This window comes from Streptomyces sp. NPDC057617 (genome assembly GCF_042800555.1).
Lineage (GTDB): Bacteria > Actinomycetota > Actinomycetes > Streptomycetales > Streptomycetaceae > Streptomyces.
On record NZ_JBHVGV010000003.1, the window covers coordinates 1 to 115343 of the forward strand.

At 71.3% G+C, this 115343-nt stretch carries 86 protein-coding genes, 4 tRNA genes and 2 pseudogenes (1 of these 92 running past the window's edge); 41 read left to right on the forward strand and 51 right to left on the reverse strand.

Features of this window, described 5'->3' with window-relative positions:
- Window positions 1-247: 247 nt before the first annotated feature.
- Entirely contained in the window at window positions 248-1291 is a 1044-nt protein-coding gene (locus ACFU9P_RS08995; protein ID WP_384078387.1) for an ArsR/SmtB family transcription factor, read from the forward strand.
- Here the strand turns inward: ACFU9P_RS08995 and ACFU9P_RS09000 are convergent.
- Window positions 1261-2418, reverse strand: coding sequence for an alkaline phosphatase PhoX (locus ACFU9P_RS09000; RefSeq protein ID WP_384078388.1), 1158 nt, complete (start codon window positions 2416-2418; stop codon window positions 1261-1263). The genes ACFU9P_RS08995 and ACFU9P_RS09000 overlap by 31 nt on opposite strands.
- Window positions 2419-2814: 396 nt before the next feature.
- On the opposite strand from ACFU9P_RS09000, the gene ACFU9P_RS09005 reads away from it, so the two are divergent.
- Window positions 2815-4218 carry an endo-1,4-beta-xylanase gene (locus ACFU9P_RS09005; RefSeq protein ID WP_384078389.1) on the forward strand — a complete coding sequence of 468 codons (1404 nt, stop codon included), beginning with the start codon at window positions 2815-2817 and terminating at the stop codon, window positions 4216-4218.
- 88 nt (window positions 4219-4306) lie between these two features.
- Here ACFU9P_RS09005 and nirD read toward each other — a convergent pair.
- The 3 genes and pseudogenes from nirD to ACFU9P_RS09020 form a co-directional block, all read right to left on the reverse strand.
- Window positions 4307-4615, reverse strand: a pseudogene (nirD, locus tag ACFU9P_RS09010) (nitrite reductase small subunit NirD); the annotation flags it as partial.
- Window positions 4616-4767: 152 nt separating this feature from the next.
- The gene (nirB, locus tag ACFU9P_RS09015) at window positions 4768-7362 is read right to left on the reverse strand and encodes a nitrite reductase large subunit NirB (RefSeq protein ID WP_384078390.1); all 2595 of its coding nucleotides are present in this window, start codon (window positions 7360-7362) and stop codon (window positions 4768-4770) included.
- Between the two features lie 85 nt (window positions 7363-7447).
- Window positions 7448-8911, reverse strand: a complete 1464-nt coding sequence (locus ACFU9P_RS09020) for an NAD(P)/FAD-dependent oxidoreductase (RefSeq protein ID WP_384078391.1) — start codon at window positions 8909-8911, stop codon at window positions 7448-7450.
- Between the two features lie 330 nt (window positions 8912-9241).
- Between ACFU9P_RS09020 and ACFU9P_RS09025 the strand changes: the two genes are divergently transcribed.
- Entirely contained in the window at window positions 9242-10021 is a 780-nt protein-coding gene (locus ACFU9P_RS09025) for a sulfite exporter TauE/SafE family protein (RefSeq protein WP_384078392.1), read from the forward strand.
- 86 nt (window positions 10022-10107) lie between these two features.
- On the opposite strand, the gene ACFU9P_RS09030 is transcribed toward ACFU9P_RS09025, so the two are convergent.
- Both ACFU9P_RS09030 and ACFU9P_RS09035 read right to left on the reverse strand, forming a co-directional pair.
- Window positions 10108-10764, reverse strand: a complete 657-nt coding sequence (locus ACFU9P_RS09030) for a class F sortase (protein WP_384078857.1) — start codon at window positions 10762-10764, stop codon at window positions 10108-10110.
- 502 nt (window positions 10765-11266) lie between these two features.
- Window positions 11267-12139 carry an aminotransferase class IV gene (locus ACFU9P_RS09035; protein ID WP_384078393.1) on the reverse strand — a complete coding sequence of 291 codons (873 nt, stop codon included), beginning with the start codon at window positions 12137-12139 and terminating at the stop codon, window positions 11267-11269.
- Window positions 12140-12212: 73 nt separating this feature from the next.
- On the opposite strand from ACFU9P_RS09035, the gene ACFU9P_RS09040 reads away from it, so the two are divergent.
- The 3 genes from ACFU9P_RS09040 to ACFU9P_RS09050 all read left to right on the forward strand — a co-directional run bounded on the left by ACFU9P_RS09040 (window position 12213) and on the right by ACFU9P_RS09050 (window position 14220).
- Window positions 12213-12983, forward strand: a complete 771-nt coding sequence (locus tag ACFU9P_RS09040; protein ID WP_384078394.1) for an NADPH-dependent FMN reductase — start codon at window positions 12213-12215, stop codon at window positions 12981-12983.
- A gap of 269 nt (window positions 12984-13252) precedes the next feature.
- Window positions 13253-13582, forward strand: coding sequence for a divalent-cation tolerance protein CutA (cutA, locus tag ACFU9P_RS09045; RefSeq protein WP_376377134.1), 330 nt, complete (start codon window positions 13253-13255; stop codon window positions 13580-13582).
- Window positions 13583-13749: 167 nt separating this feature from the next.
- Window positions 13750-14220: a gamma-glutamylcyclotransferase family protein gene (locus tag ACFU9P_RS09050; protein ID WP_384078395.1), complete on the forward strand. Its 471-nt coding sequence runs from the start codon at window positions 13750-13752 to the stop codon at window positions 14218-14220.
- Here the strand turns inward: ACFU9P_RS09050 and ACFU9P_RS09055 are convergent.
- The 7 genes from ACFU9P_RS09055 to ACFU9P_RS09085 form a co-directional block, all read right to left on the reverse strand.
- Window positions 14138-16441: a molybdopterin oxidoreductase family protein gene (locus tag ACFU9P_RS09055; RefSeq protein ID WP_384078396.1), complete on the reverse strand. Its 2304-nt coding sequence runs from the start codon at window positions 16439-16441 to the stop codon at window positions 14138-14140. The two genes, ACFU9P_RS09050 and ACFU9P_RS09055, sit on opposite strands and share 83 nt — an antisense overlap.
- A 135-nt stretch (window positions 16442-16576) precedes the next feature.
- Window positions 16577-17296: a vancomycin high temperature exclusion protein gene (locus ACFU9P_RS09060; protein WP_376377365.1), complete on the reverse strand. Its 720-nt coding sequence runs from the start codon at window positions 17294-17296 to the stop codon at window positions 16577-16579.
- Window positions 17297-17442: 146 nt separating this feature from the next.
- On the reverse strand, window positions 17443-19251 hold the full coding sequence (locus ACFU9P_RS09065; protein ID WP_384078397.1) for a hypothetical protein: 1809 nt from the start codon (window positions 19249-19251) through the stop codon (window positions 17443-17445).
- The gene (locus ACFU9P_RS09070; protein WP_384078398.1) at window positions 19248-23009 is read right to left on the reverse strand and encodes a DUF5682 family protein; all 3762 of its coding nucleotides are present in this window, start codon (window positions 23007-23009) and stop codon (window positions 19248-19250) included. Before ACFU9P_RS09070 ends, ACFU9P_RS09065 begins: the two co-directional genes overlap by 4 nt.
- Window positions 22996-24168: an AAA family ATPase gene (locus ACFU9P_RS09075; RefSeq protein WP_384078861.1), complete on the reverse strand. Its 1173-nt coding sequence runs from the start codon at window positions 24166-24168 to the stop codon at window positions 22996-22998. The genes ACFU9P_RS09070 and ACFU9P_RS09075 overlap by 14 nt, the downstream gene beginning before the upstream one ends.
- Before the next feature lie 62 nt (window positions 24169-24230).
- The gene (locus tag ACFU9P_RS09080) at window positions 24231-29330 is read right to left on the reverse strand and encodes a hypothetical protein (protein ID WP_384078399.1); all 5100 of its coding nucleotides are present in this window, start codon (window positions 29328-29330) and stop codon (window positions 24231-24233) included.
- Complete coding sequence (locus ACFU9P_RS09085) at window positions 29327-30229, reverse strand: DUF4132 domain-containing protein (protein ID WP_376377144.1); 903 nt, start codon at window positions 30227-30229, stop codon at window positions 29327-29329. Before ACFU9P_RS09085 ends, ACFU9P_RS09080 begins: the two co-directional genes overlap by 4 nt.
- 150 nt (window positions 30230-30379) lie before the next feature.
- Between ACFU9P_RS09085 and ACFU9P_RS09090 the strand changes: the two genes are divergently transcribed.
- From ACFU9P_RS09090 to ACFU9P_RS09110, 5 genes are all read left to right on the forward strand, one after another.
- Complete coding sequence (locus tag ACFU9P_RS09090; RefSeq protein WP_384078400.1) at window positions 30380-31234, forward strand: sirohydrochlorin chelatase; 855 nt, start codon at window positions 30380-30382, stop codon at window positions 31232-31234.
- 159 nt (window positions 31235-31393) lie between these two features.
- The gene (locus ACFU9P_RS09095; protein ID WP_384078401.1) at window positions 31394-32689 is read left to right on the forward strand and encodes a deoxyguanosinetriphosphate triphosphohydrolase; all 1296 of its coding nucleotides are present in this window, start codon (window positions 31394-31396) and stop codon (window positions 32687-32689) included.
- Between the two features lie 222 nt (window positions 32690-32911).
- A complete protein-coding gene (locus tag ACFU9P_RS09100) occupies window positions 32912-34225 on the forward strand; it encodes an NAD(P)/FAD-dependent oxidoreductase (protein ID WP_384078402.1) in 1314 nt (437 codons plus the stop codon).
- A gap of 45 nt (window positions 34226-34270) precedes the next feature.
- Window positions 34271-36223: a DNA primase gene (gene dnaG / locus ACFU9P_RS09105; protein ID WP_384078403.1), complete on the forward strand. Its 1953-nt coding sequence runs from the start codon at window positions 34271-34273 to the stop codon at window positions 36221-36223.
- Between the two features lie 321 nt (window positions 36224-36544).
- The gene (locus ACFU9P_RS09110) at window positions 36545-37891 is read left to right on the forward strand and encodes an RNA polymerase sigma factor (RefSeq protein ID WP_384078864.1); all 1347 of its coding nucleotides are present in this window, start codon (window positions 36545-36547) and stop codon (window positions 37889-37891) included.
- Window positions 37892-38047: 156 nt separating this feature from the next.
- Here the strand turns inward: ACFU9P_RS09110 and ACFU9P_RS09115 are convergent, their stop codons facing one another.
- The 4 genes from ACFU9P_RS09115 to ACFU9P_RS09130 all read right to left on the reverse strand — a co-directional run bounded on the left by ACFU9P_RS09115 (window position 38048) and on the right by ACFU9P_RS09130 (window position 43947).
- The gene (locus ACFU9P_RS09115) at window positions 38048-39976 is read right to left on the reverse strand and encodes an ABC transporter ATP-binding protein (RefSeq protein WP_376377154.1); all 1929 of its coding nucleotides are present in this window, start codon (window positions 39974-39976) and stop codon (window positions 38048-38050) included.
- The gene (locus tag ACFU9P_RS09120; RefSeq protein WP_384078404.1) at window positions 39976-41709 is read right to left on the reverse strand and encodes an ABC transporter ATP-binding protein; all 1734 of its coding nucleotides are present in this window, start codon (window positions 41707-41709) and stop codon (window positions 39976-39978) included. Before ACFU9P_RS09120 ends, ACFU9P_RS09115 begins: the two co-directional genes overlap by 1 nt.
- 343 nt (window positions 41710-42052) lie before the next feature.
- Window positions 42053-43492 (reverse strand): FGGY family carbohydrate kinase, encoded by a 1440-nt coding sequence (locus tag ACFU9P_RS09125; protein WP_384078405.1) that lies wholly within the window; start codon window positions 43490-43492, stop codon window positions 42053-42055.
- 155 nt (window positions 43493-43647) lie between these two features.
- On the reverse strand, window positions 43648-43947 hold the full coding sequence (locus tag ACFU9P_RS09130) for a hypothetical protein (RefSeq protein WP_046505919.1): 300 nt from the start codon (window positions 43945-43947) through the stop codon (window positions 43648-43650).
- A gap of 186 nt (window positions 43948-44133) precedes the next feature.
- On the opposite strand from ACFU9P_RS09130, the gene ACFU9P_RS09135 reads away from it, so the two are divergent.
- The 9 genes and pseudogenes from ACFU9P_RS09135 (at window position 44134) to ACFU9P_RS09175 (ending at window position 51878) form a co-directional block, all read left to right on the forward strand.
- Window positions 44134-44206 (forward strand) — tRNA-Asn (locus tag ACFU9P_RS09135).
- A gap of 5 nt (window positions 44207-44211) precedes the next feature.
- Window positions 44212-44284: transfer RNA gene (locus tag ACFU9P_RS09140), tRNA-Asn, on the forward strand.
- A gap of 191 nt (window positions 44285-44475) precedes the next feature.
- Window positions 44476-44549, forward strand: a tRNA-Ile gene (locus tag ACFU9P_RS09145).
- A 381-nt stretch (window positions 44550-44930) separates the two neighbouring features.
- Window positions 44931-45290: pseudogene (locus tag ACFU9P_RS09150) on the forward strand (DUF6010 family protein); the annotation flags it as partial.
- 142 nt (window positions 45291-45432) lie between these two features.
- The gene (locus tag ACFU9P_RS09155; RefSeq protein ID WP_376377160.1) at window positions 45433-45663 is read left to right on the forward strand and encodes a hypothetical protein; all 231 of its coding nucleotides are present in this window, start codon (window positions 45433-45435) and stop codon (window positions 45661-45663) included.
- Window positions 45664-45854: 191 nt separating this feature from the next.
- Window positions 45855-48545: an NACHT domain-containing protein gene (locus ACFU9P_RS09160; RefSeq protein ID WP_384078406.1), complete on the forward strand. Its 2691-nt coding sequence runs from the start codon at window positions 45855-45857 to the stop codon at window positions 48543-48545.
- A 319-nt stretch (window positions 48546-48864) separates the two neighbouring features.
- Window positions 48865-49407, forward strand: coding sequence for a hypothetical protein (locus ACFU9P_RS09165; RefSeq protein ID WP_384078407.1), 543 nt, complete (start codon window positions 48865-48867; stop codon window positions 49405-49407).
- Window positions 49408-49577: 170 nt separating this feature from the next.
- Window positions 49578-51002, forward strand: a complete 1425-nt coding sequence (locus ACFU9P_RS09170; protein WP_384078408.1) for a tannase/feruloyl esterase family alpha/beta hydrolase — start codon at window positions 49578-49580, stop codon at window positions 51000-51002.
- A gap of 51 nt (window positions 51003-51053) precedes the next feature.
- Window positions 51054-51878 carry a hypothetical protein gene (locus ACFU9P_RS09175; protein ID WP_384078409.1) on the forward strand — a complete coding sequence of 275 codons (825 nt, stop codon included), beginning with the start codon at window positions 51054-51056 and terminating at the stop codon, window positions 51876-51878.
- A 91-nt stretch (window positions 51879-51969) separates the two neighbouring features.
- On the opposite strand, the gene ACFU9P_RS09180 is transcribed toward ACFU9P_RS09175, so the two are convergent.
- The 3 genes from ACFU9P_RS09180 to ACFU9P_RS09190 form a co-directional block, all read right to left on the reverse strand.
- The gene (locus ACFU9P_RS09180; RefSeq protein WP_384078410.1) at window positions 51970-53544 is read right to left on the reverse strand and encodes a GAF domain-containing protein; all 1575 of its coding nucleotides are present in this window, start codon (window positions 53542-53544) and stop codon (window positions 51970-51972) included.
- 718 nt (window positions 53545-54262) lie between these two features.
- Window positions 54263-55306 carry a rod shape-determining protein gene (locus ACFU9P_RS09185; RefSeq protein WP_376377173.1) on the reverse strand — a complete coding sequence of 348 codons (1044 nt, stop codon included), beginning with the start codon at window positions 55304-55306 and terminating at the stop codon, window positions 54263-54265.
- 173 nt (window positions 55307-55479) lie between these two features.
- The gene (locus ACFU9P_RS09190) at window positions 55480-56082 is read right to left on the reverse strand and encodes a hypothetical protein (protein ID WP_384078411.1); all 603 of its coding nucleotides are present in this window, start codon (window positions 56080-56082) and stop codon (window positions 55480-55482) included.
- Between the two features lie 477 nt (window positions 56083-56559).
- Here ACFU9P_RS09190 and ACFU9P_RS09195 point away from each other — a divergent pair, with 477 nt between their 5' ends.
- Window positions 56560-57423, forward strand: a complete 864-nt coding sequence (locus tag ACFU9P_RS09195; protein ID WP_384078412.1) for a hypothetical protein — start codon at window positions 56560-56562, stop codon at window positions 57421-57423.
- A gap of 37 nt (window positions 57424-57460) precedes the next feature.
- On the opposite strand, the gene ACFU9P_RS09200 is transcribed toward ACFU9P_RS09195, so the two are convergent.
- Window positions 57461-57898 carry a MarR family winged helix-turn-helix transcriptional regulator gene (locus tag ACFU9P_RS09200; protein WP_376377179.1) on the reverse strand — a complete coding sequence of 146 codons (438 nt, stop codon included), beginning with the start codon at window positions 57896-57898 and terminating at the stop codon, window positions 57461-57463.
- 176 nt (window positions 57899-58074) lie between these two features.
- Here ACFU9P_RS09200 and ACFU9P_RS09205 point away from each other — a divergent pair, with 176 nt between their 5' ends.
- Entirely contained in the window at window positions 58075-58503 is a 429-nt protein-coding gene (locus ACFU9P_RS09205) for an organic hydroperoxide resistance protein (RefSeq protein ID WP_217308767.1), read from the forward strand.
- A gap of 156 nt (window positions 58504-58659) precedes the next feature.
- Here ACFU9P_RS09205 and ACFU9P_RS09210 read toward each other — a convergent pair whose 3' ends face one another.
- Window positions 58660-61230 (reverse strand): M14 family zinc carboxypeptidase, encoded by a 2571-nt coding sequence (locus ACFU9P_RS09210; protein ID WP_384078413.1) that lies wholly within the window; start codon window positions 61228-61230, stop codon window positions 58660-58662.
- A 146-nt stretch (window positions 61231-61376) separates the two neighbouring features.
- On the opposite strand from ACFU9P_RS09210, the gene ACFU9P_RS09215 reads away from it, so the two are divergent.
- Complete coding sequence (locus ACFU9P_RS09215; protein ID WP_384078414.1) at window positions 61377-62198, forward strand: EI24 domain-containing protein; 822 nt, start codon at window positions 61377-61379, stop codon at window positions 62196-62198.
- Window positions 62199-62265: 67 nt separating this feature from the next.
- On the opposite strand, the gene ACFU9P_RS09220 is transcribed toward ACFU9P_RS09215, so the two are convergent.
- The 3 genes from ACFU9P_RS09220 to ACFU9P_RS09230 all read right to left on the reverse strand — a co-directional run bounded on the left by ACFU9P_RS09220 (window position 62266) and on the right by ACFU9P_RS09230 (window position 65814).
- On the reverse strand, window positions 62266-63573 hold the full coding sequence (locus ACFU9P_RS09220) for a pyroglutamyl peptidase (protein ID WP_384078415.1): 1308 nt from the start codon (window positions 63571-63573) through the stop codon (window positions 62266-62268).
- A 108-nt stretch (window positions 63574-63681) separates the two neighbouring features.
- Window positions 63682-64653: an aldose epimerase family protein gene (locus ACFU9P_RS09225; protein ID WP_376377371.1), complete on the reverse strand. Its 972-nt coding sequence runs from the start codon at window positions 64651-64653 to the stop codon at window positions 63682-63684.
- Between the two features lie 135 nt (window positions 64654-64788).
- Window positions 64789-65814: an SGNH/GDSL hydrolase family protein gene (locus tag ACFU9P_RS09230; RefSeq protein WP_384078416.1), complete on the reverse strand. Its 1026-nt coding sequence runs from the start codon at window positions 65812-65814 to the stop codon at window positions 64789-64791.
- 346 nt (window positions 65815-66160) lie between these two features.
- Here ACFU9P_RS09230 and ACFU9P_RS09235 point away from each other — a divergent pair, with 346 nt between their 5' ends.
- Together ACFU9P_RS09235 and ACFU9P_RS09240 are read left to right on the forward strand one after the other, a co-directional pair.
- The gene (locus tag ACFU9P_RS09235) at window positions 66161-66655 is read left to right on the forward strand and encodes a DUF3145 domain-containing protein (RefSeq protein WP_046502808.1); all 495 of its coding nucleotides are present in this window, start codon (window positions 66161-66163) and stop codon (window positions 66653-66655) included.
- 33 nt (window positions 66656-66688) lie between these two features.
- Window positions 66689-67564 (forward strand): NAD(P)-dependent oxidoreductase, encoded by an 876-nt coding sequence (locus ACFU9P_RS09240; protein ID WP_384078417.1) that lies wholly within the window; start codon window positions 66689-66691, stop codon window positions 67562-67564.
- A gap of 75 nt (window positions 67565-67639) precedes the next feature.
- Here the strand turns inward: ACFU9P_RS09240 and fabF are convergent, their stop codons facing one another.
- The 5 genes from fabF to ACFU9P_RS09265 all read right to left on the reverse strand — a co-directional run bounded on the left by fabF (window position 67640) and on the right by ACFU9P_RS09265 (window position 72552).
- The gene (fabF, locus tag ACFU9P_RS09245) at window positions 67640-68902 is read right to left on the reverse strand and encodes a beta-ketoacyl-ACP synthase II (RefSeq protein ID WP_376377194.1); all 1263 of its coding nucleotides are present in this window, start codon (window positions 68900-68902) and stop codon (window positions 67640-67642) included.
- An 87-nt stretch (window positions 68903-68989) separates the two neighbouring features.
- Entirely contained in the window at window positions 68990-69241 is a 252-nt protein-coding gene (locus ACFU9P_RS09250; RefSeq protein WP_046502803.1) for an acyl carrier protein, read from the reverse strand.
- A gap of 66 nt (window positions 69242-69307) precedes the next feature.
- On the reverse strand, window positions 69308-70309 hold the full coding sequence (locus ACFU9P_RS09255) for a ketoacyl-ACP synthase III (RefSeq protein WP_376377197.1): 1002 nt from the start codon (window positions 70307-70309) through the stop codon (window positions 69308-69310).
- Between the two features lie 12 nt (window positions 70310-70321).
- Window positions 70322-71263: an ACP S-malonyltransferase gene (locus ACFU9P_RS09260; RefSeq protein WP_384078418.1), complete on the reverse strand. Its 942-nt coding sequence runs from the start codon at window positions 71261-71263 to the stop codon at window positions 70322-70324.
- An 89-nt stretch (window positions 71264-71352) separates the two neighbouring features.
- Window positions 71353-72552, reverse strand: coding sequence for a CdaR family transcriptional regulator (locus tag ACFU9P_RS09265; protein WP_093592304.1), 1200 nt, complete (start codon window positions 72550-72552; stop codon window positions 71353-71355).
- A 42-nt stretch (window positions 72553-72594) separates the two neighbouring features.
- Here ACFU9P_RS09265 and ACFU9P_RS09270 point away from each other — a divergent pair, with 42 nt between their 5' ends.
- Window positions 72595-73266 (forward strand): pirin family protein, encoded by a 672-nt coding sequence (locus tag ACFU9P_RS09270; RefSeq protein ID WP_384078867.1) that lies wholly within the window; start codon window positions 72595-72597, stop codon window positions 73264-73266.
- 151 nt (window positions 73267-73417) lie between these two features.
- Here the strand turns inward: ACFU9P_RS09270 and ACFU9P_RS09275 are convergent, their stop codons facing one another.
- Both ACFU9P_RS09275 and ACFU9P_RS09280 read right to left on the reverse strand, forming a co-directional pair.
- A complete protein-coding gene (locus ACFU9P_RS09275) occupies window positions 73418-74242 on the reverse strand; it encodes a serine hydrolase domain-containing protein (protein WP_384078419.1) in 825 nt (274 codons plus the stop codon).
- A gap of 19 nt (window positions 74243-74261) precedes the next feature.
- On the reverse strand, window positions 74262-74732 hold the full coding sequence (locus ACFU9P_RS09280; protein ID WP_384078420.1) for a GNAT family N-acetyltransferase: 471 nt from the start codon (window positions 74730-74732) through the stop codon (window positions 74262-74264).
- Window positions 74733-74818: 86 nt separating this feature from the next.
- On the opposite strand from ACFU9P_RS09280, the gene ACFU9P_RS09285 reads away from it, so the two are divergent.
- Window positions 74819-75283, forward strand: a complete 465-nt coding sequence (locus tag ACFU9P_RS09285; RefSeq protein WP_376377206.1) for a MerR family transcriptional regulator — start codon at window positions 74819-74821, stop codon at window positions 75281-75283.
- A gap of 6 nt (window positions 75284-75289) precedes the next feature.
- On the forward strand, window positions 75290-76309 hold the full coding sequence (locus ACFU9P_RS09290; protein WP_384078421.1) for an aldo/keto reductase: 1020 nt from the start codon (window positions 75290-75292) through the stop codon (window positions 76307-76309).
- A gap of 166 nt (window positions 76310-76475) precedes the next feature.
- Here the strand turns inward: ACFU9P_RS09290 and ACFU9P_RS09295 are convergent, their stop codons facing one another.
- From ACFU9P_RS09295 to ACFU9P_RS09325, 7 genes are all read right to left on the reverse strand, one after another.
- On the reverse strand, window positions 76476-77702 hold the full coding sequence (locus tag ACFU9P_RS09295; RefSeq protein WP_384078422.1) for an acyltransferase: 1227 nt from the start codon (window positions 77700-77702) through the stop codon (window positions 76476-76478).
- Complete coding sequence (locus tag ACFU9P_RS09300) at window positions 77699-78922, reverse strand: alpha/beta hydrolase (protein WP_384078423.1); 1224 nt, start codon at window positions 78920-78922, stop codon at window positions 77699-77701. The genes ACFU9P_RS09295 and ACFU9P_RS09300 overlap by 4 nt, the downstream gene beginning before the upstream one ends.
- A 250-nt stretch (window positions 78923-79172) precedes the next feature.
- Entirely contained in the window at window positions 79173-79856 is a 684-nt protein-coding gene (locus ACFU9P_RS09305; RefSeq protein WP_384078424.1) for a response regulator, read from the reverse strand.
- The gene (locus ACFU9P_RS09310) at window positions 79853-81268 is read right to left on the reverse strand and encodes a sensor histidine kinase (protein WP_384078425.1); all 1416 of its coding nucleotides are present in this window, start codon (window positions 81266-81268) and stop codon (window positions 79853-79855) included. Before ACFU9P_RS09310 ends, ACFU9P_RS09305 begins: the two co-directional genes overlap by 4 nt.
- 242 nt (window positions 81269-81510) lie before the next feature.
- A complete protein-coding gene (locus tag ACFU9P_RS09315; protein WP_384078426.1) occupies window positions 81511-82449 on the reverse strand; it encodes a DUF4429 domain-containing protein in 939 nt (312 codons plus the stop codon).
- 156 nt (window positions 82450-82605) lie between these two features.
- Entirely contained in the window at window positions 82606-83832 is a 1227-nt protein-coding gene (locus ACFU9P_RS09320; protein WP_384078427.1) for an alpha/beta hydrolase, read from the reverse strand.
- Between the two features lie 351 nt (window positions 83833-84183).
- On the reverse strand, window positions 84184-84873 hold the full coding sequence (locus ACFU9P_RS09325; RefSeq protein ID WP_384078428.1) for a TetR/AcrR family transcriptional regulator: 690 nt from the start codon (window positions 84871-84873) through the stop codon (window positions 84184-84186).
- Between the two features lie 167 nt (window positions 84874-85040).
- Here ACFU9P_RS09325 and ACFU9P_RS09330 point away from each other — a divergent pair, with 167 nt between their 5' ends.
- Window positions 85041-86645 (forward strand): MFS transporter, encoded by a 1605-nt coding sequence (locus ACFU9P_RS09330; protein WP_376377225.1) that lies wholly within the window; start codon window positions 85041-85043, stop codon window positions 86643-86645.
- Window positions 86646-86829: 184 nt separating this feature from the next.
- A complete protein-coding gene (locus ACFU9P_RS09335; protein ID WP_384078429.1) occupies window positions 86830-87207 on the forward strand; it encodes a peptidase inhibitor family I36 protein in 378 nt (125 codons plus the stop codon).
- A 95-nt stretch (window positions 87208-87302) separates the two neighbouring features.
- On the opposite strand, the gene aceE is transcribed toward ACFU9P_RS09335, so the two are convergent.
- Window positions 87303-90047 carry a pyruvate dehydrogenase (acetyl-transferring), homodimeric type gene (aceE, locus tag ACFU9P_RS09340; RefSeq protein ID WP_384078430.1) on the reverse strand — a complete coding sequence of 915 codons (2745 nt, stop codon included), beginning with the start codon at window positions 90045-90047 and terminating at the stop codon, window positions 87303-87305.
- 541 nt (window positions 90048-90588) lie between these two features.
- Between aceE and ACFU9P_RS09345 the strand changes: the two genes are divergently transcribed.
- From ACFU9P_RS09345 to ACFU9P_RS09370, 6 genes are all read left to right on the forward strand, one after another.
- Entirely contained in the window at window positions 90589-91026 is a 438-nt protein-coding gene (locus tag ACFU9P_RS09345) for a DUF3052 domain-containing protein (protein ID WP_066944466.1), read from the forward strand.
- 178 nt (window positions 91027-91204) lie between these two features.
- On the forward strand, window positions 91205-91717 hold the full coding sequence (locus ACFU9P_RS09350; protein ID WP_384078431.1) for a peroxiredoxin: 513 nt from the start codon (window positions 91205-91207) through the stop codon (window positions 91715-91717).
- 152 nt (window positions 91718-91869) lie between these two features.
- Window positions 91870-92445: a TerD family protein gene (locus tag ACFU9P_RS09355; RefSeq protein ID WP_046502761.1), complete on the forward strand. Its 576-nt coding sequence runs from the start codon at window positions 91870-91872 to the stop codon at window positions 92443-92445.
- A gap of 218 nt (window positions 92446-92663) precedes the next feature.
- Window positions 92664-93239, forward strand: a complete 576-nt coding sequence (locus ACFU9P_RS09360) for a TerD family protein (protein ID WP_046502757.1) — start codon at window positions 92664-92666, stop codon at window positions 93237-93239.
- Between the two features lie 51 nt (window positions 93240-93290).
- Window positions 93291-94430, forward strand: coding sequence for a DUF475 domain-containing protein (locus ACFU9P_RS09365; protein WP_376377235.1), 1140 nt, complete (start codon window positions 93291-93293; stop codon window positions 94428-94430).
- A gap of 211 nt (window positions 94431-94641) precedes the next feature.
- Window positions 94642-95379 (forward strand): Tellurium resistance, encoded by a 738-nt coding sequence (locus tag ACFU9P_RS09370; protein ID WP_376377237.1) that lies wholly within the window; start codon window positions 94642-94644, stop codon window positions 95377-95379.
- 97 nt (window positions 95380-95476) lie between these two features.
- Here the strand turns inward: ACFU9P_RS09370 and ACFU9P_RS09375 are convergent, their stop codons facing one another.
- A complete protein-coding gene (locus ACFU9P_RS09375; RefSeq protein ID WP_384078432.1) occupies window positions 95477-96355 on the reverse strand; it encodes a TerD family protein in 879 nt (292 codons plus the stop codon).
- Window positions 96356-96573: 218 nt separating this feature from the next.
- Here ACFU9P_RS09375 and ACFU9P_RS09380 point away from each other — a divergent pair, with 218 nt between their 5' ends.
- From ACFU9P_RS09380 to ACFU9P_RS09390, 3 genes are all read left to right on the forward strand, one after another.
- A complete protein-coding gene (locus tag ACFU9P_RS09380) occupies window positions 96574-97737 on the forward strand; it encodes an HpcH/HpaI aldolase/citrate lyase family protein (RefSeq protein ID WP_376377241.1) in 1164 nt (387 codons plus the stop codon).
- Between the two features lie 32 nt (window positions 97738-97769).
- Window positions 97770-100496, forward strand: coding sequence for a phosphoribosyltransferase (locus ACFU9P_RS09385; RefSeq protein ID WP_384078433.1), 2727 nt, complete (start codon window positions 97770-97772; stop codon window positions 100494-100496).
- 116 nt (window positions 100497-100612) lie between these two features.
- Window positions 100613-101362, forward strand: a complete 750-nt coding sequence (locus ACFU9P_RS09390) for an HAD family hydrolase (RefSeq protein ID WP_384078870.1) — start codon at window positions 100613-100615, stop codon at window positions 101360-101362.
- Window positions 101363-101413: 51 nt separating this feature from the next.
- Here ACFU9P_RS09390 and ACFU9P_RS09395 read toward each other — a convergent pair whose 3' ends face one another.
- From ACFU9P_RS09395 to ACFU9P_RS09410, 4 genes are all read right to left on the reverse strand, one after another.
- On the reverse strand, window positions 101414-101638 hold the full coding sequence (locus tag ACFU9P_RS09395) for a zinc ribbon domain-containing protein (RefSeq protein WP_376377245.1): 225 nt from the start codon (window positions 101636-101638) through the stop codon (window positions 101414-101416).
- 33 nt (window positions 101639-101671) lie between these two features.
- Window positions 101672-102343 carry a DUF4383 domain-containing protein gene (locus tag ACFU9P_RS09400; RefSeq protein ID WP_384078434.1) on the reverse strand — a complete coding sequence of 224 codons (672 nt, stop codon included), beginning with the start codon at window positions 102341-102343 and terminating at the stop codon, window positions 101672-101674.
- A 157-nt stretch (window positions 102344-102500) separates the two neighbouring features.
- Window positions 102501-103898, reverse strand: coding sequence for a hypothetical protein (locus tag ACFU9P_RS09405; RefSeq protein WP_384078435.1), 1398 nt, complete (start codon window positions 103896-103898; stop codon window positions 102501-102503).
- Between the two features lie 118 nt (window positions 103899-104016).
- Window positions 104017-104793: a DUF4097 family beta strand repeat-containing protein gene (locus ACFU9P_RS09410; protein ID WP_384078873.1), complete on the reverse strand. Its 777-nt coding sequence runs from the start codon at window positions 104791-104793 to the stop codon at window positions 104017-104019.
- A 216-nt stretch (window positions 104794-105009) separates the two neighbouring features.
- On the opposite strand from ACFU9P_RS09410, the gene ACFU9P_RS09415 reads away from it, so the two are divergent.
- Window positions 105010-105081, forward strand: a tRNA-Val gene (locus ACFU9P_RS09415).
- Here the strand turns inward: ACFU9P_RS09415 and ACFU9P_RS09420 are convergent.
- Window positions 105041-106171, reverse strand: a complete 1131-nt coding sequence (locus tag ACFU9P_RS09420) for a winged helix DNA-binding domain-containing protein (protein ID WP_384078876.1) — start codon at window positions 106169-106171, stop codon at window positions 105041-105043. The two genes, ACFU9P_RS09415 and ACFU9P_RS09420, sit on opposite strands and share 41 nt — an antisense overlap.
- Window positions 106172-106212: 41 nt before the next feature.
- The gene (locus ACFU9P_RS09425) at window positions 106213-106647 is read right to left on the reverse strand and encodes a VOC family protein (RefSeq protein WP_376377251.1); all 435 of its coding nucleotides are present in this window, start codon (window positions 106645-106647) and stop codon (window positions 106213-106215) included.
- A 124-nt stretch (window positions 106648-106771) separates the two neighbouring features.
- Between ACFU9P_RS09425 and ACFU9P_RS09430 the strand changes: the two genes are divergently transcribed.
- Entirely contained in the window at window positions 106772-107794 is a 1023-nt protein-coding gene (locus ACFU9P_RS09430) for a helix-turn-helix transcriptional regulator (protein ID WP_384078436.1), read from the forward strand.
- Window positions 107795-108139: 345 nt separating this feature from the next.
- Here the strand turns inward: ACFU9P_RS09430 and ACFU9P_RS09435 are convergent, their stop codons facing one another.
- The 4 genes from ACFU9P_RS09435 to ACFU9P_RS09450 form a co-directional block, all read right to left on the reverse strand.
- Window positions 108140-110758, reverse strand: a complete 2619-nt coding sequence (locus ACFU9P_RS09435; RefSeq protein WP_384078437.1) for a SpoIIE family protein phosphatase — start codon at window positions 110756-110758, stop codon at window positions 108140-108142.
- A 618-nt stretch (window positions 110759-111376) separates the two neighbouring features.
- Complete coding sequence (locus ACFU9P_RS09440) at window positions 111377-113755, reverse strand: beta-glucosidase (RefSeq protein ID WP_384078879.1); 2379 nt, start codon at window positions 113753-113755, stop codon at window positions 111377-111379.
- Between the two features lie 74 nt (window positions 113756-113829).
- On the reverse strand, window positions 113830-114699 hold the full coding sequence (locus ACFU9P_RS09445; RefSeq protein ID WP_384078438.1) for a carbohydrate ABC transporter permease: 870 nt from the start codon (window positions 114697-114699) through the stop codon (window positions 113830-113832).
- Window positions 114696-115343 carry the 3' portion of a carbohydrate ABC transporter permease gene (locus tag ACFU9P_RS09450; protein WP_376377258.1) on the reverse strand. The gene runs 309 nt beyond the window's last position, so 648 of the gene's 957 nt are visible here — the last part of the coding sequence; the start codon falls outside the window, past its right edge; it ends in the stop codon at window positions 114696-114698. The genes ACFU9P_RS09445 and ACFU9P_RS09450 overlap by 4 nt, the downstream gene beginning before the upstream one ends.

Consider the following 115343-nt stretch of genomic DNA (forward strand, 5'->3'; position numbering starts at 1 on the left):
CCCTTTCCACGAGTCGGACACGGAGCCGCTGCCCCGGCCGGCCGCCGCCGAGCGCGCAAAGCCCCCCACGGCCTTCGCGGCGCCTATTCGGCCGCCCGGGATTCCTGCCCGACGCGGTACAGCCTTTCGGCTCGGACCCGGTGGCCGCGATGCGTTTCAACTGTGGCTGAAACACCGTGGTAACGGCCTGTGATGGCATGCATACTCGGTGCGGGGGAAACGCTGGACGCAACAGGTGGGGGTGTCGATGCTGCGTATTCATTTTACCGGGAAGGACCTCGGCGGGGTCCGGATGGCCGCCGGTCCCGATCCGCTCTGGGAAACGATTCTCAGCTTTCATCGAATAAGGGATCGGCGGGGCCCACTTGTCTTCGGGGAATGGCGCGAGGAAACCCGCGCCCGGCTGAAAGGCGGGAAAGGCGAAACCGCTCTGCTCTCCGCGCTCGTTCCGCCGCGCGGCTATTTTCCGGATTTCCTGACACCGATGGAGGGGCGGCCCGGCATGGACACGGGCCTCGAAGCGGTACGCGCCACCCCGCCCGAGCGGGTCCGCGCCGAACTGGCGCTGTTGGCCGTCGAGCGGGCCCGGCCGTTACGAGGACAGCCGGCGGGCAAGCGGTCCATGGAGCCGCCGGCCGCGTGGGCGGACGGCGCGCCGCCGCTCCCCGCGCTCGTCGAGGCCCTCCGTACGTACCACCGCGCCGCGATCGAACCGTACTGGCCGCACATCCGGGCCAGGACCGAGGCGGACCGGGCGCTGCGCGGCCGGGCGCTGCTCGACGGCGGCGCCGACGAACTGCTGTCCACCCTGCCGCCGATGCTGCGCTGGCGCTCCCCGGTGCTGGAGGCCGACTATCCGGTCGACCGCGAACTGCGCCTGGACGGACGGGGACTGCTCCTCCAGCCGTCGTTCTTCTGCCGCGGCACCCCGGTCGTCCACCGGGACCCGACGCTGCCGCCGGTCCTGGTCTACCCGGTCACCCACGCCGACGCGCCCGCCGTCACGGACCGCTCGGGGCCCTCGCTGGGACGGCTCGTCGGGCACACCCGGTCCGCGGTCCTGCGGGCCATCGAACACGGCTCGACCACCAGTGAACTGGCCCGCAGGACAGGGGTGTCGCTCGCCTCGGCCAGTCAGCACGCCTGTGTGCTGCGCGAGGCGGGTCTCGTCGTGACGCTGCGCCACGGCAACGCCGTGCTGCACACGCTCACCCCGCTGGGCGCCGCCCTGCTGAGGGGCGGCGCCACTATGGACGGGTTCTACGCGCGGAACGGCCCGGTGACCTCGTAGGTGATGCCGCCCGACGAACTGCCGCTGGTGCCCCGCTGGCTGGAGAAGTAGAGGCGCTTGCCGTCGGGGGAGAAGGCCGGTCCGGTGATCTCGGAGCCGGACTGGCCACCGATCCGCAGGAACGGCGCCACCACGTCGTCCGGGGTGATGACACAGATCTCCATGTTCCCGCCGTCCTCGGCGACGAAGAGATCGCCGGACGAGGAACCGGTGACATTGTCGACCCCGGTCAGCGGCGCGGAACCGGACACCAGCGAGTCGTCGTAGGCCAGCTCGATGGTCCCCGCGGCGACGTTGTACTGCCAGACCCGGTTGTCGCCCTTGGTCGTGAACCAGCAGGTGTTGTCCGCGTAGTAGCAGCCCTCGCCGCCGTTGAAGCGCTTCGCGCCGGACACCTGGTTGCGGGTGGCCGTGGAGGCGCCGCTCGGGTCCGGGACCGTCGCCCAGCTCACCGGGCCGCTGGTGGCCGAACCGGCGACCAGCACCTCCAGCCTGCCTGCCGACAGATCGCCCCAGGTGGTGGGCGTGAAGCGGTAGAAGCAGCCGTCGGTGGTGTCCTCGGTGAGGTAGATGGTCCTGCGGACCGGGTCGGCCGCCGCCGCCTCGTGCTTGAAGCGGCCGAGGGCCTCCCGCCGTACCGCCGCCTTCGCGCCCCACGGGTCGGTCTCGTACACGTACCCGCGGTCCACCTCCTCGCAGGAGAGCCAGGTGTTCCAGGGCGTCTTGCCGCCCGCGCAGTTCTGGCGGGTGCCGGAGAGGATGCGGTACGCGGCGGTGATCGCGCCGGTCGAGGAGAAGCGGACCGCGCTCGCGCCGCCCGAGGGGTCGATCTCCGAGTTGGAGACATAGATCCAGCCGGTGCCGTCGGCGTAACAGGCGCCGCCGTCCGGGGCGCTGTGCCAGGTGTACGAGGTGCCGGGCACCTGCTGTCCGGACCGGGCGATGACCCGGCTGGTGAATCCGGCGGGCAGGCGGATGTTGTTGGCGTCCGCCGTGCCGAGTGCTCCATAGGGGCCCGCTCCCGGCTGGGCCGGGGCGGCGAAGGCCGCGCCGCGCCACAAGGTGCCGCCGAGGGCGGCGGCCGAGGTGCCGATGACCGCTCCGCGCAGGAAACTGCGACGTTCCACTGGTCGCTCCATGGGGGTGTGGGGACCGCCCCGCGGCGCCGGCCGACGGCGCGGGGTCGCACGGCGTAGCAGCCTAGGGGCCCTGCGTGGCCGGTGGTTGAACGCGTGGTGAGACGGAGCCGTCCGCCCCGCCCCCTGCCGCCCGCCGCCGTTTGTTTCCGCCCGTGTTTCCGCCCGGTGTCGCTTCCGTTGACGAACACCCGTGCCGCCTCTACCTTCCGAACAGCGCTCTCGAAAGTTTCTGTGAACTTTCCGAAATCACGTGAGAGAGGGACGATCGTGAGGAAACGTAGCATCTTATCAAGAGCAGTATCCCGGGCCGGATCCGGAGCGACGGGATCCGGAGCGGGCGGATCCGCAGCAGCGGGATCCGGAGCGGCCGCATCCGGAAGGGCGGTGTCCCGGGCCGCGTCGGTGATCTCCGTACTGGCCGCGACCGCCGTCGCCCTGGTCGGACTCGCCGCCCCCGCGCAGGCCGCGGAACCGGTTCTGCGCGACCTCGCCTCGGCGAAGGGCATCTACTACGGGACCGCCGTCACCGGTTCCAAGCTGAGCGGTACGTACGGATCCGTCACCGGCGCCCAGTTCGACTCGATCACCCCCGCCAACGAGATGAAGTGGGGCTCCGTCGAACCGACGCGGGGCACCTTCAACTGGGCGGGCGCCGACCGGGTGGTGGACTTCGCCGAGGCCAACGGCCAGCAGGTGCGCGGCCACACCCTGGTCTGGCACAGCCAGATGCCCAACTGGCTGGCCAACGGCAACTTCAGCAACACCGAACTGCGTACGATCATGACCGACCACGTCACCACCGAGGTCACCCGCTACCGGGGCCGAATCCACCACTGGGACGTCGTCAACGAGCCGCTCAACGAAGACGGCACCATGCGGACCAGCAAGTTCTACAACCAGCTCGGCGAGTCCTACATCGCCGACGCCTTCCGGGCCGCCCGCGCCGCCGACCCCGCCGCCAAGCTCTACATCAACGACTACAACACCGACGGCACGGGCCCCAAGAGCAACGGCATGTACTCCCTGGTCCAGCGGCTCAAGGCGCAGGGCGTGCCGATCGACGGCGTCGGCTTCCAGGGCCATCTCATCCTCGGCCAGGTGCCGTCCACCCTCCAGGCCAATCTCCAGCGCTTCGCCGACCTCGGGGTGGAGGTGGCGATCACCGAGCTGGACATCCGGATCGCGCTGCCCGCCTCCGACGCCGAACTCGCCCAGCAGAAGGCCGAGTACAAGGCCGTCACCAACGCCTGCCTGGCCGTGGCGCGCTGCGAGGGCGTGACCGTGTGGGGCTTCACCGACTCGGACTCCTGGATCCCGGACGTCTTCCCCGGCGAGGGCGCGGCCACTCCGTACGACGAGTCCTTCAGGCCCAAGCCGGCGTACTACGGGATCGCGGAGGCGCTCGGCTGGACCGATGACGGCGGCGGCCCCGGTGACCCGGGCGATCCGGGCGATCCCGGGCCCACCACCGGGTGTGCGGTGAGCTATGCCGTCCAGAGCCAGTGGAACACCGGCTTCACCGCCAATGTGACGGTCAGGAACACCGGCTCCACCGCGCTCAACGGCTGGACGCTGCGCTGGACCTGGCCCTCCGGCCAGAGCGTGACCCAGGCCTGGAACGCGACCGTCACCCAGTCCGGCGCGCAGGCCACCGCCGTGAACGCCGCCCACAACGCGGCGATCCCGGCCGGCGGTTCCGCGAGCTTCGGGTTCAACGGCGCCTGGAGCGGCGGCAATACCGCGCCGGGCGCCTTCACCCTGAACGGGGCGGCCTGCGCTACGTCGTAGCCGCGTGCGCTACGTCGTAGCCCGAGCCCGCCCGTGGCGCGGCGGGGACCGGCCCTTGCCCGGGTGCTGTTGCCCGCCGCGCCCGCACGCGTACCTCATAGGTCTGGACGGCGGCCTCGTCGTCGTCCAGACAGCGGCCCGTCAGCAGGTCGAAACGCTGTTTGAGCAGCGGGGACGCGACAAAGGTCCGGCCCTCGTGGGTGCCGATCAGACCCCGGGACAGGACATGCGCGCCCGAGAACGGATCGCGGTTGCCGATCGCGTACGGGCGTCCCGACCGGTCCAGGAACACCGCGGCCTGGCGCCCGTCGGGCAGCAGTGCGGCGACTCCGCGGCCGGGGGTGAGGGCCGACAGCGCGCAGACGGTGAACCACTGGTCGTCGAGCCGGAGTTCCAGGGCGGCGCAGGTGTCGGTGGCGGAGGTGGCGGTGCTGGTGCTGGTGCTGGTGCTGGTGGTACCGGTGCCGGTGGCGGTGCTGGTGTCCGTCTCCGTGTTCGGCAGATCGGTGGTCGTGTACGGCAGGCTCGCGGGCCCGCTCGCGGTCCGGCTCATCGCGCGCTCACCGGTTCCAGAGTGAGGACCGTCAGATCCGGCTTGACCTGCTCGCGCTCCGGTACGAACTTCACGGACGGGTCCGGCACATCCGGCGCGTTGACGAAGGAGACGAACCGCCGCAGCCGGTCCGGGTCGTTGACGGTCTCCGCCCACTCGTCGCGGTACCCCGCCACATGCGCGTCCATCAGCCGCTCCAGCTCCGCGCACAGCCCCAGCGAGTCATGGACCACCACGTCCCGCACATGGTCCAGGCCCCCCGCGATCCGCTCCAGCCAGGCCGAAGTCCGCTCCAGCCGGTCCGCCGTACGGATGTAGAACATCAGGAACCGGTCGATCAGCCGCACCAGACCGTCGTCCGTCAGATCCTGCGCGAGCAGGTCCGCGTGGCGCGGATCGGTGCCGCCGTTGCCGCCGACGTACAGGTTCCAGCCGTTCGCCGTGGCGATCACCCCGAAGTCCTTGCCGCGCGCCTCCGCGCACTCCCGCGCGCACCCCGACACCGCCGACTTGAGCTTGTGCGGTGAGCGCAGGCCCCGATAGCGCAGCTCCAGGGCGATGGCCATCCGTACCGAGTCCTGGACGCCGTACCGGCACCAGGTCTGCCCCACACAGGACTTGACCGTCCGCAGCGACTTCCCGTACGCGTGCCCCGACTCGAATCCGGCGTCGACCAGCCGTGCCCAGATGCCCGGGAGCTGGTCCACGCGGGCGCCGAACAGATCGATCCGCTGACCGCCGGTGATCTTGGTGTAGAGGCCGAAGTCCCTGGCCACCTCGCCGATCACAATCAGTTTCTCCGGGGTGATCTCCCCGCCGGGGATCCGGGGCACGACCGAGTACGACCCATTGCGCTGGATGTTTGCCAGGAAATGATCGTTGGTGTCCTGAAGCGCGGCCTGTTCGCCGTCCAGCACATAGCCGCTCACCCCCAGCTCGGGCGCGAGCGAGGCAAGGACCGAGGCGACGGTCGGCTTGCAGATCTCACAGCCGTCCCCGCCGCGCGCCCCTTCCGCGCCGTGCGAGTCGAGCAGCTCGGCGTACGAGGTGACGCGCAGGGTGCGGACGATTTCGTACAACTCGCTGCGGGTGTACGGGAAGCAGCCGCACAGCCCCTTGGCGCCCGGGGCCGAGGGGAGGAGCCGGCCGATGACCTTGACGCAACTGCCGCAGCCCGTCCCGGCCTTGGTGCACCGTTTGACCTCCGCGAGATTCGAACAGGCGCTGATCGCGCCCTTGGTGACGTTGTGGCAGCTGCAGATCACCGCGCTGTCCGGCAGCGCCTCCGGGCCGAGCGCCGCCGGTGCCCCGGCGCCCGCGGGCAGCACCAGCCGCTCGGGAGGCACAGGCGGCACGGAGCCAGTGAGCGGACGGAGTGTGCCGTACGCGTCGGCGTCGCCGACCAGGATCCCGCCGAGCAGGGTGCCGTCCGGGTCCATCACCAGCCGCTTGTACACCCCGGAGCGGGAATCCGCGTATACGACATCCAGCGAACCGGCCGCCGCGCCCCGCGCATCGCCGAACGATGCCACATCCACCCCGAGCAGCTTCAGCCTGGCCGACTGATCGGCACCGGTGAAGGCGGGCCCGGACTCCCCGGTCTCTCCCGTCTCGCCGGCCAGCACCCGGGCCACCGTCGAGGCCATCTCGTACCCGGGCGCCACCAGCCCGTACACCCGCCCGTCCGCCGCCAGCGCGCACTCGCCGATCGCGAAGACCGCCGGATCGGAGGTACGGCACTGCTCGTCGACCGCGATGCCGCCGCGCTCGCCGGTCCGCAGACCGGCCTCGCGGGCGAGCTGGTCCCTGGGCCGTACGCCCGCCGAGAAGACCACCAGATCGGTGGCGACGACCGAACCGTCCGACAGCGCCATCCCGCTGACCGCGCCGTTCGCGTCCGTCAGTACTTCCTGGGTGCCCACGCCCGTGTGGACGGCCAGCCCCATGGACTCGATGGTGCGCAGCAGGGCCGCGCCACCGCCGTCGTCGAGCTGGACGGGCATCAGCCGCGGCGCGAACTCCACGATGTGCGTGTCGAGCCCGAGCCCCTGGAGCGCGCCCGCCGCCTCAAGCCCGAGCAGCCCGCCGCCGACGACCGCGCCGGTGCGGGCGCCCCGCGCGTACTCCTCGATGGCGAGCAGGTCCTCGATGGTGCGGTAGACGAAACAGCCGGTGGCGTCCTTGCCGGGCACGGGCGGTACGAAGGGGTACGAGCCGGTGGCGAGGACGAGGGTGTCGTATGCGAGGGTGCGCCCGGACCGCGAGGTGACCGTGCGTGCGGCGCGGTCGATGGCCACGGCCGGGTCGTCGAGCAGCAGCTCGATACCGTGGCGCGCCATGAAGTCCGGCTCCACGAGGCTCAGTTCGTCGGGGGTACGACCGGAGAAGTACGAGGTCAGCCGGACCCGGTCGTAGGCGGGCCGGGGCTCCTCGCAGAGGACCACCACCCGGGCCGTGTCGGTCACGCCCCGCTCGGCGAGGGCTTCCAGGAAGCGCTGGGCGACCATGCCGTGGCCGACGACCACGATGGTGGGGGTGGAGGGGGGTGTGAGGGCGGCCGGGGGTGCGGGGGCCGCGTTTGGCATGGGCATGGGTGCAGGGGTGGGGGTGGAGGTGGGCGTCGGTGTGGGGCTGTGCGCGGGTACGGGCGCGGGGCGGGGCGCGGGCGCGGCCATCTCAGGAGCCTCCATCGGGGGTGAGCAGGTGGAGCGGCGCGGTGGCGGACGGCAGGGCCTCATCGGTCTCCCAGGCGCGGGCGAGGGCCCCGACGGCGCCGAGATCGCCGAGCAGTACCCCGCCGACGAGACGGTCGCCGCGTACGACGACTTTGCGGTGGGCGCGCCGGGTGGTGTCGGTGAGCTGGACGACATCGTCGCCGGGGCGGGGGGTGGTCTCACCGAAGACGGCGAGATCGAGGGCGGTGCTTGCACCGGGGGAGGGGGCTGTACCGAGGGGGGTGGCTGTGCCGCAGGCGGTGGCTGTGCCCGGGGCGGTGGCAGTGCCCGGGGTGTTGGCTGTTACGGAAGGTGTTCGCGCCGGGGTCAGGGTGAGGCGGGTAAGGGAGCGGGTGCCGGTGTAGTGGGCTCCGGCCGATGCTGATGCCGACGGCGCTGACGGTGACGCTGAGGCCGAGGCCAGTGACCGGGCCAGGGCGTCGGCCTGTTCGAGGGCCGGTCCCGCGAGGGCGTACACCCGGCCCGCGTGCTCCGCGCAGTCCCCGATGGCACGGATCCACGGATCGGAGGTCCGCAGCTCGTCATCGACGACGATGCCGTCGCGGATCAGCAGCCCGGCGCTCCGGGCCAGCCCGACGCGGGGCCGTACGCCACAGGCCAGGACGGTCAGATCGACATCGAGGGTCTGTCCGCCGGCCGGCCCGGAGGCCGATTCGTGGTCCGATTCGGGGGAAAATCCGGCCTCAGTTTCAGGGGCCGTTCCGGGGTCTGCTTCTGCGGCCAGGTGCAACGTCGTACGGCTGAAGGCGGGGGCCCCAGGTGGCGGTACGCGGACTCCTCGTACCCGGTACCCGGTCCGTACCTCCACACCCTGTTCCGTGAGGTGCGCCCGTACCAACGCACTCGCGGAGACGTCGAGCTGGCGCTCCATGAGCCGCTTGCCCCGGTGGAGGAGCACCACCTCCGCGCCCCGCCCGGCCAGCGCCGAGGCCACCGACACACCGAGCAGCCCGCCGCCGATCACGGCCGCGCGGGCCCCTGGACGTACGGCCGCAGCGATCGCCAGGCAGTCGTCCATCGTACGGAACGGGCGTACGGCGTCGGGCAGTCGGCCCGGATCCCGGCCCTCCGGCAGTCCGGGCAGCGGCGGGAGCACCGGGCGTGAGCCGGTCGCCAGGACCAGCGTGCCGTACCGGGTGATCTGTCCGTCGGCGCAGTGGACCGTCCGCGCGGCCCGGTCGATACGGACCACTCGCGCCCCGCGCCGTACCGGCGTGTGCGGCAGGGCGATCACCTCGGGTCCGTACCGTCCGGCGAGGACTTCGGCGAGCAGCACCCGGTTGTACGGGGCATGCTGCTCCTCGCCGAGCACGGTCACGTCCGCGCCGAGCTGCCGGGCGCGGGCCGCGAGGCGAGTGCCCGCGAGTCCGGCGCCGATCACCACGATGTCCGGGGTCGGGGTCATGGCAGGAAGCCTGCGCGGAGGCTGTTACCCGTTCGCATCCCCGCCGTTTCCCGCACGGAACGCTGACCTCAGCGCGGCGCTCGCGGGGCTGTGAGGGTCCCGGAGCTGTGGGCTTCCTGGGCCTGTGAGCTTCTTGAGCCGGGGGCCGAGCCCGCGAGGGGGCGCGAGTGATGGCGGCGGGGGCGGGCGGAGGTGGCGGAGGTGGGCGATGGGTGCGGGCGATGGCGGAGGCGGCGGGCGATGGGTGCGGGCGGTGGCGGAGGCGGCGGGCGATGGGTGCGGGCGGTGGCGGAGGCGGCGCGGATTCCGGCGGTCTATAGGGTCGCGATCATGCCTGACATATCGCTGACCACGCTCGTTCTGCTCTGTCTCGCCGCCGGCGCGGCCGGCTGGATCGACGCTGTTGTGGGCGGGGGCGGGCTGCTGCTCCTGCCGGCCTTGCTGCTCGGCCTCCCGCACCTCCCCGCCGCGCAGATCCTCGGCACCAACAAGGCGGTCGCGATCGTCGGCACCTCGGGCGCGGCAGTGACGTATCTGCGGAAGGCTCCGGTCGACGCGAGGACGGCGGTACGGATCGGGCTCGCGGCCCTCGCCGGCTCGATGACCGGAGCCTTCTTCGCGGCCGGGATCAGCAGTGAGGTGCTGCGGCCGGTGATCATGGTGGTGCTGCTGGGGGTGGCGGCCTTCGTGCTGCTGCGGCCGTCCTTCGGCCGGGTACGGCCCGGCGGCCCGGTCACCCGGGCGCGTACCGTCCTGGCGATCGTGCTGGTCGGGGGCGGGATCGGTTTCTACGACGGGCTGTTCGGACCCGGCACCGGAACGTTTCTGGTGCTGGCCCTCACCGCCGTACTCCACCTCGATCTGGTCACCGCCTCCGCCACGGCGAAGATCGTGAACGTCTGCACCAACGGCGGGGCGCTGGCGATGTTCGCCTACCAGGGCACGGTGATGTGGAAGTTCGCCGCGCTGCTGGCGGTGTTCAATCTGGCGGGCGGGATGGCCGGGGCGCGGATGGCACTGAAGAGGGGGAGCGAGTTTGTGCGGGGGGTGCTGCTGGTGGTGGTGTTCTCACTGGTCGCAAAGCTGGCATTCGACCAGTGGAGCGGGTGAGGGGGCGGGGTGTTGGGGCGGAGCTGCTGGGAGTGCGGGGCTTGTGGGGGGCCGGGCCGCGGGGGCGAAGCGGTGGGGCAGGTCGGCTATTTCACGCCGGTGAGGTGCGCGGATGCCACGGTGTTGCTCTTGTAACCGGTCGTCTTCGAGGAGCCGCCCCCGCAGGTGATCACCCGTAGCTCCGGGCGGCCGGCGGATTCGTACACCTTGCGCTTGGGGAAGTCGGCGTTCTCGTACACCTCCAGGCCGTCGACCGAGAAGACGGCGGTACGTCCGTCCGCGCGCGTCACTTCTATTCGGTGGCCCTTCCGGAGGGCGCCCAGCTTGTGGAAGACGGCGGGGCCGCGCGCGCTGTCGGCATGGCCGGCGATGACCGCGGTGCCCTTGGCGCCGGGGGAGGGGCCGTCCTTGTACCAGCCCGCGACATTGCGGATGCCGGGCGGCGGTACGTCCATGCTGCCGTCACGTCCCAGACCCACCCCGAGGAGCGGGGCGTCGACCTCGATCTCGGGTATCCGGAGCGCGACGGGGGCGGCGGACGAGAGCGGGGCGGTGGCGGGTGTGACGAGGCGAGCGGCGTCGGAGTCGCGGTGGCCGGGGCTGGAGCCGGGGCCGGGATCCGTTCCACGGTTGCTTGAGCGGGTGTCGGTGTCGCCGTGGCTGGAGCCGGTGTTGCCGAAGGCCTTCGAGGAGGACGGCACGGGCGGGGTGACCGGCTTGACCGGCTTGGAGCCGTTTCCCATCAGCCAGACGCCGATACAGAGGGCCACGGCTATGGTCCAGCCCGAGCTGCCCCGGTGCCTGCTGCAGTAATAGCCGTAACCCTGCTGGTGGTTGTAGCCGTATTTGCTGTCGTAGTCGTAGTCGCAGGTGTTGTTGCAGCGACGGCGGCCGCTGCCGTAGAAGCTCATGAATCCAATCCTCCGGACAAGGGGCCCCGAGGGATGAGGAAGATCTCGGGGGAGCGCGGTTCATCGTCCTCTCAGAGATAAAGGGCCCCACGGTGCGTACGCCTGCTGATGGGCGATCAGAAGCACCGGTCCGGCTCGGCGCATCGCGCGGGCGGGTTGGCGTTGTCGCAGGTCACGGCTACTGACAACGGGTTACCGGGGCCGGTTGGGCACTGCGTGCCGAACGGGTGACGGGCGGGTGCGGGTGTGTGGGCGAGCGCGGGGTGGCTTCAGGCGGATGAGTCCTGCGGGGGTACGTGGGGACTCGGCGGCGGTCGGATGCGGTCAGATGTGGTCAGATACGGTCCCACTTCACGCCCTCGTACACCTCCGTCACCGTCTTCAGCAGCTCCGCGTCCCCCGGGAAGACCGTTTCGTCGATCCTGCCGACCGGGGCGATCCCCCGCGAGTTGGTGACAAAGGCCGTCCGGAACAGCGGGAGGTCCGCCAGGGTGACCGCGCGCCGGACCGAGGGAATCCCGGCGGCCGGAAGGCGCGGTTCCAGCAGGGCCATGGTGGTGCCGGTCAGGGCGGGCGCATCCGGCCAAACCAGCGAAGTGCCGTCCCAGAAAGCGACATTCGCGATCGCGCCCTCCGACACCACCCCGCCGGGACCCGTGAGCAGCGCGTCGGTGAAACCGGCGCGCCGGGCGACCCGGCCGTAGTGGGTCTGGGCGAAGCCGCCGAGATGTTTGATGTGCGGGACCGGGCGCTGGTACGGAACGGACATCATGCTCCGCGGCCGGCGGTCCAGCACTGCCGGCGGCCGTACCGTCACCATCAGGCTCGTGCCACCCGTACCGGTCGGCCCGCCCGGCCCGGGCACGCCGTTCGTCTCGTCCCGCCAGTGGACATAGACGCGGGCCGAGGCGTCCCGTACCCCGTCGAGCGCGTGCCGGAGCGCCGCCCGTACCCGCTCGCCGTCCAGACCGGTGCCGAACAGTTCGCGGGTCGCGGCGTCGAGCCGGGCGAGATGGAGGTCCATGCCACGCGTCCGGCCGTCCCTGATCTGGAGGGCGGTGAAGTGCCCGTAGGTGTCCAGCGCGCGAAGGCGCAGGCCGGCCTCGGTGGCGGGGCGGCCGTCGACCTCGATCAGCAGGTCGGGGGTGGTGCTCGGCGTGGTGCCGGGTGCGGGGTCGGGCGTGGGGGCCGATGCGGTCGTCGTCATGCTCATCACCGTACGACGCCCTGCCGCTCGGCCGACTTGACCTCAACTTTGGTTGATGTTCGACCCTCTCCATATGGACACCACGGACACCACCACGGACACCACCACGGACACCGCGACGGACACCACCACCGACGTCACCACAGAGGTCACGACAGACGTCACGGTCACGACAGACGTCACGACACCGGAATCAACGACTTCACCGCGCTCCGAGACTTCACCGGATCCTGGGACTTCGCCGTACCTCGGGACTTCGCCGAGCCGCGAACCTCTGAGGCTGGCCGTCATTCTGGGCAGCAATCGCCAGGGCCGCTTCGGACCTGTTGTCTCCCGCTGGTTCGTCGGCCGGGCCGCCGAACGCACCGACTTCACCACCGAACTGGTCGATCTGGCCGATACGGATCTGCCGACCGCCCTCTCCTCCCGCCCCGGCCCCGCCGTCAGGGCCGAACTCGCCAAGGTCACCGAGCGACTGGCCGCCGCCGACGCCTTTGTGGTGGTCACCCCCGAGTACAACCACTCCTTTCCCGCCTCCCTCAAAGCGCTGATCGACTGGCACTACGGCGAATGGCAGGCCAAGCCCGTCGGCTTCGTCTCGTACGGCGGGATCTCGGGCGGGCTGCGAGCGGTCGAGCAGTTGCGCCAGGTCTTCGCCGAACTGCACGCCGTCACGGTCCGGGACACCGTCTCCTTCCATATGGCGGGCGCGCACTTCGACGACCAGGGGCGGCACAAGGACCCTGCCCAGGCCGACGCGGCGGCCAAGGCGATGCTCGACCAGCTCGGCTGGTGGGGGCTGGCGCTGCGGGACGCCAAGTCGGTCCGGCCGTACGGCGCTTGAGTAGGCCGCCGGGACCGCAGGACGGAGCGGGGGCCGGGCCGGGCTCGAAGGGCTGGTACGGCAGCGCACGGCTGGTGGCGGGCGCGCGGCTCGTGGCGGCCGGGCGGCGGTGCGGCCGGGGTGCGTACGGTGCTGTACTACCGCGCGGCGGGGACATGCGGCCGGGACATGTGGCGGGGACATGCGGTGGGGACACCACGACCCGCCGCGCGTCCCGCCCGTACCGTCGTACCGCCACCGCCCGCCAAGCGCCTCGAAGGAGCCCGCCCGTGACCCCTGCCGAGTATCTGACCGTGCTGACCACGATCGACAGCGCCACCAAGGCCCAGGAGATCGCCCGGGGAGTGATCGGGGCCCGCCTCGCCGCGTGCGCGCAGATCTCCGGGCCGGTCATCTCCGTGTACCGGTGGGAGGGCGTGGTCGAGACCGCCGAGGAGTGGCAGATCCTCTTCAAGACCACCGGCTCCCGCTACGAGGCCCTGGAGGCGCATCTCAAGGTCGTCCACGATTACGACACACCGGAGATCATCGCCACGCCGGTGGTGCGCGGCAGCGCGGACTATCTGACCTGGGTCACCGAGGAGACCGTCGCACGATGAGAGCGGGCAGCGAGAGCCCGAGGCCGGGAAGCGAGAGCGAGGAGCCGGGGTGCGAGAGCGAGGAGCCGGGGCCGGGGTCAGGGCCGGGTCAGGGATCGAGGGCGGAGCCTGGGCCTGGGGCGGGGGCGGGGGCGGAGTCAGCGGGGGAGGGTGAGCTGCCCTTCTTCGTGTACGGCACGCTCCGGCCGGGCGAGCCCAACCACGACCTGTGTCTGTGCGGCCGCACCTCCCGCGAGGTACCGGCCCGCCTGGAGGGAGCCGTGCTGTACGACGGCCCCGGCTACCCGTACGCGGTCGAGGCCCCGGGCGCGGTCCTGGGCGACCTGATCACCGCCGGGCCCGGCGCGTACGCCGAACTCCTCGCCGTACTCGACGAGCTGGAGGAGTGCGTCGCCCCCGGCCACCCGCGCAATCTGTACGAACGCGTGGCCCGGGAGGTCCGGCCGGCCGACGGCACCCCGGTCCGGGCCTGGGTGTACTTCGCGGCGGCCCGGGTCGCCCGCGAACTACGGGCGCGGGGGCGGCTGATCGGGAGCGGCGACTGGCTCGCCCATGTCACCCCGTACGCCCCCACTCACCGGGACCGCCGGGGTCGGCCGTCCGGTCCGCCCGCTCCACCCGGACCGCGCACACCTTGAACTCCGGCATGCGCGAGGCCGGGTCGAGCGCCGGGTTGGTGAGCGTGTTCGCCCGTCCCTCGCCCGGCCAGTGGAACGGCATGAACACCGTGTCCGGCCTGATCCCCTCCGTGATCCGCGCGGGCGCCACCGCCCGGCCGCGCCGTGAGGTCACCGCGAGCAGGTCGCCCTCCTCCGCCCCCAGCCGCGCCGCGAGCCGGGGATGCAGCTCCACGAACGGCCCGGGCGCGGCGGCGTTCAGCTCGTCCACCCGTCGGGTCTGCGCCCCGGACTGATACTGCGCCACCACACGTCCGGTCGTCAGCACCACCGGATACGCCTCGTCGGTCTCCTCCGCCGGCGGCCGGTGCATCACGGGTACGAACCGTGCCCGCCCGTCCTCGGTGGCGAACCGTTCGAGAAAGAGCCGGGGCGTACCGGGGTGCGGACCGGTGTCGGCACCCGCACCGGTACCGGTACCGGTGCCTGCGCCTTCGCCCGGATCCGCTCCGGCGGCCGGACCCGCCCCCGCCCCCGGGCCCGGGATCTCCGGCGACGGGCACGGCCAGAACACCCCGTCCTCCTCCGCTATCCGCCGGTAGGTGATGCCCGAGTAGTCGGCAGGACCGCCCGCCGACGCGTGGCGCAGCTCCTGGAACACCTCCTCCGGGTCCGCCGGGAACCCCTTCTCATGGCCCAGCAGACCTGCCAGCCCCCGCAGCACCTCCAGATCGCTCCGTACCCCCGCCGGTGGCGCCACCGCCCGGCGCCGCAGCAGCACCCTGCCCTCCAGGCTGGTCGTCGTGCCCGTCTCCTCCGCCCACTGGGCCACCGGCAGCACAACATCCGCGAGCGCCGCCGTCTCCGAGAGCACCACATCCGCCACGGCCAGGAAGTCCAGCGAGCGCAGCCGCCCCTCGATGTGGGCCGCGCGGGGCGCGGAGACCACCGGGTTCGACCCCATCAGCAGCAGCGACCTCACCTCCGTACCGAGCGCGTCGAGCAGTTCGTACGCGCTGCGCCCCGGGCCCGGGAGTGTCTCGGGAGCCACGCCCCACACCCGCGCCACATGCGCCCGCGCCACCGGATCGTCCAGCTTCCGGTAGCCGGGCAACTGGTCGGCCTTCTGGCCGTGTTCGCGTCCGCCCTGTCCATTGCCCTGGCCGGTGAGCGAGCCGAAACCGGACAGCGGCCGGCCCGCCCGCCCCGTCGCGAGACAGAGATTGATCCACGCGCCCACCGTGTCCGTGCCCTTGGCCTGCTGCTCGGGCCCGCGCGCGGTGAGGACCATCCCCGACGGCGCGTCGCAGAACAGCGCCACGGCGTCCCGCAGTTCGGGCACCCCGACGCCGGTGATCCGCTCCACCAGCTCCGGCCAGTGCGCCATCGCCCCGGCCCGCGCCTCCTCCCAGCCGGTCGTACGCTCCCGGATGAACTCCTCGTCCGTACGCCCCTGCGCCACCACCAGATGCAGCAGCCCCAGCGCGAGCGCCAGATCCGTGCCGGGCCGGGGCGCGAGATGGAGATCCGCCTGCTCGGCAGTCTTCGTACGGCGCGGATCCACCACGATCAGCCTGCCCCCGCGCTCCCGCAGCTCCGTCAGATACCGCAGCGCGGGCGGCATGGTCTCCGCGAGATTCGAACCGACGAGGATCACGCACCCCGTGCGCGGAATGTCCGCCAGCGGAAACGGCAGCCCACGGTCGAGACCGAACGCCCGCTGATGCGCGGCGGCGGCCGACGACATACAGAACCGCCCGTTGTAGTCGATCTGCGACGTTCCGAGCACGACCCGCGCGAACTTCCCGAGCGCGTACGCCTTCTCATTGGTGAGCCCGCCGCCCCCGAACACCCCGACCGAGTCCGCCCCATGGGCCGCTCTCGTACGGTCCAGCCCGTCCGCGACGGCCCGCAGCGCCTCGTCCCAGCCGGCCGGTTCGAGCCTGCCGGTGGCAGGACGCCTGATCAGCGGCTCGGTCAGCCGTACCCGGGAGGAGAGCACCGCGGTCGCCGTACGGCCCTTTCCGCAGAGCGCTCCCCGGTTCACGGGAAAGTCCGGGCGCTCCACCACCTCCAGTCCGCCGTTCATCACCTCCGCTCCATCCGGGCCCGCCACTTCGGTGGGCCGCAGATTCATCCCGCACTGGAGCGCGCAGTACGGGCAGTGGGTCGGGACGGTCGCAGGCACGGGAGACGGCAGGGAAACCGGCACGGGACCTGGGACGGCGCTGGCGTCGGGCATGGGCCCAGCGTGCGGCGGCGGTGTTACGTGAATGCCCGCACCCGGTTACACGGCCGGTACGCCCACCTCAGCCCCGCCCCGTCGCCGCCGTGAGGCCGCCCCTCGCCCCGGGCTCCCCGTGACCCGGCGGGGCGGTCAGCGGGCGTCGACCGTGGTGAGTGCCTCCGTCACTCCCGTCTCGACCGGCCCGAGGAAAGTGGGATCAGGCCGCAGCACCGCCTCGGCCGCCGCCTTGCCCGCCGCGAACACCTCCCGTATCCCGCCGTAGTACCAGGTCACGTCCCGCCGTTCGCTGACCCCGACCCCGTACGACTCGACCCCCGCCGACCGGCAGAGCGCCACCGCCCGCCGGACATGGAAGCCCTGTGTCACCAGCACCGCGCGCTCGACCCCGAATATCTTCCTGGCCCGTACGCACGAGTCCCAGGTGTCAAAGCCGGCGTAATCGCTGACTATTCGGTCGTCCGGCACGCCCTGACCGACGAGATAGGTCCGCATCGCGTCCGGCTCGTCGTACTCCTTGCGGCTGTTGTCCCCGGTGACCAGTACGACCTTCACCTTGCCCGTGCGGTACAGCTCCGCCGCCGCGTCGAGGCGGTGCGCGAGATACGGCGTCGGCCGGCCGGACCGCAGCCCGGCGCCGAAGACCACGGCGACATCCCCGGCCGGGACATCGGCGACCGTACGCACCCGGCTGTCCGCGACCGCGTGCATCCAGGTCACCGGCATCAGCCCCAGCACACATCCGAGCATCACCGCCTGCACGGCGCGCCGCCGCCCGCGCCGGCTACTCGGCAGTCTCGGCCACCATGGCCCGGCCGGCAGCTCCGTCAACCGCAGCAGCCGCGCCGACATGCGCAGCCTCAGCACGCGCAGGCGAGGCGCACGCGGCCCCGGCACCTGCGGGCGTGGCAGCTTCGGCAGTGGCATGGTCGGTCCCCCTGATCGGATCGTGCTCTTTCTTTTCTCTCCCCTCTTGCCGTAACGATCGGCGACGCCGATCAGTTCGCGGAAATGTCCGGTGTCCAGGCAGCCAGCAGCAGTGACTCGGCCGCCGCCGACGCGTACACCGCCGCCGCCAGCCAGGCCAGGGCGAACTTCTCAGGATCGGCGGGCAGCAGCCGCCCCAGGACATCGTGGCGCCGGTCCGCCGCCGCCTCCGCCAGGGCCCGTACCCGCTCCGCGCCGGTAGTGAGGCCCACCGCCCGCAGCCTGCGCGGCAGTTCCCCGTCCGCCGAGACGGCGGTCACCGCCCGGCCTCCCGCCACCGCGCGGTCCACCGTTCCGCGCAACAGCTCCAGTTCGATCGGAAGCGCGGGCGGCGCGGCGGCCATCGGCAGGGTTGGGGGCGTGGCGGGCTCCTGTGCCGGGGCCGGTACGGCGGGGAAGTGCGACCGGTTGAGCCGCCGCAGCCCCAGATCCGCCCGGACCGGCTCCCCGTCGTGGCCCGTCCAGGACGCCGCCAGCACCTGCACCCGGTCGGGCCGGTCCGGCACGAGCCGGGCGATCAGCCGCAGCGCCTGCCCGGGCCGTCCCGCGAACAGCCGGAGGTTCTCGGCGTACGGGAGTTCAGGCCGCTCGTCCGGCGCCGACAGCCGCAGTATCGGGCCGCCCGACACGACAAAGCCGGCGCCGGTGCACACCCCGTCCAGGAACAGCAGATCGCCGCCCGCCGCCCGGGCATCGGCGGGCTCGGCGAACCAGCGCAGCGCCGCCGCCAGTTGCCCGGCGGGCGCCCGCTCCCAGAGCGCGGCGAGCGGTGCCTCGTACCACCCCGCCCCCGTGGCCCGTACGGAACGGACCTGCGCGCCGCCACCGATCCGGCCGTCCGGTGAGACCGTCGGCGCCGTCAGGATCACCCCGCCGCCGTCCCCCAACTCCCGCAACGGAAGCGCGCACCCGCCCGGCACCGGCGTACCCGACGCCTGAAGCGCCCGCTCCGGTCCGCCGGGCGCGACATCCGAGACCGTACGGAGCGTGCCGTCCGGCACGACGGCGTACACCGTCGCCCCCGCGTACCCGGACGTGGTCACCACCGGCTCGGTGAACAGCCCGTACAACCGGAGCGGCCCCTCCGGCCGGTAACTCCTGCGCGCCGGGGAGAGAGCCTCGGCCGGCCGGCGCACCAGATCCAGCAGCTCCGCCAGCTCCGCGGAGAGCGCCGGCAGCCGGAACGCCGGGTCGTCCGAGCGCGCCTCGGCCAACTGCCCCGCGATCCGGACCGCGGTCGCGGCGGGACGGTACAGCCCGGCCAGCCGCGCCGAGTGCGCGGCATGCAGCAGCTCCGCGCGATGCACGGCACCGGAACCGGCGACACCCGCGACAAGAACGGCCGTCACGGCAGCCCGCAGAGCGTCGAGCGCGGTGGACTGGACGGGCGTGAGGACGGGCTCGCCGGGAGCCTCGGGCGCGACCGTCCCAAGAGCCGTGGCCTGGGGAGCGGCGGCCCGGTCCTTCGGCACGTCCTCGTCAGCCGCTTCTTCCGCCTCTGCCTTACCCGCTGAGACTTCTTCCACCGCGAGGGGAGCGCTGGAGAGAACGGCCGCGCGGTGCAGACAGGCCGGAGCCAGCAGACAACTGCACACCGCGTCGTCCGCGCCGGCCACAATCCCGGCCGTGACCTTGAGCGTCACCGCTGTGTCGTCCGCGACCCGTACCAGCACACCGTCCGGATGCGCCTCCACCGGCCAGTCGGCGGCCTTGGCCACCGCTCCGTCCACTCGCTTGCGCAGCCGCGCGGGCAGCAGATCGAGCGCGGCGGCGGCCACCTCGGCGGTCACCGGCGGCAGTACCGCCGTGGCATCGGTCATCGGTGCGCACCTCCCACGCGTTCGCCGACCCAGCGGGCCAGCTCCAAGGGGCTCAGCGCCGCGACCGGCATCCCCGCCCCCACCAACTGGCCCGCCACACCGGCCGAATAGCGCGGCCGTCCCTCGTCGTCCAACGAGGCGCAGCCCAGCACATGACACCCGGCGTCGACCAGCGCCCGTACCTCCGAGAGCAGCGGGGAGACCGGACCGCCCTCCTCGAAGTCGCTGATCAGCACCACCAGCGTGCGGGACGGTACGGTCACCAGGCCCCGGGCGTGGCGCAGCCCGCGCGCGATGTTCGTACCGCCGCCGACCCGGACCTCAAGCAGCAGGCCCAGCGGATCGTCCACCTGGTCCGTGAGGTCGAGCACCTCGGTCGAGAACGCCACGAAGTGCGTACTCACCGCGGGCACTCCGGCCAGTACGGAGGCGGTGAGCGCGGCCCAGATCGTCGAGGCCTCCATCGACCCCGACACATCGACGACCAGGACCAGCCGCCAGTCGGCCGCCTTGCGGGCGCGCGTACGGAACACGGGCCGCTCGGGCAGAACCGTCACCGAGCCGGTGTCCGGGTCGCGGCGGGCGGTCGCCAGATTCGCGCGCAGCGTACGGGCGAGATCCAGCGGGCCGCCGGGGCGGCGGGTGGGGCGCGGATGGGAGAGCCCGGTGAGCGCGGGGCGCATCCGGTTGGCCAGCGCCTCGGTCAGCTCGGCCACCAGCCGGGCCACCAGGGGCCGCAGTCGGGCGAGCTGATGCTCGGGGAGCCCGCCGGCGTACGAGAGGACCGTACGCAGCAGCTCCACGGACGGCCGCGCCGAGGCCGGGTCCAGCTCCAGGGCGGCGTCGATCCGGCCCGCGTCGGCGGCAGCGGCGAGCACCTCCTCGCGCACGCCGGGCCCGAACAGCGCGGTCAGCTCCTCGGACCAGGCCCGGACATCGGGATACGACGGCCCGTCCCCGCCCCTGGACCCGCCGGTGTCCCGCTCCTCGCCCCGCGATCCCTCGCCGTGTCCGTATCCGTACAGTTCGTCCAGCGCCCCGGCCAGCCGGGCCGCCCGGCCGCCCAGCCCCCGCCCTCGCCCGAGCAGCAGCCGCCACCGCTCGCCGGGGGCGAGACCCTCGGGTATGGCACGGTCCTTGGTAACGGGTACGGCCGCCTGTCCGGCCCCGGTTTGCACGCCTCCGGGCGAGGCGATGGCCGCGACCGGCCTTACGGCCTTGTCATGAGCGCTGTTCGCGGCCCCGGCGGGTGGCGTGTGCGAGGTGTCGGGCGGCTGCGCCAAGCCCCGTACCGCCAGGGCCTCCCGGCCCGCCAGATCCGCCGAGGCGAGCAGGGCCAGGGCCGCCGGGTCGGCCAGGGAGGCGGGGAGCGCGCCGGCGGCGAGGCCGGTGCGGTCCTCGACCATGGTGAGCAGACGGGACCGGGCGGCGGGGGAGAGGGTGTCGAAACCCGCGCGCAGAGCGGGCAGCCGGTCCAGGAACGGCCGGTCAGGAAGGGCCTCGATCCGCTCCAGCAGCGGGTCCAGCGCGGGGCCCGTCTCCAGCAGCGGGCCCGCCGCCAGCAGGGCACCGCTCAGGAAACCGGCCAGGTCGGCGCGGACCTCGGGCGTCGTCGCGCCGTCCACACGGGACGCCAGCCGGGTGCCGAACTCCCCAGCGTGCCGGTGCCCCAGCAACACCCGCGCCGCTCCGGCCGCGCCTCGGATCAGGGCGGTTCCCTCCGCGTCGAGCCGGGCCAGCGCGTCAGCCAGCCGCAGGCCCCCGCCGAGCGCCGAGGAGGCCCTGTCCGCCAGCGAGACCAGCGCCCGCGCGTCCGCGGGGTCCGTGGAACCGGCCAGCCCGTCCAGCGCGCGGACCCCGGCCGCGGCCAGCTCCTCGTACGCCGCGTCGAGCGTGGCCCGCTCCCACTCCGGGGGCAGCCCCGGCAGATGTCCTGAGCCGATCCGGTCCAACAGGGCCAGGCCCGCGAGCAGTTCGGGCAGGGTGCCGGTGGCGGGCAGCAGACCGGCGGCCTCGGCGAGCCGTTCGGCGGCGAGCGCGGGCAGTCCGCAGCGCGCCGCCTCCTCCAGTCCCGTGAGCACCTCGGCTGCCGTGGGTCCGCCGGCCCGGCGCTCCGTCGCCCACCGCCGACGGAGCACCCCGGCCGCCGCCTGATCGAGCGTCACCCCGTGGACGCCCGCCACATCGAGCATCGCCGCCGTCGACGGAGACCAGGCCACGGCCCACCGCGTGGACAGCGCAGCGGCGTCGCCCACGCCCGCCACATCGGTCTCCTCGCCGTACGGCACACGGCAGACCGCCAGCCTGCGCAGACACAGCTCCCGCCGCCGGTCCAGATCGCCGCGGTGCGCGTCGAGGCGCAGCTCCCGCCGCTCAGGAGCGGCGGGTGTGGGCAGCGACAGCGCGCCGAGCAGGGCCTCGACGGCCGGTCCGAGCCCCGAGCGGGGCGTGCCGGGCGCGAGCCGGCCCTGCCGCGTTCCGACCAGGACCTTCTCCATCGCGGCGGCCACGACCCGGCCCCGCCCGAACAGCTGCCCCTGGGTGAGCACGGTCTGCGCCGCCTCCGTCAGCTCCCCGCGCCCTGCCGCGGGCAGCCCGCGCAGCGCCGCCAGATCCCTGGCGACCCGTACGACCTCCCGGGCATCGGCCGGGCCGCTCGGATGCCCCTCGTCCCGTACCGCCGCGCAGATCCGTACCGCGGTCGCGGTCAGCAGCTCGTCCAGCAGCACCGGATCGCCCGCGGCGCGATAGACCCCCCGCTGCCACTCGGGGTCCTTGATCCCGGCCGGATACCCCGACCGCTCGTCCAGCAGCGCGTACGAATACGGCACCAGCGAGGTGACCACCTCCTCACCGGCCGTATCCGACTTGGACCTGCGGCCGTTCCGGCTCACCACGTGCGGTTCGGCCGCGGCCGGGCTGTCCGCGGCTTCGTCAGAAGCCGCCTCCGGCAGCAGCGCGGGCGCGTGGAACGCGCCGATCAGCGCCGCCGCGCGCCGGCCCCTGTGCGTGGCCAGCGCGCGACGCATGTTCGCCTCGCGGCGCAGGTCGTACGGGTCGACCGCGCCCGCGTCGGTCCGCAGCGCCCAGCCGACCAGCAGCGCGGCACGGCGCAGGGCCTCCGGGCCCGAGCCGGGTGCGGCCGACTCGACCAGGCGGTCCCACAGATCGTCCCCGGGCCGTCCGCCGGCCCGGGCCCGCAGCGCGGCGGCGAGCGTCCCGCCCGTCGAGCCCTCCCGTTCCCGCGCTTCCGGCCCCGGCGGCGCGGACGCCTCCTCCCGGGCCGCCAGCGGCAGATCGAACGGTACGACCTCCACCCCGGCGTCCCGCGCCCAGCGGATCGCCGCCAGCTCCGGCGAGAACTCCGCGAACGGCAGGAACACCAGCCCGCCCGACGCGTCCCCCGGGCTGCCCGCCAGAGCGACCGGCGGCACCGTCTCCGGGGCGGCGAGATGCGGCAGCCAGGGCGCGAACTCCTCCGGCAGCTCGATGAACAGCACCTCCGGCGCCGCCTCCGCCAGCATCGCCGGTACGGCCGCGGCCAGCGCCGGGGAGTGATGCCGTACCCCGATCAGATACGGCTCCCGGCACCCCGCGAGCCCGGCCAGCGCCCCCTCGACCGCCCCCTCGCCCGGCGTTCCCGCGAGGCCTCCGGCGTCCGGGGCGACTATCGCGTCCGGCGTATCCGGGGCATCCGGCGCGGCGACAGCACCCGCCGCGTCGGGGGCCGCCACGGCCACCCGCTCATCCCAGCTCATGGCGCAGCTCCCACAGTGTCCGCCAGAGCGGAGCGCCCGCCTCCGCCCGGCGGCGCACCGGACCGTCCCAGTAGCCCAACAGCCGCGCGTGGTCTGCCGGATCGTCCTTGCGCACCGTGCCGAGCAGATGGCCGGGCAGCGTACGGACGACATCCCGCCCGTCGCTGAGATATGCCGCGCCCAGCGCCATCGAGGTGGCCACATGGACCGCCTCCGCCGTCGACATCACCGTCGAGGGGCGCTCGATCTCCCAGCCCTCCGCGCTCCGGCCCGTCCGCAGATCCCGGAACGCGGTGACCAACGCCTGGAGCACCGTGTCGTCGACCGAGAACACGGCCCCGCCGCGTGCCAGCGCCGCCGTCGCCTGGCCGCGCACCAGCGCGGTCTCCGCGTCGATGTCGTCGATCGGCCCGACCGTCTCGAAGTTGAACCGCCGCTTCAGGGCGGCGGACATCTCGGAGACACCCTTGTCCCTGAGGTTGGCGGTCGCGATCAGGGTGAAGCCGGGCACGGCGTGCATCGTGCCGTCACCGCCCTCCGGGCCCTCGACTCCCGCCAGTTCGGGTACGGACATCCGGCGCTCGGAGAGGAGCGAGACGAGCGAGTCCTGCACCTCGGGCAGACAGCGGGTGATCTCCTCGATCCGCGCGACCGCCCCGCGGGTCATGGCCGTGAGCACCGGGGAGGGCACCAGGGCCTCCCGGCTGGGCCCCTTGGCGAGGAGCATCGCGTAGTTCCAGCCGTACCGGAGCTGGTCCTCCGTGGTGCCCGCGGTGCCCTGCACGGTGAGCGTGCTCGTACCGCACACCGCCGCCGACAGCAGCTCCGAGAGCATCGACTTTGCGGTGCCCGGCTCACCGACGAGCAGCAGCCCGCGCTCGCCCGCCAGCGTCACCACACACCGCTCCACCAGGGCGCGGTCCCCCACGAACTTACGCGATATCACCAGCTCCTCACCGCCCGGCGCCCGCAGCGGCCCGCCGTCGGTGCCACAGACGAAGAGCACCACCGCGCGCGGTGTGAGCCGCCAGCTCGGCGGGCGGGGGCCACGGTCGTACGACTCCAGGAACGCAAGCTCTGCCGCGTACCGGTCCTCCGGCAGCTCAAGCTGCCGCCCGGGCCGCGCCGCCGCCCCCGCCCCGGCTTCCGTCACATCCATCGCATCCGTCGACGAATCCTGATCCGCTGCCATATCCGCTGTCCCCGTTCCTGTCTTCGTCGTCATCGCCTGCTCCCTCGGCCGCCGCGGCCCTGGAACTCCTCGAACCCCGGCGCATCGCCCTCCACGATTCGCTGCCACGCGGCCTCGTACAGCCCGGGCACCGGCCGGTCCGGCACCACGAAGCCCGGCCGGTCCCAGGGCACCAGCTCCGTCTTCCAGTTCTCCGACGGCAGCCGCGGTGTCCGCTGCTCCAGCCAGCCGCCGGGCAGGAAGAGCGTCCGCCCGGCCCGTGCCCGCTTGGCCTCCACCACCAGGTTGGTGGCGGCCAGTTCGGCCCGGGCCTTCTTCAGCCGGGCCGGCTTCCACCCCGTCCACGCGGCCTGGTGACGGTCGGTCGGGTCGGGCAGCGCGAGCAGCATCAGATAGAGCGCCGCCGCGTCCTCCGACAACTCGAACCGCTTCGCCGCCTCAACCACCAGTTCCGGAACGCTGAGGTTGGGGTTCTGCGGCGCTCCCGGCGGGCCGTCCGCCGACACCAGCTTCATGAACTCCTCGCTCAGCAGCGCCCGCAGCGCCTCCAGCGCCGGAGCCGGGCCCGCGGTCGCCACCAGCAGCTTCAGATCCGGATGGTCCGGACCCCACTCGCCGGCCTCGTTCGCGCCGGCCGCCGGCAGCAGGGCCGAGGGCCGTACCCAGACTGAGTCCCAGTCCCGCCCGTACCGCGTCGGTGTCAGCACCAGCACCGACGACAGCTCGACGATCTCCTTCTCGTCGCCACCGCGTTTCGGCGCCAGTCCGTACGCCTCGCGCAGCCGCGGTGACACGGCTTCGTACGCGGAGTCCCGGTCGACCCGCAGGTCGAGCAGCAGACCGGGATCGGCCAGCCGCTCCCGCAGCATCCGCACCGTCAACGGCAGGACCGCGCGCAGCGGGTCGCCGTACGGCAGCCGGTACGCGAGCCAGCGCAGCGAGCCGACCATCGAGTCGAGCAAGGACCCGGTCAGCGCCAGGCGCGGATCCGCCGTCTCCAGCGAGCCGTCGACCATGCGCTGTTCGGTACGGCCCGTGAGCTGTGGCTGCCACTCGGGGTTGAGCGTGTCGTTCACGGTGGTGCCGGCGCCCTGCTCGGTCACCATCTGCCGGACCAGCCAGGGCGGGGTGGGCCGACGCTTGCCCCGCGCCGCCGTCCAGGCGCCCACCAGCGGCTCCATCGCGAAGCCCGTGGTCCACAGATCCGCCACCCCATCCGGCTCGGCGGGCAGCAGCAGGGCGGTGAACGCCCGCCGCTCCTCGACACTCAGCGAGCTCAGCGTGCCGGCCGCCACCTGCGCCTCCGCGCTCTTCGCGCCCAGCGGCTCCAGATACTCCGCGGGCAGCACATCCCGGTCCGGGGAGTAGTCCAGACCGGGGGAGCCGAGGTGGAACAGGGCTCCGGCTGCCGGGGTGATCCCGACCCGCTCCGCGAAGTCCACCGCCCGCTCCGGCCGGTACGGCAGCGGCCCGCGCTCCCGTACCAGCTCCACCAGCCGCCGTACCGCCGGTGCCCGCACCGGGTCGTCCGCCGCGCCCAGCACCTCGGACTCGGTGATCAGGGTCCCGTCCCAGCCGCCGAACACCCCGGCCGGGTCGTACTCGACGCACTGCCAGTCCGCGTCATCGTCCTCCACCGCCAGTTGGCCGAGGATCAGCAGCCGCCGGGCCCCCGCGTGCCGCACCTCGCCAATGAATGTGGCCTCGGCGGAGCCGGGAATCCGCAGCTCCAGCAGGCGCAGCCGCCCACGCGGGTCGATCAGGAGCGCCCCACCGTCGCTGTCACTCTTACCGTCGGGCGTCCGCACCGCCAGCGCCGAGTCCAGGAACTCCAGGAGCGCGGCCCGGTGCTGATCGGAGGTGACGGGGGAGGCGGCGCGCAGCGCGAGCGCCGCCATGCCAGGCCCGCACACGCTTATCCAGGTCCCGCTCGCGTCCCGGAGAGCGAGGGGCCCCGGAACCGCGTCCGCCGCCAGCATGCGCGGCAGGACCCGGATCTGTTCGAGGACCATCGCGCTCTGCTTCGACGGCTGGTGGTAGTAGTAATACCGATGCCTCGGAAGGGTGAAGCCATGGAACGCCTTGCCCAGAACGCCGTCGAAGGCGTGCCGGACCTTCGCTTCCGCTGACGGGTCCGAGCCCTGCCGGGCCTCCGCGGCCCGTTCGGCGAGGGTGCCGATCCGCCGGGCGTGCCGGGCCGCCTCGGCCAGCACTCCGGCGACACCCGCCACCAGACGCGTGTGAGTGATCTCCGGCAGCAGCTCGCGCACGGCCGCCTCCGCGGTCTTCCCCGCGGCGACAGCGGCCAGCAGCTTCCGGGCGTCCTCCTCGGTCACCGCGCGCAGCGCGGCCGAACCCCGCTCGTCGCGCGGCCGCAGCGCGTGCCAGTAGGCCAGCGGCGCCACCAGGGGAGTGCCCTCCGCGTACACGCCACCGTGGCTGCCTTCCTCCACCTGCGCCAGGTGGAGGCCCTCCGCGTCGTGCAGGGCGACCGAGGCCGTGAATCCGCGCGTCTCGCGCGGGTGCAGCGCGGCCCCGCCGGGCAGCCGCAGCGGCGGTACGGGAAGACCGGAGCTGAAGTGCTCCATCCGCGCCCCCGGCGGCACCGGCACGGCCGGGCTGCGGCTGCCGTCCACCGAACAGGCCGTGAGTGTCCGCTCCTTGGGGTCGTACGTCACCCACCAGCCGAGCAGCCCGTCCTTGGTGCCGAACGGCGAGCCTTCCAGGCCCGGTTGTACGGGAAGGAGCCGGCAGGCCCGCTCCAGCAGCCGTACTCCGCTGCCGGCCGGAACCGAATCCAGGGCCGAGTCGAAGAAGGCGGGCACCGAGATCCGGCCCCTGCGGGCCGACTCCGGGTCGTACTCCCACCACTGGTTCTCGTGCAGCACCCAGAGGGAGATGCCGTCGGAGGCGACCTGGCGGCGCTCCCCGGCGAACGACGTGTCCCCCGCGTACACCGGCCGGCCGCCGTAGCACCGGCCACCGTCCGGCAGTTCGAGCGACGGTGTCTGGGCGTCGGTCCAGTGGTCGTGCAGCTCGCCCGCGGGCTTGAACACCTCGCCGGGACGGCCCGACCACAGGGCACGCCGCTCGTCGCCCTGGCCGTTGGCGATCAGCCACTGGCCGCCCGCGTACCGGACCGTCGTCGTGTCCCAGGTCTGGGTCGGTTTCACCGGCAGGGGCAGGGTCCGCTGGTCGGTCACGGCGGTGGGCCCGACCGCCGCGACCTGGGTGTCGACCCGGACGAGCAGGGACGGCCAGGCGTCCCGCACCCGGTACCACTTCTCGTTGCGGTTGTAACGCTGCCCCGACGCTGCCCGGTTGACCTTCCCGAGCCCCGGCAGCGCCTCTTCCAGCGCGGGCCAGCCCAGCTCGTCGAGCAGGCCCGCCCGCAGCGTCCTCGCCAGGGCGGGAGCGGGCGAGACCGCCGTGATCCTGGCCACCGCCTCGGGCGCTGTGGCCAGCACGGACGGTGCGGAGAACCGGGCCAGCCGCTCCAGCAGCCTGTCCATCCCGGGCAGTCCGAGGGGCCTCGACAGATCGTCGGCCCGCTCCTCCAGCCAGCCCGCGAGCGCGCCGCGCAGAGCGGGGTGTTCGAGGACCTGGCCGAGCTGTTCGGCGGCGTCGCCGCCGTCGGCGAGCCTCTCCACGCCCATACGGACCAGCCGGGTGAACCGGGGGTCGGCGGTCAGCGCGGCCAGATCCCTGCGCCCCTCCTGCTCGTCGCCGAGCCAGTCGTCCAGCTCCAGGCCCCGGCTCGCCTCGGGCGGATCGGCGACCGGCACTCCCCAGGCCAGACAGGCGTCGAGCAGATCCAGATCGGCCGTGACGCGCCAGCCGTAGCCGCCGAGCAGCCGTACGGATGTGCCGTCGGCCACCAGCCGGACCACCAGCCGCTCCACCAGGGCCAGTTCGGCGGCGAGCCGCTTGGAGGAACCCCAGCCGCGCTGCCGGTGCCTGGCCCACGACGACAGCCACTCGGCCGCCGGAACCGTCCCGTCCACCAGCAGCTCGACCGCCCCGCACCGGTCCAGCAGGGCCAGCCAGGAGGCGTCGAACTGCTCCGGATGGTCTCCGCCCGCGGCCGGAAACAGCGCGAGCAGCCGCTCCCGCACCGCCCGGTCGTCCGCCGCGATGGCGCTCAGGGCGGGCAGCGCCGACTTCCAGAAGCTCGCCGCCGCGCGGTTCATCGGCCCGGTGTGGATGATCTCCGCGAGCAGCGCCTGCTCCTCGGCCGCCGCGTCCAAGCCCGCGCTCTTCGCGAGGCGCCGCAGATCCTCCAGCATGCCCGCGTACGGGGCGAGCCCGGCCGCGCACCGTTCCAGCGAGACGGCCTTGAACTGTCCGTACGCCTCCTCGGCCGACAGCCGTTCCGTCAGTCCCTTGGCGTGTTCGCGCAGGGACTTGCCGGTCAGCGCGCCGGCCCCGGCGAACTCCAGGAAGACCTCCCGCAGCCGGTCCTCATCCACCGCGAGCGCGTGCCGCTGCTCGGCCGCCCGCGCCTTGCCGAAGAACACGGACGCCTGTTGACGGGACTCGACCGCCAGGAAGAGCCGCGCCACCTGTTCGTAGTAGGTGGGCAGAAAATGCGGTACGGAACGGTCGAGGCGTTCGCCGATCTCGTCGAACCCCTCTTTCGCCAGGCCCGGTTTGGTGGTGACGAGCCGGGCGAGCCGCTCCATCTCCTTGACCACGGCGAGCGCGTGATGTCCGTTCTCCGGGTCGTGCACCAGCGCCCAGGCGGGGAAGCCCAGCGACTGCCGCTTGACCCGGCCGACCTCGACCGCCTCCGCCGCGCCGAACCCCAGATACTCCAGGGCGAGGTCCTCGGCCGCCCCGATCGCCCCGGGCACCAGCCGGACCACCGTCCGCTCGTCCAGGGCGGGATGGGCGTACGCGCGTGCCGTCAGCACATCGCCCTCGCCACCCCCGGACCCCGCGGTGCCCCCGGAACCTCCAGCACTCCCGCGACCCGCAGCGCCGCCGGCAGTCGTGGTGCTCCCAGCGCCACCGAGCGGCAGCACCGCGCCGGTCTCCAGCAGAGCCCTCTCCCGGGCCTTTACCGCCCGGGTCTCCCCGTCCCGTACTTCTGTGTCCGGCAGAGTGCCGTCCACCAGTCGACCGTTCACCGCGCCCCCTCCTCGTCGTTCTCGACCACACGGCCCGCGTACACCAGCGCGGCCATCCGCTCGCCCTCCGACCAGGCGACCGGCCCCACTTCGGCGAGCGGCAGCCGCCGCCCCGCCCCGTCACGCCACTCCAGCGAACCGGTCAGCGTCTCCCCGTCCGGATAGTCGTCCCCCACCCAGTACGCCGCCTCGACCTGCCGGCCCTCCTCCACCAGCGGGCAGACCGCATAACCGCCGCGCACCCGGTAACCGAGCGAGACCGCCCTGGTCGTGGCATGCCGGAGCTGCGCGAACTTTCCATCGGCGTACGCACGCCAGTCCTGCGCCGCCGCGCTCCCGGGCGCGTCCTCGGCCGGTGCCGGCCGCCGCCACACCTCGCGGAACAACTGCTCGGCGCCCTGCTCCACACCCAGCTCGGCCGCGAACTCCCGCAGCTCCCCCAGGTCTTCGAGCAGCACCGGATGAGGTATCAGCACCGTCTCCACCCCGGCCGGATCCAGCCGCACCGAGTCCCCGTCCAGATCGACGATCCCCAGCCCGCGCACCGGATCCGCATCCCGCAGAAAACCCGCCCGCGCCGAGTCCGCCGAGCCGTCCCCGGCCACCGGCGCCACCACCAGATCCCGCAGCGCCGACTGCCATGCGGAGTCCGGCCACACCCGCGCCAGCAGCGCCACCGGCACCGGCAGCGAACGCACCAGCCAGGTGTCGACCTGCTCCCGGCACTCCCGCTCATGCCGCTCCAGCCACTCGGCCAACTGCCGCAGCCGTACAACCTCGGTGTCGTCCTTGAGCTTCGACGGCACCTGTTTCAATATGCGGCCCGCGGCATTGCGACACAGCACCCGCGTGCCGTCCAGTGCGACGGCATACCCGCCCGACGTCTCGATCCAGCCCATGGCAGGACCCCTCCCCGACCTTCCGGTTCCGAACGGTCATCACAGTAGGTGACGGGTCTGACAACGCTCATCCGAAGCCTGTGAGGCTGTGGAAAACCTCCGTCACGGCTGCGCAACGGCCCGGCAACCGGGGCCCGGCAGGATCGCCCCATGACCACCCAGGACCGGCCCGCGAACGACATCGACGACCATGGATCCGCAGGTCCCAGCCTTGTCGTCGTCGCTCACGGCAGCCGCGATCCGCGCACCCCGGCGACCGTCACCACGCTCCTCGACCGGGTCCGCGAACTGCGCCCCGGTGTGGACGTACGCCTCGGCCATCTCGGCATCGACGAGCCCCTGCTCTCCGACGCCCTCGCCGGCTTGGGCACCGGCCGGGCCGTCCTCGTACCGCTGCTGCTGAGCCGTGGCACCCACATCAAGCGCGACCTGCCGGCCGCCGCAGCGTCCGCGCCCCGGCTCCGCACCCGGATCGCCGCGCCGCTCGGCCCGCATCCCCTGTTGGTAGAGGTGCTCTACGCGCGGTTGGCCGAAGCGGGCTGGCGAATGGACGCCACAAGTGAAAGCCGTGGTTCCGCCGGCGCTCCGGGTGCCGGTACCGGTAGGGGTTCTGGTGCCCGTACGAGACGAGGCGGCGCCGCGGTCGTCCTCGCCGCCGCCGGATCCCTCGACCCGGAATCCGCCGCGGACACCCGGCGTACGGCCGCGCTGCTCAGCGAGCGGCTCGGCGGTGTGCCGGTCGTTCCGGCGTACGCGTCCGCCGCCTCGCCGACCGTCCCCGAAGCCGTCCGCGCGCTCGCCGCCAGGGGCTACCACCGGACCGCGGTCGCCTCGTACTTCACTGCCCCCGGTCACTTCGCGACCCGCAGTGCCGCCGCCGCGCCCTGGATTGCTGCCGCCCCGCTGGGCGCGCATCCGGCGATGGCCCGGCTGCTGCTCCACCGTTACGACCAGGCGCGCGACGCCCCGTACGACACGCCCCACCGCCACCTGGCCTCCGCCTGAGCCCAGCCTTCGAAGGTCTCGAAGCTGGCTCGTCGGCCGCCTCAAACCCCGCACACCCGCCAATCCGCCACCTTCCACCACCTTCCTCACCAGTCCCGGGTAACCGCCCCGCCGCCCCTCGGACCCCCGTACGCCACCCGCTCCGGTTACCTTCGGTGCATGGCAGGCAGAGCGGGCACATCGGGCACCTATGACGGGGCGGCCACCGAACGCTGGGCACCCGAGCCCGACAAGCGTCCGGGCCGTACCGCCTTCCAGCGCGACCGCGCGCGCGTGCTGCACTCCGCCGCGCTGCGCCGGCTCGCGGGCAAGACTCAGGTGGTCACCCCCGGATCGCGCAGCCAGGAGTGGGACGCCAGCCCCCGGACCCGGCTGACCCACTCCCTGGAGTGCGCGCAGGTCGGCCGTGAGCTGGGCGCCGCTCTCGGCTGCGACCCGGATCTCGTCGAAGCGGCCTGTCTCGCTCATGACATGGGCCATCCGCCCTTCGGTCACAACGGTGAACAGGCCCTCAACGACTTCGCCGCGGACTGCGGCGGCTTCGAGGGCAACGCGCAGTCGCTGCGCCTGCTCACCCGGATCGAGCCCAAGCGGTTCGTCCGCTTCAAGGAGACGGGCGACCTGGTCAGCGTCGGCCTCAATCTCACCCGCGCCACCCTGGACGCCGCCACCAAGTACCCCTGGCCGCGCGGCGCCCACCCCACCCAGCCCGGCTCGCTGAAGTTCGGGGTGTACGAGGACGACCTGCCCGTCTTCGGCTGGGCCCGCAAGGACGCCCCGGCGGACCGTATCTGCTTCGAGGCGCAGGTCATGGACTGGTCCGACGATGTCGCGTACTCGGTCCACGACTTCGAGGACGGGCTGCACGCCGGCCATGTCGACCCCGCCGCGCTCTCCTCCGAGACGGAGCGGCACGGGATCTGGACGGTGGCGATCGGCCGGTATGTGGCACGGGACACCGATCCGGCGGAGCTGTCCGCCGCGCTCGACCGCCTTATGGACCAGGAGTGGTGGCCGCGCGGCTATGACGGCTCCGCCGTCGCGCAGTCCCGCCTCAAGGACGCTACCAGCCAGCTCATCGGCCGGTTCTGTCTGGCCGCCGAGGCCGCCACGCGCGAGGCGTACGGTACGGGGCCGCTCACCCGGTACGGCGCCGAGCTGGTCGTCCCGCGCGGGGCGCGCCTGGAGTGCGCGGTCCTCAAGGCCGTCGCCGACCGCTATGTCATGCAGCGCGCCGAGCAGGAGGCGCTCCGCGCCGACCAGCGGATCGTTCTGGCGGAGCTGGCCGAGGCGCTCACGGCCCGCGCTCCGGAGGGACTCGATCCGCAGTTCCGGGCACTGTTTGAATCGGCCGAGGGCGACCGGGCGCGCAAGCGGGTCATCGTCGACCAGATCGCGTCCCTCACGGACGCGTCGGCCCGCTCCCTGCACGCGGGACTCACCGGCCGCGCCTGACGGAACCGGCCCGCGCGCATCCCACGCGGCTCCCGCGCATCATGGACGGGTGACGCTCGTGGTCGGGCGACATGCGCCCCTCATGCCTCACCGCTCCAGGTCCGCGCCTGTACGAAGGTAGCCGGATCAAGCAGTGATATACGCCCGTGGAGCTCCCTCTTTCGCCATCACGCTCCGTGCGGGACGCTCGCAGATGGCGGCAGCGCGAAGAGGAGGCATCAAGTGGTCGACGCACATCAGACTTTTGTCATCGTCGGCGGTGGGCTGGCCGGGGCGAAAGCCGCGGAAACCCTTCGTTCGGAGGGTTTCACCGGCCGGGTGATCCTCATCGGCGACGAGCGCGACCACCCGTATGAACGTCCGCCGCTCTCCAAGGGGTATCTCACCGGCAAGGAGGGCAGGGACAGTGTCTTCGTGCACGAGCGCGCCTGGTACGCGCAGGCCGAGATCGAACTGCACCTCGGCCAGACCGTCACCTCCATCGACCGCGATCTGCGGTGCGCGCATCTCGGCGACGGCACCTCCGTGCGCTACGACAAACTGCTCCTGACCACCGGCGCCGAACCGCGCCGCCTCGACATCCCGGGCACCGATCTCGCCGGGGTCCACCATCTGCGCCGGCTCGCCCACGCGGACCGGCTGCGCCAGACACTGACCGCCCTCGGCCGGGACAACGGCCATCTCGTGATCGCCGGCGCGGGCTGGATCGGTCTGGAGGTCGCGGCCGCGGCGCGCGGTTACGGCGCCGAGGTCACCGTCGTCGAGACCGCGCCGACCCCGCTCCACCATGTCATCGGCCCCGAGCTGGGGCAGCTCTTCACCGAACTGCACCAGGAGCACGGCGTACGGTTCCACTTCGGCGTCCGGCTCACCGAGATCACCGGCCAGGACGGCATGGTCCTGTCCGCCCGTACCGACGACGGCGAGGAACACCCCGCCCACGATGTGCTCGCAGCCATCGGCGCCGCCCCGCGCACCGCGCTCGCCGAGGCCGCCGGACTCGAACTCGCCGACCGCGCCCTGGGCGGCGGTATCGCCGTGGACACCGCCCTGCGCACCTCCGACCCGGACATCTACGCGGCCGGTGATGTGGCCGCCTTCCCGGTCACCGGCTGGGGCGGCACGCTGTCCGTACCGCGCGTACGGGTCGAGCACTGGGCAAACGCCCTCAACGGCGGCCCCGCCGCCGCCCGTGCCATGCTCGGCCAGGACGTCAGCTACGACCGCGTCCCCTACTTCTTCTCCGACCAGTACGACCTCGGCCTGGAGTACTCGGGTTGGGCGCCGCCCGGCTCGTACGACCAGGTGGTGGTGCGCGGCGATGCCGGAAAGCGCGAGTTCATCGCCTTCTGGCTGAAGGACCGCAAGGTGCTCGCCGGGATGAACGTCAATGTCTGGGACGTCACCGAGGACATCCAGCGGCTGGTCCGCTCCGACGAGCCGCAGGACCCGGACGCCCTCGCCGACCCGGCCGTCCCGCTCGGATCTCTCGGTTCGCCCGGAGCCGGCACAGAGGGCCGCACCCGCCACGGCTGACCGGCGTCGGCCGCTCAGGTCCGCGCGCCCCCGTAGTATTCACGCGTGGCAGGCAGGATCAACGATGACGACGTAAAGGCGGTGCGGGACGCCGTCCCGATCGACGCCGTCGTGTCCGACTACCTCCAGCTACGCAGCGCGGGCGGCGGCAATCTCAAGGGGCTCTGCCCCTTCCACGACGAGAAGTCCCCCTCCTTCCAGGTCAGTCCGGGCAAGGGTCTCTTCCACTGCTTCGGCTGCCAGGAGGGCGGGGACACCATCGCCTTCGTCATGAAGATCGACCATCTCTCCTTCTCCGAGACGGTCGAGCGGCTCGCCGCGCGCGCGGGCATCACCCTCCGGTACGAGGAGGGCGGCTACAACCCGGCGAGCCAGCGCGGCGAGCGCACCCGGCTGGTCGAGGCGCACAAGATCGCCGCCCAGTTCTACGCGGAGCAGCTCGGCGGCCCGGAGGCCGAGATCGGCCGTACGTTCCTGGCGGAGCGCGGCTTCGACCAGGCGGCGGCCGAGCACTTCGGCGTCGGCTACAGCCCGGCCGGCTGGGACCATCTCACCCGCTATCTGCGCGGCCGGGGATTCACCGACAAGGAACTGCTGCTCTCGGGGCTCTCCCAGGACGGCCGCCGCGGCCCGATCGACCGCTTCCGCGGCCGGCTGATGTGGCCCATCCGCGATATCTCGGGCGAGGTGGTCGGCTTCGGCGCGCGCAAGCTCCGCGAGGACGACAACGGGCCGAAGTATCTGAACACCCCCGAGACCGCGATCTACAAGAAGTCCCAGGTGCTGTACGGCGTCGACCTGGCCAAGAAGGACATCGCCAAGTCCAGCCGGGCCGTGGTCGTCGAGGGCTACACCGATGTGATGGCCTGTCATCTCGCCGGTGTCACCACCGCCATCGCGACGTGCGGCACTGCCTTCGGCGGCGACCACATCAAGATCCTCCGGCGGCTGCTGATGGACAACGGCAGCGCCCGGGTGATCTTCACCTTCGACGGGGACGCGGCCGGCCAGAAGGCCGCGCTGCGCGCCTTCGAGGACGACCAGAAGTTCGCCGCCGAGACCTATATCGCCATCGCCCCGGACAATATGGACCCGTGCGAGCTGCGGCTCGCCAAGGGCGACGAAGCCGTACAGGACCTGGTCGAACCGCGCACGCCGCTCTTCGAGTTCGCGATCCGCCAGATCGTCTCGCGGTACGACCTGGAGACCCCGGCGGGGCGCGCGGCGGCACTCGACGAGGCCGCGCCGATCGTCGCGCGGATCAAGAACGGCGCCTCGCAGCACGAGGTCGCGGTCCAGCTCGCGGGCATCCTCGGCATCCTGGACACCCAGTTCGTGGTCACGCGCGTGGCCCGGGTCGCACGCTGGGCGCGCGACCGCGGGGGCAGGGGGCCGGCGCAGGGGCCCGGCGCGCGCTCCGGAGCGCAGCCGCCCGAGAACCGGCCGCAGCAGGGCGCGGCAGGAGCCGGCGCGTACGGGCCGGGGCCCGCAGGACCGGCCGTGTCCGGGCCAGCGCTCAATCTGCGCAGCCCCGCCCACCGCACCGAGCGCGAGCTGCTGAAGCTCGCGCTCCAGCGTCCCGAACTGGTCTCCCCGGCCTTCGACGCGTACGGGGAGGACGAGTTCACCGCCCCGCCGTACGCCGCCGTACGCCGTGCCATAGCGGAGGCCGGCGGCGCCGAGCAGGGGCTGGCGTCCGCGCCGGAGTATCTGGCCCGGGTCCGTGAGGCCGCGCCGAACGACTCGGTGCGCGCCATGGTCACCGAGCTGGCGGTCGAGGTGTTCCACGGCAAGACGATCGACGAGATCTACGCGGGGGACCAGCTCGTGCAGGTACGGCTGCGCGCCGTCGACCGGCGCGTCCGCGAGGTGACCGGCACGCTGACCCGGCTCGGCACGCATGCGGCGCCGGACCACCTCGCCGCCGTACAGAACGAACTGTGGGTGCTCCAGCAGTACGGCCAGTCGCTCCGCGCCCAGGGCGCCGCCGCACTCTAGTGCCCTCCCGGCGACGTTTGCCCGGCCGCTCGCCCCGTATCCCCGTACCGCCTCGTGATCCCCGTACCGCCGCGCGTCGGCCTTCCGGGCGCCTCACCGCCGACGTACCCATGCACTGACGCACCCCCGGCGCACCCCCCTCGTACACCCTTCGCCCCCCTTGCGCGCCCCCCTCGGTAACGGCACGGTTACGCCTGGGACGCAGAAAGTCACCGCACGCCCCTCGTGACAGCCATGTGTCGTACCCCACACTGGGGTGCGGTGCCTGAGTTCTTCCGGAGCGCGGCCGGCCTGCCGACGGTGGGCGCCTCACCCCCGCGGATCCGCTCATTGTGTACGGGACGGAGCAGGGCCCGGCCGCCTCCGTCCCGCTGCCGTACGCCCCCGAACCGGCAGCGATCACCTTGGAGGTCGCCCCCCGTGCAGACCCAGACCCCGACTCCCACCCTGACCGTGCCACCGGACCTGCCCATGAAGTCGCCGCAGAACGCGGCCCCGGACCTGGCTCCGGCCGAGTTCGCGGTGGGCGTTCCGCCCCAGAGCCGCGCGGCGCACCACCCGGAGACGGCCGAGGCAGCCGCCCCGGATCCGCTCAGCGAGGGTGAAGGCCCCCTCCACGAACGCGAAGAACGCGAAAGCTCCCTGAGAGACGACTCGTTCCGCGAGCGTGAACACCCTCTCCGCGAAGACCTCGTGGAACTGCCCGAGGAGAGCCCCCCGCCTCCGCCGCGTGGCAGCGCACGCGCCGACACCGGCGGTCCCTCCTCCGACCTCTTCCGCCAGTATCTGCGCGAGATCGGCCGCGTACCGCTGCTCACCGCCGTCGAGGAGGTGAACCTCGCCCGGCGCGTCGAGGCTGGTCTCTTCGCCGAGGAGAAGCTGAGCGGCGCCGCCGATCTGGACTCCCGGCTCGCCGTCGACCTCGACCGGCTCGTCGTCCTCGGCAGAATGGCCAAGCGCCGGCTGATCGAGGCGAATCTCCGGCTCGTCGTCTCCGTGGCCAAGCGCTATGTCGGCCGCGGCCTGACCATGCTCGATCTCGTCCAGGAGGGAAACCTGGGCCTGATCAGGGCGGTCGAGAAGTTCGACTACGCCCGCGGCTACAAGTTCTCGACGTACGCGACCTGGTGGATCCGGCAGGCCATGTCCCGGGCGCTGGCCGACCAGGCCCGTACGATCCGCGTCCCGGTCCATGTCGTCGAGCTGATCAACCGCGTGGTGCGGGTCCAGCGCAGAATGCTCCAGGAGCGCGGCTACGAACCGACCCCCGAAGAGGTCGCCGCCCAGCTCGACCTCACCCCCGAGCGGGTCAGCGAGGTGCTGCGGCTCGCCCAGGAGCCCGTATCCCTGCACGCCCCGGTGGGCGAGGAGGACGATGTCGCGCTCGGCGATCTGATCGAGGACGGCGATGCCGCGTCCCCGGTCGAGTCCGCGGCCTTCCTGCTGCTGCGCGAGCACCTTGAGGCGGTGCTCTCCACCCTCGGCGAACGCGAACGCAAGGTGGTCCAGTTGCGGTACGGACTCGCCGACGGGCGGCCCCGCACCCTGGAGGAGATCGGCAGGATCTTCGGCGTGACGCGCGAGCGGATACGGCAGATAGAGTCCAAGACCCTCAGCCGACTCCGCGACCACGCCTTCGCCGACCAGCTCCGCGGCTACCTGGACTGAACAGCCGAAAGACCCGGAACCCGAACCCGGAACCCGAAAGACCCGAAAGACCCGGAACCCGAAGCCTCGAAGGCCCAAAAGCCGGGCGCCGCGCCCGTACCCCCGTCAAAGGGCGGTACGGACGCGGCGTCCCGGATCCCGTGGCCGTGCCGCGCCTCAGTCGACCTCCGCCACCGCCTGCGCGAACTGCGCCGCGTACAGCCGCGCGTACGCCCCCTCCGCCGCCAGCAGCTCGTCATGCGTGCCCTGTTCGACGATCGAGCCGTTCTCCATCACCAGAATCACATCCGCGTCCCGGATCGTGGACAGCCGGTGCGCGATCACAAAGCTGGTCCTGCCGTGCGCCAGCCGCGCCATCGCCTTCTGGATCAGCACTTCGGTACGGGTGTCCACCGAGCTGGTCGCCTCGTCGAGCACCAGGATCACCGGGTCGGACAGGAACGCCCGTGCGATGGTGATCAGTTGCTTCTCGCCGGCGCTGACCCCCGAGCCCTCGTCGTCGATGACGGTGTCGTACCCCTCGGGGAGCGTACGGACGAACCGGTCGGCGTGGGCCGCCCGCGCCGCCTCCTCGATCTCCTCGCGGGTGACCTCGCGCGACGCGCCGTACGCGATGTTCTCCGCGATCGTGCCGCCGAAGAGCCAGGTGTCCTGGAGCACCATGCCTATCCCGGACCGCAGTTCGGCGCGCGACATCCTGGATATGTCCAGGCCGTCCAGGGTGATCCGGCCGCCGGTCACCTCGTAGAACCGCATCAGCAGATTCACCAGCGTGGTCTTGCCCGCACCGGTCGGGCCGACGATCGCGACCGTCTGGCCCGGCTCCACCGACAGCGACAGATCGTCGATCAGCGGCTTTTCCGGCTCGTACCGGAACGACAGGTGCTCGATCTCCACCCGTCCCCGCTGCTTGCGCAGCCGCTCGACGGACGGCGCGTCGGGCTCCTGCTCCACCGCGTCCAGCAGCTCGAAGATCCGCTCGGCGGAAGCGACCCCTGACTGCACCAGGTTGGCCATCGAGGCGACCTGGGTCAGCGGCATCGAGAACTGCCGCGAGTACTGGATGAACGCCTGCACATCACCGATCGACAGCGTGCCCGAGGCGACCCGCAGCCCGCCCACGACCGCGATCAGCACATAGTTGATGTTGGAGATGAAGAGCATCAGCGGCTGCATGATCCCGCTGTTGAACTGCGCCTTGAAGCCGGCTTCGTAGAGCTGGTCGTTCTGCTCGCGGAACAGCTCGGCCGACTCGTCCTGCCGCCCGAAGACCTTCACCAGCGCATGCCCGGTGTACATCTCCTCGATATGGGCGTTGAGCGTGCCGGTGACCTTCCACTGCTGCACGAACTGCGGCTGCGACCGCTTGCCGACCTTCGCCGCGACGAACACCGACAGCGGTACGGTCACCAGCGCGACCAGCGCCAGCAGCGGCGAGATCCAGAACATCATCACCAGCACACCGACGATCGTCAGCAGCGAGTTGATGAGCTGGCCCATGGTCTGCTGCATGGTCTGCGAGATGTTGTCGACATCGTTGGTGACGCGGCTGAGCACCTCGCCGCGCGGCTGCTGGTCGAAGTACGAGAGCGGCAGCCGCGACAGCTTCGCCTGGACGTCCTCGCGCATCCGGTACACGGTGTTGTTGATGATCCGGATGGAGAGCCGCGTCGACACCAGCATCAGCAGCCCGGCCGCCACATAGATCACCAGGACCACCAACAGCACCTCGCCCACGGCGCCGAAGTCGATGCCGTGGCCGGGGGTGAAGTCGACCCCCGAAAGCAGATCGGCCAGGCCGTCGTCGCCCTTCGCCCGCAGCCCGTCGATGGTCTGCGCCTTGGAGACGCCCTCCGGGGTCTGCCGGCCGATCACGCCCGCGAAGATCAGGTCGGTCGCCCGGCCGAGGATCTTCGGGCCTATCACCGACAGCGCCACGCTCAGCACGATCGTGCCGAACATCCACCAGAGGGTGACCCGCTCCCGGGTGAGCTGCCGCAGCAGCCGTTTTCCGGACTCCTTGAAGTCCATGGACCGCTGGGTCGGACCCGCGGCCATCATCATGCGTCCGCCAGGACCGCTCATCAGGCAGCCTCCGCCTCGGTCAACTGGGAGAGCACGATCTCCCGGTATGTCATGTTCTCCGCCATCAGTTCGTGATGGCGGCCCGACCCGACGACCCGGCCCTCGTCCAGGACCACGATCCGGTCGGCGTCACGGATCGTGGAGACCCGCTGGGCGACGATCAGTACGGTCGCCTCCGCGGTCTCCCGCGCCAGCGCCGCGCGCAGCGCCGCGTCCGTCGCGTAGTCCAGCGCCGAGAACGAGTCGTCGAAGAGATAGATCTCCGGCCGCTGCACCAGCGTCCGCGCGATCGCGAGGCGCTGCCGCTGGCCGCCGGAGACATTCGTACCGCCCTGCGCGATGGGGGCGTTCAGCCCGCCCTCCAGACCGGTGACAAACTCCCGCGCCTGCGCCACCTCCAGCGCGTGCCACAGCTCCTCGTCGGTCGCGTCGGGATGGCCGTACCGCAGATTCGTCGCGACCGTCCCGGAGAAGAGATACGGCTTCTGCGGCACCAGGCTCACGGTCTTCGCCAGCAGCACCGGATCGAGTTCCCGTACGTCCTGCCCGTCGACCAGCACCTGCCCGCCGGTCGCGTCGAACAGCCTTGGGATGAGTCCGAGGAGTGTCGACTTGCCGCTGCCCGTCGAGCCGATGACGGCGGTCGTCTCGCCGGGCCTGGCGATCAGGGACACGTCCCGCAGAACGGGCTCCTCGGCGCCGGGGAAGCGGAACTCCGCGTTCCGCACCTCCAGATGACCGTGCCGGCGCAGCTCCCGTACCGGGTTCTCCGGCGGTACGACGCTCGACCTGGTGTCCAGCACCTCCTCGATGCGCTCGGCGCACACCTCGGCGCGCGGCACCATCATGAACATGAAGGTGGCCATCATCACGGCCATCACGATCTGCATCAGATACGCGAGGAACGCGGTCAGCGCGCCGATCTCCATCCCGCCGCTGTCGATGCGGTGCGCGCCGAACCAGACGACGGCGATCGACGACAGGTTCACCACCGTCATCACGGTCGGGAACATCAGCGCCATCAGCCGGCCGGTGGCCAGGGCGACATCGGTCAGCCCGGTGTTGGCCTCGCGGAAACGATCCTGTTCGTACTCGTCGCGTACGAAGGCCCGGATCACGCGGTTGCCGGTGATCTGCTCGCGCAGCACCCGGTTCACGGTGTCGAGCCGGGTCTGCATCGTACGGAACAGCGGCCGCATCCTCTTGACGATGAGGCCGACGGAGACACCGAGCAGCGGGACCACGGCGAGCAGCACCACGGAGAGCGGCACGTCCTGGCCGAGCGCCATGATGATGCCGCCGACACACATGATGGGCGCGGACACCATCAGCGTGAACGACATCAGGACCAGCATCTGCACCTGCTGGACGTCGTTGGTGGTACGGGTGATCAGCGAGGGGGCACCGAAGTGACCCACCTCACGCGCGGAGAAGCTCTGTACGCGCCCGAAGATGGCGGCCCGTACGTCACGGCCGAGGGCGGCGGCGGTCCGCGCGCCGTAGTAGACGGCGCCGATGTTGCAGATCACCTGGACCACACTGACGGCGATCATGATGCCGCCGAACTTCAGGATGTATCCGGAGTCACCCTTCACCACACCGCTGTCGATGATGTCGGCGTTGAGGGTGGGCAGATAGAGGGTGGCGCAGGTCTGCAGCAGCTGGAGCGCCACCAGCAGGGCTATGGGTCTCTTGTACGGGGCGAGATGGGCTCGAAGAAGTCGTAGCAGCACGCGCAGTCTCTCGGGGTCGGCGGCGGGACGGGGGCCGCGAGATCGGGGGGCAGAGGTCAGCCCCCATCTTGCGGCACGTCCGCCACGGAGCCCCAAGGATTTATGTCCAAGGACGGGTCAAGACACAGAACGGCCTGCCGGGCGCACAAAACCCTTCGGCCTCGCGCACCCCCGCGCCCCGCCGGCTTTCCCCCGCCCCGCCCCCGCGACCCGCTGACTTTCCCCCCGCCCCCGCCCCCGCCCGCGCGAGTGCGGCCCACGCCGCGCGGGTCCGGCCCGCGCCTGTGCGACCCGCAGGGCTCCCGCCACCAGCGCCCGCGCGCCCCGTGGGCCCGGCCCGGGCTCAGGCGCCGAAGGCCGCCGGGTGGATCTGTTCGCGGGTGGCCACGTACTGCTGGCGTACCGCCGTACCGACCGCCGCGTCCTCGCCCGGCTCGAAGACCTGGGCCGCCGCGCCCTGCCAGAGCGGCGGGGTGTGCGGGGCGAGTGTGCCGTGCGCCACACCGAGCGCCCACGCCGCCTGCCGGGCCGCGCCGATCGCCGCGTAGTCGGCGGGCTGCGGTACGACGACCTGCGCCCCGAAGACCGCCGGGGCCAGCGCCTGTACGGCGGGAAGCTCGGCGGCGGCCCCCAGCAGGAACACCCGCCGCACCTCCACCCCGCGCCCGCGCAGTACGTCCATCGCGTCGGCGAGCGAGCACAGCATCCCCTCGAACGCCGCCCGCGCGAGATGCTCCGGCTTCATCGACTCGCGCCGCAGCCCGGTCAGCGTGCCCGCCGTGTGCGGGAGCTGCGGGGTCCGCTCGCCCTCCAGATACGGCAGGAACACCAGCCCCGACGAGCCCGGCGTCGACTTCAGCGCCAGCTCGGACAGTTCGGCGAGATCCTCGGTGCCCAGCAGCTCCGCCGTACCCCGCAGCGCCCTGACGGCGTTCAGCGTGTGCACGACCGGCAGATGCATCCCGGTCGCGTCCGCGAAGGACGTGATCAGCCCGGCCGGATCCGCGAGCGCCTCGTGGTGCACGGCCATCACCGAACCCGACGCCCCCAGCGACACCACCGCGTCCCCGACCGCCACACCCAGACCGAAGGCGGCGGCCATGGTCTCGCCGGTCCCGGCGGAGATCAGCAGCCCCTCGGGCGTGGTCCCCGCCGCGTCCGCCGGTCCGAGCACCTCGGGCAGCGCGGCCTGGTGCCCGAGCGCCAGCTCCACGAGATCCGTCCGGTACGAGCCCGTACGCGCCGACCAGTAGCCGGTCCCCGACGCCTCGCCCCGGTCCGTCGTCCGGCGCGCCGGGCGTCCGAGGAGCTGCCAGACCAGCCAGTCATGCGGCTGGAGCACCAGCGCGGTGCGCCGCGCCGCCTCCGGCTCGGTCCGCGCCATCCACCGCAGCTTGGCGACCACCTGCCCCGACTGCGGTACGGAACCGACCGCCTCGGCCCAGGCCTGCCGCCCGCCCAGCGCCTCGGCCAGATCCGCCGCGGCGACCTGCGCGCGCTTGTCGTTGCCGAGCAGCGCCGGCCGTACGAGATTGCCCTGCTGGTCCAGCGCCACCATGCCGTGCTGCTGCGCCGAGACGCCGATGGCCTGCACCCCTTCGAGCAGCCCGCCGGACGCGGCCTCGCCGAGGGAGAGCAGCCAGGCCTGCGGGTCGATCTCGGTGGCCTTCGGGTCGACCGGATGCTGCGCGTAACCCTGCCGCAGCACGGCACCCGTGTCCGCGTCGCAGACCACGACGCGTGTGAACCCGGACGAACTGTCCAACCCGGCGACTATTCCCATGAACCCGATTCTGCCGCACGCGCCACGCGTCGGACGCTGCCGGGACGGCGCGGGGTGTACGGCGCGGGGTGTACGAGGCGGGCGTACGGGGGCGGGGCCCGGCGGGCGAGCCGCCGGGCCCCGGTGGGACCGTCACGTGTTGGCGCGGGGGACGGTCAGGTGTTGCTCGTACCCCAGTCGTCCTGCCCGTTCTGGCTGCGCTGCCGCAGGGAGCGCACCCGCTGCGCGACGGAGTCCGGCACCCGGTCTCCCATGACGCCGCTCATCGAGTGGTACGCCTTGCCCGCGACCTCGCGTCCGGTCTGCGCGGCGGTTTCGGCGGCGTTGCGCACGGCCGGGTTCTGGGACACCTCGCGTACCGACTTCTTGAGCTGCTCGTAGCGCTCGCGCCCGGCGCGTGTGCCGAGCACATAACCGCAAGCCAGTCCCGCGATGAATGCGAGGCGGTACCGCATGGCTCCACCCTTCCTAGTGTCCGTCTGTGCCTTCCGCCTACCCCGTCGGGGCCCGGGATCACCCGAGCTGACCCGGGTCGATAGCGATTGGCGGAACACCCCCCTGCTTGCGCTAATGTATGTGTCGCAGCGGACGCGCGCCGCCCGGGGGGACCCCGGTAGGTACGTTCGGTGCACACGCAGCAATCCCCTGTAGCTCAATTGGCAGAGCAGCCGGCTGTTAACCGGCAGGTTACTGGTTCGAGTCCAGTCGGGGGAGCGCGATCCCCTGTAGCTCAATTGGCAGAGCATTCGGCTGTTAACCGGAGGGTTGCTGGTTCGAGTCCAGCCGGGGGAGCAGGAGAGCGGGAAGGGCCCTTCGGGGTCCTTTTTCGTCTGTTCTATAACTGTTCTACGACGTTCCCGGAACCGGGTGGGCCGCGCCGAAGTCCTCAAGGTCAGAGCGATGCCGACCATCCGAGGCAGGAGATCGTATGAGCGGCTATGCTGCGGCAGACGGCGCGCACAAATGTGCGCGACGCGCCGTTAGGGGCGGTAGCTCAGCCGGTTAGAGCAGCGGACTCATAATCCGTCGGCCGTGGGTTCGAGTCCCACCCGCCCCACCGGCACGCGTCGTCGGAAAAACGATCTGACCTGCGTGAACGTAACCATGGGGGCCGCCGGGTAAACCGTGGCCGCTCTCATTTCACCCTAAGACCAAGATCAAGTGGGCCAGCGGTGCCCCGCGTGTCGTGGCGGGGGTGAGGGGACCGCGAGGACCGCGCGCCCCCCGATTGGCGGCTTCCGGTCCTCGGTCTGTTCTTGTACGGGGATCTTGTACGCGGGGATCTTGTGCGTGGGATGCCGGACAGCCCGTCGGCGGCGGGAACCCGTTGGAACCTGGCGGTCATGGCTCTGGGGGGCCGGCGGACCCCGGCCTAGCGTGAGTGGCGCCGCGCCGTGCGGACGCGGTGTCCCATCACGCCCCAGGAAAGAGCCCACGCATGCAGTACCTCATGCCCATCGGCATCGGCGTCCTCTATGTGCTGCTGATGTCCCTCATCCGCGAACCGCACCGGCGGCGGTTCAACGCCGTCATGGTCGCCGGGGCCGGGGCCGCGTATCTGAGCGGTGGCGGTCTGGGCGGCTGGGAGTTCGCGTTCACCGCGCTCATGACATACGTCGCCTACCGCGGTCTGGACTCGTGGACCTTCATCGGCATCGGCTGGCTGCTGCACACCGCCTGGGACGTCGTCCACCACCTCAAGGGCAGCCCCTTGATTCCCTTCGCCCACGACTCGTCGCTGGGCTGTGCGATCTGCGACCCGGTCATCGCGCTGTGGTGTCTGCGAGGGGGCCCCGCGGCGGGTGCCGACATTAAGGGCTTCGGGAAGGCCTCGCGCGAGATGTTCGGCCGATTGGGTGGGAAACGGGGCGAATCGGTGGGTATGGGAGATCGGCGGGGCACGCATGGGGTGTTCGCATCACCTGACGTAGGAGTTTCATATGCGTATCCGTACAGCGCTCGCCGCCACCGCCCTCGCCGCCACCGCTCTGCTGGGTGGCGCCGGTTCGGCGCTGGCTTGCGAAGGTCATGACGCGACCGTCGCGGCGGGCGGCTTCCACAAGGAAGGCCACCGGGGTTTCTACGAGAATCTGGGCGGGCCCGCGGGCATCACCCATGCCGGCTCCGCGTCGCACAAGGGCGGCGGCTGGTTCGGCTTCCTGGACGCCTGATCTCCGTACCGCCGCTGATGCACCGCCCCCTGCGCCCCGGCGCAGGGGGCGGTGGCATGTCCGGGGGCCTCACGGCTCAACTCCGGTGAGAAATCACGGCATCGAGTGAATCCTGTGATCGGGTGCCCCATCCCTGTCCTACGCTGACGCGAACGCGGCCGAGCGTGCCGTACGGACATCCCGGGGAGCAGATGGAACCCGCCGTCATCGGGGCGCGTCTCGCGTCGAGTGTGGTGAGCCCGCTGATCAGGAAGCTGTTCCTGACCGACGGCCCCGGTGCCGGGCTGGTCGACAAGCCGATCCGGGTCTCCGGATTCGTATCGTTCCGGGGCGAGAAGCGGACGCTGTCGGACAAGGACCTGCACAAGATCTCGGAAGAACTGGTCAGGCGGGCCGCGCAGTCGACCGGTGTGGAAGAACTGCTGCCCAATTTCGAGAAGCGGGCCGTCGCCAATGCGGTGGCCGATTCCTTACGGGTCATGGGAACGCTCGACATGGATGACGTACAGGCCGTGAAACTCGGCCACCTCGGCCTTTCCCGCCATCTCAGATCCCAGAGCAATACGGCCACACTCGGACTGTCGAGCGACGCGGTCACCCTGCACGCGAGCGTGATGAACACCGCTTGTCTGCACATTCTGAATTTCTTCACCCAGCGGTCGACCTTTGTGCCCCGCACTCTGCTGGAGCAGAGCCGCAGTATCGAAGAACTGACCCTGAAGATCGATTCCTTGATCGCCCGCGCGCCGTCCCCCGCTGACGGGCCTTTCGAGGACCGGTACGCGCGCTATATCGCCGCCAAGCACGGCAAGCTCAGCATTTTCGGCCTCGATCTGTCCGGGTCGCCGGAGACCTGGCGGCTCGACACCGCGTATCTCAGTCTGGACGCGGCGGGCGACGCCACGAACGCCGTTCCCACGCTGCTCTCGGCCGACCATGTGCTGGCCGGCCGCAACCGCGTACTGCTGCGCGGGGTCGCCGGTTCGGGCAAGACCACTCTCGTCCAGTGGCTGGCCGTCTCCACGGCACAGAAGTCGCTCGACGAACACCTGCTGTATCTCTACGGACTTGTACCGTTCGTGCTTCCGCTGCGTACGCTGACCAGGGGCGGCGCGACGCTGCCCGCGCCCGACGAGTTCCTGTCCGCGGTCGACTGTCCGATCGCCGGTCTCCAGCCTCCGGGCTGGTTCGACCGGGTGCTGCGCTCGGGCCGCGGGCTCATCCTGATCGACGGGATCGACGAGATCCCGGAGGACGACCGCAGCGACGCCCGCCGCTGGCTCCAGGAACTCATCGGCACCTATCCCGGCAACCGCTGGCTCGTCACGTCCCGGCCTTCGGCGGTACGGGAACACTGGCTGGTCAGTGACGACTTCGCCGAGCTGGATCTCGCGCCCATGAGCCGGGACAATGTCGCCGAGTTCATCAAGAGATGGCACAAGGCGGCCGGAATCAGTGACCAGTACGCCAATGAACTCCTGCGTGCAGTCCGCGCCAAACAGGATCTGGGCAGGCTCGCCACCAATCCGCTGATGTGCGGACTGATCTGCGCGCTCCATCAGGACCGCCGCGGCTATCTCCCCGAAGGCCGCAAGGAGATCTACGACGCGGCGCTCTCCATGCTGCTGTTCCGGCGCGACCGCGAACGCGGGGTCTACAAGTCCGGCTCCATCCACATCAGCGAGGCGCACCATATCCAGCTGATCCAGAAACTCGCCTACTGGATGATCCGTAACGGCCGTTCGGAGATGGACCGTACGGACGCGGTCGAACTCCTGAGGCAGGCTCTGCCGACCATGCCGAAAGTCGCCGAACAGGGGACTGCCGAGGAAATCTACCGGCATCTGCTCATCCGCAGCGGGCTGTTGCGTGAACCGAGCGCGGATTCCATGGACTTCATCCACCGGACCTTTCAGGACTATCTCGGGGCCAAAGCGGCGGTGGAGGGGCTCGACTTCGACTTTCTGATCGCGAACGCCCATCTCGATCAGTGGGAGGACGTCATCAGGATGGCCGTGGCCCACGCCCGGCCGACCGAGCGGACCCGGCTGCTCACCGGACTGATCCGGCGTGACGACGCCTCGCCCCATGGGATGAACCGGCTCCATCTGCTGGCCGCCGCCTGTCTGGAACACGCCACGGAACTGGATCCGGCGGTACGGGCGGAAGTGCAGCAGCGGGCCGCGGCGCTGATCCCGCCGCGCTCGGCCGACCAGGCGCGTGCGCTGACCGAGGTGGGTCCCGTCGTACTGGATCTGCTGCCGGGGCCGCGCGAGCCGGCGCCCGACGAAGTGCCGCCGCTGAGCGAACAGTCCAGGGCCGAGCGGCAGTCGCTGGTCCACGAGGCGTACTTCACCGTGCTGGCCGCCACGCGTATCGCGACCGACGCCGCGATCACCGTGCTCGCGCAGTACCGCGGCCACCCGGATCTGCGGGTACGGAACGAACTGGTGCGGGCCTGGAGCCGGTTCGACACCGACACGTACGGGCAGGAGGTCGTCGCCCATCTCGCGGAGGAGCAGCTCTACTTCCCGGTGTCCAATATGCGGGAGCTGCGGGCGCTGTACAGCTTCGGCGGGCGGTCCCGTATCAAGATCTCCGGCGAGTTCACGACCGCCGGCTTCGTCAACGCGTGCCGGACGGACCGGCTCACCCATCTGTGGGTGGAGGCGGACATGGGGCGCACCTGGTGGTGGCTGCACAGTTTCCCCAACCTGCGCTCGCTGACCATCGAGACCCTGCATCCCCGTATCGATGTCGGCACGCTGGCGCAGGTGGTCTCGCTGCGGACGGTCCGGCTGCCGGAGGGGACCCTCACGACCGGTGCCGATCTGCTGCCTCCGTCCATGAAGATCGTGCATGAGCGGCTGAGCGCCATCTGACGGCCGTTCGACGGCAGTTCCGCCACCACCGGCAGTTCCGCCGCCACCGGCAGTTCCGCCGCCACCGGCAGTTCCGCCGCCACCGGCGGTTTCACCGCCACCGCACCGGGGGCCGACTCCGGCTGTCTGGCGGAAACCATTCCGTGGGTTCGCCGCGTCCCTGTCTTCGCCCGCACCGGAGAGGCTTTCAGGAGCCTCACCATGCCGCTTCACCACGCTGCCCAAGGGGACTGATCCGATGACGCGCACCCGCACCCGTACCCGTACCCGCTCCGGTAGACGCACCGGTAGACGCACCCGCCCGCTGCAGGCGGTGGCCATGGCGCCTCTGGCCCTGGTCGCGGTCCTCGCGCTCCAGGGGTGCCAGGCACTTGACGACCAGCCCGACCCGGCTCCGACGGCGAGCGATTCCCCGAGCAGCCCGACGGTGCCGGTGGAGCAGCCTCCGGAGGAGCCCGCAGCGAGCCCGGCCGAGAGCCCTTCGCCGACCGCGGTGGACACCGACGATCCCTGCGCGATCGTCACGCAGGCGGAGGCCGAGAAGCTGGCCGACTCGAAGCTCAACCCCGCCAAGCCCCTTGACGAGACGTGCACGTACACCGGTCTGGCCTCCGGCCCCTCGGCCCAGGTCGAGGTCTATGTCTCGGACACCGCGCGGAGCTACCTCGACGCCGAACGCGGTATCGGCCACGACCTGAGCCCGCTCTCCGGCATCGGCGAGGAGGCGTATCTGGAGGACGGCTCGGTCTTCTTCCGCACGTCCGAGCAGTGGTTCTCCATACGGCTCGTACGTTCGGTTCCCCCGGAGGAGACCCGCAAGCCCCTGGAAGACCTGGCCCGTACGGTCGCCGCCCGCCTCTGACGATCCGGCCGCCCCCACCCCTGGACTGTCAGGCCCGGGGGTGGGGGGCGACGCCATGTTCTGGGGCTTGGAACTATGGGCCGTCCACATGGTTTGACCCTTACGGGGCGCTGACGATGTGCGCCATGGCAGTGATGGAGCGCACGGGTCGAGTCAGTCGGAGGGGATTCATGAGGGTGAGAACAGGGGGCACCGTGGTGGCCGCCATGGTGTTGGCGGTGGTCACGGCGACCGGGGCGGGAGCCGCGCCACCGGTGTCCGCGTCTGGGTCTGGGGCCGCGTCTGCGGCATCGGAGAAGGCCGCGTCCTCGGAGAAGACAGGGGCGCGGTGCGGTGGGCGGCAGCGGGTGGTGGTGCCCGGGGCGGAGTTCCAGAGCACGGCCTGTCTGCCGGATCTGACCAGCACGGCCCTCGCCGGCACGCCGTACACCGACTCCACCGACTGGTCACCGCTCTTCGCGCAGGGCACCAAGAACCCGACCGGTGTACCCGGTGTCCAGATCGACGGCTACTTCCCCGACTCCTCGCGGCTCAACGCCACCCATGGCTGGAAGCACGACGCGCAGTTCGTGATCCGGCTGCCCGACCGCTGGAACGGCGGGCTCGTGGTGACCGGCGCGCCCGGCACCCGTAAGCAGTACTCGCTCGACCCGCTGATCTCCGACTGGGTGCTGGCCCAGGGGTACGCCTTCGCCTCCACCGACAAGGGCAACAGCGGCCCCGACTTCTACACGGACGGCACCCGGCCCGGCGACGCGGTCGTCGAATGGAACCGCCGCACCACCGAGCTGACGCGCGCCGCCCGCAAGGCCGTTCAGCGCGCGTACGGGCACGCCCCGCGCCGTACGTATATGACCGGCACCTCCAACGGCGGCTATCTGACGCGCTGGCAGCTCGAAAACCACCCCGAGCTGTACGACGGCGGAGTGGACTGGGAGGGCGTCCTCTGGACCGGGGGCGGCCCCAATCTCCTCACCTACCTGCCGACCACGGTCGCGTACCAGGCGGGGCAGGCGGGGGCCGACGAGATGTACGAGGCCGGGTTCGCGCGCGGCAGCGAGTTCCTCTGGCCGTACCACCAGACCGCCTACTGGGGGCTGACGCAGAAGGTCTACCGGGCCGAGTTCGACCCCACGTACGATCCGAACTGTCCCGGCGCCTCGGCCGGTTCGACGACCGCGGAGATCCTCACGCCCTGCGCCTCGGACGCCTCGTACGACTACGCCTCCCGGCCGCGCTCCGTGCACCGGGCCGTGGAACGCGTGGCGCTGACCGGCAGGATCGGCAAGCCGATGATCACGCTCCAGGGCTCGCTCGACACACTGCTGCCGATCGCCACCGACTCGGACGTCTACACGCGCATGATCAAGGACCGGCACCGGGCCGGGCTGCACCGCTACTACACGATCGAGGGCGGGACGCATGTGGACGGGCTGTACGACAGCTATCCGGACCGGTTGCGTCCGATTCTGCCGTGCTACCGGAGCGCGTTCACGGCGCTGACCCAGTGGGTCGAGCGCGGGGCGGCGCCGCCGGCGAGCCGTACCGTACCCAGGCCCGCCTCCGGGGACGTGGTCAACTCCTGCGTACTGTGAGCCGGGTCCGTCACCGGAGGTGACGTCCCTCCGATCCTTGTCAGGAGCATTGTGTCCGCGCTGCCGCACCGGCTTCTCTATGTCACCGATCTCGGCTACGAGGCCAAGGGGCGCAGGTACTGCGACGAGGACATCCGGCTCTCCGCCCGGCTGCGCCGCGACTTCGCCGTCGCGCTCTGCCATCCGCTCGACGCGGCGCGGCTGATGGGGTCCTTCGACGCGGTCGTGGTGCGCAACAGCGGACCGGTGCTGCACTACCAGGAGGCGTACGACGCGTTCCGCGCGCAGGCGCGCGCGGCCGGGACCCGGGTGTACAACCCGCTCACCGGGCGGGCCGATATGACGGGCAAGCGGTATCTGGCGGAGCTGAGCGCCGCCGGATACCCGGTCATACCGACTGTCGAGCGTGCCGAGGACCTCGGGCTGCTGCCGGAGGCGGAGATGTACGTCGTGAAGCCGCGGGCGGGCGCGGACTCGATCGGGATGGCGTTCGTGCCGGGGGAGCGGCTGGCGGACGTCGTCCTCGGCGAGGTGCTGGTGCAGCCTCGGATACCGTTCCGGTACGAGGTCTCGTTCTACTTCGTCGACCGGGATTTCCAGTACGCCCTGTACGCGCCGGACCCCGGGCGGCGGTGGGAGCTGGAACGGTACGAGCCCGGGGCCGCGGATCTGGAGTTCGCGCGCCGGTTCATCGACTGGAACACGCTGGGGCACGGCATACAGCGCGTGGACGCCTGCCGCGCGCCGGACGGGGAACTGCTGCTCGTGGAGCTGGAGGACCTCAATCCGTATCTGTCGCTGGACCTGGTGGACGAGGGGACGCGGGAGGCGTTCGCGGTACGGATGGCGGCGTCGCTGCGGGATGTGCTGGGGTGAGGGGGTGACGGGCCCGCGTGCGGCGGTTGCGCCCGCGCGGCGCTCGGCGTGTGAGTGGCGCTCGGCGTGTGAGCGTTGAGCGCCAGGGTCTTCAGCGGGGGGACTCCCAGGTCAGGGTGGTGTCCCGGGTGCCGTCCTCGCGCAGGCCGTCGTCCGTGACGGTCAGCCGTACGCCCGGCTGTCCGTCCGGCAGCTCCGCCGTCGCGTCGACCTGCACCTCGATCGCCGTCACGCCCTCCCGGCGGTGGGCGGCGGCGAGGGCGCCGCGCAACTGGGCCAGGAGCTGGCGGCCGACCGGTTCGCCGACGAGCGTGTCCACCGGTCCGGTGAAGTGGACGGACGGCCTGAAGCCGAGCAGGGCCGCCGCACCGTCCGTCTCGCGCAGCACCTTGCCCCGTACGCTCGTCGGCGCGTCGGCGGGGGGCTGCTGGAGCGCGAAGATGGTGGTCCGTACCTCCTGGATGGTGGAGTCCAGCTCGTCGACGGCGCGGCCCAGGAGTTCGTCCAGTTCGGTCGTGGCCGCGCGTCGTCTGGTCGATTCCAGCATCATTTCGGTCGCGAAGAGGCGCTGGACGACCAGATCGTGCAGGTCGCGGGCGATCCGGTCGCGGTCCTCGTACACCGCGAGGCGCTCGCGGTTGTGCTGGTGGTCCGCCAGTACCAGCGCGAGCGCGGCCTGCGAGGCGAACTGGGTGGCCAGCAGCCGGTCCACCGCGCTGTACGGGCGGCCGCCGCGCCGGCGCGGCAGGGCGAGCGTGCCGATCAGCCTGCCGCCGCTCTGGAGGGGCAGCATCATGCTCGGCCCGAAGCGGGACCGTACATGGGTGGTCATCCGGGGGTCGGTCGACGAGTCCTCGATGAAGACGGGCTCGCCGCCGAGGAGTTGGACGAGCACGGGGGAGCCGGGCTCGATGACCGTACCGACGATGCCGGCCGGGTCGCCGACCGTGGACGCGGCGACGATCTCCATGCCGCCCTCGTCGGTGGGCTGGAGCACAACACCGGCGTAGGCGTCGGCGAGGAGGCGAGCCGACTCGGCGACGGTCATGAGCGCGTCGGCCGCGTTCTCGCCGCGCAGCAGGGCCGTGGTGACGGCGGCGGCGCCCTTGATCCAGCGCTCGCGGCGGCGGGTCGACCCGTACAGACGGGCGTTGCCGATGGCGATACCGGCCTGGGAGGCGAGGACGCCGAGCAGTTCCTGGTCCTGCTCGGTGAAGGGGCCGCTCCGCTTCTCGGCGAGGTAGAGGCTGCCCAGGACGACGGTGTCGACCTGGACGGGGACGCCGAGGAAGGAGCGCATCCGGGGGTGGCCGGGGAGCCTGCCGGAGAACCGGGGGTCGGCGGTCAGATCGTCCAGCCTGAGCGGCTGGGCGTCCTTGATGAGCGCGCCGAGGAGGCCGCCGCGGCCCTCCGGGAGCCGCCCGATGCGTTGGCGGTCGTTGTCGCTGAGCCCCGCGGTGAACAGTTCGGTGAGCCGTCCGCGCTCGGGGTCGACGACACCGAGGGCGCCGTAGCGGGCGCCGATGAGTTCGGTGGCGGTGTCGACGATGTGCTGCAGGGCGGGCCGCAGCTCAAGCTCGGTCCCGATCCCGAGGACGGCCTCCAGCAGAGCGGGCAGCAGGGGTTCGGCGGCGATGTCGTCGGTGGGGGTGCCGTCGCCGGACACGGGCCTGGCCTGCCCGTTTCGGGGAGCGGGGGCCGGGCCGCCGGGGCTCTGGGCGAGCGTTTCGGCCGGGTCGGTGCCGGCGGGGTTCTCGGCGAGCGGTTCGGCCGGGTCCGTGCCGGTGGAGTTCTCGGCCGGACCCTTCGCGCTTCCGGGGCCCGCGTCGCCGGCTCCCGGGCCTTGGCCTTCGGCTCCCGGGCTTGCGGCTTGGGTTGGCGATCTTGCGTCGTCGGTACGTTCGGCCGGGCCTGCCCCGGCCTCCGGGCCTTGGCCTCCGCCCCCCGGGCTTGCGGCTTGAGTCGCCGAGCTTATGTCGTCGGGCCCTGGGGTGTTGTCCCCGGCCTCGGGGCCCGTGTGCCCGGCGGCCTTGGCCGCGCCCTTCGCGGGCCCTCCGGCCACCGGTCTCCGGCCGTCGGCCGCTCGGCTCGCGGCCTCGGCCCCGGGCCTCGGATCGCCCCCGGCCGCCCGGCTCTCGGCCTCAGCTGCCGGATCGCCCGCCACCGGCCTCGTGGCTTCGACCCCCGGGCCCGTGGCGCCCGCCCCCCGGTCCGTACCCGTACCCCTGGCCCCACCCCTGGCCACCCGGCCCGCGTTCCCGGCCGCCGGGCCCGTCCGCCCAGACCCCCGGGCCTCTCCCCTGGCCCCTCCGCGGCTCTCTTTCGTCATCGCAGTGCCTCGCCTGCCCGTACGCCGTCGGCCGTGGGCCCGCGGGCGTGGTCGGTCAGCGGATCACCGGGAGCGGGTTCAGGACCATTGGCTGGATCTTTCCCTCCAGCATCGCACCGAGGCCGAGTACCGCGCAGATGTCGGGGCGTTCCGCGATCGCCACCGGCATGCCCGTCGCGTTGCGGAGCATCTCGTCGAGGCCGGGCATCAGCGCGCTGCCGCCGACCATGGTGATTCCGCCGTCCGCGAGGTCGGCCACCAGATCGGGCGGGCAGTCCCTGAGCACCTTGCCGATGCCGTCGAGCACGGCCGTCAGCGGGGAGTAGATCGCGTCCCGTACGGCGGCCGTGTCCACCAGCACCGAGCGGGCGACGCCGGTCGCGACATCACGGCCATGGATCTCGGTGGTGCTGGGGCCGTGCGGGGTGAGGCCGTTGTCGCTGAGCGCCACTTGCAGCGGGCGTACGGACTGGCTGGGCAGCAGCAGCTCGTGCTGGTGCCGCAGATGCTGGATCACCGCGTGGTCGATCGCGTTGCCGCCGACCGGGATCCGCTGCGCGGTGACGATCGACCCCAGCGAGAGCACCGCGACCTGCGTGGTCGCCGCGCCGCACACCATGATCATGGTGGCGGTGGGCTGCTCCACCGGCAGTCCGCAGCCGACAGCCGCGGCGATCAGCGTGTCGACCAGTTCGACCCGGCGCGCGCCCAGACCGACGAGCGTCTCCACCGCGGCGCGCTGGGCGAGCGGATCGCTGTCGTGCGGGGTGGACGCGGCGGCCCGCAGCCGCGGCTTGCGGCGCAACTGACGGCGGAGCTTGTCGCCGAGGAGATGACGGAGCATCCGCTGCGCCATCTCGATATCGACGACCGTCCCGCCCGAGACCGGCCGGACGACCCTGATGTAGTCCGGGGTACGGCCTGTCATCTGCTCGGCGAGCGCGCCGACCGCGATGAGCGCTCCCGTACGGGTGTTCATGGCGGCGACGCTCGGTTCGTCGACCACGAGCCCCGCCCCTTTGACAAAGACCCGGGTCCTGGCGGCCCCCAGGTCGACGGCGATATGGCAACGTCGCAACTGCTCAAGACTGACGGTCACGGCAGGGTCTCCCGAGAGCGCTGATGGGGTCACCGGCGGCCGCCGGCCCTGTTCGCATCGTGCGGCGGCGGCCCCCGCCGCGCGCGCTGGGCTGCGCCGCATGGGCGTACGTAGTTGACGCCGTGCCGGGGCGCCTCAGCGGTGCGCCGGGCCCCTCCGCCGTCGGCCGGTCCTCAGGCGCCGTACCGGTCGTTCGGCTGCGCGGACCAGTGCTGCAACAGCCCCCAGGTGAAATCCGCCACGCCGGGACCGCCACCCGGGAGAGTGAACGCCAGCCGCATCCTGGTCGGGGCGCTGCCCTGCATCGGCCGGGCCGGCGGGAACGCCCGCGCGACCTCGTCGACCGTGCAGGACCACGGCCGCAGATCCTCGCCCGTGCGCAGTTCGGGGCCGGCCTCGCCAGGCGCCCGTACCAGCCACTCGTTCCAGACCGCCCCGCCCGGCGCCACCATCACCTCGAACCGCAGACCGGGCCAGAGCGGTACGGGCCAGAGCAGGGCGTCGCACTCCAGATCGCCGACGGCCCGACGGAAGGTCAGTTCCGGTTCGCCGAGGACGGACCGGTAGCGGGACAGCGCTCCCCGGGCGCGGGGAGCGCGCACCATCGCCTGCCAGCGGCGGTTCGCCTCGCGCATCCCGGCCAGGGAGACGCCCAGTTCCTTGCGGGCGTCGTCGACGAGTTCCGGCTGATGGTCGGCCATGCGGCGCAGCAGGACGAGCTGGAATTCGAGCGGGCCGAACGGGGCGCCGGAGGTGCTGGAGGCGTTGGACGTCATACGGGCCATCCTGCCGGGTGCGCGCGTGCGCGCGTGCTTGTGCGTGGACGGCCGGGAACGGCGCCGTCCGGACCGGACCGGGCCGAGGCGGAGCGCCCGGATCAGGCCCGAGGCGAACCGTTCGGATCGGGCCCGAGGCGGACCGCCGGATCGGGCCCGAGGCGGACCGCCGGATCGGGCCCGAGGCGGACCGCCGGACCGGGCCCGAAGCGGGCCGCCGGACCGGGCCCGAAGCGGGCCGCCGGAGCGAGCCCGAGGCGGACCGCCGGGCCGGGCCCGAAGCGGGCCGCCCGGCCCACGCCGAGCCCGGCCGCCCGGATCGGCGTGAGGCGGGCCGAGCGGACACAGTCCGACATGGGTCGGCATGGACCGGCATAGGCGGACCCGGGTGCCGGTCCGAGCGAGGTCCCGAGACGGATTCCGGACAGGACACGCCCGGGAAAGGGCAGTTCACACAAGACCCTCACAGGCTCGTCTATGCGCGTCGCCCCTGCCCCGCATAATCTGCGGGGCGCCATGGACTACTGCGACCAGTGCCGACGGCACCTCAACGGAGCACTGGCGTGCGCCGGATGCGGAACCCCCGCCGAGGTGCTGGGGCACCAAGCACCCCCACCCCCCGGGCCGCACCACAGCCGCCGCCCGGGACAGGGCGCCGGGGGCGAAGAAGATCACGGAGAGTACGGGGACGCGCCGGACGGTGAGCTTGTCCTGACCGGCCACCACCCCGAGCCGCCCGAACCGGTGCGGCGGCGCAAGCCCTCGCGCCGCCGCAAGGCCGCGCCCCGTTCCCGTACCAAACCGCGCCGCGCGCGCAGCAAACGCGGCCGCAGGGTGCTGATAGCCACCTTGGGCGTGGTGCTCGCGCTCGCCACGCTGAGCCTGGCCGAGCTGGCCATGGAGTCGTCGGACCCGGACCGCGCCACCACCGTGAAGGAGGAGACGACGGTCGACTTCGACGGCGGCCCCGACGACACGGAACGGCCCGTCGCCCCCTCCGATCCCGGACCCGCGCCGTCCGAGGAGTCCGGCACGGGCGGTACGGGCGGTACGGACGGTTCCGCGAGCCCGGGTGCCAGCGGTGCCGCGGGTACGGGGACGTCCGGCGAGGCGTCGGCGTCGTCCTCGGCGTCGCCGGGCGAGCCGGGGGAGAGCGGCCCGGGTCCCTCCGCGTCGGGCTCACCCGGTCCCAGTGATTCCGCGCCCGGGTCGCCCGGTCCTTCCGGGACCACCGGGAGCCCCACGCCCGGCGGCCCGACGACGACGGCCCCGGCCCCGCCGCCACCGCCCCAGCCGGACCCGGAGCCCACCGACAGTTGCTGGCTCTTCATCTGCTTCTGACCCCATACCCGAGGCGCACCCGCGAGGGGTACGCCCGCTACACCACATCCTCGCCCAGCATCCGCCGCAGCAGATCCCGCAGCACCCGCCGCTCCTCCTCCGACAGCCCGGCGAGCGGCTCCCGCGCGAAGACCCCCAGTGAGTCCCGCAGCAGCGCACCGGTCGCCCGCCCCCGCTCGGTGACCGCCGCGAGCTTGACGCGGCGGTCGGCCGGGTCCGGCCGGCGCTCCACCAACTCCCGCGCTTCGAGCCGGTCCACGATCCCGGTGACATTGGACGGCTCGCACTTCAGCTTCTGTGCGATCCGGCGCATGGGCATCGGTTCCAGGGAAAGAAGCGCCAGTACGCGCGCCTGCGCGCCGGTGAGGGAGTGTTTGGCGGCGGCCCGGTCGTACTCCTCGTAGTAGCGGGCCACGACCGCACCGATCAGCTCGATGACGTCGAGGGTCAGTGGGTCCGCGCGTGTAGTGGCCATGGTCACGAGCATAGCCATTTGCTTGACAGCATGAAATATTCAGCGGCATCGTTGTTTCAGTTACTGAAGTATTTTGGAACCGGAAAAGTGATCGTTACTCTGAGCGGATAGGCTCGTCCCAGGCCGTCGTGGTCCGTGGGCGCGAGCCGCGGCGTACAACAGGAGGAACGCACCGCATGAGCATCCAAGAGATCGATGTCCTCTACACCGCCGTCGCCACCGCGGAGAACGGCCGTGACGGCCGCGTCTCCAGCGATGACGGCAAGCTCGACGTCGTCGTCAACCCGCCCAAGGAGCTGGGTGGCAGCGGCGCCGGGACCAACCCCGAGCAGCTCTTCGCGGCCGGCTACAGCGCCTGCTTCCAGGGCGCGCTCGGTGTGGTCGCGCGCAAGGCGAAGGCCGACATCTCCGGCTCGACGGTGACGGCCAAGGTCAGCTTCGGCAAGACCGAGGCCGGCGGCTTCGGCCTCGCGGTCGAGCTGACGGCGTCCATCCCGAATGTGGACGAGGCCACCGCCAAGGACCTGCTGGAGCAGGCGCACCAGGTGTGCCCGTACTCCAACGCGACCCGCGGCAACATCAAGGTCGAGCTGTCGGTCGCCTGACCCGCGTCCGCGCGGCGGCACCCTGACAACAGTGCGTACCGCACCAGCTGAACGATCCAGCACCTGAACACGATCCAGCACCTGAACGACCGAGGGCCGGACCCCATTTGGGGCCCGGCCCTCGGGCCGTATCTCCGACCGGTGCGCTGTTCCGTACTACTTCGCGGATGCCAGCAGCGCCCGGCCCACCTGCGCGAACACGCCCTTCGGGTGGTCACGGAAGAGCGGCTCGGTGCCGAACAGCACAACCGGCGCCCCCTGCGCGGACGTTCCGCTCACGATCGAGGCCTTGCCCGCCGCGTCCGTGGGCCCGCCCGTACCGCTGCCGTTCGCACGCCAGTGGCCCGAGACCACCGGGTTGCCCGTGCCGTACGACTGGTCGGCCCGCACCCCCGGCCCGAGGTCGGTGAACCAGCGCGGCGAGTAGACGAAGGTGTGCGGCAGGGCGCCACCGGTGACCGGGCCGCCCGCGTTGGCCACCCGTACCACTCCGTTGGCATCGCCGTTGCCGGCCACCGCCTTGGCCGCGAGCAGGCCCGCCGCCGTATTGAAGGTGGCGCCCGCCGAGCCGAGGCCGACGACCCCGCCGCCCCCGGTGAGGAATCCGTTCAGCGCCTCGCGCGCCGCCGGGTTGAGCCCGCTGTACTGAAGGCCGGAGGAGACATACAGCACATCGGCCGCCGACCAGTCGAAGCCCGCGTTCAGCACCGCGGTCGACACGGGCACCACCTCGAAGCCCATCTCGCCCAGACCGGCCAGCTCCCCGGGCGTCACCGCCGCGGCGACCCGCGTACGGTGCAGCGCGCCCGTCCCCTTCTCCTTCGTCGCCGCGAAGACGACGCCGTACCGGTCGGCCAGCGTGACGGCCTGGCGGCGCGCCGACGAGGGCACGATCGCGGAACCGTCGGCGGCCCGCCGTACGTTCACTCCCTGCGCCAGCAGGGAGTTGAGGGCGGCCAGTTCCTTCGGGTCGTCCAGGCGCAGCCGCAGATCACCGCGGCCCGAGCTGCCGCCCGCGACCGACCCGGTGGGCGCCGCGGAGTTGACCGTACGGCTGGGCAGGTGCAGCCCGCCGTCGGCCTCCGCCACCTTGTCGACGCTCGCGCCCCACAGCAGCCCGAGGCTCCACCCCGAGATGTCGTACATGGTGGAGACGTCCGCGCTGATGTCACGGCCCTCGGACAGGATCACATTGGCGATCCCGCGCTTGGACTGGTGCATGTCGACGACATACGAACCCGCCGGGTACGAACGTCCCGCCAGCCGGAAGCCGGCGACCGCCCGCTCCACCCGTACGTCATTGGCGATCAGATGGTCCACCAGCCGGGCCGCCGCCGTCGCGGAGCGCTGGCCCTCGCCCGCCGGGATCACATACGCCCGCGGGAAGGTCGTCGTATACACGTCCTCCGGACCGATGCCCGGCACCCCCGGCACGGTCTCCTCGGAAATCGGCCGCTGGGCCTCGCCCGCCGCGCCCCGCCGGAAGGTCTCGATCTGGTCGGCGATCAGCGACGTGCGGTGCTCATAGGTGTAGGTGAGGGTCGCGCGCATCGCCGCGCCCGCGACATCGGTGTTGATCGCGGACCGGCGGCGCAGCTCCTCGACCGGGAGGGTGTCGTACGACGCGTTGTTGACGCGCATCGGGATCTCGACGGTGTGCGAGGCCACCGCGCCCTGGAACGCCATGTACTGCGGAGTGAAGATCGGCGGCCAGTCGTCCCAGCCCTCCTGCTGGTCGCGGAAGGGGATGACGGGCGGCTCGACACCGTCCTTCTCGGGCGTGTAACCGAGGTCGTTCACCGCCTTCTCCATGCCGAGGGCGTTGGCGTAGGTGTTCTTCAGGAACAGGTCGTACTCATAGTTCTCGCCGTGCGGCGGAGTCGTCGGCTCGATCAGCGTGCCGTTGACATAGCCGTGCAGATCGAGCATCACGGCCGGCTGCTTGTCGATGGCGATCTGCCGCATGGCGCGCGTCTCGGGCTGCGAGCCGGTGATGAAGTCCCGGTTCAGATCGAAGCTGTTGCCGTTGGCACGGGTACCGGCGATCCGGCCGTCCGGGTTGGCGGTCACATTGAGATAGATCCGGTTCTTCGCGAGCAGATCGCCGGTCCTGGCGTCCTTCGCCTTCGCCAGCTCCTCGATGAGCTTCAGGGCGGCGTCGGTGCCCTCCCACTCATTGCCGTGGATGTTGTTGTTGATGAAGACCGGGGTCTTGTACGACGACTTGATCCGGCGGTCCTTGGCGGCGGCCGCGGGGGAGTTCTCGATCAGCTCGCGCATCCGGTCCTGCTCGCGGGCCTCGTGCGCGCTCTCGGGGGCGGTGACGGTGACGAGATACAGCTCGTGCCCGCCCGCGGAGCGGCCCGTCACCTCCACGCTGACGCGGTTGCCCAGCTTCTGGAGGGCGTTGAGGCGGGGTGCGAGCGAGTGGTACGGGGTGAGGCCGAGCTTGATCGCCTTGTCGGCCGGGTTCTCGGGGGGTGCGGTGAGGACGGTACGGCGGGGGTAGCCGCCGTCCTTGTGCGGCGTGGGGGTGGTGAGCGCGGTGAGCGGGGCCGCGCCGAAGGCCGTGCCGTCGGCGGTCGCGGAGGCCGGGGCGCCCTTCTCCCGTACGGGGTGCGGCACTTGGGCGGCGCGCCCGGAAGCGGCGGTGGCGGGGAGCGGGGCGAGCAGCAGCGCACCGGCCGTAACGGCGGTGGTCAGCAGAACGGGTCTGGGTATCCCCATACGTCTGTACCCTCCGAGCTTTTTGGGAAATGATCAAAAGCGATCACTGATGGCTAGAATCGATCGGCGCTGATCGGTATGCAGGGTTTACAGGGTGTGCGCCGGAACGACAAGAGGGTGTCCAGCCCGTGGGTAGGGTGAACCCCATGCATGATCTCGGCGCCGGCTTCGGCTACTTGATGAAGGGCCAGCGGTGGGTCGCCCGCCATGGCAAGTGGTTCGGTTTCGGGCTGCTGCCCGGTCTGGTCACGTTGGTGCTGTACGCGGGCGCGCTCGTCGTGCTCTTCTATGGCGCCGACGATCTGACGGCCTGGGCCACCCCCTTCGCCGACGACTGGTCCTCGCCCTGGCTGGGTCTCTTCCGGGGCTTTCTGACCGCGCTGCTCTTCGCACTAGGGCTCTTCCTCGCTGTGGTCACCTTCACCGCCGTGACTCTGCTGATCGGCCAGCCCTTCTACGAGTCGCTCTCCGAGGCGGTCGACCGCGCCGAGGGCGGCGAGGTTCCCGAGTCGGGGCTGCCGCTCTGGCGCGAGCTGCTGATCTCTGCCCGGGACAGCCTCCGGATCCTGGTGCGGGTGACGCTGTACGGAGTGCTGCTCTTCGCGCTCGGTTTCATCCCGGTGATCGGGCAGACCGTCATTCCCGTACTCGGCTTCTGTGTGTCCGGCTTCTTCCTGACGGAGGAGCTGACGGCGGTGGCGCTCCAGCGGCGCGGCACCGAGCTGAAGGAGCGGCTCGCGATGCTCCGCGCCCGGCGGATGCTGGCGCTCGGCTTCGGCGTTCCGCTCACCCTCGCCTTTCTCGTACCGCTCGTGGCGGTGTTCCTGATGCCGGGGGCGGTGGCCGGGGCGACGCTGATGGCGCGCGAACTGGCGGACGTACCGGAGGGCGGCGAGCCGTACGGAGCGGACGGCGGAAGCGGCGAGGGTGCGCCCCGCACGGGCGCACCGCTCACCCTCGACAAATAGGCCTGGTCCGGACTCGGGTCAGGCGGAGTTCAAGAGGTCTCGGCGTGGTCAGAAGGCTCCGGCGGGGTCAGGAGACCCCGGCGGCCACCGCGATGATCGTCCTGATCTGGGCGATGATGTCGAGCCGGTTCTGTACGAATTCGGGGTCGGTCACCGTCCCCGTCGCCGGATCGGTGTTGCCCGCCCCGAACTGGAGGACCGGCGTGTGCACATGCCCGCCCGGGATCTCCAGGCCCAGCCGGTCGCGCAGCAGCGTCGCCCGGTAGGCGATCTCGTTGGAGAGATAGTCCCCGCCGCCGCCCGCACGGGCCGCGGAACCGGGCGTGGGCCCGTCGGGCCGTACCACCGGAGCGGTCGCGCCCGCCGGGATCTCGGTCACCGAGGTGTTGTCGTACACCGGGAACCGGCCGGTGTCCGCCGCCGTGATCGTCTCGTACGGCAGGCTGGTCACCGTCCACTGCGGCTGCGAGGCCGGGTCGGTCACCGGGACCAGCCCGGTCTCCCCGATGTTCTCGTTGTCCCCGAACCCGCCGCGCCAGGCGCCGTTGAAGCGCTCGACATCGATCCGGCCCACCCGGCCCTGGCTCACCGTGGTGAAGAGATCGGCCTTTGGCAGCGGTCCGCGCAGGGCCCGTTCGACCGTACCGTCCGCGAAGTCCCGCCAGCGGACCGGGAAGACGGCCGTCTCGATCCTGGCGGGCCCGTCGGCGGTGCTGATGACCGTGCCGTCCAGCGCGAGCGCGGTCGCCCCCGACGGATTGCTGATCCGGATGTCGCGGTCCAGGGTGAACGGGTCGAAGCCCGTCATCACGATCCGCTTGAGGCCCCGGTGGCCCTTCCCCGCGGGGAAGTCCATGGAGTCCTGGCCGCGCGAGGAACGCTCCAGCTTCTCGATCAGAGCCGAGCGCGCGGCCTCGGAGAGCCGGAATTCCGGCTCCCACGCGCGCAGTTCACGAGTCAGCCCGAGCCTGGCCCAGTACAGCGGCCTGTCGTCGTCCCGGCTCAGATCGCCGAGGGCGGGACCGCGCCCCTGCGCCCGGTCCACCGCCCGCTGCCACAGCCGCGCCCCCTGGCGCTCGACGGTCCGCTCGGCCTCGGCGTACGAGCCCGCGTGGCGCAGTGCCCGTACGAACTCCGGCGCCACCGCGTCGAATCCGCTGCGCCGCAGGATCTCCTGGGGCACGGCACCGTCGAGGCGCTGCTCCTCGACGGTGAACGCCGCCGCGGCCGGGGCGGGTTGGGCCGCGGCCGGCCGGGCGTTGGCGAGCGGGGGCGGGGCGGCGAGCGCGAGCGCGGCGGCGGTGAGCAGGACGAGCCCTGACAGCTCCGGGCGTATCCGTCCTCGTGTCCATATCCGTACACCTATACGGCTCATGGGCCTCATGAGTCTCACGGGAGTCCTTCCGGTTCGGGTGGCGGAAGTATCGCCTCCGTACAGGCTTCCTAATCGTGACTCCGCCCACCGAGGAGGTTCAGGGATGAGTCAGCGCACCCCGAAGCGGTACGTCGTCGCCGAGCGGAACACCTCGCCCGGGCGCAGCACCGTGTCCGGGAACGCGGGACGGTTGGGGGAGTCCGGGAAGTGCTGGGTCTCCAGCGCGATCCCGTCGCCCGGACCGTACGGCCTGCCGTCGAAGTGGTCCCCGGTGTAGAGCTGGAGCCCCGGCTCGGTCGTGGTCACGGTCAGCACCCGCCCCGACACCGGGTCGTACAGCTCAGCCGCCGGATCGTCCCCGTCCAGTACGAAGTTGTGGTCGTACCCGATGCCCACCGGGCGCGGCTTGCGGAAGTCGAAGCGTGTGCCGTCGACCGGCGCCAGCTCCCCGGTCGGCAGGGCGGCCGCGTCCACCGGGGTGATCCGGCCCGCCGCGATCCGCAGCTCGTGCCCGGCGGCGGTGCCACTGCCCGCGCCGCCCAGATTCCAGTAGGTGTGGTTCGTCAGATTGACCGGCGTCGGGGCGTCCGTGACCGCGCGGTACGAGACCGTCAGCGCGCCGTCCGGCTCCAGCGCGTACGTCGCCGAGACCTCCAGCCGGCCGGGGAAGCCCTCCTCGCCGTCCGGACTGGTCCGCGACAGCCGTACGCCGTGGTCACCGGCCTGCTCGGCGTCCCAGACCCGACGGTCGAATCCCCGCTCACCGCCGTGCAGTGTGTTCGGCCCGTCATTGGGCACGAGTCGGTGTGTCCGCCCGTCCAGGGTGAACGCCGCGCCCGCGATGCGGTTCGCGTACCGCCCGACCAGCGCCCCGAAGTACGGCCCGCGCGAGCCCAGATAGCCCGCCACATCGTCGAAGCCGAGCGCCACATTGGCGGTGCTCCCGTCCCGGCCGGGGATCTCCACCGACTGCACGACACCGCCGTACGTCAGCAGATTCACCCGGGTCCCGGCGCGCTCCAGGGTCCACCGGTCGACGGGCGTACCGTCGGGGGCCGCACCGACCCGCTCCGTGCTCATGACAGTCACGAACGAGCACCCTACGCCGGAGCGGCGCGGGCGGCTACGGAGCCTCCACGCGGGTTACCCGGCCACCGGTCACACGCAGCTGGCCACCCGTCGGCAGCCACGAGCCATCGGTCGCTCGGCCACCGCTCACGCGGGCGGGTTCACGGCGGTGATGTTGCGGTACGCGATCTCCGCGAGGCGGCTCTGTCCGTTCTTGCTGGGGTGGAACCAGTCCCAGTGGCTGAGCTGCTCGCCGGTGAACCGGTAGTCGAAGACCGCGCCGCCGTCGTACCGGCAGCGCAGATCCTTCGCGCACACCTCGCCGAGCACCTTGTTGTACGCCACGACCCGCTCGTACACCTGGTCCCTGCGGCGCTGCGCGCGCTCGCTCATGTCCTGCGAGTCCCCGAGCATCGACGCGCAGATCCCCAGCTTCCAGATCTGCCGGCCCAGCGGATTGCCCCGTCCGGTCGACCAGAGGCGCTTGAGATCCGGCACGCTCGACACGTACACCTGCGCCTTGGGCGCCCCCGCGCGCAACTGGCGCATCGACGCCTCGAACGAGGTCCGGAAGTCGTCAACCGAGGTCATCTGTTTCGGCGAGTCACGGCAGGCGTCATTGGCGCCGACCATGACCGTGACCAGCTCGGGCGCGTGCTGGGCGGCCTGGGCCATCTGGCCGGGCAGGTCGGACATCCGGGCGCCGGTCGCCGCCAGGTTCCAGCTCCGCTGCTTGACCGCGGGCGCGCCGAGCAGCCGCAGCGAAAGGCTCCGCACCTCCGCGTCCGTACCCGTCGACCAGGACACCTCCGGGCAGTCCGCCAGCACCACACAGGCGTCAAAACCGCGGGTGATCGAGTCACCGACCGCGGCCACCGAGGACGGGCTGCGGTCCCAGACGGGGGTGGGGCGCGGGGAGGGGCTGGTGCGTTTGGCGGCGGCGTCGGGCGAGGCGCCGCCGAGGGAGTCGCAGCCGGCCAGCAGGCCGGTCCCGGCGAGCACCGCGGCGGTGACGGCGGCGAGCCCGGCGCGCGAACGCCGCTGTCCCGTACGCGCGCCGCGCCGCCCCGTACCCGCGCCGCGCTGCGTAGTGCCTGCGCCGCGCTGTCCCGTACCCGCGGCGGTACGCTCGCGGTCGCCGCGACGGCCCCGGCTCCGAAGGCTGTTGTGCATGTGGCCCCTCCCCGTTGGCTCCTCTGGCGATGCCTGCCGAAGCGTGCCGGTGCTTGTCGGTGTCGTAGGTGTCGTCCGTGCTCGTTGAAGTTTCGCGTCCTCAGGCTTCCGGCGGCGTCCTGCCGAGTGAAAGCTTCGCGCATATCGGGCCCGGGACCGACCGTACGTCACCCCGGGCACCCCGCCGCACGGTAGTTTTTCCCACGTCGAACCAGAGGCGCCTGATCTCTTCGGCTCCGGTAAATTACATCACGTCACAAGCTGTCCCTTTTGCGGAGTTTCACTCCCGATGCTGTTTACTGAGGCCGCTGGGAAAGGCGAACCTCGTCCCACACTGGAGGTCCCGGTGACGACACGTGGAGTTCTGTACATTCACTCCGCACCGCGCGCGATGTGCCCGCACGTCGAATGGGCGGTGGCCGGGGTGCTCGGTCTGCGCGTCCAGCTCGACTGGATTCGCCAGCCGGCCTCGCCCGGCACGTGGCGGGCCGAGGTCTCCTGGAAAGGCCGTCCCGGCACCGCCTCCAAGCTCGCCTCCGCCCTGCGCGGCTGGCAGATGCTCCGCTTCGAGGTGACCGCCGAGCCCTGTCCCACCGCCGAGGGCGAGCGCTACAGCGCCACGCCTGACCTGGGCATCTTCCACGCCGTCACCGGAATGCACGGCGACATCCTGGTCCCCGAGGACCGGCTGCGCGCCGCGCTCGCCCGCGCCCAGCAGGGCGAGACGCAGCTTGAGGCGGAGATCGCCAAGCTGCTCGGCAAGCCGTGGGACGACGAGCTCGAACCGTTCCGGTACGCGGGCGAGGGCGCCCCGGTCCGCTGGTTGCACCAGGTAGTGTGAGCGGGCGGGACCACCACGTCCTACGGTGGTCCCATGGCTGACCAACTCGCAGTAGCAGTCCTCGGCACGGGCATCATGGGCGCCGCGATGGCCCGTAACCTCTGCCGCACCGGACATGACGTCCGGGTCTGGAACCGTACCCCCGCCAAGGCCGAAGCCCTTGTCGCCGACGGCGCGCGGGTCGCCATGACCCCCGCCGAGGCGGTGACCGGCGCGGATGTCGTTCTCACCATGCTGTACGACGGGCCCGCCGCCCTGGAGGCCATGACGGCCGCCGGGCCCGGTCTGCGTCCCGGCGCCGTCTGGCTCCAGTCCACCACCGCAGGTGTCGAGGCCATCCCCCTGATGGCCGATCTGGCCCGTCAGCAGGGGCTGGTCTTCGTGGACGCGCCCGTGCTCGGGACCAGGGGGCCCGCCGAGAACGGGCAGTTGCTGGTCCTGGCCGCGGGCCCCGACGAGGCGCGCGGGCCGCTCGCCTCCGTACTCGACGCCCTCGGCAGCCGTACGGTCTGGCTCGGCGACGACGGCAGCACCGGCGCGGCCACCCGGCTCAAGCTGGTCTGCAACAGCTGGGTGCTGGCGCTCACCGGAGGCACGGCCGAGGCGCTGGCGCTGGCCAAGGGGCTGGGCGTCGACCCGCACCACTTCCTGGACGCCGTCTCGGGCGGCGGTCTGGACTGCGGCTATCTGCACGCCAAGGCCAAGGCGATCCTGGACGACGACTACGAGCCGAACTTCACGGTCACCACGGCGGCCAAGGACGCCCGGCTGATCGTCGAGGCGGGCGCGGCGGAGGACGTACGGCTGGACCTCGCGGAGGCGAGCGCGGAAAGGTTCCGCCGGGCGGAGGAACAGGGCCACGGCGAGGACGACATGGCGGCGACGTACTTCGCCAGCTTCAAGGGCTGATCCCCGGACACGCGATCGCCGGACGGGCTCAGTGCGTTGAGCCCGTCCGGCGATCGGAACGGTGGGGTCCGGCGGTCAGACCGTACGGAGCGCCAGTACGACGTTGTGGCCGCCGAAGCCGAACGAGTTGTTGATCGCCGCGATCGTGCCGGCCGGCAGCTCGCGGGACGTGTCGCGCACGATGTCCGCGTCGACCTCCTCGTCGAGGTCGTCCACATTGATCGTCGGCGGCGCCATCCGGTGGTAGAGCGCGAGGACCGTCGCCACGGTCTCGATACCGCCCGCGCCGCCCAGCAGATGACCCGTCATCGACTTCGTGGCGGAGACGGCGACATGGTCCAGATCGTCGCCCAGGACCCGGCGCAACGCCTTGACCTCGGCGACATCGCCCTGCGGCGTGGACGTCGCGTGCGCGTTGAGGTGCGCGATCTCGGCGGGCTTCAGGTCCGTGTTGTCGAGCAGGTTCTCCATGGCCTTCGCGATACCGCGGCCGGTGGGCTCGGGCTGGGCGATGTGGTGGGCGTCGGAGGACAGGCCCTGGCCCAGCACCTCGCAGTAGACCCGCGCGCCGCGTGCCGCGGCGTGCTCGGCCGACTCCAGGACGATCACGCCCGCGCCCTCACCGAGGACAAAGCCGTCGCGCGCGGTGTCATAGGGGCGGGAGGCCTTGGTGGGCTCGTCGTTGTTCTTCGACATCGCCATCATGTTGGCGAACGCGGCGACGGGCAGCGGGTGGATGGCCGCTTCCGTACCGCCGGCGACGACCACATCGGCGCGGCCGGTACGGATCATCTCGACGGCGTACCCGATGGCTTCCGCGCCCGACGCGCAGGCGGAGACCGGAGTGTGCACGCCCGCGCGGGCGCCCACCTCCAGACTGACATTGGCGGAGGGGCTGTTCGGCATCAGCATCGGCACGGTGTGCGGGGACACCCGGCGCTCGCCGCGCTCCTTCAGCACGTCGTACTGGTCGAGCAGGGTGGTGACGCCGCCGATTCCGGAGGCGATCACGGTGCCGAGGCGGTCGGGGTCGACGGCGGTGTCCTCGCCGGCCTTGGCGGTGTACCCCGCGTCGGCCCACGCCTCCCGGGCCGCGATCAGCGCGAACTGCGCCGAGCGGTCCAGCCTGCGGGCCAGCGGACGGGGCAGTACATCGCCCGGGTCGACCGCCGCCACCGCGGCGATACGGACCGGCAGACCGGCGAACCGCTCGTCTTCGAGCGTGCGGACCCCGGAGCGGCCCGCGAGCAGACCTTCCCAGGTCGATGCGCTGTCGCCACCCAGTGGTGTGGTTGCGCCGATACCGGTGACGACCACGGTGCGATTGGTCGAGCTCACTGGAATTCTTTCTCCACGTGTAGAGGGTGCTGAATTTTTACGGCGCCACCACCGGGTGGCGGATGCCGCGCGATCCGATCAGGCGGGTCAGGCGGCCTGGTGCTTCGCGATGTAGTCGGCGGCGTCGCCGACCGTCTTCAGGTTCTTGACGTCGTCGTCGGGGATCTTGACGTCGAAGCGCTCTTCGGCGGCGACGACGACCTCGACCATGGACAGCGAGTCGACGTCCAGGTCGTCGGTGAAGGACTTGTCCAACTGGACGTCCTCGACCGGGATACCGGCGATCTCGTTCACGATCTCGGCGAGACCGTCGACGATCTCTTCCAGGGTGGCGGCCATGTGGGCGCTCCTTCGATTGTACGCAGAGGGATATATCGGAACACGCTCCGGAAAGATCCGGTGTGCCTAGGGGAGGGTAACGACCGTCGCGGCATAGACGAGACCCGCCCCGAAGCCAATGACGAGCGCGGTGTCGCCGCTCTTCGCCTGTCCGGTCGCCAGAAGCCGCTCCATGGCGAGCGGGATCGAGGCGGCCGAGGTGTTGCCGGTGGTCTCCACGTCACGGGCGACCGTGACGCTGTCCGGCAGCTTCAGAGTCTTCACCATCGAGTCGATGATCCGCATATTGGCCTGGTGCGGAATGAAGACATCCAGGTCTTCCGAGGTGATTCCGGCCGCGTCCAGCGCCTGCTGGGCGACCTTCGCCATCTCGAAGACGGCCCAGCGGAAGACGGCCTGGCCCTCCTGCGTGATGGCCGGGAACTTCTCCACCGTGCCGTCGCGGTAATCGTCCCACGGCACGGTCTGCTTGATGGTGTCCGACTTGTCGCCCTCCGAGCCCCAGACCGTCGGTCCGATCATCGGCTCCTTGGCGGGGCCGACCACCACGGCGCCCGCGCCGTCGCCGAACAGGAAGGCCGTGGCGCGGTCCTCAAGGTCCGTCAGATCGGAGAGCCGCTCCACCCCGATCACCAGGACATGTTCGGCCGAGCCCTCGACGACCATGCTCTTGGCCAGGGTCAGCCCGTACCCGAAGCCGGCGCAGCCCGCGGAGATGTCGAACGCGGCAGGCTTGCCCGCGCCGATCTTGTCCGCGATCTCGGTCGCGACGGCCGGGGTCTGCTTGAAGTGCGAGACGGTCGACACCACTACCGCGTCGATCTGCCCGGGGGAGATCCCGGCGTCGGCGATGGCCTTGCCGGACGCCTCGATGGACATCGCGGCGACGGTCTCCTCGGGCGAGGCCCAGTGGCGGGTGGCGATTCCGGAGCGGGAGCGGATCCACTCGTCGGACGAGTCGATCTTTTCGAGGATCACCTCGTTGGGCACGATACGGGTCGGGCGGTAGCCTCCGACGCCCATGATGCGCGCGTACGGGGCGCCCTTGCTGGGCTTGATCTTCGACATGCTCTCTGGCTCCTATTCGGCCGTGGAGGAGTGCTCGGCGATCAGCGTGCGGGCCGCGTCGAGATGGTCCGGGGTCTTCAGCGCGAGAGTCTTCACACCGGGCAGCGCCCGCTTGGCGAGGCCGGTGAGGGTCCCGCCGGGGCACAGCTCGATGAGCGCGGTCACACCCCGCTCCTGGAAAGTCTCCATGCACAGGTCCCAGCGGACCGGATTGGCGACCTGACCGACCAGGCGCGTCACGATTTCGGCGCCCGTGGCGACCGCCTGCCCGTCCCGGTTCGAGACGTACGGCACGGCCGGATCGGCGACGTCCAGACCGGCGGTGGCCACTTCGAGCTTGGCGACCGCGGGGGCCATGTGGTGCGTGTGGAACGCCCCGGCGACCTTGAGGGCCACCACCTTGCGTACGCCCTCGGGCTTGTCGGCCTCCAGCGCGGCGAGCTGTTCGAGGGTGCCCGCCGCCACGATCTGGCCGGCGCCGTTCACATTCGCCGGTGTCAGACCGAGCTTCTCCAGATGGGCGACGGTGGTGTCGGGGTCGCCGCCGAGGAGGGCCGACATACCGGTCGCGGTGATGGCCGCGGCCTCCGCCATGGCCAGGCCACGGGCCCGTACCAGCCCCAGCGCCGTGTCGTCGGAGACCACCCCGGCCAGCGCGGTCGCGGCCAGTTCGCCCACGCTGTGCCCGGCCGTGGCGCCGACCTCGCGCGCCACGTCCCCGGTGGTGGGGAAGAGCTGACGGGCCGACAGCAGCGCGGCGGCGACCAGCAGCGGCTGGGCGACCGCGGTGTCACGGATCTCGTCCGCGTCGGCGTCCGTGCCGTAGTGGACCAGATCCAGGTCGATGGCGGCCGACCAGGCCCGCAGCCGGTCTTCGGCGCCGGGCAGTTCGAGCCAGGGAGTCAGGAAGCCGGGCGTCTGAGCGCCTTGGCCGGGAGCGACGAGTACGAGCACTCTCACACTCTCTCTTGTGGACGGGTCGGATAGCCCGTGATGACAAGGACGAAGAACCGTCAGGGGAATTGTTGGAGTACGACAAAAGTCTAGGTCTGGGGGTCCCCGTCGGCCAGACGCCCCAAGATGAGCGCAATCCGCAGGGTGAACGCGGATCGCACATCGGAGGGTGACCATCCGGTGACGTCAGTCACACGTCGGAGCCGGTAGCGCACGGTGTTGGGGTGAACGAAGAGCATCCTGGCCGCGCCCTCAAGGCTGCTCGCCTGCTCCAGATAGACACTCAGAGTCTCCAGCAGCGCCGAGCCCGCCTCTTCAAGCGGTCTGTAGATCTCCTCCACCAACTGCTCACGAGCAGCAGGGTCGGAGGCGATGGCGCGCTCCGGCAGGAGATCGTCCGCGAGCACCGGACGCGGCGCGTCCTGCCAGGCGAAGCACGCCTTCAGTCCGGCGGCGGCGGCCTGGGCCGACTTGGTGGCGGCCAGCAGATCGGGCACGACCGGGCCCGCGACGACCGGGCCCGCAGCGTACGGGCCGATCAGCGCCTTCGCGACCTGGAGCGGATTGTCGCTGCCGCCCGCGATCACCACGAGCCGGTCGCCGAGGACCCCGGTGAGGACCTGGAGCTTGGCGTGCCGGGCGGCCCGTCTGATCGCCTCGACGGTCAGCTCGCTGTCGCCGTCGGGGGCGGTGCCGAGCAGGACACAGACATGCTCGGGGGAGTTCCAGCCGAGGGCGGCGGCCCGGGAGACCGCGCCCTCGTCGGCCTCCCCGGAGAGCACCGCGTTCACCACGAGCGACTCCAGCCGGGCGTCCCAGGCGCCACGGGCCTCGGCGGCCTGCGCGTACACCTGAGCGGTGGCGAAGGCGATCTCCCGCGCGTAGACGAGCAGTGCCTCACGGAGCGCGGACTCGTCGCCGGGCGCCGCGACCTCCTCGATCGCGGTCTCCATGACCTCGATGGTCGTCCGCACCATCTCGACGGTCTGGCGCAGGGTGATCGCCCTGGTCAGCTCGCGCGGCGCGGTGCCGAACACATCGGTGGAGATGGCCTGCGGGGTCTCCGGATGGCGGAACCACTCGGTGAACGCGGCGATTCCGGCCTGGGCGACCAGCCCGATCCAGGAACGGTTCTCCGGGGGCATCGCGCGGTACCACGGCAGCGTCTCGTCCATGCGGGCGATGGCGTTCGCGGCGAGCCGTCCCGAGGACTGCTCCAGCCGGCGCAGTGTCGCGGGATGCGGATGGGGTTCGTTCGAGGGTTCAGGCACGGGACAAGAGTGCCTCATCCCGGCAGCCCGCCGATGGCTCGGGGCTACCGTTGAGCTGTGATTCTCCTACGGCGCGCAGCGCAGCGGTATGCCGGTGGTGACCCCGGCGCGGGCATCGAGTCCCTGCACGCCTTCTCGTTCGGGCGGTTCTACGATCCGGACAATCTCCGCTTCGGCGCGGTCCTCGCCTGCAACGAGGAGCGGCTCGCGCCGGGGGCCGGGTTCGGTGAACACCCGCACAGCCATACGGAGATCGTCACCTGGGTTGTCGAGGGCGAGCTGACGCACCGCGACTCGGCCGGGCACGCCACGGTCGTCCGCGCGGGCGATGTCCAGCGGCTCAGCGCGGGCGGCGGGGTGCGGCATGTGGAGCGCAACGACGGCGACCGCCCGCTGGTCTTCGTACAGATGTGGCTCGCGCCACTGGAGCCGGGTGGTGAGCCGCGGTACGAGATCGTCCGCGGCATCGCCGACTCCACGCCGTACGCCCTTCCGCAGGCCGGCGCGATGCTGCATGTACGGCGGCTGTGCGACGGCGAGCGCACGGCGGTGCCGGACGCGCGGTTCGTGTACGTACACGTGGTGCGCGGCGGGATACGGCTCGGCGGGCCGGGTGGCGAAGCGGGCGCCGAGCTGACCCCTGGTGATTCGGCGCGGGTCACGGACGCGGAAGGGCTCGAACTGGCCGCGGGTCCGGCGGCGGAGGTGCTGGTGTGGGAGATGTCGGGCTGAGCGTCCCGTAGCTGCACGGTTTCGTAGCCGCGTGGTCCCGTGTTCGTAGTCGAGTCGTCCCGTGGCTGAGTCGTCCCGCAGCCGAGCGGTCCCGCAGCCGAGCGGTCTCGTGGGCGAGCGGCCTGGCGGGCTCGGCGGCCCGGCGCTCGGGTCAGGCCGCAGGCGTACGCAGCTCGGTGAGTATCGCGTCCGTGAAGGGCGGCCACGCCTCCACCGCCCAGGGCCCGAACGCCCGGTCCGCCAGCGCCACACACGCCGCCCCCGCGTCCGGGTCGATCCACAGGAACGTACCGGACTGCCCGAAGTGTCCGAACGTACGCGGCGACGACAACGCGCCCGTCCAGTGCGGGGACTTGGTGTCCCGGATCTCGAAACCCAGCCCCCAGTCGTTGTTCTTCTGGTGGCCGTAGCCGGGCAGCACGCCCGACAGCCCCGGGTGCACGACGCTCATCGCCTCCAGGACCGTGCGCGGATCGAGCAGCCGGGGCGCCTGGACCTCCGCCGCGAACCGCACCAGGTCGTCGACCGTCGAGACGGCGTCCCTGGCCGGCGAGCCCTCGAAGGTGGTCGACGTCATACCCAGCGGTTCGAGCACCGCCTCGCGCAGATAGTCCGCGAAGGGGATCTCGGTGGCCTTGGCCACATGGTCGCCGAGCACCTCGAAGCCCGCGTTCGAGTACAGCCTGCGGGCGCCGGGCGCGCCGGCCGCGCGGTGCTGGTCGAAGGCGAGACCGCTGGTGTGCGCGAGGAGATGGCGGACCGTGGAGCCCTCGGGCCCGGCCGGTTCGTCCAGGTCGACGGCCCCCTCCTCGTACGCCACCAGCACCGCGTACGCGGCGAGCGGCTTGGTCACGGAGGCGAGCGCGAAGCGCCGCGACGTCGGGCCGTACGACCCGGCGACGCTGCCGTCCACTCGTACGACGGCGGCCGCCGCGGTCGTCACCGGCCAGTTCTCGATCAGCGCCAGGCTCTGCATGGCACCGAGCGTAGAGGACTCAGAAAGTCAGTCTCATGGAGGGATCGGGAGTACGGACGAACCCCAGCGAGGCATACAGCGGCTCGCCCTCCTGGGACGCGTGCAGATCGATCTTCCGCACACCGCGCTCCCGGTACCAGCCGAGCAGCGCCTCCATGCACGCCCGCGAATACCCGCGTCTGCGCAGCCCGGGATCGGTGGCGACATTGAAGACATAACCGAAGGCGCCCGTGGGGTTGCCGGGACCACCGAGCCGGTACTCGATCGTTCCGGTCGCGCAGGCGGCCAGCCCGCCCGGCCGGCCCGGGGCGTCCACGACGAACGCGATCAGGGCTGACTCCGGGTCCGCGAGCCTCTTCCGCAGGGTCTCGGCCGTGGGCGCCTGCCAGCCGGTGTCGGGGTCCGGCCTGCGGACGGAGTCGAGCATGACCTTGCGGAGTCTGACCAGTTCTTCGGCGTCTGCGGGCACTGCCCGGCGTGCTTGGCTCATGGCCCAGAGTCTCGTCCACGCCGCCACGAAACTCGTATCATTTTTCGCTTGCTTCGAGTGCACTCAAGGGATCTAGCGTTGAACATATGACGCTGACCGAGAGCAGCCCGGCCCGGACCGATCGCGTTGAGCAGTGCGCGGCGGCGCCGCGGCGGCATCCGCGCCCCGACGGCCAGGACCGCTACACGATCAGCGAGGTCGCCGCCTACACCGGACTCACCGCGCACACGCTGCGCTGGTACGAGCGGATCGGTCTGATGCCGCATGTCGACCGCTCGCACACCGGGCAGCGCCGCTTCAGCAACAAGGACCTGGACTGGCTGGCCTTCGTCGGCAAACTGCGGCTGACCGGGATGCCGGTCGCGGACATGGTCCGGTACGCCGAGCTGATCCGCGCGGGCGACGAGACCTTCGAGGAGCGGCAGGAGCTGCTGGAGCGGACCCGGCGCGATGTGCTGAACCGGATCGCGGAACTCCAGGACACCGTCGCCGTGCTCGACCACAAGATCGGCTTTTACGCGGACGCCCGCTGGGCGTCGGAGAGGTCCTGAATCCCGATGAGCGAGAACACGATCGACACGGTACGGCTCGGGGCCGGCGGCCCGGAGGTCGGCGTCCAGGGGCTCGGCTGCATGGGCATGAGCTTCGCGTACGGGCCGACGGAGGACCCGGACGAGGCGCGCGCCACGCTGGAACGCGCGCTGGAACTGGGCGTGACGCTGTACGACACGGCGGACGCCTACGGGGCGGGCGAGAACGAGAAGTTCATCGCGCCGTTCGTACGGGCGCACCGCGACGAGATCGTGGTGGCGACCAAGTTCGCTCTGAGTATCGACCCGGCCGACCGCACCAAGCGAGTGATCCGCAATGACCGGCCGTACCTCCGGCAGTGCGTCGAGGGCAGCCTCCAGCGTCTCGGTGTGGACGAGATCGACCTCTATTACATGCACCGGCGTGATGTGAACGTCCCCATCGAGGAGACGGTCGGCGCCATGGCCGAGCTGGTGACGGAGGGGAAGGTCAAGTATCTGGGGCTCAGCGAGGTCACCAGCGGCGAGCTGCGCGCGGCCCAGGCGGTGCATCCGATCGCGGCGCTCCAGTCCGAGTGGTCGCTCTTCAGCCGGGACATCGAGGCGAAGGTCGTCCCGGCCGCTGTCGAACTCGGCGTGACGCTCGTGCCGTACTCGCCGCTCGGCCGCGGCTTCCTGACCGGCGCGTTCGTCAACGCCGAACAGGAGCTGGGGGCCGACGACTTCCGCCGACAGCAGCCCCGCTTCACCGGGGACAACGCCGCCGCGAACGCCGCGCTGCTGGAGCCGGTGCGCAAGATCGCGGCGGCGCGGGACGCCACGCCGGGGCAGGTCGCGCTCGCTTGGGTGCAGCAGCGGGCGGCGGTGTACGGGCTGCCTGTCGTACCGATTCCGGGGACGCGGAGGCGGAGGCGGGTGGAGGAGAACGTGGCGGCCACGCGGCTGGTTCTGAGCGAGGACGAGCTGCGGTCGCTGGAGCCGATCGCGGGGCAGGTGGCGGGGGGACGGTACGCGGACATGGCGTTCACTTCGGCGGGGCGGGAGTAGCGCGAGTAGTACGTAGCGGTCTCTGTCCGCTGCCCCGCTGTCTGCTGTCCGTTGCCCGGCTGTCCGCTGCCCCGGCCGGGCGGGTGCTCGGCCGGGGCTCCCGGCTCTGGCGCTTTGGGCTGTGGCGCTTTCGGCCGACGCGGGCGGCTCATGCCGGGCCGAGGGCTCATGCCAGGCCGAGGGCGAAGACCGCGAAGCCCGCCGCCAGCAGCCCCGCTGCCGCGCGGCGGGCCTTTGTCGTACGGGTGCCGCTCGCCCAGGGGCCGTCGAAGCGGCGCGCGTACCGGCCGATCAGTACGAGCAGGACGGCGAACAGCGGCATCCACGCCAGCCGGGCCGCGATCCAGGCGAGCGAGTCCGGGGCGGACGTCAGGCCGGGCAGAGTGCCGAGGCCCGTCGCCGTACCGAGGAGGGAGCCGGGCACGGCGGCGGCGAGCATCGCCGTCTGGTGCCAGCACAGGATCGTCATCGCGGAGAGATTGATGACGACGACCGGTGCCCACAGGGCGGGCCTCTTCAGCAGGCGTCCGATCCGGTCGCGCAGCAGGATCGCCGCGCCGCTTTGCGCGGCGGCGAGCGCGAGGACCAGCAGGGACGGCGGATGCGAGTTGGTACGGGCCTCGCCGGGGACACCGACCATCGACGCCGGATAGTGGAAGACCACCAGCAGCGCGGCGAACAGCAGCGTGCCGCCGATGAGCAGGACCCGCGCCCCGCGTCGGCCGATTCTCCCCTCGCCCCAGGAGACTCCGAGCTGATAGGCGAAGAGCCAGCCCGGCAGGATGTTCACCATGCTCAGCCAGGACGGCATGGTGTCGGCATACGGTCCGTACCGCAGGAAGTCGACGACCGTGACGGTCGTCACCAAAGGGGCAGCGGCCCAAGCGCCCAGCGTATGTGCGGCGCGCACACAGTACGGAGTGAGCGCTGTGACCACGATATAGACGCCCACGAACCACAGGGGCTGGATCACCAGCGTCGATCCGGTGTGCAGGGTCGTGGCGGGCACGCCGAGCGCGTACAGCACCGGGATCAGCGCCGCCCAGACGGCCGTCACACCGACGACAGGCCTGCCCAGCCGCACCACGCGCTGCCGCAGCCAGGCGGCGGTGGTGGAGGTGCGCCTGCGGTACGAGAGGACGGAGGCATAGCCGCCGACCAGGAAGAAGATGCCCAGCATCTGGAGCACCCAGCTCACGGGGGCGAAGCCGCCGAAGGTGGAGAGCGGGCTCGCGTTGTGCAGGGCGCTGCCGCTGTCCAGGGTGAAGCCGCCGAGCAGCCAGTGCCCGGTCGGTACGGCGAGCAGCGCGAGCGCGCGCAGCCCGTCGATCGCGCGGTCGCGGTGGGTGGGGGTCCGTGTCTCGATCTTCGCGAGTGTCCCGGCGAGCGTCATCGGGTCCCTCCGGGGGTGGCGGGGGCGGGTGCGGCCGGGGTGAGGGCGGTCGTGGTGTGTGTGGTGGGGGCCTGTGTGTTCACGGCCTGTGTGGGCCGGGCCTGTGTGGTGCGGGGCCATGTGGTCCGGCGCCATGTGGCGCGGGCCTGTGTGGTGGGGCGCCATGTGGTCCCGGCCCATGTGGCCCGGCCCTCAGCGATCGCGGCGAAGGCACGGAGCGAGTCGGTGCCGGGTGCCAAGTAGCCGGTGTGGCCCCGGGCTTCGGCGGCCGGCACTTGGCGGGCGCCGAAGGCGGGATCTGCCGGGTCGGCCCCGTGTCCCAGGCCCGCGAACTCGACGTTCGGGATCCGGGAGATCCAGTCGGAGGAGTTCTTGGCGGCCCAGACACGCGCGTTGGTGTGGAGATCCACCACAGATCCGGCCCGCATACCGGGTGAGCCGAACACCACGATGTCCGAGGCGTTCACCTCATGGGCGGCGAGCCCGCACACCACCGAGCCGTAGCTGTGGCAGAACAGCACAGGCTTCGCGGCCCCCACCGCGGCCAGCCCCTGGGTGAACCGCGCGAGCCGCCCGGCCCCCGCCTCCGCGAGATCACCGGTGGCCACGTCCAGACCGACCCCGACCGGGGTCGTGTAACCGGCCCAGGCGATCACGGCGGTACGGCCTCCCGTCGCGGCCCGCAGCGAGGCGGCCATCCCGGCCGGAGTGCCGTTGCGGTCCTTCGTACGGTCGAAGGTCTCCGCGTCGATGCCCGAGCCCGGTACGACGACCGACACATGGCGGGCGCCCGCCAGATCCCCGTACACCTCGGCGACCTGGCCGCGTCCGCGCGGATCGAAGGCGAGGATCTGCCGGCCGGGCGCCGCGAGCCGCTCGTACCGGGGGTCGCGTTCGGCCCGTACGGCAAGGGAGTTGGCCTCGTACCGCAGTGCGACCGGCACCCCGTCGAGATTGCCGACGACCAGCGGATGGCGGTGCAGGAGCCGCTGTCGCTGACGGGGTGTCAGTTCGGCGAAGAAGCGGGCCACCCGGGCGGGGGAGGCCGTCGCGGGATCGGGGAGCGGGCGTCCGAGCGAGCCGTCCGCGCGCCAGGCGGCGCTGCCGGGCGGTGGTCCGGTCACCGGCCGCTGTGCGTTGCCGGAGGCCCAGCCCGCCGTCCCCCCGACCACGGCCGCCGCCAGTGCGACGGCGACCAGGGTCCTCTTGAAGCGCCGCATATGTGTCTCCTTCTGCTGCTCGTCCTCGAATGGGGCGAGCAGGAAGGTAAGGAGACGGTCTGCGCGGGGGCGTCACACCGGGGTGCCAACCAGCGGGTGATACCGGGGTAGGGGTGGTGCCGGTCCGAGGCTGATGTGGCGCCGGAGCCGGAGCCGGAGCGGTGTGGTCTGGTCTGGTGCGCGGCGGCGCGGCGCAGTGCAGTCCGGTGCAGTGCAGTCCGGCGCGGTGCGGTCTGGTGCGGGGCGGGGCTCAGGCGGTCGCGTCGCCCGGGGTCACCAGCCCCGATTCGTACGCGAAGATCACCGCCTGCGCGCGGTCGCGCAGCCCGAGCTTGGCCAGGACCCGGCCGATATGGGTTTTCACTGTCTGTTCGGCGACCACGAGCCGACCGGCGATCTCCTGGTTGGACAGGCCCCTGGCGATCAGTTCGAGCACCTCGGTCTCGCGGGGCGTCAGTCCGCGCAGCCGCAGGGCACGGTCCTCGCGCGGCGCGGGCCGCTGCTGGGCGAAGTCCGCGATCAGCCGCCGGGTCACGGACGGCGCGAGCAGGGCCTCTCCGGCGGCGACGATCCGTACCGCCGCGATCAGATCGGCCGGGGGCGCGTCCTTGAGCAGAAAGCCCGATGCTCCGGCACGCAGCGCCTCGTACACATAGTCGTCCACGTCGAAGGTGGTGAGCATCAGCACCTTGGGCCGGTGGATCACCCCGGCGGGCGGGTTCAGCACCTCGCGGGCGGCGGCCAGCCCGTCCATCTCCGGCATCCGGACATCCATCAGGACCACATCCGGGTGGACGGAGCGGCTCAGCTCCACGCCACGGCGGCCGTCCGGCGCCTCGCCCGCCACATCGATGTCGGCCTGCGCGGACAGCAGCGCGGCGAACCCCGCGCGCACCATGGCCTGGTCGTCGACGATGATCACGCGGATGGTCAAGGAGCGTCCTTCGCAGCGGTGGGACCCATGGGGCCGGTGGGACTGGTGGTACCGGTGGCGGGGCCCACGGGACGGGCGGGACCGGTGGTGCCGGTGCTGGGGCCAGTGGTCGGGTCGGCGGTCAGCGGGAGCCGCGCGGCCACCCGGAATCCGCCGTCGGGCAGCGGCCCGGTGTCCAGGGTGCCGCCGGTCAGCCGTACGCGTTCCCGCATACCCACCAGACCGTGCCCGGTCCCCGTGGCCTCCAGCGGTGAAGTGCGCGCGGCGGCGGTTTCGTTGACGACCAGGACGGTCAGCCAGTCGCCGTCCGAGGCTACCGACACCCGGGTCCGCGCGCCGGACGCGTGCCGCACCACATTGGCGAGGGCCTCCTGCACGATCCGGTACGCGGACAGATCCACGGCCGGGGGTACGGGTCCCAGCTCGGCCGGCAGCGACAGTTCGGCCGGCACTCCGGCCCGTACCGTCGCCTCCACGAGCTGCTGCACCCGGTCGAGTCCGGGCTGGGGCGCCCGCTCCCCGGCCGTGTCCTCCCGGCGCAGCACCGTCAGCAGCCGCCGCATCTCGGCCAGGGACTCCCGCGCGCTCGCCGCGATCGATCCGAACTCCTCCTGGGCCTGCGGCGACAGGTCCGGTAGCCGGTACGGCGCCGAGTCGGCCTGCACGGTGATCACCGACATATGGTGTGCGACCACATCGTGGAGTTCACGGGCGATACGGGTGCGCTCCTCCAGCAGGGTGCGCTGAGCGCGTTCCGCCTCGCTGATGTTCTCCTGCTCGGCGAGCCGCCGCTGCACCTCACCGCGTTCCCGCAGCGCCACGCCGACCAGCAGGACGACTCCGCTGAGGACGAAGAGCAGTATCGCGCTTCCGTCACTGCGGTCGGATGCCTCGGCATGCAGCACGAGTCCCGCCAGGCCGGTCGCGCACCATACGGCGATCACGGTCCGCCGGGTCTCGCGCAGCGCGAGCGCGAGCATTACGAAGAGATAGCCGACGATGACCGGCGGGGTCCATGGCCAGATGTCGTAGTTCTGCTGGGGTTCGGTCAGCAGGGCCATGGCGCCGAGGATGTCCGCGGTGAAGATGATCCACCAGGCCTGCAGCGGCCGGTGCGCCAGCATGAGCAGCGGCGCTGCCTGCGCGACGCCGATCGCTCCCGCGACACCGCCGTTCAGCCCGTACTGGGTGGTGAGAACGGAGATGGTGACCGGGACGAGCGCGGCGGTGAGGGCCAGGACGATCCCGTACGGCAGCAGCCGCTGCCAGAGCCTCGGCGCGTCCGCGAACAGGGGCGTCGGCGGATGGGAGGGGCGCGCCAGGCCCCGCGCCAGCTCGCGCGCGTTACGGCGCGCGGCACTGAGCAGACCGTCGGTCTGCGGGGGCGGTGGCGGGGGCGAGGTGTGGGACATGACCGGGCCAGCCTAGGCAGCCGTCGTCACGCGGGCGTCATACCGGAGAGCTGGTAGGAACGTCATACCGAGGTATGAGATGCAATGCTCCCGCCGCCACTGCTCCCGCCAGTAGAGGCCCAAGAGAGGTCTGGTCGCGGATCGGTGACGGGCGTCACAGCCCTGCCATCGAGCGGCGGCACCGCTACCTGAGCCGCTACCTGAGCCCGCCACCTGAGCCGCGGCCGGGGCCGCCGCCCGCCTCACAGCTCCGCCAGCAGTTCCGCCTTCTTCGCCGAGAACTCCTCGTCCGTCACCAGACCCGCCTGGTGCAGCTCGCCGAGGTGCCGGATCCGGTCGGCGACATCCGCCGGGTCGCGGCGCAGGGAGGTCACGGCGGACACCGGCACCGTGGCCCGGTTCGGCGCCGCGTTCTGGACCGCCGCGAGGACGGCCGCCGCGAAGGGGAGCGATTCGTGCACCGGCCCGTAGCCGAGCCCGAAGACGACCGCCGCCGGGTCGTGGTCCGCCTGCGCGGGCTGCGGTTCCATACCCGCACCCGCACCCGCACCCGCACCCGTACCGGCACCGACCCCGGCACCCACCCCGGCCGCGTCCCGGCGCAGCAGCCGCAGATAGCCGTCGAACAGCTCGGGGGAGCGCCACTCGACCCCCAGCAGATCACCGACCGGGAGGCTCTGGTCGCCGGCTTTCCACTTGGTGGTGGACGCGCCCGTCCAGAACCAGCGGAAGGACACCCGGTCCCCGTCGAAATAGGCCTTGCCGTCGAACGCCTTGAAGTGCAGCGGAGGTGCCGGCGCGGCCACCAGATAGCGCTCGGCCGGCTCCTCCACGTCCCGTACGGACCGGGCCAGCGCGGCCCGCAGCTCATCGGCGTAGTACTCCGCGAGGGTGTCGCGCTCCGCGGGCAGCACCAGCCGGTACGGATCGCCGCTCTCCCTGAGCTGTCCGGCCGCGGCCTCCACCAGTGGGTCGGCCCCGGCCCTTGGCACGGCGCGCAGCACGACCGTCCCGCGCTTTCCCGGCGTGACCGTCACCGACGACAACGCCTCATGGGGGATACGGCGTTCGCCGAGCGCCTGGAACAGCTTCGGCGTCCTGGTCCCCCGTTCGAAGCGGATGAGCACGGAGTCGCTTTCGAACTCCCAGGTGGCATGAATCCCCGCGAGCACATCACCCATGTGCCTCATCGTAGGCGGCGGGCGCCCGCGCGTCGCCTGCCTCAGCGGACGAATTCTACGCGCGTGGGGTGTGCGCCACCGGCGCTTGTCCGATCAAGTGACTGACACCGGATCAGGCCCCTGGGAGGTTTGGCGGACCGTACATCCCGTCGGGTGTCAGGCCTGGCCCGCTCCGCTTCCGGCTTCCTCGGAGATTCCGTTCACACAGTCCTCGTCGCCGTCCGCGCAGCTCACCGCGGTGTACGAACCGACGCCGATGTCCGCGAAGTTGTCGAGGCTCTCCGTACCCGGTTCGAAGTAGCCGCTGTGCCCGGCCGCGCCGGACGCCGAGAGCACCCGGGCCCCGAAAGCGCGTTCCACCGGGTCCGCGCCGTGCCCGAGACCGCCGACCGCCAGATACGGAACGTCCTGAATCCAGTCGTCTCGGTCCCGCATGGCCCACACCCGGGCGTCGGTGCGGAGCTGTTCCGCGTTCCCCACCCGCATCCCGGGGCTGCCCGCGACCGCCACATCGACGACCCGCGCGGGCAGGGCGCGCGCGGCGACCCCGCACACCACCGAGCCGTAACTGTGGCAGAAGAGCGAGATCCTGGAGGTCCCCGGCAGCGCACGGGTCAGAGCGGCAAGCCGTACGGCACCCTCCTCGGCGAGCTTGCCGATCGCCGCGTCCATGCCGAGCCCGGCGGGCGAGGTGTAGTCGGCCCAGGCGATCACCGCCGTACGCGCGTCGGGATCGGCGGCGCGCTCCGCGGAGTAGAGCGACTCGGCCATGCCCACCGGCGCCGTGTACCAGCGCTCCGTACGCTCGAAGGTCAGCACATGCGTATCGACACCGGGCACCACGACCGAGACCCGCTCGGCGCGTTCGAGGTCGCCGAGCACCTCCGCGGCCCGGCCCTTGCCCGACGGATCGAAGGCGAGGATCTGCCGGTCGCCGCCGAGCATCGACTCGTACCGGTGCATACGGCGGCCCGCCTGCCTGCGGCCGTCGCTGGAGAGTCTGCTGTCGTGCATACGGCGCTCCTCCACCGTGCGCGCGCGCATCAGCGCCAGCCGGTTGGCGCGGTAACGCAGCGACACCGGCGCGCCGTTGAGATTGCCCACGACCAGCGGATAGGTGGTGGCGAGCCGTTCCTGTTCGGGGGCGGTCAGGGAGGCGAAGAACGCGGCGAGCCGCTTCGGCGAGGAACGGGGGCTTGGCAGATGCCGTACGCCTGTCCGGCCGCGCTCCCAGGCGTCGAGCGCGGCCTGGAGGGGCTCGCCGGGACCGCGTTGGCGCTGGACGGCGGTCCAGCCGGTGGTCGACAGCAACACGAACACGACGGCGAGAGCGAGCAGGGCGCGCCATACGTTGAGGGAGGGGGAGGAGTCGAAGGAGGTCACTGTTTACCAGACTAGGACGGGCTCGGGAGGCCTCGCGACGTGGGTGACGCGGGTCACGGACGGGTGAGGGTTAAACCGAAGGTAACCGCACCGGGCGTACAAAGGGGGCGCACGCTCGGCGCGTTGCGGGCAGATGGCGGACCCGTACGGGCATACGGGGGATCAGTTCGCGTACGCGGCCCGGTGGTTCGGAGGGGCGTACGCGGGTGGTGCGGAAGGGCGTACGGAAGCGGGGGTGGAGCGGCCGTACGGGGGATGCCGCCGGATCGGGCGGACGTACTCGGGCGGGATGTACTCAGGCGGACGCACCCGGGCGGATGTACCCAGGAAGACGTACGCGGGCAGACGTACTCAGGCCGACGTACGAGTCGTACAAGGGGATGGGCCGCCGGCCTGGCCCGGGGTCCGCCAGTCCTCGGTGAGCGCGGGCCGGAGATGGTCGATGAAGCACTCGGACATCGCGCGCAGGGCGTCCAGACCGGTGTCCTGCCCCTTGCCCCAGAGCCGCCCGGTCATCCGCATCACCCCGGTGAACGCGGCGACGATCACCCGGGGCCGTGGATCGGTGTCCACATCGAGTCCCTCGCGGTCGGCGACGAGCCGGGAGAGCCCCTCCTCCAGCTCGACGGATCGGCGCAGATGGACAGCGAGCAGGGCCGGGGTCGACTCGATCATCCGGTACGTCCGCATGTACAGCTCGACCGGTACGACCGACTCGATCGTCTCGCCGACCGTGGTCCAGGCGGAGGCGACGGCGTTGCGCATGGCCTCCATGGGGCCCTCGGCGGGCGGCCGTACGCGCAGCGCCTCGACGAACTTGTTCTCCACCATCTCCACCACGGCGAGGGCGACTTCTTCCTTGCTGGCGTAGTAGCGGAAGAAGGTGCGCTGCGAGACGTCGACGGCGTCCGTGATCTCGTCGATGGTGGTCTGCTCGTACCCCTGGGCGGTGAACCGTTCGAGTGCCGCACGCAGCAGGGCGTCTCGGGTGCGCTGCTTCTTGAGGGCGCGCAGTCCGGTCGGCTGTTCGGCCGCGGTCATTCGCTCCTGCCCGGCGGCTGTGTCCTGCCCGAGGGTCACCGAATGGTCCTCATTCCACCGCTTTCCATATTTTCTCGCCCTGCTCAGCCCATCTGTGAGCTACGTGACAGTTACCAACTTGTGAAATGGTTTGTCAATTGTCAGTGGCTGACATTAGCGTAACCCGTATGACTAGTCAGACCGTCGACAAGGCGCCGCAGAGCCCGGAACACCCGGCGCCCGCGCCAACCAAGGGACTGCGTGGGCATCCCTGGCTGACCCTCTTCTCCGTGGCGATCGGCGTCATGATGGTGGCGCTCGACGGCACCATTGTCGCGATCGCGAACCCTGCCATCCAGAAGGACCTCGGCGCCACTTTCGCCGATGTGCAATGGATCACCAACGGCTACTTCCTCGCCCTCGCCGTGGCCCTGATCACCGCGGGCAAGCTCGGTGACCGCTTCGGCCACCGGCAGACCTTCCTCATCGGCGTCGTGGGCTTCGCCGCGGCCTCGGGGGCCATCGGGCTGTCCGACAGCATCGCGCTGGTCGTCGTCTTCCGGGTGCTCCAGGGCCTCTTCGGCGCGCTGCTGATGCCGGCCGCGCTCGGCCTGCTGCGGGCCACCTTCCCCGCCGAGAAGCTCAACATGGCCATCGGTATCTGGGGCATGGTCATCGGTGCCTCCACCGCGGGCGGCCCGATCCTCGGCGGTGTGCTCGTCGAGCATGTGAGCTGGCAGTCCGTCTTCTTCATCAATGTGCCGGTGGGCGTGATCGCCCTGGTCTTCGGCGTACTGATCCTCAGGGACCACCGGGCGGAGAACGCCCCGCGGTCCTTCGACATCCTGGGCATCGTGCTGCTCTCGGCCGCGATGTTCTGTCTGGTCTGGGCGATCATCAAGGCCCCGGTCTGGGGCTGGGGGTCCGGTACGACCTGGCTCTTCATCGGTGTCTCGCTGGCCTGCTTCGCCCTCTTCGCCCTCTGGGAGACCCGGGTCAAGGAGCCGCTCATTCCGCTGGGGCTCTTCCGCTCCGTACCGGTCTCGGCCGGTGTGGTCCTGATGGTGCTGATGGCCATCGCCTTCCTCGGCGGGCTGTTCTTCGTCACCTTCTATCTGCAGAACGTGCACGGCATGGGAGCGGTCGACAGCGGTCTGCGGCTGCTGCCGCTCACCGGCATGATGATCGTCGGCTCGCCGCTGGCGGGGGTGCTGATCACCAAGGTGGGGCCGCGGGTCCCGCTGGCCGGCGGTATGGCCCTCACGGCGGCCGCCATGTTCGGTATGTCCACCCTGGGCACCGAGACCGGCACCCTCACCATGTCGGTCTGGTTCGCGCTGCTCGGCCTGGGCCTGGCCCCGGTCATGGTGGGCGCCACCGAGGTCATCGTGGGCAACGCCCCGATGGAACTGTCCGGAGTGGCCGGCGGGCTCCAGCAGTCCGCCATGCAGATCGGCGGCAGCCTCGGTACGGCCGTCCTGGGCGCGGTCATGGCCTCGAAGGTCTCCAACGACCTGCCCGGCAACTGGACCGGTGCCGGGCTGCCCCCGCTCACCGGCGCGCAGGCCGACCAGGCGGCGGAGGCGGTCCAGGTCGGTGTCCCTCCCGTCGCGCCCGGCACCCCCGCCGCGATCGCCGAGAAGATCACCGGTGTCGCGCACGACACCTTTATGTCCGGTATGAGCCTTGCTTGCCTGGTCGCCGCCGGTGTGGCGACCGTGGCGATCTTTGTCGCGCTGCTGACGAAGCGTGGAGACAATGCGGAGGCGGCGGGCGGAGGGGTGCACATCTGACGTCAGCCCCCGGGTGACCCCGCGTCAACTCCGTACCCAGAACAGCCCTGCCGGAACGTTCCGGCAGGGTTGTCCCCTTTCCGGGTGGTAGCTGCCGGGGGCTCTTCCCATGGCCCGGCGCCGCAGGTCAGAGTGCTGATGACCGATATCGCACCACACGGGGACCGAACGGGGACCGATCCATATGCGCAAGATCATGTTCTGCACCGCGGCCGGCGGGATGCTGGCCGTCGCCGCCCTGCTGCCTCAGAGCGCCGCTTCGGCGGCTCCGCCGCCCCGCCTCGGGGCATGCGCCCAGGGCGAGCTGTGCCTCTGGGCGGGCGAGGACTTCCGCGGCACGCGGCACACGTACGAACTGGCCGGTACGGAGATCGGGAGCTGCGTCCCGCTCGCGGCCGGCACCACCGTCCAGTCGCTGGCCAACCGCACCGGCCGGAATGTGACCACCTATCAGTCCGCCGAGTGCGACGAGACGGGGGACTTCGAGACCTACCCCGGCAAGGGCACCTGGGTGCCCGGCTCGCCGTACCGGGTACGGGCCTTCAAACTCTGGGAGCGCTGACCGTGCAGTCAGTCGTGACGGGGGCCGGGGACAACGGGACCGGCGGTGCTGCCGCCGGTCCCGTTGCCCTCGGGGGCGTCAGTGGGGGTGGGTGGTCAGGCGTCGCCGCCCGCCGTGCCGGGGTCCGCGGCCGACGCGTCCAGCAGCCGGTAGCGGTCCACGGCCTGCTTGAGCACCGACCGGTCGACCCGGCCCTCCTTCGCCAGCTCGGTCAGCACCCCGAGCACGATCGACTGCGCGTCGATATGGAAGAAGCGGCGGGCCGCGCCGCGGGTGTCGGCGAAGCCGAAGCCGTCCGCGCCCAGCGACTGGTACGAGCCCGGCACCCAGCGCGCGATCTGGTCCGGTACGGACCGCATCCAGTCGGAGACCGCCACGAACGGACCCTCCGCGCCGGAGAGCTTCCGCGTCACATACGGCACGCGCTGCTCCTCCTCCGGGTGGAGCAGGTTGTACCGCTCCACCTCGACGGCCTCGCGGCGCAGCTCGTTCCAGGACGTCGCCGACCAGACATCGGCCCGTACGTTCCACTCCTCGGCCAGCAGCCGCTGCGCCTCCACCGCCCAGGGCACGGCCACTCCGGACGCCATGATCTGCGCCGGGACCGCGCCCCGGTCGCCGCGCCGGAAGAGATGGATGCCCTTGAGGATGCCCTCCACGTCGACATCGGCCGGCTCGGCGGGGTGCTGGATCGGCTCGTTGTACACGGTGAGGTAGTAGAAGACGTCCGGGCTCTCGCCGGGCTCGGGCTGTCCGTACATCCGGCGCAGCCCGTCCTTGACGATATGCGCGATCTCGAAACCGTACGCCGGGTCGTAGGCGACACAGGCCGGGTTGGTCGAGGCGAGCAGATGCGAATGGCCGTCCGCGTGCTGGAGGCCCTCACCGGTCAGTGTCGTACGGCCGGCGGTCGCGCCCAGCACAAAGCCGCGGGCGAGCTGGTCGGACATCTGCCAGAACTGGTCACCGGTCCGCTGGAAACCGAACATCGAGTAGAAGACATAGACCGGGATCAGCGGCTCGCCATGGGTCGCGTACGCCGAGCCCGCCGCGATCAGCGACGCCGTGCAGCCCGCCTCGGAGATGCCGTCGTGCAGCATCTGCCCGGTCGGCGACTCCTTGTACGCGAGCAGCAGCTCACGGTCCACGGCCTCGTACTGCTGGCCCAGCGGGTTGTAGATCTTCGCGCTCGGGAAGAACGAGTCCATGCCGAAGGTGCGGTACTCGTCGGGGGCGATCAGCACGAAGCGCCGGCCGATCTCCTTGTCCCGCATCAGGTCCTTGAGCAGCCGGACGAAGGCCATGGTGCTGGCGATCGCCTGCTGGCCCGAGCCCTTCTTGACCGCCGCGTAGGTGGGGTCCGCGGGGAGGTTCAGCGGCTTCGCGCGGACGATCCGGGTCGGCACATACCCGCCCAGCGACTTGCGCCGGTCGTGCATGTACTGGATCTCCTCCGAGTCCCGGCCCGGGTGGTAGTACGGCGGCGCGCCGTCCTCCAGCTCCCGGTCCGCGATCGGCAGGTGCAGCCGGTCGCGGAAGCCCTTGAGGTCGGAGACCGTCAGCTTCTTCATCTGGTGGGTGGCGTTGCGGCCCTCGAAGTTCGGCCCCAGCGTCCAGCCCTTGACCGTCTGCGCCAGGATCACCGTCGGCTGGCCCTTGTGGGCCTTGGCCGCCGCATACGCCGCGTACACCTTCCGGTGGTCATGGCCGCCGCGGCCCAGGTGCAGGATCTGGTCGTCGGTCATGTGCTCGACCATGGCGCGCAGCCGCTGGTCGTCACCGAAGAAGTGCTCGCGGATGTACGCGCCGGTCTCCGTGGCGTACGTCTGGAACTGCCCGTCCGGCGTGGTGTTCAGCCGGTTGACCAGGACACCGTCCCGGTCCTGCGCGAGCAGCGGGTCCCAGGAGCGGTCCCAGACCAGCTTGATCACATTCCAGCCGGCGCCACGGAACTGCGACTCCAGCTCCTGGATGATCTTGCCATTGCCGCGTACCGGGCCGTCGAGCCGCTGGAGATTGCAGTTCACGACGAAGGTCAGATTGTCCAGGCCCTCGCGAGCGGCGATGGAGAGCTGGCCCAGCGACTCGGGCTCGTCCATCTCGCCGTCGCCGAGGTACGCCCAGACATGCGAGGCGGAGGTGTCGGCGATCCCGCGCGCCTCCATATAGCGGTTCATCCGCGCCTGGTAGATCGCGCCGAGCGGGCCGAGGCCCATGGAGACGGTCGGGAACTCCCAGAAGTCCGGCATCAGCCGCGGGTGCGGATAGCTGGACAGTCCGTACGGAGCCTTCGACTTCTCCTGGCGGAACGCGTCGAGCTGCGCCTCGCTCAGCCGGTCCAGCAGAAACGCGCGGGCGTAGATACCGGGGGAGGCATGGCCCTGGAAGAAGATCTGGTCGCCGCCGTCCCCGCGGTCCTTGCCCCGGAAGAAGTGGTTGAAGCCCACGTCGTAGAGGGAGGCGGAGGAGGCGAAGGTGGCGATGTGGCCGCCGACGCCGATGCCGGGGCGCTGCGCCCGCGAGACCATCACGGCCGCGTTCCAGCGGGTCGCGTTGAGGATCTTGCGCTCGATCACCTCGTTGCCGGGGAAGAACGGCTCGTCCTTGGTGGCGATGGTGTTGACGTAGTCCGTGCTGCGCATCTCGGGCACGGCCACGCGCTTCTCCCGCGCGCGCTCGATCAGCCGGAGCATCAGATAGCGGGCGCGCTCGCGGCCCCGCTCGTCGACAGCGGCGTCGAGCGAGTCGAGCCACTCCTGGGTCTCTTCGGGATCGAAGTCCGGGACCTGGCTGGGCAGGCCGCCAATGATGATCGGATTGCGATCGGATCCGGAAGCCACGCTTGTCCTTCGCTGTTCGGTCGTGTCGTGCCCCTGCACACGTCGATGCGGTGCACGCCGTCGGGTAGCTGCTGTTACGAGGGCCCGGGCATCCGAGGGTGTCTCACCGGAGCCCCCCAGGGAGTGGGCACGTACGCCGCCTCCATCGTGTACCGCTGGGCAGGAAACGTCATCTCTACCGGGGGGTAACGAGGAATATCCGGAGAATCCTGCCCCGGGTCCGGGTTTCGCGTCGCTCTTCGCGTCGGTCAAATCGCAACCTTACGCCCAACCCGACTATGTGTTTCGTTCGGCCGTTCGGACCTGATTGACGTACGGAACCGGCATAACATGGCGAAGAAGGAGCAAACGCATGGCCCGCGTTACAGGACACGGTGGCGAAGTGGCAGGAGATGCGGTGAAGAGCCCCGGAACGTCACCGTTTCGGCGGTCTCGGCGGCCGGGTACTTGCGCGATCCGCCCCGCCCGTGTGGACTACGGCCAATGCCCCGCGTACGCGCGGGTCTGAAGCATTTTCCGAAACATGATCAGGAGGCAATCCGTGAGCGCGACCGCGGACCACGCGGAGGAACGGACCAACCTTGCCGCAAGGCTGGGGTTCGAACCCGGACAGGTGGTCCAGGAGATCGGCTACGACGACGACGTCGAGCAGGAGCTCCGCGAGTCCATCGAGGCCGTCATCGGCCAGGAGCTTGTCGACGAGGACTACGAGGACGTGGCCGACGCCGTCCTGCTGTGGTTCCGTGACGAGGACGGCGACCTTACGGACGCGCTGGTGGACGCCATCGGTCTGATCGAGGAGGGCGGCGCGGTCTGGCTGCTGACGCCCAAGACCGGCCGTGATGGCTACGTCGAACCGAGCGACATCAATGAGGCCGCCCAGACCGCGGGCCTGTCCCAGACCAAGAGCATCAACGCAGGCAAGGACTGGACCGGCAGCCGGCTCGTCACCCCCAAGGCGGCGAAGTCGAAGCGCTGACCCCGGGCGCCTCATCGAAGGCGCAAGACGCGGCAGCGCACCCCGAGCGGCCTTGAGGGCCCCCGCCGATCTTTCGGCGGGGGCCCCGCGCGTCGCTGTACCGCTCTAAGCTGGGCGCCCTCAGGTGGCCTCAGCGGCATGGCAGAGGTATGGCAGGCGACGCGGAAGGACGTATCCCATGGCGATCGAGGTCGGCGCTCTCGCCCCGGACTTCGAACTGAAGGACAACCACGGGCGGACCGTGCGGCTGTCCGACTTCCGGGCGGCGGAGGCCGGTGCCGAGGCGGAGGCCGGGGGCGGTGCCGACGGTGCGGGCGGCGGGAAGAACGTGGTGCTGCTCTTCTACCCCTTCGCCTTCACCGGGGTCTGCACCGGCGAGCTGTGCGCCCTGCGCGACGCGCTCCCCTCGTTCGTCAACGACGACACCCAGCTCCTCGCCGTCTCGAACGACTCCATCCACACCCTGCGCGTCTTCGCCGAACAGGAGGGCCTCGAATACCCGCTCCTGTCGGACTTCTGGCCGCACGGCGAGATCTCCCGCGCGTACGGCGTCTTCGACGAGGAGAAGGGGTGCGCCGTGCGCGGTACGTTCGTCCTGGACAAGCGGGGCGTCGTGCGCTGGACCGTCGTCAACGGTCTGCCGGACGCCCGGGACCTCAACGACTACATCAAGGCGCTCGGGGCGCTCTGAGCCGGTGGTCGGCGGTCTGCCGCCCCGAGCCGGCCGCCCGCTGAACCATCCGAAATCGCCCGGTGGCCGGGAACCGGTCACTAGGATCCAGTCGTTGATCCGATGCAACGCTTCAGGGGCAGCGCCGCCCCGAGAAACCAAAGGGAGGACTCGTGGGAGTCAGCCTCAGCAAGGGCGGAAACGTCTCGCTGACCAAGGCCGCGCCCAACCTGACCGCGGTCACCGTGGGTCTGGGCTGGGACGTCCGTACGACCACCGGCAGTGACTTCGACCTCGACGCCAGCGCCCTGCTGACCAACGCCGAGGGCAAGGTCGCCATCGATGGCAACTTCGTCTTCTTCAACAACCTCAGGAGCCCGGACGGCTCCGTCGAGCACACCGGTGACAACCTCACCGGCGAGGGCGAGGGCGACGACGAGGCGATCAAGGTCAATCTGGCCGCGGTCCCCGCCGATGTCGACAAGATCGTCTTCCCCGTCTCGATCTACGAGGCGGAGAGCCGCCAGCAGTCCTTCGGCCAGGTGCGCAACGCGTTCATCCGCGTCGTCAACCAGGCCGACAACAACGAGCTGGCGCGGTACGACCTGAGCGAGGACGCCTCCACGGAGACCGCGATGGTCTTCGGCGAGCTGTACCGCAATGGCGCCGAGTGGAAGTTCCGCGCCATCGGGCAGGGGTACGCCTCGGGGCTGCGCGGCATCGCGCAGGACTTCGGCGTCAACGTCTGAACCGCTCGTCTTTCCGTGTCCGGCGCCGCACACTTCTGTGCGGCGCCGTACGCGTCTCGTATTCGTACACGGGAGGGTCCGTATCCGTACAGGTACGGGCGCACCGGCCGCATCGGTACGGATACGAACGGCATGAACAGGGTTTGAAGGGGCAGGACGTCAGGCGCGTCTTGACCTCGCTGCACAGCACCACATCACCTCGGGGAGGACTCACCATCATGGGCGTCACACTCGCCAAGGGAGGCAATGTCTCCCTCTCCAAAGCCGCACCTAACCTCACCCAGGTGCTGGTCGGGCTCGGCTGGGACGCGCGCTCCACCACCGGAGCGCCCTTCGACCTCGACGCCAGCGCCCTGCTGTGCCAGTCGGGTCGGGTGCTCGGCGACGAGTGGTTCATCTTCTACAACAATCTGACGAGCCCGGACGGGTCCGTCGAGCACACCGGTGACAACCTCACCGGTGAGGGCGAGGGCGACGACGAATCCCTGCTGGTCGACCTCTCCAAGGTGCCGGCGCACTGCGACAAGATCGTTTTTCCGGTCTCGATCCATGAGGCCGACAATCGCGGCCAGACATTCGGCCAGGTCAGCAATGCCTTTATCCGGGTCGCCAACCAGGCCGACGGTCAGGAACTCGCCCGGTACGACCTCAGCGAGGACGCCTCCACGGAAACGGCGATGATCTTCGGCGAGCTGTACCGGTACGGCGGCGAGTGGAAGTTCCGGGCCGTGGGCCAGGGGTACGCGTCGGGGCTGCGGGGCATCGCTCTAGACTTCGGGGTCAACGTTTCGTAAAGCAGTACTCTGCGCGGGGGAATACCCGTTAATCACCAGATGGGGTAGCCAGTGATCCTGAAAACCTTCGGCTGGTCGTTCGCCATTACGGCGCTCGGCCTTGCCTTCGCGGCCTGGCAGTGGGGGTGGGAGGCGTTCGGGATCGTACTGATCCTGTCGATCCTTGAGATCTCCCTGTCGTTCGACAACGCGGTTGTCAACGCAGGGGTGTTGAAGAAGATGAATGCCTTCTGGCAGAAGATCTTCCTCACGGTCGGCATCCTCATCGCGGTGTTCGGTATGCGACTGGTGTTCCCCGTCGTGATCGTCGCCATCAGCGCCAAGGTCGGGCCGATCGACGCCGTACAGATCGCGCTCGACGATCCCGACCGGTACGAGGCGCTGGTCACCGACGCCCACCCGGCCATCGCCGCCTTCGGTGGCATGTTCCTGCTGATGATCTTCCTCGACTTCATCTTCGAGGAGCGGGACATCAGGTGGCTGAACTGGCTGGAGCGTCCGCTGGCCAAGCTCGGCAAGGTCGACATGCTGTCGGTCTGCATCGCGCTGATCGTGCTGCTGGTCACGGCGCTCACCTTCGCCACCCATGCCCACACCAGTTCGGGCTACGCGGACAAGTCCGCGACCGTGCTGCTCGCCGGTGTCGCGGGGCTGATCACCTATCTGGTCGTCGGCGGGCTCTCGGGCTACTTCGAGAACCGGCTGGAGGAGCAGGAGGAGCAGGAGCAGGAAGCGGAGGAGAAGGCCAAGGCCGAGGGCAAGCAGATCTCCGCGGTCGGTCTGGCCGGCAAGGCCGCCTTCTTCCTCTTCCTCTACCTTGAGGTGCTGGACGCGTCCTTCTCCTTCGACGGGGTCATCGGCGCCTTCGCCATCACCAACCACATCTTCTGGATGGCGCTGGGCCTCGGCATCGGCGCGATGTACGTCAGGTCCCTCACCGTCTACCTCGTCCGCCAGGGCACCCTCGACGACTACGTGTATCTGGAGCACGGCGCGCACTATGCGATCGGTGCGCTGGCCGTGATCCTCCTGATCACGATTGAGCACTCGATCAATGAAGTCGTCACAGGTTTGATCGGTGTTGTCCTGATTGCTGCCTCTTTCTGGTCATCGGTACGCAGGAACAAGGCGCTGGAAGCCGAGGGCGGCGGCAAGGATCCGGACGACGACAAGGAGCCGCTGCACGTCTGAGGTGGCGCCGTACGTCTGAAGCGTGCTCCGGTGAGCCCTCTGGTGAGCCGGTCCTCCGGGTGTGACCAGGAGGGGTTTTCGGGAACGCTCTGAATGGGGCGGCCGTGAGGCGGAAGCCTGGCGGCCGCCCCATCGTTCGGTGTGGTGACGGGCACCGGCGTCGGCCGACCGGGCCGGCGGCGGCCGAGTAGAAGACAGGGGTGGGGCGGGCATGGCCTTCTGGGACAATCTGTGGCAGGGAAGGGCGTCGGATTTTGATTCGGGCAGCGCGGGCTCCAACTCCATCGAGCTGACCAGGCGGCGTCCTACGGTGTCGCTCACCAAGCAGGGCGCGGCCACGGGCAATCTGCGGGTCAATCTCTCCTGGCGGATGCGCAGCTCCGACATCGAGGGGCGGTCCCGGCAGAACAGCTCACTGCTACGGCATCCCTTCAAGCTCTTCAAGCCCGACGTGGTCCAGGCCCATACCCAGGGCATGGTCAATGTGGACCTCGATCTGGGCTGCATGTACGAGCTGACGGACGGCAGCAAGGGCGTGGTGCAGCCGCTGGGCGGCTTCCTCGGGGACCTCAACGATCCGCCGTACATCAAGCTCAGCGGCGACGACCGGTTCGGCTCGGGCTCCGGCGAGACGATCTATGCCAATCTCGATCACTGGGAAGAGATCAAGCGGCTGCTGTTCTTCGTCTACATCTACGACCAGACGCCGGCCTTTGACCGTACGCACGCCCATGTGACGCTCTACCCGAGCAGCGGGCCACGCATCGAGATCGAACTCGACGAGGACGCGCCCCAGGCCCGGTCCTGTGCGGTGTTCTCGGTGCAGAACGTCAAGGGCGAGCTGATCGTGCGCCGCGAGGTCAAGTTCGTCTACGGCTTCCAGGCGGAGCTGGACCGGCTGTACGGCTGGGGCCTCCACTGGGGCCGCGGCTACAAGACGAAGACCTGAGCGGGCGGCCATGGACGGGGGCGGCCGGGGCTCAGGGGCTCCGCGGGGCCTTCGGGGAGCCGGTCCGCCCCTGGGGCTCCACGGGCCTCCGGTGCATCTAGGGACGGATGAACTGCGGTCCCATCGGGGGCAGCCGGAAATTCGGGTCGGGCGCGGGCGCCGCCGCGGCGGCCGGCTGCGGGTAGCCATAGCCGGTCTGGGGCTGGGGCGCCGCCACCGGCTGCGGATAGCCGTAGCCGGTCTGGGCCGCGGGCATCGGCGGATGCGGGTGCGGATAGCCGTACGCGGGGGCCATCGGCTGGGTGGGCGGCTGGACCGGTGGCGGCGGTACCCGTACGGGCGGCTCGGCGGCCACCGTGGCGCCGGGGTCGGACGTCGCGGCGGCGGAGTCGGAGGCGGCGGCGGGTTCGCCGGAGGACTCCTCGCTCTCGTCCACGGAGATGCCGAACGCGGTGGCCAGACCCACCAGACCGGTCGGATAGCCCTGGCCGACCGCACGGAATTTCCAGCCCTCCCCGCGCCGGTACAGCTCACCGCAGATGATCGCGGTCTCCTCGCCGGTCTCCGGCCGTACGTCGAAGACGGCCAGCGGCTCGCCGTCGGCCGCGCCCGCGTCGTACAGCAGGATCCGCAGATCGCTGACATGCTGGAAGCTCGCGCCGTCGGAGGAGGCCGCGAGCACCACCTGGTCGACCGAGGCGTCGAGCGCGGCGAGATCCGCCTCGACCGCATCGGTCAGCGCTTCACCCGCCTGTTTCTTGGGCAGCCGCCTGACCAGCCCGGACGGATGCCGGGGCTGGTTGTAGAAGACGAAGTCCTCATCGGAACGCACCCGCCCGTCGGGGCCGAGCAGCAGGGCGGAGGCGTCCACATCCGGGATCCCGGCACCCGGGGACCACCGCAGCACGGCTCGTACGGCCATGGCGTCGAGAGGGACGTTCGAGCCCTTCAGCATCGCGTGCGTCATGCCTGTCATCCTGCCTTCCCGCGACCCGTACGGACAACGCGGGGCGGACAGATCCCTGCAACTCCATCGAGCTGTACAGCCTTCCCCCGGGGACAGGGGCGAGGACATGGGCGCGAAGCGGACGAGTTACCTGGATTTCATGAACCGTGGGAACTCTTGACACCCGTCCGTACGTACTATTACCGGCCACATGCCCAGCGGCCACATCGGCAGTACGGGGGATTCACATGCGTCATTTCGGGCATATCCCGCCCGCTGCCCGGGAGGGTCTGTTCCATCAGGAGCCGTGCGAGTTCACTTCGGGCTCTCCGGCCCGTCTCCTGGCGGCCGCTCTCGGGGCCACGCTCTACTGCCCGGCCACCCGGCCGCGACTCGCTGACGACGTGGTGAAGCAGACCCGGTGCGGAGTCGTCTCCATGGTGCTCTGCCTGGAGGATTCCATCCATGACTCCGAGGTCGAGGCCGCCGAGGCCAATCTGGTCCGGCAGTTCGCCGATCTTGACGAGCGGGGCGCCGGGACCCCGCTGCTCTTCATCCGGGTCAGAGAGCCGGGGCAGATTCCGGACCTCGCGCGGCGGATGGGCACCTCGATCCGGCTGCTGTCCGGATTTGTACTGCCGAAGTTCACCGAGGAGCGCGGGACACCGTTCCTGGAGGCGCTGGCGGAGGCGGAGAGCATGACCGGCCGCCAGCTCTACGCGATGCCGGTACTGGAATCGCCCGAGCTGCTGCATCTGGAGACCAGGACCGAGACGCTCACCGGGATCGCGAATGTCGTCGACAAGTACCGCGACCGGGTGCTGGCGCTGCGCCTCGGCGTCACCGACTTCTGCTCGGCGTACGGGCTGCGCAGGTCGCCGGACATGACCGCGTACGACGTGCGCATCGTGGCCGGGGTGATCGCGGATGTGGTCAATGTGCTGGGGCGCGCGGACGGCTCGGGGTTCACGATCACCGGCCCGGTATGGGAGTACTTCCGTCTGCAGGAACGTATGTTCAAGCCCCAGCTCCGGCGGAGCCCCTTCCTCGAAGGCCGCGCGGAGGAGCTGCGTACGGCCCTGATCGAGCACGATCTCGACGGGCTGCTGCGCGAGATCGAGCTGGACCGGGCCAATGGTCTGCTGGGCAAGACCTGTATCCATCCCTCCCATGTGCCGCCCGTGCACGCGTTGTCGGTGGTCAGCCATGAGGAGTTCAGCGACGCGCAGGACATCCTGCGGCCGGAGCGGGACGGGGGCGGGGTGCTGCGCTCGGCGTACACGAACAAGATGAACGAGGTGAAGCCTCACCGGGCCTGGGCCGAGCGCACCCTTCAGCGGGCCGAGGTGTTCGGGGTGGCGCGTGAGGACGTCGGGTTCGTGGAGCTGCTCACGGCCGGTCTCGGCGAGTGAGCGGGCCGGAGCGGAAGGAAAAGAAGAGCGGGATGGTCTGGTCGGGTACGTGGGTCGCCGAGCGGCTCGGTGTACGGCTCGCGGGCGACGGGAGACTGCCGGAACTGCTGGGCCTGGCGCTGCGCCGCAACCCGAAACGGGCCCATCTCCTTGTCTCGAATGTGCTGGGCAAACATGTACCGCAGCACCCTCAAGTCGTATACGGGACAGGGCTCCAACTCGGCGAGCGGGTACGGGAACTGCTCGGCCCGGATGTGGCCCGCGCGGTTGTGCTCGGGTACGCGGAGACCGCGACCGGCCTCGGCCACGCGGTCGCCGACGGGGTGCGGGACGCGCCGTACCTCCACTCCACGCGGCGGCCGGTTCCGGGGGTGCCGAGGGCGGGCGGGTTCGAGGAGTCGCACTCGCACGCCACCTCGCATCTGCTGCTGCCCGAGGACCCGGCGCTGCTCGCCTCGGACGGGCCGCTGGTCCTGGTCGACGACGAGTTCTCCACCGGGAACACCGTCCTCAACACCATCCGCGCCCTGCACGCCCGCTATCCGCGCAGGTGGTACGTGATCGTCGCCCTGGTCGACATGCGCTCGGCGGCCGACCGGGGGCGGCTGACGGACTTCGCGGAGGAGATCGGCGCGCGGGTGGATCTGGTGGCGCTGGCGTCGGGGACGGTGGAGCTGCCGGAGGGGGTGCTGGAGAAGGGGCGCGCGCTGGTGGCGGAACAGGAGGGGGCGGCCGCGGCGGGTGCCTCGGCCGAGGTGCCGTCTGCTGCGGGGCCGGGTCCGGGTGCGTCCGGTGCGGGTGCGGGTGCGTCTGCTGCGGGTCCCGGTCCGGGTGCGGGTGCGACGGTTGGGGTCCCGGCTCAGGCCGGTCCGGCTGTGAGGTCCGAGCCGGTTGCGGTGGCCGGGGTCCCGGCTCAGGTCGGTCCGGCCGGTCCCGGCACGGGGTCCGAGCCGGTGCGGGTGGTGCTGGACTGGCCCGGCGGGGTGCCGGACGGCGGGCGGCACGGGTTCACCCCCGCCCACCGGGCCCGGCTGGAGTCCGCGCTGCCCGGTATGGCCGCCGCCCTGGCCGAGCAGCTCGACGGCGCCCGGCGCGTCCTCGTCCTCGGCTTCGAGGAGCTGATGTACGCGCCGCTGCGGCTGGCCGAGGCGCTGGAACGGATCTCCGGTACGCGTGTCTCCGGCACACATATCTCTGGCGCCGAGGTGCGCTACTCCACCACCACCCGGTCCCCGGTGCTCGCCGTGGACGACCCCGGATACGCGATACGCAGCCGCCTCGTCTTCCCGGCCCATGACACCGCCGCGTTCCCGGACGGCGACGGCACCGGCGAGCGGTATGCCTACAACGTCGCGGGCGGGGGCTTCGACGCCGTCGTCCTGGTCGTCGACTCCCTCGCGGACTCCCCGGAGCTGCGCGCGCCCGGCGGCCTGCTGGCCCAACTCGCCGCGCACATACCGCGCGTGGTGCTGGCCGTCGTACCCGCGTACGTCCCAGGCAGCCCCGACGCCCCCGAGACCCCCGGCATCTCCGGCACCCCCTCGTACAACTCCGCTTCGTACGACACCCCTCCGCACGAAACCCCCTCGCACCACGCCGAACGGCAGGAACCCCCCATGCTGCCCGAACCCCTCCGTGGGCCCGCCTTCTCCTCCTACGCGCCCGAGGACGTGGGCTGGCTCCTCCAGGACCTGTCCGACGTCGAGCTGGAGGCCCCGACCGAAGAGCGCGAGGAGGCGATCCAGAGCGGCGGCGCGCACTACGCCGAGTCGCTTCCGGTCGAGTACCAGCCGAGCGCCGAGTACCAGGAGCTGTTCCTCTCCGCGCTGGAGACCTCGGCGGCCCGGATCGCGCGCGCCGTCGGCACTGTCACCGAGACCGTGCTCGCCGAGCGCGGACCCCGGCCCGTGCTGGTGTCGCTGGCCCGGGCCGGCACGCCCGTCGGTGTGCTGATGCGCCGCTGGGCCCAGTGGCGGCACGGGCTGGACCTGCCGCACTATGCCGTCTCCATCGTGCGCGGCCGGGGCATCGACACCAACGCCGTGCGCTGGCTGGCCGCCCACCACGACCCCGCCGATGTCGTCTTCGTCGACGGCTGGACCGGCAAGGGCGCGATCACCCGCGAACTGGCCGACGCGCTCGCCGGGTTCGAGGGCTTCGACCCCGGGATCGCGGTCCTCGCCGACCCGGGCGGCTGCGTACGGACGTACGGCACCCGTGAGGACTTCCTCATCCCGTCCGCCTGTCTCAACTCGACGGTGTCCGGGCTGATTTCACGTACGGTCCTGCGGGCCGACCTGGTCGGACCGTACGACTTCCACGGCGCGAAGCACTACCGCGAACTCGCCGCCGACGATGTCTCGGTGCACTTCCTGGACACCGTCGCGGCCCGCTTCGGCGAGGTCGTGGACGCGGTGGACGCCGAGGTCAAGGAGCTGCTCGCGGCGGACCGGGCGCCCACCTGGGAGGGCTGGGCGGCGGTCGAGCGGATCAGCGAGGAGTACGGGATCCACGATGTGAACCTGGTCAAACCGGGCGTCGGCGAGACGACCCGGGTGCTGCTGCGCCGGGTGCCCTGGAAGATCCTCGCCCGGCGGGGCGCGGGGGCCGACCTGGACCATGTGCGGCTGCTGGCCGGGCAGCGGGGCGTACCGGTGGAGGAGGCGGACGGCCTTCCGTACACCTGCGTCGGGCTGATCCACCCGAAGTACACCCGGGGCGCGACCGGGGCGGACGGCAAGGCGGTGACCGCGCTGTGAGCACTTCTGTGAGCACTCCTGCGGGAGCTTCGGGGAATTCGGGCGCGCCGCTCGCGCTGGTCGCCAGCGATCTGGACCGTACGCTCATCTACTCGGCCGGTGCCCTCCAGTTGTCGATGCCGGACGCTGAGGCGCCGCGGCTGCTCTGTGTCGAGGTGTACGGGAGCCAGCCGCTGTCGTACCTGACCGAGACGGCGGCGGGGCTGCTGGACCGGCTGGCCCGTACGACCGTTTTCGTACCGACCACTACCCGGACCAGGGAGCAGTACGGGCGGGTCCGTCTGCCGGGCCCCGAACCGCGGTTCGCGATCTGTGCCAACGGCGGGCATCTGCTGGTCGACGGAGTGTCCGACGACGGCTGGCGGGCCCGGGTGGGGGCCCGGCTGGCCGACGAGTGCGCCCCTCTCGCCGAGGTCCGCGCCCATCTGCTGTCCGCCGCCGACCCCGCGTGGCTGCTCAAGGAGCGGATCGCGGAGGACCTCTTCGCCTATCTGGTGGTCGACCGCGCGCTGCTGCCCGAGGGCTGGGTGAAGGATCTCGCCGGGTGGGCGGAGGGCCGGGGCTGGGCCGTCTCGCTCCAGGGGCGCAAGGTCTACGCCGTACCGCGGCCGCTCACCAAGAGCGCCGCGATGCGCGAGGTCGCCCGCAGGACCGGGGCCGAACTCACCCTCGCCGCCGGGGACTCGCTGCTCGACGCCGATCTGCTGCTGGCCGCGGACCGCGCGTGGCGGCCGGGGCACGGCGAACTGGCCGACAGCGGCTGGAGCGCACCGCATGTGGACGTACTGGAGGAGACGGGCGTGGCGGCGGGGGAGGAGATCCTGCGGCGGCTCACTCTGGCCGCCGACGCCGGCGCCGCAGGCTGATCGGCTTTTGACGGGCCGGTCAGCTTGAAAGGCCGATCAGCCTTTGGCGGATCAGCTGCAGCAGCCTCCGCCGCAGCAGCCCCCTCCGCCGCCGGCCGAGGGGGCCGGGCCGGGGGCGCCGGCCTTCGCGGTTCCGGCGACGGCGACGGTCGAGAGGAGCTTGACGGTGTCGTCGTGTCCGGCGGGGCAGGACGCCGGGGCCGAGGACTCGGCCATCGGGCGGCTCAGCTCGAAGGTGTCACCACAGGAGCGGCAGCGGTACTCGTAGCGAGGCATGGGGTCAGGCTATCCGGTCGGATGGTCCGGCGGTCATGAGCCGGTGGTGTCCGGCTGGTTCTCTGCCTGCTGTGCCTGCTGTGTCTGATGCTCCTGCTGCGGGTGGTGGGGGTGGGGGTGCATATACAGGTGAGGATGCCCGTAACCGTGCCCATGGGACCGTACGTGTTCGAGCTTGGCGCGCACGCGTTCCTCGTGTTCCGCCTGTTCGGGATGGCGGGCGCGCCAGTACGGATTGTCGTGCGGCAGGCTGCCGCTGACTCTCCCGTACATGCCGAAGAACATCAGCATCACCCCGACCACAAAGCTGAACAGCACATTCTGGATATGGAACGCGAGGATGTTGTAACTGGTCGCCAGGAGCGCCAGATTGACGAATCCGCTGGCGATGAAGAGCACCCCGAGGACCATATTCAGGGTCGAGGCGATATTTCCGCCGGCCACCATCCCGGCCAGGAGCAGCAGTCCGACACAGATGGACAGCACGCTCAGCGCACCGTTGGTGTTCAGACCCGCGACCCGGTCGCCGCCGGTGTCGAAGAAACCGATCTTGTCGATCAGTCCGAGAATGCCGAAGACGATCAGGATCAGACCCATCACTCCCGCGCCTATCCGGTAGACCTGGTTCAGCCGGTGGTCGACGGGGAGTTGCTCATCGAGCCTGACACGCCGCCGACGGGGGCGGCGGAGCGCTTGGGTGGCCATGGGCGGCCTCCTTTGGCGTACGGCGTGACGTGACGTGGCGTACGGAGTAACTCCAGCATCCGCCCACACGGGGCCGGGGACAAATCAGGCGAGCCGCGGGAGACGCGCTGCCCGGAGTGCCGTCGTCGCCGTGCCTCGGCGGAGGCGGGTCGATGGGTCAGCCGCTGTGGCCGGCCGCCGCGCCGCGCTCCTCGCGGATGTCCGAGACGACCCGGGCCACGGTGTTCCGTACCGCCTCGGTCTCGGTCAGGAAGTGCCAGTAGTCGGGATGGCGCCCCTCCAGCGCGGCCACCGCCCGCTCCAGCCTGCCCACCGCGTCGTCCAGGGGCCGGGCGTGCCGGGGCTCGGGCGTGTTGCGGCCGGTCATCGCCAGCCGCTGGGCGTCGCGGATCGCGAAGCGCGTACGGTCGATCTCCTGCTGGGGGTCCTTCGACACGGCGTTCAGACGCTGGAGGCGGTCGCCCGCAGCGGAGACCGCCTCGTCCGTACCGTTCAGCAGGGCCCGTGCCGTACTGAGCAGGGACGTCGCGTCCGCCCACCGCTGTTCGTCGCGCGCCGCGCCCGCTTCCTTCAGCTTCTCCTCGGCCTGGCGGACGCTGGTCGCGGCATGGCCGGGGACCTGCTGGAGGTCCTGCCAGCAGGCCGCGGTGAAGCGGCGGCGCAGCTCGCTGAGGACCGGTTCCACGGTGCCGGCCCGGGTGGTGAGGGCCTGGGCGCGGGTACGGAGCGAGACCAGGCGGCGGTCGATCTCCCGGGCGCGCTCGGGCAGCCGCTCGGCCTCGACCCGTACGGTCTCGGCATCGCGCAGCACCCGGTCGGCGCGCTGGAGGGTCTCGGCGACGCCGTGCTGGCCCGCGCCCTGGTTGAGCTTGGTGAGATCGGGGCCGAGGGCGGCGAGGCGGGCGGCGAGATCGTCGGCGCGCAGTCCGGAGGCGCGTGCGGCATCGAGGGCGTTGCTCGCGGCAAGGAGCGCCTGCCGCGCGCGCTCCACGGCGGGTGCCAGCCGGGCGAGCTGCGTCTCGGCCTTGTCGAGCAGCGGCCCGAGCCCCTGCTCGAACCGGTCCAGCTCCCCCTTCACCCGGTCCAGGTCGGCCTTGGCCTTGGCCAGCTCGCCGCGGGCCTTGGACGCGACGGACGGTTCCAGATCGTCCCGGTCGAGGTCATGGGCGTCGACGGCGGTGATGTACGTATGGCTGACCTCGTCGATCCGCCGCCCCAGCGCCGCGAAGTCGGCGACGGCCTTGCGGGCGCCGGGCGAACTGTCGACCGCGGTGATCGTCTCTATGGAGATCCGCAGATCGCGCTGGGCGGTGTCCAGCTCGTAGAAGGAGGCTGCGGCGGCGTCCTTGGCGGCCTGGGCGTCGGCCCGCTGGCTCTCCGCGCGCCCGCCGAACCAGCGCCGCGTACCGCCGCCCCCGCCGGAGAACGTGCCGGGCAGCGCGGCGATCAGCAGCGGCACCGGCAGCAGCAACAACGTGACGACATCGCGGACATCGCGGTCGGCACTCGCCTTAGTCTGGGCTCTTGCGTGCGGCTGCGCGTGTGTCGCCGTCACATCCCTCTCCCGTACCGAGTCCGCCCTGCCTGGTCCATTCTCCCACCAGGTAAGGACGAACACACGGGCCGGTTAGTTCGCGCTTGGTGCCACAGCTTCTGCCCGTTCCGCGGGTGTGTCAGCTCGCGTTCCGTACGGTGATCCCGCCGTTGTCGCTGCGGGCCTTCACTATGTGGGCGCTGGTTCCGTCGGTCGGTACGGTCACATCGACGTCGCCGTTCTTGCTGGTCGCGGTCACCGCGTACTTCTCCTTGGACCTGGGCAGATCGATCACGATCCTGCCGTTGTCACTGGCGGTGTCGACGGAGTCGGGCACGGCGGTCAGCCCGAGGCGCACGGATCCGTTGGCGGCGGTGGCGGCGACGGTCCTGGCGGTGAGGCCCTCCGCGGTGATCGTCCCGTTGTCGCTCTTCAGATCGACGGGCCCGCTGGAGTCCCGGACGGTGACCGCTCCGTTGTCGGACGTCAGCTTCAGTACGGTGGCGAAGCCGGTGGCGGTGATCTTGCCATTGTCCCCGTTGACGGTGACCGCGACCCCGCGCGGCACCTTCACCTTGTGCCGTGCCTCGCAATTGCTCACTACGGCCCGGCACTTGACCTTGAGCGTGAGGGTGTCGCCCTTCATCCGCCAGATGCCGTCGGGACCGTTGCCCGCGAACACCCAGCCGTCGATCTGCCGGGCCACCTCGACGTCCTCGACATCCGCGGGCACCAGCTCGACCAGGGAATTCCCGGCGTCGATGGTCAGCGTCTTCCCGCCGAACGGGAACGCCTTCTTCTCGACGGGCGCGTCCGAGGCGTCCGCGCTGCCGCCGCACCCGCTGACGGCGAGGGCGAGCAGGAGGGTCCCGCCGGCGGCGAGGAGTGTGCGGGTGCGAGTGTTCCGGATACGGATGCGGATGCGGTGTGCGGCCACGGTGATCGTCCCCCAGGGAGTGCGCGTCTCTGTTGTCCCTCAACCGTAGGAACGCGGCCCTCCCAGGCCGATCCGGCCGCCCACCGTCTTACTGGTGGGGTTACCCCCCGTATCCCCCTTCCCCTCGGCAGCCGGCCCCCGCCCCTGGGTTTGCGGCCCGGCCCCCTGTGCCATGTACGCTGTTCCCTCGTCAACGGGTGCGTAGCTCAGGGGTAGAGCGCTGCTCTTACAAAGCAGATGTCGGCGGTTCGAAACCGTCCGCGCCCACCGATTTGACCAGTACGCGGTCGCTGTCGTTGTCGGACAGGAACGATGCCAGGCTCTGGGCCTCCTCCGTGACGGCGGTGTGCTCGGTGCGGGTGAAGGCGCGCAGTGGGGTGACCGTTACGGTGCCGGCCTCGACCGTCCAGGTCGCGGCGGTGCGGCCGTCGACCAGGACGATGCGGGCGCCGGTGACCGACAGGCCGCGGTGAGGGGCGTCGATGATCCGGCTGCGGTCGTGATAGCCGAGGATCGCGTTGTCGAACGCCGGCAGGAACCGCACCGGGGCGGGTGTGCCGGGGTCCGGGCGTGGCGCGTCGGGCAGGTCCAGCAGTTCGCGGCCGTGCTCGTCGCGGAAGGTGACCAGCTCCTCGCGTATCGCGGCGACCGCGGCCGGGAGTCCGGCGAGGCCGCACCAGGCGCGCAGGTCGGCCGAGGCGGCGGGTCCGAACGCGGCCAGATAGCGCCGTACCAGCGTCTGGCCCACCGGGTCGGAGCCGTCCGTGGCCGGCGGGTCGATCTCGCGGCTCAGCCAGGACGAGAGCGGTACGTTGCGGACTCCCGCCCTCGTACGCCACAGCCCGCGCGGCGGCAGTTGTGCCATCGGGACTAGGGCGGCGACCAGCATTTCGCCCAGTGCCCGCGGGCCCGGCGCGGGCCAGCGGTCGGCGAGCGCCCGCGCGAGTTCGGTCATCGAGCGCGGCTCGCCGTCGGCCATGACCGCCCGGCCCGCCGCGGCGAGTTCGGCGAGGTCGGTCCCGTCGAGTTCGCGGCGGTAGGTCCCGAGCACCCGTTGGCGCAGCATGGCATCGTGGCGGGCCCGCCAGGCCAGGACGTCGTCGGCGGTGACGAGGTGGACGGTGCGGCGCATGAGGTGGGTCCGTACGACGCTCCGCCCGGTCAGCAGGCCGTCCAGCGCCGCCGGGTCGAACGCGCGCAGCCGGGACCAGAGCCCGGTGAACGGTTCCTGCGGTTCTTGTGCCTGCAGACCGCCGAGGTGCGCGACGGCGTCGAGGAGCGGGATGTCGGCGCGGTCGAGGAGCAACTGCCGGGCGAGCGTGGCGCGGTTGAGCGCCCGGGTGCTGAGAACGGTCATCGGGTCGTGTCGATTCGCGTCGTGTCGTGTCCGTGTGCCGGTCAGGACGCGTCGTATTCGCTGACGACGTCCACGACCCAGGTGACGCCGAACCGGTCCCTCAGCATTCCGTAGAGGGGCGCCCACTGCGCGGGGCCCAGCGGGCGCAGGACGGCCGCGCCGTCGGAGAGCTTCTCCCAGTACGCGGTGACCTCCTCGGCCGATTCGCCCGTTTCGCCGCGGAGCGAAACGAAGAACGCGTTCTCGCCCTGGTGCCAGGGCAGGTGCGAGGGCACGTCGTAGGCCATCACGCCGAAACCGCTGTCGGCGGCCACCTGGCCCCACATCACCTGGTCGGCCTCGGACGGGTCCTGGACGTTTCCGGTGTCCTTGTACGTGACCACGGTCATGTTCCCGCCGAACACGGACTGGTAGAACGTGAGCGCTGCGCGGGCGTCGCCCCGGAAGTTCAGATGGGTCACGGCTTTGACGGACATGGTTGGCTCCCTGTCGCTGGAAACTTCGTCGCTGGAGTCTTCGGCCTTCTCGGCCCTGCTCGATGACGACAGTTCCAGGAGAAGCGGTCAGGTTGTGACCGCTTCTCTGGGCAGTATGGGGTTCATGCAGAAGACCTCAGCGCGGCTGCTGTCACTCCTCTCGCTGCTCCAGGCACGCCGGGACTGGCCGGGGGCGCTGCTGGCCGAGCGGCTGGAGGTCAGCCCGCGTACGGTGCGTCGCGATGTGGACCGGCTGCGCGAACTCGGCTATCCCGTGGTCGCGGTCAAGGGGCCGGACGGCGGGTATCGGCTCGACGCGGGTACGGAGCTGCCGCCGCTGCTGTTCGACGACGAGCAGGCCGTGGCCCTCGCGGTCGCGCTCCAGATCGCCACGACCACCGGCGCGGGTATCGAGGAAGCGGCGGCGCGTGCGCTGACCACTGTCCGGCAGGTCATGCCGGCACGGTTGCGCCGCCGGATCGATACGTTGCAGGTCACCGCGGTCGAGCGGCCCGCGGCCCGGCCGGCGCCGCGGGTCGACAGCGGTGTGCTCGTGGCGCTCAGCGCGGCTGTCCACGCGTGTGAGGTGCTGCGCTTCGACTACACCCGCGCGCCCACGGCGGGAGCCGGTGTCGAGGAGCCTGCCGGGGCTCCGCCGCGCCGGGTGGAGCCGCACCATCTGGTGACCTGGGGCGGGCGGTGGTACCTCGTCGCCTGGGACCTCGACCGTGAGGACTGGCGTACGTTCCGCGCGGACCGGATCGTCCCGCGTATCCCGACGGGGCCCCGCTTCACCCCGCGTGAACTGCCCGGGGGCGACGTGGCCGCGTTTGTCGTCGGCAGGTTTCAGGGTTCCGAGGGCTCGGGCGGCTGGCCGTGCCGCGGTGAGGTGATCCTCGATCTGCCCGCCGACGCGGTGTCCGGCTATGTGCGCGACGGGGTCGTCGAGGAACTGGGGCCGGACAGGTGCCGGCTTGTGCTGGGGGCGTGGTCGTGGGTGGGCCTGGCGGCGACGATCGGCAGGTTCGATGCGGGGATTGAGGTTGTGGGGCCGTCTGAGCTGAGGGAGGCGTTTGCCTGTCTGGCGCGGCGCTATGCGGATGCGGCGGGGGCCGTGCCGCATCGGGCGCGGCCCGGCACGACGTGAGCCGCGCTGGAGGGGCACCCGGCGCCGGGGCGGGCGGTTTCGTCCTCAATCGCCGGACGGGCTGAATTTTGCGCACCCGGCACCGGGGGCACCGGTTCCGTCCTCAATCGCCGGACGGGCTGAATTTGCAGGCCGGCACCGTGTGCGTACCCGGCGTCCGGGCTGGCCGTTCCGTCCTCAAACGCCGGACGGGCTTGAATTGCCGGCCAGCACGGTGCGGAGACCCGGCGTCCGGACGGGCTTGATTTGCCGGTCGGCACCGTGCGGAGATCCGGCGTCCGGACGGGCTTGAATTGCCGGTCGGCACCGTGCGGAAACCGCCGTCCGGACGGGCTTGAATTTGTCTCACGGCAGTGACTGTTCCGCCCAGATGACCTTGCCTGCCGTTGTGTACCTCGTACCCCAGCGTTCCGTGAACTGGGCCACCAGGAACAGGCCCCGGCCGCCCTCGTCCGTCGCTTTGGCGTAGCGGAGGTGGGGGGAGGTGCTGCTGGAGTCGGAGACCTCGCAGATCAGGGTGCGGTCGCGGAGGAGGCGGACGCGGATGGGGCCGGTGGCGTAGCGGATCGCATTGGTGACCAGTTCGCTGAGGATCAGCTCCGTCGTGTACGCCACCTCGTCCAGGTCCCACTCCGTCAGCCGCCGCAGCACCTCGGCCCGTACCCGCGCGACCTCCGAGGGGTGCGGGTGCACCTCCCACTCGGCGATCCGGTCCGGCGGGAGGACGCGCGTACGGGCGACGATCAGCGCGATGTCGTCGCTCGGGCACACCGGCAGCAGCGCGTCGAGCACCGCCGAGCAGGTCTCCTCCGGGCCCCGGGCCGGGTGCGCCAGGGCGGTGCGCAGAAGGCTGAGGCCGGCGTCGATCTCGCGGTTGCGGTCCTCGATGAGCCCGTCGGTGTACAGCACGAGATGGCTGGACTCGGGCAGCCGCAGCTCCACCGTCTCGAACGGCAGCCCGCCCAGGCCCAGCGGGGTCCCGGCCGGCAGATCGAGGAACTCCACGCTCCCGTCCGTACCGACCAGCGCGGGCGGCGGATGGCCGGCCCGGGCCATGGAGCAGAGCCGGGTCACCGGATCGTAGATCGCGTACAGACAGGTCGCCCCGGTGACCACCGTGCCGGTGCCGCCGTCGGTGGTGCCCTCGTCGTGGTCGGTACGGGCGACCAGCTCGTCCAGCAGGGAGAGGATCTCGTCGGGCGGCAGGTCGAGCGAGGCGAAGTTGTGGACCGCCGTACGCAGCCGGCCCATCGTCGCCGCCGCCAGCAGACCGTGGCCCACGACATCGCCCACCACCAGCGCCACCCGCGCGCCGGGCAGCGGGATCACATCGAACCAGTCGCCGCCGACGCCCGCCTCCGCGGGCAGATACCGGTACGCGACATCGAGGGCGTTCTGCTCCGGCAGCACCTGCGGGAGCAGGCTGCGCTGGAGGGTCACCGCCATGGTGTGCTCGTGCGTGTAGCGGCGCGCGTTGTCGATACAGACCGCCGCGTGGTTGGCCAGGTCCTCGGCGAGCGACACGTCCTCCTCTTCGAAGGGCTCGCTCTGCTCCGTACGCCAGAAATTGACGACCCCCAGGAGAACGCCCCGCGCCAGCAGCGGCGCCGTGACCATGGAGTGCACGCCGTACGCGATGATCCCGGCGCTGACCTCGGCGTCCTGGGCCCGCCAGCCGGCGGCCAGCCGGAGATCGGGCTCGACCGCTCCTCGTCCGTGCTCCAGGCTCCAGGCCTGCGGGGTGTCCGGACGGAACAGGATAAGGGTGCCCAGCTCGTAGAACGGATGGTCGTCGCGGATGCCGACGATGGCGGTACGGCGTACCTCGGTACGGTTGCTCGCGCCCGCCGGTTCCTCGCCGCTCAGGGTGGCCTCCGCCAGGTCCACCGTGACGAAGTCGGCGAAGCGCGGGACCGACACCCGGGCCAGTTCCTCGGCGGTCCTCGTCACATCGAGGGTGGTGCCGATCTCGACCCCGGCGTCGTACAGCAGCTTGAGGCGCTTCTGCGCCACCTCCGCCTGACCGGAGAGCGCGCGCAGTTCGGTGGAGTCGCGGAGCGTCGCGACGCTGCCGGGCGGGCCGCCGTTGCGGTCCGTGGAACGGTTGTTCACCGCGAGCAGCCGGTCCCCGGTGGACAGCACCTCGTCGCTGGCGACCCGCCCCGAGGCCAGCAGACCGGCCATCTCCGGGTCCAGGCCGAGATCGGTGACATGACGGCCCTCCGGGCGCGGGGGCAGACCGAGGAGCCGGATCGCCTCGTCGTTGGCGAGGACGAGCCGGCCGTCGCCGCCGACGATGAGTACTCCTTCCCGTACGACATGCAGGACCGCGTCGTGGTGGTCGTACATCCGTGTCATCTCGATGGGGTCCAGACCGTGGGTCTGACGCCGCAGCCGACGGCTCACCAGCGCCGTACCGCCCGTGGCCAGGACGACGGAGGCGCCGGCGGCCCCCAGGAGGAGCGGGACCTCGTGGTTGGCGAGGCTGTTGACCCTGTCGACGGTGATCCCGGCCGACACCAGGCCGGCCACCTTCCCGTTGGCGTCCTTGATCGGGGTCACCGCCCTTACCGAGCGGCCGAGGGTGCCCGGGACGGTCTCGGTTATGGTCTGGCCCTTCAGGGACGGCCCGATGGTGCCGATGAAGTGCTCGCCGATGCGCTCGGGATTGGGGTGGGTGAGCCGGATCCCCTTGGTGGTCATGACGACGACGAAGTCGACGTCCGAGGCCTTGCGGACCGCCTCGGCGCGCGGCTGGAGAGCCGTGGTCGGGTCGGGTGAGCGGAGGGCCTTGACCATGCCCGGTGAGTTCGCGAAGGACGTGGCGACGGCGCGGCAGCGGTTGCGTGCCTCCTGCGAGCTGTCGTGCCGGGACAGCACGACGAGCGAGATCAGCGAGGCGCCGATGAGCAGCAGCACGATCAGCAGTTGCAGGACGAAGACCTGTCCGGCGACGGTGCGCATTCTCAGCCATGACGTGGCACGCCCCCCCGACGGCATGCGCGGGGTCAGGCGCTGGAACTTCCCTCGCCACCCGGCTGTGCCGCCGCTCGGGTCATGAGGCCGCCGACTCCGTGGGCGCCGGTCGGAGTGGGCAGACAGGACCCGAGCCCAGGATCGACCCGTATGTCGGGTCATGTACCTACATCTACACCGCCTGTCTTCACAAGGCGAGCGGTCCTGGCAACGGATCGGGTCGCGGATCCGGGGCGGCTCGGCGCGGGTCCCGTACGGATCCCGACGGGAAATCCGGGCGGTCCGGCGCGGGTCCCGTACCGGTCCGCCACGGATCCCGGCGGGTCTTGTACGGGTCCGCTCACCGGTCCCGTACGCGTCCCGGCGCGGATCCCGGACCGGTCCCTGTGGCAGATCTCACCTCGGTCCCGGTGGCGGATCCCCGTCGTCGGATCCCCGTCGTGGATCTGACGGCACAACGACGTGACGGACGTGACGGAGGTGACGACTGAAGACCTGCCCGTCCTTCGTCACGCTGTCGCCTGCGCCGTGGGGTGGCCACAGGGACGACAGGAGGACATGACAAGCGCGGACGGAGGACGGGCAGGCACACAACGGGAAGAGCGGTCAGGCCGCCCCTTCGCCCCCTTCCCGGCCCACCGTGAACCGCGCGTGCAGCTCCCGGGTGTGGTCGACCCGCCGTACCGGACCGGTCAGGGTGGCGGTGGCGGTGAGCCGTACGTCCGTACTCGACGCCCCGAGCCGCAGCTCCAGCTCGCCCGGCTCGACGATCCGCCGTCCGTCCCGCCCGGTGAAGGACGCGAGATCGGCCGGTACGGTCACCGCGACCGCGGCTCGCTCGCCCGCCTCCAGCGGGATCCTTACGTACCCGATCAGCCGCTGCACCGGCTGGACGACCGAGGCGACCGGATCGTGCAGATAGAGCTGTACGACCTCGGCGCCCGCCCGGTCCCCGGTGTTGCGGACGGTGAAGGACAGCTCCAGCGAGCCGTCCGTACCGGCCGAGCCGCTCGCCACCAGGTCCGACCAGTCGAACGAGGTGTACGTCAGACCGTGCCCGAACGCGAACGCCGGGGTGGGGTCGATGCTGGACACCTCGCTGGCCCGCGCCAGCGGCGCCGCCAGATAGGTGGACGGCTGGGCGCCCGGCAGCCGCGGGACGCTCACCGGCAGCCGGCCCGACGGGTTGATCCGGCCGCTGAGCACCCCGGCGACGGCCGGCGTGCCCTCCTGCCCGGGGAAGAAGGACTGCACGATCGCCCCGGCCTCCTCGGCGGCGCGGCCGAGCGCGTACGGGCGTCCGGCCAGCAGGGTCACCACCAGCGGGGTGCCCCTGCCGCTGACCGCGTCGAGCAGGGCGTCGAGGAGCTGCCCCTGCACACCGGGCAGATCGAGGCTTTCGGCGTCGCAGCCCTCCCCGCTCGTACCGCGCCCGAAGAGCCCGGCGCGGTCGCCGAGGGCGACGATCACCGCGTCCGCGTCGCGGGCCGCCCGTACCGCCTCCGGGAAACCGCCGGTGTCGTACGTGTCGATGCCCGTTCCGGCGACGGTGACGATCTCGGCCCCGGGGAACTCGGCGGTGAGGGCCTCCCGGAGGGTGGGCAGCTCGATACCGGCGGGGGTATCCGGGTGCTGGGCGCCGACATGCACCGGGAAGGAGTAGCAGCCCAGGACCGCGGTGGGGGTGTCGCCCTGCGGCCCGATCAGCGCGATCCGGAAGCCGCCGGACGAGCCGCCCGCGCCGGACGAGCCGCCCGCACCCCCCACGCCGCCCGCGCCGTCTTCCGTACGGGCCTCCGGCACCGCCAGCGGCAGCGTCCCCTCGTTGCGCAGCAGGATCACCGACCGCTCCGCGAGCCGGCGCGAGATGGCCCGGTGCGCGGCGGAGTCCAGATCGACCGTGCCGCGCAGCGGATCGGTGTCGTACGACGTGTGCCCGGCCAGCGCCGGAGGCACCGGGCTCCAGTCCGGGTCGAGCAGCCCCAGCTCCGCCTTCTGGGTCAGCACCCGGAGCAGCGCGCGGTCGATGACCTCCTTCGGCACCAGCCCGGACGCGAGCGCGTCCCGCAGCGGCTCACCGAAGGTCTTCACCGTGGGCAGTTCGATGTCGACACCCGCCGTCAGGGCCGCCGCGGCGGCTTCGCCCCAGTCGGCGGCCACTCCGTGCAGGGTCTTGAGGAAGGCGACACCGAAGTAGTCGGCCACCACCGTGCCCTTGAAGCCCCAGGTGTCCCGGAGCAGCCCGGTCAGCAGCTCCTCGTCGGCCGCGCACGGCACCCCGTCGGTGTCGGTGTAGGCGTGCATGACGGACCGTACGCCGCTCTCCCGTACGGCCATTTCGAACGGCGGGAGCAGCACATCCGCCCGCTCCCTGGCGCCCATGCTCACCGGCGCGAGATTGCGCCCGCCCCGGGAAGCGGAGTAGCCCACGAAGTGCTTGAGGGTCGCGACGATCCCCGCCGACTCCAGGCCCTGGATATAGGCGGTGGCGACGGTCCCCACCAGATACGGGTCCTCGCCGATGGTCTCCTCGACCCGCCCCCAGCGCGCGTCGCGCACCACATCGAGGACGGGCGCCAGCCCCTGGTGCAGCCCGACCGACCGCATGTCGCGGCCGATCGCGCCGCCCATCTCCCGTACCAGCTCCGGGTCGAAGGCCGCGCCCCAGGACAGCGGGACGGGATAGGTGGTGGCGCCCCAGGCGGCGAAGCCGGCGAGGCACTCGTCATGGGCCATGGCCGGTATGCCGAACCGGTTGGCGGCGACGATACGTTCCTGAGTGCGCATCAGGGACAGCGCGCCCAGCGCCGGATCGACGGGCACCGTGCCGAACGGCCGGGTGAGCTGGCCGAGTCCGGTGGGGAGGAGTTCGCCGAGCGAGGGCGGACGGTCCATGTCGTGCTGGTGCGGGGCGACTTCGGCGCCGTCGGCGGAGGCCCCCGCCCACAGACCGTAGAGCTGGGCGAGTTTCTCCTCCGGGGTCATGGCGGAGATCAGGTGGGCGATACGTTCCGCGCGGTCGCGTTGCCGGTCGCGCTCGGTGATCGCGGTGTGGTGGGTCACTTTCCTCCCACGCCCATCAGCCCCTGGACCAGGGCACGACGGGCGAACAGGTAGACGAGCAGGACGGGCAGCGTGGACAGGACCACGGCCGCCAGCAGCCCGGGGATGTCGATTCCGTACTGGGTCTGGAAGTTGTACAGGCCCAGGGTGAGCACCTTGGTCTCCTCCGACTGGGTCAGTACGAGGGGGAAGAGGAAGCCGTTCCACGCCTGGAGCGCGGAGAACACGACGACGGTCGCGATACCGCTCTTCGACAGCGGGACGACCAACTGGAAGAAGACCCGCCGGGTGCTCGCCCCGTCGATGGCCATGGCCTCGAACAGCTCATCCGTGATGTCCCGCATGGTGCCGGTGAGGATGAGCGTGCAGACGGGCAGGGCGAAGGCGGCGGTGGGCAGGATGACACCGATGAGGTTGTCGTACAGCCCCGCCTTGCTGATCGCATAGAACATCGGGACGATCACGGCCTGCGCCGGGATGGCGAGACCGAGCAGGAAGAGCCGGAACACACTGGAGGTGGCGCGGCCCCGGTTCCGTACGATCGCGAAGGCCAGCGGCGGTACGAGAAGCAGCACGATGCCGACGACGCTCGCGGTGACGACCATGGTGTTGAGGAAGTAGCGGCCGAAGCCGTTGGAGAAGTCCTGTGCGTAGTTGGAGAAGGTGAAGGAGTCCGGGAAGGAGAGCGGGCCGCCCTTGCCGTACTCGGCGCGGGACTGGACGCTCGCGCCGAGCATCACGTACAGCGGGAGCGCGACCACGCAGAGCCAGAGCAGAACGCCCAGCCCGGCGAGGTAGTTGGGGGTGCGGCGGCCGATCGGGCGCGTGGCGCGCTGTGCGCGCCTGGTCTCGTTCGTACGGCTCATGACAGGCCGTCCTTCGTGCCGGCCATCTTGTCGTAGCCCGAAACCCGCACCACGACCAGCGAGATGATGGTCGCGACGACGACCAGCAGCAGCGCGATGGCCGCTCCGGCGCCGAAGTCGAAGCTCTTGAAGGCCTTTGTGTACATGTAGTAGGCGCTGATGGTGGTGTCGGTGCCGGGCCCGCCCTGGGTGAGGATCAGCACGGTGTCGAAGGTGGTGAGCCCGCCGACCACCATCAGGATCACGGACGTGATGATCGAGTTGCGGAGCTGCGGCAGCGTGATGTGGAAGAACTGCCGTACGGTCCCCGCCCCGTCGATCGCCGCCGCCTGGTAGAGGACCTCGGGGATCGCCCGGGTCGCCCCCTGGTAGATCAGCGCGTGCAGCGGCGTGAACTGCCAGGCGCTCACCAGCACGAGCACTCCGATCGCCCCGGTACGGTCGCCCAGCAGATTGCCGTCCCCGAAGAGCCAGCGCGCCTGCGCCGGCACCCCGAAGTTGGGATCGAGCAGCGCCCGCCACAGCACGGACACCGCCGTGGCGGACAGCAGCAGCGGTACGAAGAAGACCGCGGACAGCACGGCCCTGTTGCGCTGGGGACCGGCCGCCCAGACCCCGAGCAGAATGCTCAGTGGGGTCTGGAC

What these genes read in the sequence shown, in the direction of transcription:
- ACFU9P_RS08995 (WP_384078387.1), top strand. Translation starts at nt 248, where the DNA reads ATGCTGCGTATTCATTTTACCGGGAAGGACCTCGGCGGGGTCCGGATG.
- nirB (WP_384078390.1), bottom strand. Translation starts at nt 7,362, where the DNA reads ATGCCCATGCCAAACGCGGCCCCCGCACCCCCGGCCGCCCTCACACCC.
- ACFU9P_RS09020 (WP_384078391.1), bottom strand. Translation starts at nt 8,911, where the DNA reads ATGACCCCGACCCCGGACATCGTGGTGATCGGCGCCGGACTCGCGGGC.
- ACFU9P_RS09025 (WP_384078392.1), top strand. Translation starts at nt 9,242, where the DNA reads ATGCCTGACATATCGCTGACCACGCTCGTTCTGCTCTGTCTCGCCGCC.
- ACFU9P_RS09030 (WP_384078857.1), bottom strand. Translation starts at nt 10,764, where the DNA reads ATGGGAAACGGCTCCAAGCCGGTCAAGCCGGTCACCCCGCCCGTGCCG.
- ACFU9P_RS09035 (WP_384078393.1), bottom strand. Translation starts at nt 12,139, where the DNA reads ATGACGACGACCGCATCGGCCCCCACGCCCGACCCCGCACCCGGCACC.
- ACFU9P_RS09040 (WP_384078394.1), top strand. Translation starts at nt 12,213, where the DNA reads ATGGACACCACGGACACCACCACGGACACCACCACGGACACCGCGACG.
- ACFU9P_RS09055 (WP_384078396.1), bottom strand. Translation starts at nt 16,441, where the DNA reads ATGCCCGACGCCAGCGCCGTCCCAGGTCCCGTGCCGGTTTCCCTGCCG.
- ACFU9P_RS09060 (WP_376377365.1), bottom strand. Translation starts at nt 17,296, where the DNA reads ATGTCGGCGCGGCTGCTGCGGTTGACGGAGCTGCCGGCCGGGCCATGG.
- ACFU9P_RS09065 (WP_384078397.1), bottom strand. Translation starts at nt 19,251, where the DNA reads ATGACCGATGCCACGGCGGTACTGCCGCCGGTGACCGCCGAGGTGGCC.
- ACFU9P_RS09070 (WP_384078398.1), bottom strand. Translation starts at nt 23,009, where the DNA reads ATGAGCTGGGATGAGCGGGTGGCCGTGGCGGCCCCCGACGCGGCGGGT.
- ACFU9P_RS09075 (WP_384078861.1), bottom strand. Translation starts at nt 24,168, where the DNA reads ATGGATGTGACGGAAGCCGGGGCGGGGGCGGCGGCGCGGCCCGGGCGG.
- ACFU9P_RS09085 (WP_376377144.1), bottom strand. Translation starts at nt 30,229, where the DNA reads ATGGGCTGGATCGAGACGTCGGGCGGGTATGCCGTCGCACTGGACGGC.
- ACFU9P_RS09090 (WP_384078400.1), top strand. Translation starts at nt 30,380, where the DNA reads ATGACCACCCAGGACCGGCCCGCGAACGACATCGACGACCATGGATCC.
- ACFU9P_RS09095 (WP_384078401.1), top strand. Translation starts at nt 31,394, where the DNA reads ATGGCAGGCAGAGCGGGCACATCGGGCACCTATGACGGGGCGGCCACC.
- ACFU9P_RS09115 (WP_376377154.1), bottom strand. Translation starts at nt 39,976, where the DNA reads ATGAGCGGTCCTGGCGGACGCATGATGATGGCCGCGGGTCCGACCCAG.
- ACFU9P_RS09125 (WP_384078405.1), bottom strand. Translation starts at nt 43,492, where the DNA reads ATGGGAATAGTCGCCGGGTTGGACAGTTCGTCCGGGTTCACACGCGTC.
- ACFU9P_RS09130 (WP_046505919.1), bottom strand. Translation starts at nt 43,947, where the DNA reads ATGCGGTACCGCCTCGCATTCATCGCGGGACTGGCTTGCGGTTATGTG.
- ACFU9P_RS09155 (WP_376377160.1), top strand. Translation starts at nt 45,433, where the DNA reads ATGCGTATCCGTACAGCGCTCGCCGCCACCGCCCTCGCCGCCACCGCT.
- ACFU9P_RS09160 (WP_384078406.1), top strand. Translation starts at nt 45,855, where the DNA reads ATGGAACCCGCCGTCATCGGGGCGCGTCTCGCGTCGAGTGTGGTGAGC.
- ACFU9P_RS09165 (WP_384078407.1), top strand. Translation starts at nt 48,865, where the DNA reads ATGGCGCCTCTGGCCCTGGTCGCGGTCCTCGCGCTCCAGGGGTGCCAG.
- ACFU9P_RS09170 (WP_384078408.1), top strand. Translation starts at nt 49,578, where the DNA reads ATGAGGGTGAGAACAGGGGGCACCGTGGTGGCCGCCATGGTGTTGGCG.
- ACFU9P_RS09190 (WP_384078411.1), bottom strand. Translation starts at nt 56,082, where the DNA reads ATGACGTCCAACGCCTCCAGCACCTCCGGCGCCCCGTTCGGCCCGCTC.
- ACFU9P_RS09195 (WP_384078412.1), top strand. Translation starts at nt 56,560, where the DNA reads ATGCGCGTCGCCCCTGCCCCGCATAATCTGCGGGGCGCCATGGACTAC.
- ACFU9P_RS09200 (WP_376377179.1), bottom strand. Translation starts at nt 57,898, where the DNA reads ATGGCCACTACACGCGCGGACCCACTGACCCTCGACGTCATCGAGCTG.
- ACFU9P_RS09205 (WP_217308767.1), top strand. Translation starts at nt 58,075, where the DNA reads ATGAGCATCCAAGAGATCGATGTCCTCTACACCGCCGTCGCCACCGCG.
- ACFU9P_RS09210 (WP_384078413.1), bottom strand. Translation starts at nt 61,230, where the DNA reads ATGGGGATACCCAGACCCGTTCTGCTGACCACCGCCGTTACGGCCGGT.
- ACFU9P_RS09215 (WP_384078414.1), top strand. Translation starts at nt 61,377, where the DNA reads ATGCATGATCTCGGCGCCGGCTTCGGCTACTTGATGAAGGGCCAGCGG.
- ACFU9P_RS09220 (WP_384078415.1), bottom strand. Translation starts at nt 63,573, where the DNA reads ATGAGCCGTATAGGTGTACGGATATGGACACGAGGACGGATACGCCCG.
- ACFU9P_RS09225 (WP_376377371.1), bottom strand. Translation starts at nt 64,653, where the DNA reads ATGAGCACGGAGCGGGTCGGTGCGGCCCCCGACGGTACGCCCGTCGAC.
- ACFU9P_RS09230 (WP_384078416.1), bottom strand. Translation starts at nt 65,814, where the DNA reads ATGCACAACAGCCTTCGGAGCCGGGGCCGTCGCGGCGACCGCGAGCGT.
- ACFU9P_RS09240 (WP_384078417.1), top strand. Translation starts at nt 66,689, where the DNA reads ATGGCTGACCAACTCGCAGTAGCAGTCCTCGGCACGGGCATCATGGGC.
- ACFU9P_RS09250 (WP_046502803.1), bottom strand. Translation starts at nt 69,241, where the DNA reads ATGGCCGCCACCCTGGAAGAGATCGTCGACGGTCTCGCCGAGATCGTG.
- ACFU9P_RS09255 (WP_376377197.1), bottom strand. Translation starts at nt 70,309, where the DNA reads ATGTCGAAGATCAAGCCCAGCAAGGGCGCCCCGTACGCGCGCATCATG.
- ACFU9P_RS09265 (WP_093592304.1), bottom strand. Translation starts at nt 72,552, where the DNA reads ATGAGGCACTCTTGTCCCGTGCCTGAACCCTCGAACGAACCCCATCCG.
- ACFU9P_RS09275 (WP_384078419.1), bottom strand. Translation starts at nt 74,242, where the DNA reads ATGCAGAGCCTGGCGCTGATCGAGAACTGGCCGGTGACGACCGCGGCG.
- ACFU9P_RS09280 (WP_384078420.1), bottom strand. Translation starts at nt 74,732, where the DNA reads ATGAGCCAAGCACGCCGGGCAGTGCCCGCAGACGCCGAAGAACTGGTC.
- ACFU9P_RS09285 (WP_376377206.1), top strand. Translation starts at nt 74,819, where the DNA reads ATGACGCTGACCGAGAGCAGCCCGGCCCGGACCGATCGCGTTGAGCAG.
- ACFU9P_RS09290 (WP_384078421.1), top strand. Translation starts at nt 75,290, where the DNA reads ATGAGCGAGAACACGATCGACACGGTACGGCTCGGGGCCGGCGGCCCG.
- ACFU9P_RS09295 (WP_384078422.1), bottom strand. Translation starts at nt 77,702, where the DNA reads ATGACGCTCGCCGGGACACTCGCGAAGATCGAGACACGGACCCCCACC.
- ACFU9P_RS09300 (WP_384078423.1), bottom strand. Translation starts at nt 78,922, where the DNA reads ATGCGGCGCTTCAAGAGGACCCTGGTCGCCGTCGCACTGGCGGCGGCC.
- ACFU9P_RS09310 (WP_384078425.1), bottom strand. Translation starts at nt 81,268, where the DNA reads ATGTCCCACACCTCGCCCCCGCCACCGCCCCCGCAGACCGACGGTCTG.
- ACFU9P_RS09315 (WP_384078426.1), bottom strand. Translation starts at nt 82,449, where the DNA reads ATGGGTGATGTGCTCGCGGGGATTCATGCCACCTGGGAGTTCGAAAGC.
- ACFU9P_RS09325 (WP_384078428.1), bottom strand. Translation starts at nt 84,873, where the DNA reads ATGACCGCGGCCGAACAGCCGACCGGACTGCGCGCCCTCAAGAAGCAG.
- ACFU9P_RS09330 (WP_376377225.1), top strand. Translation starts at nt 85,041, where the DNA reads ATGACTAGTCAGACCGTCGACAAGGCGCCGCAGAGCCCGGAACACCCG.
- ACFU9P_RS09335 (WP_384078429.1), top strand. Translation starts at nt 86,830, where the DNA reads ATGCGCAAGATCATGTTCTGCACCGCGGCCGGCGGGATGCTGGCCGTC.
- ACFU9P_RS09350 (WP_384078431.1), top strand. Translation starts at nt 91,205, where the DNA reads ATGGCGATCGAGGTCGGCGCTCTCGCCCCGGACTTCGAACTGAAGGAC.
- ACFU9P_RS09360 (WP_046502757.1), top strand. Translation starts at nt 92,664, where the DNA reads ATGGGCGTCACACTCGCCAAGGGAGGCAATGTCTCCCTCTCCAAAGCC.
- ACFU9P_RS09370 (WP_376377237.1), top strand. Translation starts at nt 94,642, where the DNA reads ATGGCCTTCTGGGACAATCTGTGGCAGGGAAGGGCGTCGGATTTTGAT.
- ACFU9P_RS09375 (WP_384078432.1), bottom strand. Translation starts at nt 96,355, where the DNA reads ATGACAGGCATGACGCACGCGATGCTGAAGGGCTCGAACGTCCCTCTC.
- ACFU9P_RS09380 (WP_376377241.1), top strand. Translation starts at nt 96,574, where the DNA reads ATGCGTCATTTCGGGCATATCCCGCCCGCTGCCCGGGAGGGTCTGTTC.
- ACFU9P_RS09385 (WP_384078433.1), top strand. Translation starts at nt 97,770, where the DNA reads ATGGTCTGGTCGGGTACGTGGGTCGCCGAGCGGCTCGGTGTACGGCTC.
- ACFU9P_RS09390 (WP_384078870.1), top strand. Translation starts at nt 100,613, where the DNA reads ATGCCGGACGCTGAGGCGCCGCGGCTGCTCTGTGTCGAGGTGTACGGG.
- ACFU9P_RS09395 (WP_376377245.1), bottom strand. Translation starts at nt 101,638, where the DNA reads ATGCCTCGCTACGAGTACCGCTGCCGCTCCTGTGGTGACACCTTCGAG.
- ACFU9P_RS09400 (WP_384078434.1), bottom strand. Translation starts at nt 102,343, where the DNA reads ATGGCCACCCAAGCGCTCCGCCGCCCCCGTCGGCGGCGTGTCAGGCTC.
- ACFU9P_RS09420 (WP_384078876.1), bottom strand. Translation starts at nt 106,171, where the DNA reads ATGACCGTTCTCAGCACCCGGGCGCTCAACCGCGCCACGCTCGCCCGG.
- ACFU9P_RS09425 (WP_376377251.1), bottom strand. Translation starts at nt 106,647, where the DNA reads ATGTCCGTCAAAGCCGTGACCCATCTGAACTTCCGGGGCGACGCCCGC.
- ACFU9P_RS09430 (WP_384078436.1), top strand. Translation starts at nt 106,772, where the DNA reads ATGCAGAAGACCTCAGCGCGGCTGCTGTCACTCCTCTCGCTGCTCCAG.
- ACFU9P_RS09435 (WP_384078437.1), bottom strand. Translation starts at nt 110,758, where the DNA reads ATGCGCACCGTCGCCGGACAGGTCTTCGTCCTGCAACTGCTGATCGTG.
- ACFU9P_RS09440 (WP_384078879.1), bottom strand. Translation starts at nt 113,755, where the DNA reads ATGACCCCGGAGGAGAAACTCGCCCAGCTCTACGGTCTGTGGGCGGGG.
- ACFU9P_RS09445 (WP_384078438.1), bottom strand. Translation starts at nt 114,699, where the DNA reads ATGAGCCGTACGAACGAGACCAGGCGCGCACAGCGCGCCACGCGCCCG.